This is a genomic window from Streptomyces sp. ISL-98 (assembly GCF_018614055.1).
GTDB classification, from domain to species: Bacteria; Actinomycetota; Actinomycetes; order Streptomycetales; family Streptomycetaceae; genus Streptomyces; species Streptomyces spiramyceticus.
The window spans coordinates 57304-172646 of record NZ_JAGGPB010000026.1 but is presented as its reverse complement, the minus strand read 5'-3'; the positions used below and the strand labels follow the sequence as shown (position 1 = coordinate 172646).

Annotated in this window: 95 protein-coding genes (2 of these 95 only partly in view); 39 read left to right on the top strand and 56 right to left on the bottom strand. The window is 70.4% G+C overall.

Features of this window, described 5'->3' with window-relative positions; genetic code table 11:
* The 7 genes from J7I98_RS19230 to J7I98_RS19200 form a co-directional block, all read right to left on the bottom strand.
* Positions 1-57: the start of a 1-hydroxy-2-methyl-2-butenyl 4-diphosphate reductase gene (locus J7I98_RS19230; protein WP_214921976.1), read on the bottom strand. The gene continues 597 nt to the left of window position 1, outside the view; only the first 57 of its 654 coding nucleotides appear in the window; its start codon is at positions 55-57; its stop codon lies beyond the left edge, outside the window.
* On the bottom strand, positions 57-2087 hold the full coding sequence (gene shc / locus J7I98_RS19225) for a squalene--hopene cyclase (RefSeq protein WP_214921975.1): 2031 nt from the start codon (positions 2085-2087) through the stop codon (positions 57-59). The genes J7I98_RS19230 and shc overlap by 1 nt, the downstream gene beginning before the upstream one ends.
* 114 nt (positions 2088-2201) lie before the next feature.
* Positions 2202-3296: a polyprenyl synthetase family protein gene (locus J7I98_RS19220; protein WP_214921974.1), complete on the bottom strand. Its 1095-nt coding sequence runs from the start codon at positions 3294-3296 to the stop codon at positions 2202-2204.
* On the bottom strand, positions 3293-4684 hold the full coding sequence (gene hpnE / locus J7I98_RS19215) for a hydroxysqualene dehydroxylase HpnE (protein ID WP_251020849.1): 1392 nt from the start codon (positions 4682-4684) through the stop codon (positions 3293-3295). The genes J7I98_RS19220 and hpnE overlap by 4 nt, the downstream gene beginning before the upstream one ends.
* 136 nt (positions 4685-4820) lie before the next feature.
* A complete protein-coding gene (gene hpnD / locus J7I98_RS19210) occupies positions 4821-5759 on the bottom strand; it encodes a presqualene diphosphate synthase HpnD (protein ID WP_214922023.1) in 939 nt (312 codons plus the stop codon).
* A gap of 26 nt (positions 5760-5785) precedes the next feature.
* Positions 5786-6688, bottom strand: coding sequence for a squalene synthase HpnC (gene hpnC, locus J7I98_RS19205; RefSeq protein WP_214921972.1), 903 nt, complete (start codon positions 6686-6688; stop codon positions 5786-5788).
* A 314-nt stretch (positions 6689-7002) separates the two neighbouring features.
* Positions 7003-7665: a TetR/AcrR family transcriptional regulator gene (locus J7I98_RS19200; RefSeq protein WP_214921971.1), complete on the bottom strand. Its 663-nt coding sequence runs from the start codon at positions 7663-7665 to the stop codon at positions 7003-7005.
* A gap of 93 nt (positions 7666-7758) precedes the next feature.
* Here J7I98_RS19200 and J7I98_RS19195 point away from each other — a divergent pair, with 93 nt between their 5' ends.
* Positions 7759-9981, top strand: coding sequence for an MMPL family transporter (locus tag J7I98_RS19195; protein ID WP_214921970.1), 2223 nt, complete (start codon positions 7759-7761; stop codon positions 9979-9981).
* A 155-nt stretch (positions 9982-10136) separates the two neighbouring features.
* On the opposite strand, the gene J7I98_RS19190 is transcribed toward J7I98_RS19195, so the two are convergent.
* The 7 genes from J7I98_RS19190 to J7I98_RS19160 form a co-directional block, all read right to left on the bottom strand.
* Entirely contained in the window at positions 10137-10922 is a 786-nt protein-coding gene (locus tag J7I98_RS19190; protein WP_214921969.1) for an ABC transporter ATP-binding protein, read from the bottom strand.
* Complete coding sequence (locus J7I98_RS19185; protein WP_214921968.1) at positions 10915-11850, bottom strand: ABC transporter permease; 936 nt, start codon at positions 11848-11850, stop codon at positions 10915-10917. The genes J7I98_RS19190 and J7I98_RS19185 overlap by 8 nt, the downstream gene beginning before the upstream one ends.
* Before the next feature lie 61 nt (positions 11851-11911).
* Positions 11912-12802 carry a glycosyltransferase family 2 protein gene (locus J7I98_RS19180; protein WP_374225150.1) on the bottom strand — a complete coding sequence of 297 codons (891 nt, stop codon included), beginning with the start codon at positions 12800-12802 and terminating at the stop codon, positions 11912-11914.
* A gap of 11 nt (positions 12803-12813) precedes the next feature.
* Complete coding sequence (locus J7I98_RS19175) at positions 12814-13593, bottom strand: CDP-alcohol phosphatidyltransferase family protein (RefSeq protein ID WP_214921967.1); 780 nt, start codon at positions 13591-13593, stop codon at positions 12814-12816.
* Positions 13571-14632 (bottom strand): iron-containing alcohol dehydrogenase family protein, encoded by a 1062-nt coding sequence (locus tag J7I98_RS19170; RefSeq protein ID WP_214921966.1) that lies wholly within the window; start codon positions 14630-14632, stop codon positions 13571-13573. The genes J7I98_RS19175 and J7I98_RS19170 overlap by 23 nt, the downstream gene beginning before the upstream one ends.
* Entirely contained in the window at positions 14620-15357 is a 738-nt protein-coding gene (locus J7I98_RS19165) for a sugar phosphate nucleotidyltransferase (protein WP_214921965.1), read from the bottom strand. The genes J7I98_RS19170 and J7I98_RS19165 overlap by 13 nt, the downstream gene beginning before the upstream one ends.
* Positions 15354-17126 carry a DUF5941 domain-containing protein gene (locus tag J7I98_RS19160; RefSeq protein ID WP_214922021.1) on the bottom strand — a complete coding sequence of 591 codons (1773 nt, stop codon included), beginning with the start codon at positions 17124-17126 and terminating at the stop codon, positions 15354-15356. The genes J7I98_RS19165 and J7I98_RS19160 overlap by 4 nt, the downstream gene beginning before the upstream one ends.
* 329 nt (positions 17127-17455) lie before the next feature.
* Between J7I98_RS19160 and galE the strand changes: the two genes are divergently transcribed.
* The 3 genes from galE to idi all read left to right on the top strand — a co-directional run bounded on the left by galE (position 17456) and on the right by idi (position 20235).
* A complete protein-coding gene (galE, locus tag J7I98_RS19155) occupies positions 17456-18433 on the top strand; it encodes a UDP-glucose 4-epimerase GalE (RefSeq protein ID WP_214921964.1) in 978 nt (325 codons plus the stop codon).
* Positions 18434-18585: 152 nt separating this feature from the next.
* Positions 18586-19527, top strand: coding sequence for a cation diffusion facilitator family transporter (locus J7I98_RS19150; RefSeq protein ID WP_214921963.1), 942 nt, complete (start codon positions 18586-18588; stop codon positions 19525-19527).
* 114 nt (positions 19528-19641) lie between these two features.
* Positions 19642-20235 (top strand): isopentenyl-diphosphate Delta-isomerase, encoded by a 594-nt coding sequence (idi, locus tag J7I98_RS19145; RefSeq protein ID WP_214921962.1) that lies wholly within the window; start codon positions 19642-19644, stop codon positions 20233-20235.
* Here the strand turns inward: idi and J7I98_RS19140 are convergent.
* Positions 20201-20698 carry an ATP-binding protein gene (locus J7I98_RS19140; protein WP_374225149.1) on the bottom strand — a complete coding sequence of 166 codons (498 nt, stop codon included), beginning with the start codon at positions 20696-20698 and terminating at the stop codon, positions 20201-20203. The genes idi and J7I98_RS19140 overlap by 35 nt on opposite strands.
* A 173-nt stretch (positions 20699-20871) precedes the next feature.
* Here J7I98_RS19140 and J7I98_RS19135 point away from each other — a divergent pair, with 173 nt between their 5' ends.
* Positions 20872-21627 (top strand): enoyl-CoA hydratase/isomerase family protein, encoded by a 756-nt coding sequence (locus J7I98_RS19135; protein WP_214921960.1) that lies wholly within the window; start codon positions 20872-20874, stop codon positions 21625-21627.
* 1 nt (position 21628) lies between these two features.
* Here the strand turns inward: J7I98_RS19135 and J7I98_RS19130 are convergent, their stop codons facing one another.
* Together J7I98_RS19130 and J7I98_RS19125 are read right to left on the bottom strand one after the other, a co-directional pair.
* The gene (locus tag J7I98_RS19130; protein WP_214921959.1) at positions 21629-22246 is read right to left on the bottom strand and encodes a DJ-1/PfpI family protein; all 618 of its coding nucleotides are present in this window, start codon (positions 22244-22246) and stop codon (positions 21629-21631) included.
* A 16-nt stretch (positions 22247-22262) separates the two neighbouring features.
* Entirely contained in the window at positions 22263-23234 is a 972-nt protein-coding gene (locus tag J7I98_RS19125; protein ID WP_214921958.1) for a GlxA family transcriptional regulator, read from the bottom strand.
* 112 nt (positions 23235-23346) lie between these two features.
* On the opposite strand from J7I98_RS19125, the gene J7I98_RS19120 reads away from it, so the two are divergent.
* The 4 genes from J7I98_RS19120 to J7I98_RS19105 all read left to right on the top strand — a co-directional run bounded on the left by J7I98_RS19120 (position 23347) and on the right by J7I98_RS19105 (position 27385).
* A complete protein-coding gene (locus J7I98_RS19120) occupies positions 23347-24207 on the top strand; it encodes a hypothetical protein (RefSeq protein ID WP_214921957.1) in 861 nt (286 codons plus the stop codon).
* Between the two features lie 87 nt (positions 24208-24294).
* Positions 24295-24441 carry an LPFR motif small protein gene (locus J7I98_RS19115; protein ID WP_214921956.1) on the top strand — a complete coding sequence of 49 codons (147 nt, stop codon included), beginning with the start codon at positions 24295-24297 and terminating at the stop codon, positions 24439-24441.
* Positions 24442-24567: 126 nt separating this feature from the next.
* Positions 24568-27006 (top strand): Tex family protein, encoded by a 2439-nt coding sequence (locus tag J7I98_RS19110; RefSeq protein WP_214921955.1) that lies wholly within the window; start codon positions 24568-24570, stop codon positions 27004-27006.
* A gap of 223 nt (positions 27007-27229) precedes the next feature.
* Positions 27230-27385, top strand: coding sequence for a hypothetical protein (locus tag J7I98_RS19105; RefSeq protein ID WP_214921954.1), 156 nt, complete (start codon positions 27230-27232; stop codon positions 27383-27385).
* Between the two features lie 57 nt (positions 27386-27442).
* Here the strand turns inward: J7I98_RS19105 and J7I98_RS19100 are convergent, their stop codons facing one another.
* Together J7I98_RS19100 and J7I98_RS19095 are read right to left on the bottom strand one after the other, a co-directional pair.
* The gene (locus J7I98_RS19100; protein WP_214921953.1) at positions 27443-29080 is read right to left on the bottom strand and encodes an ABC-F family ATP-binding cassette domain-containing protein; all 1638 of its coding nucleotides are present in this window, start codon (positions 29078-29080) and stop codon (positions 27443-27445) included.
* 398 nt (positions 29081-29478) lie between these two features.
* A complete protein-coding gene (locus tag J7I98_RS19095) occupies positions 29479-30507 on the bottom strand; it encodes an oxidoreductase (RefSeq protein WP_214921952.1) in 1029 nt (342 codons plus the stop codon).
* Positions 30508-30573: 66 nt separating this feature from the next.
* Here J7I98_RS19095 and J7I98_RS19090 point away from each other — a divergent pair, with 66 nt between their 5' ends.
* Positions 30574-31515, top strand: coding sequence for an FAD-dependent oxidoreductase (locus J7I98_RS19090; RefSeq protein WP_214921951.1), 942 nt, complete (start codon positions 30574-30576; stop codon positions 31513-31515).
* A gap of 476 nt (positions 31516-31991) precedes the next feature.
* Here J7I98_RS19090 and J7I98_RS19085 read toward each other — a convergent pair whose 3' ends face one another.
* From J7I98_RS19085 to J7I98_RS19075, 3 genes are all read right to left on the bottom strand, one after another.
* Positions 31992-33740: a BCCT family transporter gene (locus J7I98_RS19085; protein WP_308377858.1), complete on the bottom strand. Its 1749-nt coding sequence runs from the start codon at positions 33738-33740 to the stop codon at positions 31992-31994.
* A gap of 81 nt (positions 33741-33821) precedes the next feature.
* Complete coding sequence (locus J7I98_RS19080) at positions 33822-35102, bottom strand: M14 family metallocarboxypeptidase (protein WP_214921949.1); 1281 nt, start codon at positions 35100-35102, stop codon at positions 33822-33824.
* Positions 35102-37042 (bottom strand): Xaa-Pro dipeptidyl-peptidase, encoded by a 1941-nt coding sequence (locus tag J7I98_RS19075; protein WP_251020847.1) that lies wholly within the window; start codon positions 37040-37042, stop codon positions 35102-35104. Before J7I98_RS19075 ends, J7I98_RS19080 begins: the two co-directional genes overlap by 1 nt.
* A gap of 203 nt (positions 37043-37245) precedes the next feature.
* On the opposite strand from J7I98_RS19075, the gene J7I98_RS19070 reads away from it, so the two are divergent.
* A complete protein-coding gene (locus J7I98_RS19070; RefSeq protein WP_214921947.1) occupies positions 37246-38760 on the top strand; it encodes a M1 family metallopeptidase in 1515 nt (504 codons plus the stop codon).
* A gap of 113 nt (positions 38761-38873) precedes the next feature.
* Positions 38874-39908 (top strand): LacI family DNA-binding transcriptional regulator, encoded by a 1035-nt coding sequence (locus tag J7I98_RS19065; protein WP_214921946.1) that lies wholly within the window; start codon positions 38874-38876, stop codon positions 39906-39908.
* 34 nt (positions 39909-39942) lie between these two features.
* Here J7I98_RS19065 and J7I98_RS19060 read toward each other — a convergent pair whose 3' ends face one another.
* From J7I98_RS19060 to J7I98_RS19050, 3 genes are all read right to left on the bottom strand, one after another.
* A complete protein-coding gene (locus J7I98_RS19060) occupies positions 39943-42732 on the bottom strand; it encodes a glycosyl hydrolase (protein ID WP_214921945.1) in 2790 nt (929 codons plus the stop codon).
* Positions 42733-42929: 197 nt separating this feature from the next.
* Complete coding sequence (locus tag J7I98_RS19055; protein WP_214921944.1) at positions 42930-43826, bottom strand: oxygenase MpaB family protein; 897 nt, start codon at positions 43824-43826, stop codon at positions 42930-42932.
* On the bottom strand, positions 43823-44707 hold the full coding sequence (locus tag J7I98_RS19050; protein WP_214921943.1) for an oxygenase MpaB family protein: 885 nt from the start codon (positions 44705-44707) through the stop codon (positions 43823-43825). Before J7I98_RS19050 ends, J7I98_RS19055 begins: the two co-directional genes overlap by 4 nt.
* Before the next feature lie 104 nt (positions 44708-44811).
* Between J7I98_RS19050 and J7I98_RS19045 the strand changes: the two genes are divergently transcribed.
* The 4 genes from J7I98_RS19045 to J7I98_RS19030 are packed head-to-tail and all read left to right on the top strand — an operon-like array spanning position 44812 to position 49854.
* On the top strand, positions 44812-45432 hold the full coding sequence (locus tag J7I98_RS19045; RefSeq protein ID WP_251020846.1) for a DUF6230 family protein: 621 nt from the start codon (positions 44812-44814) through the stop codon (positions 45430-45432).
* Positions 45433-45444: 12 nt separating this feature from the next.
* Positions 45445-47406, top strand: a complete 1962-nt coding sequence (locus J7I98_RS19040) for a DUF6114 domain-containing protein (protein WP_214921942.1) — start codon at positions 45445-45447, stop codon at positions 47404-47406.
* Between the two features lie 16 nt (positions 47407-47422).
* Positions 47423-48313: an oxygenase MpaB family protein gene (locus J7I98_RS19035; RefSeq protein WP_214921941.1), complete on the top strand. Its 891-nt coding sequence runs from the start codon at positions 47423-47425 to the stop codon at positions 48311-48313.
* Positions 48310-49854, top strand: coding sequence for an aldehyde dehydrogenase family protein (locus J7I98_RS19030; RefSeq protein ID WP_214921940.1), 1545 nt, complete (start codon positions 48310-48312; stop codon positions 49852-49854). Before J7I98_RS19035 ends, J7I98_RS19030 begins: the two co-directional genes overlap by 4 nt.
* Before the next feature lie 46 nt (positions 49855-49900).
* On the opposite strand, the gene J7I98_RS19025 is transcribed toward J7I98_RS19030, so the two are convergent.
* The gene (locus J7I98_RS19025) at positions 49901-50557 is read right to left on the bottom strand and encodes a TetR/AcrR family transcriptional regulator (protein ID WP_214921939.1); all 657 of its coding nucleotides are present in this window, start codon (positions 50555-50557) and stop codon (positions 49901-49903) included.
* A gap of 263 nt (positions 50558-50820) precedes the next feature.
* Here J7I98_RS19025 and sph point away from each other — a divergent pair, with 263 nt between their 5' ends.
* Together sph and J7I98_RS19015 are read left to right on the top strand one after the other, a co-directional pair.
* Positions 50821-51807, top strand: a complete 987-nt coding sequence (sph, locus tag J7I98_RS19020) for a sphingomyelin phosphodiesterase (RefSeq protein ID WP_214921938.1) — start codon at positions 50821-50823, stop codon at positions 51805-51807.
* 119 nt (positions 51808-51926) lie between these two features.
* A complete protein-coding gene (locus J7I98_RS19015) occupies positions 51927-52916 on the top strand; it encodes a cation diffusion facilitator family transporter (RefSeq protein WP_214921937.1) in 990 nt (329 codons plus the stop codon).
* Positions 52917-53006: 90 nt separating this feature from the next.
* Here the strand turns inward: J7I98_RS19015 and J7I98_RS19010 are convergent, their stop codons facing one another.
* Entirely contained in the window at positions 53007-53483 is a 477-nt protein-coding gene (locus J7I98_RS19010; RefSeq protein ID WP_214921936.1) for a macro domain-containing protein, read from the bottom strand.
* Between the two features lie 43 nt (positions 53484-53526).
* Complete coding sequence (locus tag J7I98_RS19005) at positions 53527-55350, bottom strand: long-chain fatty acid--CoA ligase (RefSeq protein WP_214921935.1); 1824 nt, start codon at positions 55348-55350, stop codon at positions 53527-53529.
* A gap of 119 nt (positions 55351-55469) precedes the next feature.
* Here J7I98_RS19005 and J7I98_RS19000 point away from each other — a divergent pair, with 119 nt between their 5' ends.
* Positions 55470-56207, top strand: coding sequence for a MerR family transcriptional regulator (locus tag J7I98_RS19000; RefSeq protein ID WP_214921934.1), 738 nt, complete (start codon positions 55470-55472; stop codon positions 56205-56207).
* Between the two features lie 113 nt (positions 56208-56320).
* Here J7I98_RS19000 and J7I98_RS18995 read toward each other — a convergent pair whose 3' ends face one another.
* From J7I98_RS18995 to J7I98_RS18970, 6 genes are all read right to left on the bottom strand, one after another.
* A complete protein-coding gene (locus J7I98_RS18995; protein ID WP_214921933.1) occupies positions 56321-58510 on the bottom strand; it encodes a 3-hydroxyacyl-CoA dehydrogenase NAD-binding domain-containing protein in 2190 nt (729 codons plus the stop codon).
* A gap of 35 nt (positions 58511-58545) precedes the next feature.
* The gene (locus tag J7I98_RS18990; protein ID WP_214921932.1) at positions 58546-59760 is read right to left on the bottom strand and encodes an acetyl-CoA C-acetyltransferase; all 1215 of its coding nucleotides are present in this window, start codon (positions 59758-59760) and stop codon (positions 58546-58548) included.
* Positions 59761-59822: 62 nt separating this feature from the next.
* On the bottom strand, positions 59823-60965 hold the full coding sequence (locus J7I98_RS18985) for an acyl-CoA dehydrogenase family protein (RefSeq protein WP_214921931.1): 1143 nt from the start codon (positions 60963-60965) through the stop codon (positions 59823-59825).
* 9 nt (positions 60966-60974) lie between these two features.
* Complete coding sequence (locus J7I98_RS18980) at positions 60975-62000, bottom strand: LLM class F420-dependent oxidoreductase (protein WP_214921930.1); 1026 nt, start codon at positions 61998-62000, stop codon at positions 60975-60977.
* Positions 62000-63133 (bottom strand): CaiB/BaiF CoA-transferase family protein, encoded by a 1134-nt coding sequence (locus tag J7I98_RS18975; protein WP_251020844.1) that lies wholly within the window; start codon positions 63131-63133, stop codon positions 62000-62002. The genes J7I98_RS18980 and J7I98_RS18975 overlap by 1 nt, the downstream gene beginning before the upstream one ends.
* 107 nt (positions 63134-63240) lie before the next feature.
* Positions 63241-63624 carry an MmcQ/YjbR family DNA-binding protein gene (locus tag J7I98_RS18970; protein WP_214921928.1) on the bottom strand — a complete coding sequence of 128 codons (384 nt, stop codon included), beginning with the start codon at positions 63622-63624 and terminating at the stop codon, positions 63241-63243.
* A 92-nt stretch (positions 63625-63716) separates the two neighbouring features.
* Between J7I98_RS18970 and J7I98_RS18965 the strand changes: the two genes are divergently transcribed.
* Positions 63717-64907 carry a trans-acting enoyl reductase family protein gene (locus J7I98_RS18965; RefSeq protein WP_214921927.1) on the top strand — a complete coding sequence of 397 codons (1191 nt, stop codon included), beginning with the start codon at positions 63717-63719 and terminating at the stop codon, positions 64905-64907.
* Positions 64908-64944: 37 nt separating this feature from the next.
* On the opposite strand, the gene mmpA is transcribed toward J7I98_RS18965, so the two are convergent.
* Together mmpA and J7I98_RS18955 are read right to left on the bottom strand one after the other, a co-directional pair.
* Positions 64945-65121: a morphogenic membrane protein MmpA gene (gene mmpA, locus J7I98_RS18960; RefSeq protein ID WP_214922029.1), complete on the bottom strand. Its 177-nt coding sequence runs from the start codon at positions 65119-65121 to the stop codon at positions 64945-64947.
* Between the two features lie 51 nt (positions 65122-65172).
* Positions 65173-65847 carry an endonuclease V gene (locus J7I98_RS18955; RefSeq protein ID WP_214921926.1) on the bottom strand — a complete coding sequence of 225 codons (675 nt, stop codon included), beginning with the start codon at positions 65845-65847 and terminating at the stop codon, positions 65173-65175.
* A 33-nt stretch (positions 65848-65880) separates the two neighbouring features.
* Here J7I98_RS18955 and J7I98_RS18950 point away from each other — a divergent pair, with 33 nt between their 5' ends.
* Positions 65881-66183 (top strand): YciI family protein, encoded by a 303-nt coding sequence (locus J7I98_RS18950; RefSeq protein WP_214921925.1) that lies wholly within the window; start codon positions 65881-65883, stop codon positions 66181-66183.
* Between the two features lie 157 nt (positions 66184-66340).
* Here the strand turns inward: J7I98_RS18950 and J7I98_RS18945 are convergent, their stop codons facing one another.
* The gene (locus tag J7I98_RS18945) at positions 66341-67411 is read right to left on the bottom strand and encodes an oxidoreductase (RefSeq protein ID WP_251020843.1); all 1071 of its coding nucleotides are present in this window, start codon (positions 67409-67411) and stop codon (positions 66341-66343) included.
* Between the two features lie 214 nt (positions 67412-67625).
* On the opposite strand from J7I98_RS18945, the gene J7I98_RS18940 reads away from it, so the two are divergent.
* The 5 genes from J7I98_RS18940 to J7I98_RS18920 all read left to right on the top strand — a co-directional run bounded on the left by J7I98_RS18940 (position 67626) and on the right by J7I98_RS18920 (position 73013).
* Complete coding sequence (locus J7I98_RS18940) at positions 67626-68042, top strand: SsgA family sporulation/cell division regulator (protein ID WP_214921923.1); 417 nt, start codon at positions 67626-67628, stop codon at positions 68040-68042.
* A 314-nt stretch (positions 68043-68356) separates the two neighbouring features.
* The gene (locus J7I98_RS18935) at positions 68357-69964 is read left to right on the top strand and encodes an ABC-F family ATP-binding cassette domain-containing protein (RefSeq protein ID WP_214921922.1); all 1608 of its coding nucleotides are present in this window, start codon (positions 68357-68359) and stop codon (positions 69962-69964) included.
* Positions 69965-70071: 107 nt separating this feature from the next.
* Entirely contained in the window at positions 70072-70848 is a 777-nt protein-coding gene (gene ddaH, locus J7I98_RS18930; RefSeq protein WP_214921921.1) for a dimethylargininase, read from the top strand.
* Positions 70849-70973: 125 nt separating this feature from the next.
* On the top strand, positions 70974-71948 hold the full coding sequence (locus J7I98_RS18925) for an acyl-ACP desaturase (protein ID WP_214921920.1): 975 nt from the start codon (positions 70974-70976) through the stop codon (positions 71946-71948).
* 141 nt (positions 71949-72089) lie between these two features.
* A complete protein-coding gene (locus J7I98_RS18920) occupies positions 72090-73013 on the top strand; it encodes a chitosanase (RefSeq protein WP_251020866.1) in 924 nt (307 codons plus the stop codon).
* Positions 73014-73236: 223 nt separating this feature from the next.
* Here the strand turns inward: J7I98_RS18920 and J7I98_RS18915 are convergent, their stop codons facing one another.
* From J7I98_RS18915 to J7I98_RS18905, 3 genes are all read right to left on the bottom strand, one after another.
* Entirely contained in the window at positions 73237-74844 is a 1608-nt protein-coding gene (locus J7I98_RS18915; protein ID WP_214921919.1) for a GMC family oxidoreductase, read from the bottom strand.
* Positions 74845-74935: 91 nt separating this feature from the next.
* Positions 74936-75181, bottom strand: a complete 246-nt coding sequence (locus tag J7I98_RS18910) for a WhiB family transcriptional regulator (RefSeq protein ID WP_214921918.1) — start codon at positions 75179-75181, stop codon at positions 74936-74938.
* 71 nt (positions 75182-75252) lie between these two features.
* Complete coding sequence (locus J7I98_RS18905; protein ID WP_214921917.1) at positions 75253-76248, bottom strand: multicopper oxidase domain-containing protein; 996 nt, start codon at positions 76246-76248, stop codon at positions 75253-75255.
* Between the two features lie 174 nt (positions 76249-76422).
* On the opposite strand from J7I98_RS18905, the gene J7I98_RS18900 reads away from it, so the two are divergent.
* Positions 76423-78915, top strand: coding sequence for a ThuA domain-containing protein (locus tag J7I98_RS18900; protein WP_214921916.1), 2493 nt, complete (start codon positions 76423-76425; stop codon positions 78913-78915).
* 54 nt (positions 78916-78969) lie between these two features.
* Positions 78970-81129: an OmpL47-type beta-barrel domain-containing protein gene (locus tag J7I98_RS18895; protein ID WP_214922018.1), complete on the top strand. Its 2160-nt coding sequence runs from the start codon at positions 78970-78972 to the stop codon at positions 81127-81129.
* A gap of 42 nt (positions 81130-81171) precedes the next feature.
* Here the strand turns inward: J7I98_RS18895 and J7I98_RS18890 are convergent, their stop codons facing one another.
* Together J7I98_RS18890 and J7I98_RS18885 are read right to left on the bottom strand one after the other, a co-directional pair.
* The gene (locus J7I98_RS18890) at positions 81172-82821 is read right to left on the bottom strand and encodes an MFS transporter (protein ID WP_308377857.1); all 1650 of its coding nucleotides are present in this window, start codon (positions 82819-82821) and stop codon (positions 81172-81174) included.
* Positions 82822-82846: 25 nt separating this feature from the next.
* Complete coding sequence (locus J7I98_RS18885; RefSeq protein WP_214921915.1) at positions 82847-84181, bottom strand: UDP-glucose/GDP-mannose dehydrogenase family protein; 1335 nt, start codon at positions 84179-84181, stop codon at positions 82847-82849.
* A gap of 241 nt (positions 84182-84422) precedes the next feature.
* Between J7I98_RS18885 and J7I98_RS18880 the strand changes: the two genes are divergently transcribed.
* Entirely contained in the window at positions 84423-85607 is a 1185-nt protein-coding gene (locus tag J7I98_RS18880; protein ID WP_214921914.1) for a zinc-dependent alcohol dehydrogenase, read from the top strand.
* Between the two features lie 4 nt (positions 85608-85611).
* On the opposite strand, the gene ligD is transcribed toward J7I98_RS18880, so the two are convergent.
* The gene (gene ligD / locus J7I98_RS18875; protein ID WP_214921913.1) at positions 85612-86628 is read right to left on the bottom strand and encodes a non-homologous end-joining DNA ligase; all 1017 of its coding nucleotides are present in this window, start codon (positions 86626-86628) and stop codon (positions 85612-85614) included.
* Positions 86629-86726: 98 nt separating this feature from the next.
* On the opposite strand from ligD, the gene J7I98_RS18870 reads away from it, so the two are divergent.
* Positions 86727-87803, top strand: coding sequence for an ATP-dependent DNA ligase (locus J7I98_RS18870; RefSeq protein WP_214921912.1), 1077 nt, complete (start codon positions 86727-86729; stop codon positions 87801-87803).
* On the opposite strand, the gene J7I98_RS18865 is transcribed toward J7I98_RS18870, so the two are convergent.
* The 6 genes from J7I98_RS18865 to J7I98_RS18840 form a co-directional block, all read right to left on the bottom strand.
* Positions 87790-89193 carry an NAD(P)/FAD-dependent oxidoreductase gene (locus J7I98_RS18865; protein ID WP_214921911.1) on the bottom strand — a complete coding sequence of 468 codons (1404 nt, stop codon included), beginning with the start codon at positions 89191-89193 and terminating at the stop codon, positions 87790-87792. The two genes, J7I98_RS18870 and J7I98_RS18865, sit on opposite strands and share 14 nt — an antisense overlap.
* Before the next feature lie 83 nt (positions 89194-89276).
* On the bottom strand, positions 89277-90389 hold the full coding sequence (locus tag J7I98_RS18860) for an HTTM domain-containing protein (RefSeq protein WP_214921910.1): 1113 nt from the start codon (positions 90387-90389) through the stop codon (positions 89277-89279).
* Positions 90386-91006, bottom strand: a complete 621-nt coding sequence (locus tag J7I98_RS18855) for a DUF5819 family protein (RefSeq protein WP_214921909.1) — start codon at positions 91004-91006, stop codon at positions 90386-90388. The genes J7I98_RS18860 and J7I98_RS18855 overlap by 4 nt, the downstream gene beginning before the upstream one ends.
* A 57-nt stretch (positions 91007-91063) precedes the next feature.
* Positions 91064-92146, bottom strand: coding sequence for a PucR family transcriptional regulator (locus tag J7I98_RS18850; RefSeq protein ID WP_374225148.1), 1083 nt, complete (start codon positions 92144-92146; stop codon positions 91064-91066).
* A 66-nt stretch (positions 92147-92212) separates the two neighbouring features.
* Positions 92213-94192: an NAD-binding protein gene (locus tag J7I98_RS18845; protein WP_214921907.1), complete on the bottom strand. Its 1980-nt coding sequence runs from the start codon at positions 94190-94192 to the stop codon at positions 92213-92215.
* Positions 94193-94368: 176 nt separating this feature from the next.
* A complete protein-coding gene (locus J7I98_RS18840) occupies positions 94369-94806 on the bottom strand; it encodes a YchJ family protein (protein WP_214921906.1) in 438 nt (145 codons plus the stop codon).
* Positions 94807-94961: 155 nt separating this feature from the next.
* On the opposite strand from J7I98_RS18840, the gene J7I98_RS18835 reads away from it, so the two are divergent.
* Entirely contained in the window at positions 94962-96734 is a 1773-nt protein-coding gene (locus J7I98_RS18835) for an FAD-dependent oxidoreductase (protein ID WP_214921905.1), read from the top strand.
* A 7-nt stretch (positions 96735-96741) separates the two neighbouring features.
* Here J7I98_RS18835 and J7I98_RS18830 read toward each other — a convergent pair whose 3' ends face one another.
* From J7I98_RS18830 to J7I98_RS18810, 5 genes are all read right to left on the bottom strand, one after another.
* Entirely contained in the window at positions 96742-100047 is a 3306-nt protein-coding gene (locus J7I98_RS18830; protein ID WP_214921904.1) for an NACHT domain-containing NTPase, read from the bottom strand.
* A 25-nt stretch (positions 100048-100072) separates the two neighbouring features.
* Positions 100073-100837, bottom strand: coding sequence for an amino acid ABC transporter ATP-binding protein (locus tag J7I98_RS18825; protein ID WP_214921903.1), 765 nt, complete (start codon positions 100835-100837; stop codon positions 100073-100075).
* On the bottom strand, positions 100834-101715 hold the full coding sequence (locus tag J7I98_RS18820) for an amino acid ABC transporter permease (protein WP_214921902.1): 882 nt from the start codon (positions 101713-101715) through the stop codon (positions 100834-100836). The genes J7I98_RS18825 and J7I98_RS18820 overlap by 4 nt, the downstream gene beginning before the upstream one ends.
* Positions 101712-102605 (bottom strand): ABC transporter substrate-binding protein, encoded by an 894-nt coding sequence (locus J7I98_RS18815; protein WP_251020861.1) that lies wholly within the window; start codon positions 102603-102605, stop codon positions 101712-101714. Before J7I98_RS18815 ends, J7I98_RS18820 begins: the two co-directional genes overlap by 4 nt.
* A 97-nt stretch (positions 102606-102702) precedes the next feature.
* Positions 102703-103752, bottom strand: a complete 1050-nt coding sequence (locus J7I98_RS18810) for a GlxA family transcriptional regulator (RefSeq protein ID WP_214921900.1) — start codon at positions 103750-103752, stop codon at positions 102703-102705.
* A gap of 52 nt (positions 103753-103804) precedes the next feature.
* Between J7I98_RS18810 and J7I98_RS18805 the strand changes: the two genes are divergently transcribed.
* Positions 103805-104227 (top strand): cupin domain-containing protein, encoded by a 423-nt coding sequence (locus tag J7I98_RS18805; RefSeq protein WP_214921899.1) that lies wholly within the window; start codon positions 103805-103807, stop codon positions 104225-104227.
* 18 nt (positions 104228-104245) lie between these two features.
* On the opposite strand, the gene J7I98_RS18800 is transcribed toward J7I98_RS18805, so the two are convergent.
* On the bottom strand, positions 104246-104890 hold the full coding sequence (locus J7I98_RS18800; protein ID WP_214921898.1) for a LysE family translocator: 645 nt from the start codon (positions 104888-104890) through the stop codon (positions 104246-104248).
* A 74-nt stretch (positions 104891-104964) separates the two neighbouring features.
* On the opposite strand from J7I98_RS18800, the gene J7I98_RS18795 reads away from it, so the two are divergent.
* From J7I98_RS18795 to J7I98_RS18770, 6 genes are all read left to right on the top strand, one after another.
* Complete coding sequence (locus J7I98_RS18795; protein WP_214921897.1) at positions 104965-106248, top strand: VWA domain-containing protein; 1284 nt, start codon at positions 104965-104967, stop codon at positions 106246-106248.
* Positions 106248-107030, top strand: coding sequence for a hypothetical protein (locus J7I98_RS18790; RefSeq protein WP_214921896.1), 783 nt, complete (start codon positions 106248-106250; stop codon positions 107028-107030). Before J7I98_RS18795 ends, J7I98_RS18790 begins: the two co-directional genes overlap by 1 nt.
* A gap of 113 nt (positions 107031-107143) precedes the next feature.
* Positions 107144-108445 (top strand): MFS transporter, encoded by a 1302-nt coding sequence (locus J7I98_RS18785; RefSeq protein WP_214921895.1) that lies wholly within the window; start codon positions 107144-107146, stop codon positions 108443-108445.
* A 24-nt stretch (positions 108446-108469) separates the two neighbouring features.
* A complete protein-coding gene (locus J7I98_RS18780; RefSeq protein WP_214921894.1) occupies positions 108470-109696 on the top strand; it encodes an anhydro-N-acetylmuramic acid kinase in 1227 nt (408 codons plus the stop codon).
* A 66-nt stretch (positions 109697-109762) separates the two neighbouring features.
* Positions 109763-111667 (top strand): M64 family metallopeptidase, encoded by a 1905-nt coding sequence (locus tag J7I98_RS18775; RefSeq protein ID WP_214921893.1) that lies wholly within the window; start codon positions 109763-109765, stop codon positions 111665-111667.
* Positions 111668-111741: 74 nt separating this feature from the next.
* On the top strand, positions 111742-112971 hold the full coding sequence (locus J7I98_RS18770; protein ID WP_214921892.1) for an ROK family protein: 1230 nt from the start codon (positions 111742-111744) through the stop codon (positions 112969-112971).
* A gap of 263 nt (positions 112972-113234) precedes the next feature.
* Here the strand turns inward: J7I98_RS18770 and xylA are convergent, their stop codons facing one another.
* A complete protein-coding gene (xylA, locus tag J7I98_RS18765; RefSeq protein ID WP_214921891.1) occupies positions 113235-114404 on the bottom strand; it encodes a xylose isomerase in 1170 nt (389 codons plus the stop codon).
* A 128-nt stretch (positions 114405-114532) separates the two neighbouring features.
* Between xylA and xylB the strand changes: the two genes are divergently transcribed.
* A protein-coding gene (gene xylB, locus J7I98_RS18760) for a xylulokinase (RefSeq protein WP_214921890.1) crosses the window boundary here: on the top strand, positions 114533-115343 show its 5' portion. It continues 677 nt past the right edge of the window; the window shows 811 of its 1488 coding nt (coding positions 1-811); the start codon lies at positions 114533-114535; its stop codon lies off the right edge, out of view.

The window sequence follows — 115343 nt, the reverse complement described above, 5'->3', positions numbered from 1 at the left end:
GAGCGCGCAGGCGATCAGCAGCGGCGCGGGCCGTGAGGGCGCCGGGGGCATGCTCATCAGTCCCCCTCACGGGTGTCGGGGAGCGTACCGGCGAACGCGTTGGTGAAGGTGGGCTCCCCGTGGACGTACCGCCCGAGCGCGGTGAGCGGGAAGACCTGCCGGTAGAGGTTGTAGTTGATGGAGAAGTCCCACGGGAATCCGGTGCCGGTGAAGTACGGCTCGTCCCAGGAACCGTCCGCGCACTGGGTCTCGGCGAGCCAGGCGACGCCCCGCTCGGTGGACTTGCTGTCCCGCTCCCCCGCCGCGAGCAGGGCGAGCAGCGCCCAGGCGGTCTGCGAGGCGGTCGACGCGCCGTGCCCGGCCCAGTCGCTCTCGCGGTACGAGCGCAGGTCCTCGCCCCAGCCACCGTCGTCGTTCTGGACGGACTCCAGCCAGTCGACGGCGCGGCGGATAGCGGGATGCGACGCGGGCAGCCCTGCTGTGATCAGCCCGGGCACCACCGACCCTGTCCCGTATACGTAGTTGACGCCCCAGCGGCCGAACCAGGCGCCATTCGACTCCTGTTCGGCGAGCAGCCACTCGATGCCGCGCCGGGTGCGCGCGTGGTACGCCTTGCCCTCGACGGCCAGCATCTCCACCACATGCGCGGTGACGTCGGATGACGGCGGGTCGATGACCTCGCCGAAGTCGCAGAACGGCAGCCGGTTCGGGAAGGCGCTGGTGTTGTCGGCGTCGAAGGCCGCCCAGGCGCCGTTCCTGGACTGCATCCCGAGAGTCCAGCGGACACCGCGCTCGATCGTGGCCTCTGTCCGGCCCCGGTCCGGGTGCGCGACGCGGCGCAGCGCCAGGATGACTTCCGCCGTGTCGTCGATGTCGGGGTAGTTGTCGTTGTGGAACTCGAACGCCCAGCCGCCCGGCTCGAGTTCCGGCCGTCGTACGGACCAGTCGCCCGGCCGCACGATCTGCTCGCTCATCATCCAGTCGGCTGCCTTGACGAGCGCCGGGTCGTCCGGGCGTACTCCCGCGTCGGCGAGCGCGATCGTGGCGAGGCAGGTGTCCCAGACCGGCGACTGACAGGCCTCGATCTGGCGGGCGCCGTTCTCCCGCCACACGGCGAACCGGTCGAGCGACTCCAGGCCCGCGCGCATCACCGGATGGTCGAGGTCGTATCCGAGGAGATGGAGCGCGATCAGCGAGTACACGGCGGGCGGCTGGATCCCGCCCCAGCAGCCGTCGTTCTCCTGCCGCTCGATGATCCAGCGCGCCGCGCTCTTCATCGCGGCCCTGCGCAGCCTGCGCGGCGCGACCTTCTGGTAGAGATGCAGGACCTTGTCGAGCCGCTGGAACGCACCTTCCCAACTGGTGGGCCTGGCAAGCCGCTTGGGCGGGTTCGGCAGCCGCGGATCGGTGTGCAGCTCGTCGATCGAGAAGGGCGCGGGACGCACGGGCCGGTGCGCGGAGACCACGGTCAGCGGCACTACGGTCTGCCGCGCCCAGCAGCCGAACTCGTAGATGTTCAGCGGGAACCACGAGGGCAGAAAGATCAGCTCGGGCGGCAGCTCGGGCAGATCGTCCCACTTCCACCAGCCGAAGAGGGCGAGCCAGATCCGGGTGAAGACGCGGCTCGCGGCGATGCCGCCGCGCGCCCTGATCCAGGCCGCCGCGCGCGCCATGTGCGGATCGTCGGGCAGGTCACCGGCCAGCCGCAGGGCGACGTAAGCCTCGATGGTGGTGGAGAGTTCGCCCGGTCCGCCGTAGAACGTGGCCCAGGTGCCGTCCTCGCGCTGCTCGCCCCGGATGAAGAGCGCGGCCGCCCGGACGGTCTTCTCGTCCTGAATGCCCAGGAACTGGCGGAGGAGCAGGTCCTCGGCGTCCATGGTCACATTGGTTTCGAGGTCACCCTTCCACCAGCCCTGGGCGTCCTGCCTCGCGAGCAGATGCTCGACCGCGCGATCCGTGGCCCGCCGGGCCGCGTCGAGGACGTCGGAGGGGGCAGGTGTCGTGCCGGAGGTCGTGTCGGTTGTTTCGCTGGCCGCGGCTGCGCGGGGTTCCATGGCCCCGGTGCTTCCGTCGGTCGTCGCTGTCATGGCTTCCCCTTCGTGCAGTTGGTCGTCTGCTGTGCTGGGGTCTGCCGTCGGCCGGCGCCCGGTTTCCCTGGCACCGGCCGGCGACTGCGATTCATATGTGTCGCTGGATGCTGATCATCTCTTTCGTACGACGACGAAGTCCGCGAGCGCGGTGAGCTGCGCACGGACCTGCTGAGGCATGTCGACGGCGTCGAGAGCCTCGATTGCCACAGCATGCTGCCTGCGGGCCTCCTGCGAAGTCCACTCGCGGCCGCCCGCCTGCTCGATCAGGGCCGCCCTGGTGGCGAACTCCGCCTCGGAGAAGCTCTCGAAGTCGTTGCTCTTCGCGTCGGCCGACAGCAGCTTGGCGAGCTGCTCCGAGGCCGGGCCGCCCGCGGCGAGCGCGGCGACGACCGGCAGGGACTTCTTGCGCTGGCGCAGATCACTCCAGGTCTGCTTGCCGGTGGCGTCCGGGTCGCCCCAGATGCCGAGCAGGTCGTCGACGGCCTGGAAGGCGAGACCGAGGTGGTAGCCGTACGCCTCCAGCGTGTCGGCCGTACGGTCGTCCGCCCCGCCGAGGACCGCGCCGATGGAGACGGCGCAGGCGAGCAGCGCGCCCGTCTTGTTGCCCTCCATCTCCAGGCACTCCTCGACGGTGACCCGCTCGCGGTGCTCGAAGGAGATGTCCTGCGCCTGGCCGTCGATCAGCTTGCGCGTTGCAGTGGTGAGGCGGCGCGTGGCACGCCCCGCCTCGACGGTGCCGATCTCCAGCAGGATCTCGTTGGCGAGCGCGAAGAGCGCGTCACCGACGAGGATCGCCTGGGCCGGGCCGTGCACCTTCCACACGGTGTCGCGGTGGCGGCGCTGCTCGTCGCCGTCCATCAGGTCGTCGTGCAGCAACGAGAAGTTGTGTACGAGTTCCACCGCGACGGCGCCGGGGATGCCGATCTCGGCGTCGGCGCCCGCCGCCTCGGCGGACAGCAGCGCGAGAGCCGGGCGTACAGCCTTGCCGCCGTCGCCGTCGGCGGGCCGCCCCTGGGCATCGATCCACCCGAAGTGATAGGCCGCGACGGTGTCCATGGGCGGCGCGAGCCGGTCCACGGCGGCCTTCAGCACCGGGGTGGACAGGGTGCGGCCGCGCTCCAGAAGCGCGGCGATGTCCACCGTGGTGTTGCCAGCCGGATTCACCGGGGTCACAGGCTCTCCTCTTGTTCCAATACCAGTGCTCATACCGCCTCCTGCAGCGGATGTTCATGGGCGCGACCGAGTGCGGTGAGCGCCGCGCCGGCGGCGCTGATGCCGCTGCGTACGGCGCTCTCCATGGTCGCGGGCCATCCGGTGGCGGTCCACGCGCCGGCCAGGTACAGGCCGGGCACGTTCGTTCGGGCGCCGGGGCGCAGCCGTCCGACGCCGGGGGTGGGGGCGAACGTCGCTGTCCGCTCCCGGGTGACGAAGAAGTCACGTACGACCGCGCCGCGTGCGGCGGGCAGCAGCCGCTCCAGCTCGGGGAGGTAGCGCGCGCGAAGCTCGGCGACGGGTGCGTCGATCTCGTCCTGGGCGGCCGACTGGGACACCGCGAGGTACTGCCCGCCGCCGTTCAGGCCGGAGGAGTGCGTACGGTCGAAGACCCACTGGACGGGCGTGCCGAGCGCGGCGAAGAAGGGCCGGCGCAGCACCTTGCGGTCGTAAACGACGTGGACATTGAGGATCGGCGCGGTGCCGATGTCGAGCAGGCGGTCGGCGTCGTCGATGGCGCCGTGGGGCAGCAGCCCGTGCGCCTCGCGCTGGGGTACGGCGAGGACGACGGCGTCGGCGGCGAGCCGCTCGCCGTCCGTCTCGACGTCCCAGCCGCCGGCGGGCGTGCGGGACACGGAGATGACGCGGGTGCGCAGTTCGGTCCGTACACCGGCGGAGTCGAGCGCCTTGCGGGCCAGCGTGTCGTGCAGTTCGCCGAGGGGTACGTGCGACCAGCCGATGTCGGCGGCGCCGGGCTCGGAGAGCAGGCCGGTCTTGAAGACCATCGCGGCGAGGCCCAGGGAGGCGTTCGGTGCGGTCGCGTTGAGCGTCGCGACGCCGACGAGGTCCCACAGCGCCTCGATGGTGCGCTCCGACTGGCCGTGGCGGCCTAGCCAGGTCGCGAAGTCGACGCCGTCCAGGGCGGGGTCGACCGGGTCGAGCTTCTTGAGCGCGAGCGCGGCACGCCCCACGCTCGCCCGTTCGGCGAGGGAGAGATGCGGGTACGTCGCGAGGCTGGCGGCGAGATGCAGCGGTACGGGCAGGGCGGTGCGGCGCAGGCGTCCGAGCCGGGGCGCGTCGGTGCGGCCGATGTCGAGCACGGGGACGTCCATCCGGCGCTGCATCGGGGCGAGTTCGGTGCCTTCGACGCGGTCGAGGAACCAACGGTAGGCGGTGCAGCAGCGCAGGTAGACGTGCTGGCCGTTGTCGACGGTGAGGTCGCCGCGGCGGAACGAGAACGCGAGGCCGCCCAGGCGCGGCCGCCCTTCGAGCAGCGTCACCCGCATCCCGGCGTCGGCCAGCTGGATCGCGGACGTGACACCGGCCAGTCCTCCTCCGACCACGACGGCGTGTCCCGCTGCCCCCGCGCGTGCGGTCGGCATGTCGCCTGTCATACGCCCTCCCCTGCGGCAGCGCCGGCCGTGTACGGGCAGCGGGCCGTCGCAGTCAGGGACGCGGCAGTCACCCGGAGGGTTGCGCCTCGCTTGTACCCGTTCATCCCGCCGGTATCGGTGCGCATCAGGCACGCCTCCTGACGCTCTGCCGCGAAATGGTCCGGGCGTCGAGGCCGGACAGGCCGCGCACGGCGACGTACGCCTTCTCGCGTCCCGGCAGCGAGACCCGGCCGCGCAGGACGGCCTCCGGGTCGCGCTCGATGCGGTCGAGGAGCCGCCGGTAGATGCCGGCCATGGCGGCGACGCAGGCGCCGGAGCGCCGGTCGAGCAGCGGCAGCAGCCGGTAGCCCTCGGCGAACAGGGCGCGGGCGCGGCGTACTTCGAAGTGCACGAGGCCGACGAAGTCGGAGCCGGCGGGCGGGGTGGCGCCGTGGAAGCCCGCCGAGCAGCCGAACTTGGCGAGGTCGTCGGCGGGGAGATAGCTGCGTCCGTTGTCCGCGTCCTCGCGGACGTCCCTGAGGATGTTGGTGAGCTGGAGGGCGAGGCCCAGCGTATCGGCGTACTCGGAGGCGCGTTCTGTGCCGCGCGCGCCGGCCTGGGTGCCGAACACGCCCAGCGAGAGCCGTCCGATGGCGCCCGCGACGCACCGGCAGTAGACCTTGAGGTCGTCCCAGGTCTCGTACTCCTCGCCGCGCACGTCCATGAGGACGCCGTCGATGAGCTCGTCGAGGCCGTCGAGCGGGAGCGGGAACCGCCGGGCCGAGTCGGCGAGCGCCACGGCGACCGGGTCGGTGTCGTCCTCGTCGACCGCGCCGTCCCGGACGCGGTCGAGCAGGGCACGGGTGTCTTCCAGGCGCAGCCGCTTGACCTCGGGCGCGAGGACACCGTCGCCGATGTCGTCCACGCGTCGCGAGAAGGCGTAGAGCGCCGACATGGCGTGGCGCTTGTCGGTCGGCAGCAGTCTGATGCCGTACGCGAAATTGCGCGCCTGCTGCCCGGTCACGGCCTCGCAGTAGCTGTACGCGGCGAGTACCGGTGCGGACATCTGCGTGAGTCCCTCCATGGTCCGGCTCACCCCTCTCTTCGGTCTCATCGCAAGACAGCTCCCACTGCGCGCAGCAGGCTGAGCTTGGTGGGCTTGGGCGGTCCAGGAAGTACGTCATGGCCGACGGCAGCAACCGCGGTGAGGGCGGCACGTCCACCGGCCACGAAACCGGCGAGCAGCAGCTTGAGCCTGCCGTGGACGCTACCCACGAGCGGGGTGCCTTCATTCAGGAGGTGCAGGGCGCGTTCCGCTTCGAATGCGACCAGCGCGCGCACCGATGCGTTCGCGGTGGGCGCGGCCAGATCGGCCTCCTGCACCTGGAAGCGGGCCATGTCCTGGGCGGGCAGGTAGATCCGGTCGCGGCCGAGGTCCTCGCTGACGTCCTGGATGTGTTCGACGATCTGCAGGGCGGTGCAGATCGCGTCCGAGCGGCGGATGCGCTCGGGGCTTGCGGTGCCGGTGATCGCCAGGACCAGCCGGCCAACGGGGTTGGCGGACAGCTCGCAGTACGCGAGGAGGTCGTCGTACGTCTCGTAGCGCCGTACGAGCTGGTCCTGCCGGTTGGCTTCGATGAGCCCGATGAAGGGGCCGGGGGTGAGGGAGCAGCGGCGCGCGGTGGGCACGAGCGCGCGCAGCAGGGGGTGGCGCGGGCCGTCACCGGTGCGGTCGAAGACGCGGCGCAGGTCGGACTCGAAGGCGTCGAGCATGATCAGGCGGTCGTCGGCCAGGGCGGGGTCGACGCCGAGGAGGCGGGCGTCGGCGCCGCCGGGTGCGAGGTCGCCGTCGCCGATGTCGTCGACGAGGCGGGCGTAGCCGTACACGGCCATGAGGTCGTCGCGCCAGGCTCGCGGCAGAAAGAAGGGAGCCACCGGGAAATTCTCGTCGGCGGCCTTGTCGAGGGTGGTGCGCGAGTGGGCGTCTGGGCGCACGTGCCGGACTCCGGTCATCGGAGACTGCCTGGTGCGGGAACGGCGGAAGCGTCTCGGAGCTGGAGAGATTCCATAGCCATTGCCGTCACATCTCCCGTTCTACACTGCCGACCCAATGCATCCCTTTTCGGACACGCCGCCGGTCCTCCGGCGTGGAGGGCCGCCGACCGGCGAGACCCTAGGGGGTATCGCCCCACTTGCCGCGAATCAGCACCGGTACAGCTTACGTTGTACAACCCTCAACGCCATGTCGGGGTGCTGCGCGCATTACAACAAGGCTGCGAAACGCCCCAACCTTCCCGAAGGCGCACGGAGTTGACGATTCCGGCGTCTTACGGCGCCATCATCCCGGAGACGATCATCTTCAGGGTGCGTTCGATCACCGCATCGCGCTCGGCGTCGGGGAGATGGCGCATGGGCCCGTCGAGGATCAGCAGGGACAGGCCGTGCACGCCCGCCCAGGCCGCGGCCTCGGCAGCCGGACGGTTCCGTTCGGGCATGCGCCCGGCCGCGACCAGTGCGTCGAGTGCGCCGGTGAGCAGCACGAATGCCCGGTACTCCGGGTCGTCGCCCGGGGCCGCCACGCCGGTCCACTCCCCCCTGGCCTCCCCCTCACCCGCGACGGGTGGGCAGAAGGCCGAGCGGTAGAGGCCGGGCTGCGCCAGGGCGAAGCGGATGTAACCGCGCCCGATGGCCGAGAGCCGCAGCTCCGCGGCCTCCCCGGGGTCGGTGGAGCGAGGAGCCTCGTCCGCCGCTTTCTCCATCGAGTCGGCGAGTGCCTGCTGGCCATGGATCTTGACGGCGTGCAGGAGCTCGGCCTGGCCCGCGAAGTGGCGGTAGGCGGCGGTGGGCGAGACGCCGACGCGGCGGGCGGCCTCGCGCAGGACGACCTTTTCGGGGCCGCCGTCGGCCGCGAGCTCGACAGCGGCCCTGATCAGCGCATTGCGCAGGTTGCCGTGGTGGTAGCCGGCCTTGCCGCCCGAGTTCGCTGACATACGTTCATCCTGCCTGATGTTGACAGCATTAACATCCCCTGAGACATTCGATGTTAACGAAGTAAACATGCCCACTCAGGCAAGGGGTACACCGTGCTGACCAGGATCGCCGAGCTCACCCTCCACAGGGCCAGGCTCGTACTCGTACTCGGCGCCGTGGCGGTGGTCGCCATGGCAGCCATCGGAATGGGCGCGTTCGGCAAGCTGCTCGGAGGCGGCTTCGACGACCCCGACGCGCCGTCGATCCACGCTCAGCGCGTGATCGACGAGAAATTCGGCGGGGAGACCAATCTGGTGTTCCTCGTACGGGCCGAACCCGCCGACGGGGGCGGTCTGACCTCCCCGGCCGTCGCCGAGCGCGGCCGCTCGATCACCGACGGCCTCAGGAACGACACCACCGTGACCAATGTGGCGTCCTACTGGGATGCCAAGAGCCCGCAGCTGACCTCCGAGGACGGCAGCCAGGCGCTGGTTGTCGCCCATGTGAAGGGCAAGGACAGCGAGATCCTCGAACGCGCCGACGCCCTGGTCGACAAGTACGCCGGTGACCGCGACGGGGTGAGCGTGCAGGCGGGCGGCGAGGCGGCGGTCGGCAATGACGTCACGTCCCAGGTCGGGGCCGACCTGGCGCTGGCCGAAGCGATCGCCGTACCGCTGACGCTGATTCTTCTGGTGCTCGCCTTCGGCAGTGTGGTGGCCGCGCTGCTTCCGCTGGTCGTCGGGCTGATCGCGATCGTCGGCACCTTCGCCGAACTGTTCGTGCTCGGCAGTCTCACCGACGTGTCCGTCTTCTCCGTCAACCTGACGACGGCGCTCGGCCTGGGCCTCGGGATCGACTACGCGCTGCTGCTGGTCAGCCGGTTCCGCGAGCAGCTCGCCGCCGGACAGGAGGTTCCCGACGCCGTACGCACCACCGTGACGACGGCGGGCCGCACCATCGTCTTCTCCGCCGCCACGGTCGCCGCCGCCCTGGCGGCCCTGCTGATCTTCCCGCCGTACTTCCTGCGCTCCTTCGCCTACGCCGGGATCGGCGTGGTCGCGGTGGCCGCACTCAGTGCGCTGCTCATCGTGCCCGCCCTGCTGGCGCTGCTCGGCCACCGGATCAACAAGGGCCGCATGCCCTGGGCCGACTCGGTACGCCGCCCCGACGCCCCCTTCTGGGGGCGCCTCGCGGGCCTGGTGATGCGCCGCCCCGCGCTCACCGCACTGCCGGTCCTGGCCGTGCTGCTCCTGGCCGCGAGCCCGCTGCTCGGGGTCACCTTCGGCACCCCGGACGAGCGGGTGCTGCCCGAGGACGCGAAGAGCAGGCAGGTCGCCACCGCCGTCCAGCGCGACTTCGCGGGCGACGACGACGGCGCGGTGCAGGTGGTGACCACGGAGGCGGTCGCCGCCGCGCCGCTCGGTGCGTACGCGCAGGAGCTTTCGCGGCTCGACGGCGTCGTACGGGTCGACGCGAGCTCGGCGACGTACACGGCGGGCAACGCCCGGGAAGCGGGGCCCGCGGCGGCGGCGCTGGGGCGCCCGGACGCCCAGCGGCTCGTGGTCGTCACCGGGCACGCGCCCAAGTCGGACGCGGCACAGGATCTCGTACGGGACATCCGCGCCGTCCCGGCACCTGCGGGCACGGAGACGCTCGTCGGTGGTACGGACGCCAGGCTGGTCGACTCGAAGCACTCCATCGGGGTGCGGCTGCCGTTCGCGGTCGGGCTGATCGTGGTGACGACCTTCGTGCTGCTGTTCCTCTTCACCGGCAGCGTCGTGCAGCCGCTGCGGGCGCTGCTGCTCAACGGGATCAGCCTGTCGGCGGCCGCCGGTGCGATGGTGTGGATCTTCCAGGACGGCCATCTGGCATCGCTTCTCGGCTTCACGCCCCAGCCGATGGACACCTCGATGACCGTGCTGCTGTTCTGCGTCGCGTTCGGTCTTTCGATGGACTACGAGGTCTTCGTGACCAGCCGGATGAAGGAGCTCCACGACGCGGGGGCCGACCGTACGAAGACGGTCACCCAGGGGCTGGCCCGCACCGGCCGCATCGTCTCCATGGCGGCGGGGCTGCTCGCGGTGAGCTTCTTCGCCTTCGGCACGAGCGACATCAGCTTCCTGCAGATGTTCGGCATCGGCAGCGGACTCGCGATCGTGATCGACGCGGTGGCGGTGCGGGGAGTGCTGGTGCCAGCGGCGATGCGGGTGCTGGGGCGGGGGGCGTGGTATGCGCCGCGTGCGCTGCGGAGGCTGCATGCGCGGGTGGGGCTGGACGAGGCGCCGGCGGTGGTGCCGGTGCTCGCCGAGAGGGAGCGTTCGCCCGCCAAGGTGTGAGCTGCGCGCGGGGTGGGGCGGGGCTTTCCTTTCCCCTACCCGCCCCTTCCCGGCTGTGACATGTGCGGCTGCCGCCGCAGGGGGCTCCGCCCCAGACCCCGGTCCTCAAAAATGCCGGACGGGCTGAAATTCAGCCCGTCCGGCATTTTTGAGGCCTAGCGGCCCGTTTCCTTCTCGTAGGCCTTGAGGACCTCGTCCGTGGGGCCGTCCATCAGGAGCTCGCCCTTCTCCAGCCAGAGCACGCGGTCGCAGGTGTCCCTGATCGACTTGTTGCTGTGGCTGACCAGGAAGACCGTGCCGGCCTCCTTGCGGAGCTCGCGGATCCGCTGCTCGGAGCGGATCTGGAACTTCCGGTCACCCGTGGCCAGCGCCTCGTCGATCATCAGTACGTCGTGATCCTTGGCAGCGGCGATCGAGAAGCGCAGCCTTGCCGCCATGCCGGACGAGTACGTCCGCATCGGCAGTGTGATGAAGTCGCCCTTCTCGTTGATGCCCGAGAAGTCGACGATCTGCGCGTACCGCTCGCGGATCTCCTCGCGCGACATGCCCATCGCCAGGCCGCCGAGGATGACATTGCGCTCGCCGGTCAGGTCGTTCATCAGAGCCGCGTTCACGCCGAGCAGCGAGGGCTGGCCGTCCGTGTAGACCTTGCCCTGTTCCGTGGGGAGGAGGCCGGCGATGGCGCGCAGCAGGGTGGACTTGCCCGAGCCGTTCGAACCGATCAGGCCGATCGCCTCGCCGCGGTAGGAGGTGAAGGAGACCCCTCGTACCGCGTGCACCTTGCGTACGCCGGGTGCGTCGCCCTTGCCGCGCTTCATGATGCGGCTCAGTGCGGCGGTGGCACTGCCACGACCGCCCGCGCCGCCATTGACCCGGTACACGATGTGCACGTCGTCGGCGATGACCGTGGGGATACGCCCCTGCGTGTTGTCGTCAGCCACGGCCATACCTCTCCTCAGCCTTCCAGAAGTACACAAAGCCCGCGGCGCCGATCAGCAGCGCCCAGCCCAGCCCGACGGCCCACACGTGCGGGGGCAGGTTCTCGGAGCCGTAGCCGTCGATCAGGCCGAAGCGGATGAGGTCCATGTAGACGGCCGCCGGGTTCCACTGGAGCACGTCCGTGACCCAGCCGGGCAGGTCCTTGTCCTTGAGCATCTGCGGGATGCTGAACATCACGCCGGACGCGTACATCCATGTACGCATCACGAACGGCATCAGCTGCGCGAGGTCGGGCGTCTTGCTGCCGAGCCTGGCCATGATCAGGGCGAGGCCGATGTTGAAGACGAATTGCAGCGCCAGCGCCGGGAGGACGAGCAGCCAGGACAGCGAGGGGTAGCTGCCGAAGGCGGCCGCGATGATCACGAGCACGATCATCGAGAACATCAGCTGCTGGAGCTGCTGGAGCGCGAAAGAGACCGGCAGCGAGGCGCGCGGGAAGTGCAGCGCTCTGACCAGTCCGAGGTTGCCCGAGATCGACCGGACACCGGCCATCACCGAGCTCTGGGTGAAGGTGAAGACGAATACGCCCGTGACCAGGAAGGGGACGTAGACCTGCCGGTCCATGCCCCGGTCGGCCTCCAGGATCAGGCCGAAGATGAGGAAGTACACGAGCGCGTTCAGCAGCGGGGTCGCCACCTGCCACAGCTGGCCGAGCTTGGCCTGGCTGTACTGGGCGGTCAGCTTCGCCTGCGAGAAGGCGAGGATGAAGTGGCGCCGGCCCCACAGCTGCCGGACGTACTCGATCAGCCCCGGTCGGGCACCGCTCACCGACAGGCCGTACTTGGCGGCGAGCTCCGCCGGGGTAAGTGCGTCGTCGGGAGATGGCGGGGCGCTCGTCGCGACCGCACCGTCATGGGTTGTGTCACTCACAAGTTGAAACTTTCGTGTTCAAGATGCGCAGGGCAATAAGGCGCTGTCGGACCCGAGCTTGTCAGATAACAGGGGGTCGCCCGAGCCGGGTCAGGCGCCAGACGGTACGCCACTTCATCGGACGGCGGGGACCTGGGGCATTTGTCCACCCCTCCCAGAAGCCGCCGAACCATGCCTTCAGCGCAGGTCCGGAGGGGCGTCGCGCCAGCGTGAGCAGCAGCCATACACCGAGGTAGACGGGCACCAGGGGGGCCGGCAGATTGCGGCGTGCCAGCCAGACCCGGTTCCTGGCCACCATGCGGTGGTACACCGCGTGGCGGGAGGGAGCCGTCGTCGGGTGGTACAGGACCATGTCCGAGCGGTAGTAGATCATCCAGCCGGCGTCGAGCGCCCGCCAGGCCAGATCGGTCTCCTCGTGAGCGTAGAAGAACTCGTCCGGCAGCCCGCCGACCTCGGCGAAGACCTTGGTACGTACGGCATTGGCGCCGCCGAGGAAGGTCGTGACGCGCGAGGAGCGCAGGGGATCCGACGCACGCAGCCGGGGCACATGGCGGCGTGCGGTCTCCCCCGTCTCCGGGTCCGCGATCCGGAAGCTGATGATGCCCAGCTTCGGGTCGGCGGCGAAGGCCTGGCGGCACAGCTCGGCCGTGTCGTGGTGGGCCAGCAGACCGTCGTCGTCGAGGAAGAGGAGAACGTCCATCTCGGCGCCGCTGGGGCCGAACGCCTCGATGCCGGCGTTGCGGCCGCCCGGGATGCCCAGATTCTCGGGCAGCTCCACGGTCCGTACGCCCTCGGGGACACCGGTGACAGGGGAGCCGTTGCCCACGACCACGACCTCGACGCGGTCGCCGTCCTGCTTGGCGACCGAGTCGAGGAGGGCGCGCAGCTCGTCCGGGCGGTTGCCCATGGTGATGATGACGGCGCCGACCTTCATGCCCGTGCCCGCGTCCATGCCCGCGCCCGTCACTTCAGCCTGCTCGAAGCGAGGATGGACACGAGGTGCAGAAGCGTCTGGACGATCGCGATGCCAGCGAGGATCGCGATGCCGAGGCGGGTGAAGAACAGGTCGCCCTGGACGCTGTCGATGATCGCCACGACCAGGATGAACAGGCTCGCCTCGATGCCGCCGACCAGCCGGTGGAACTTCAGCGCGGCCGCTGCGCGACGGGCCAGGGCCAGACCGGAGGAGCGGGGCACGGAGGCCTCGTCCTTGACGGCGGGCAGTCCGCTGCGCTGGCGGGCCACGTCGACCAGGTCGGTCTCGGCCTTGATCAGGATCGCGCCGAGCGCGGCGAGCGTACCGAGGAAGGCCCACAGCCACTCCGGCCCTCCGTCGCCGAAGACGTCCGCGCCGCGTACGCCGAAGCCCACCAGCAGGGCGGCCTCGCACAGATAGTGGCCGATGCGGTCCAGGTAGACACCGGTGATCGAGGTCTGCTTGCGCCAGCGGGCGACCTCGCCGTCGACGCAGTCGAGCAGCAGATAGATCTGGAACAGCACCACCGTGAGGATCGCGCCGGTGAGCCCGGGGATCAGCAGCGTCGCACCGCCGATGACGCCCACGACCACCATGAGGTAGGTGAGCTGGTTGGGCGTGATCTTCGTGTTCACCAGGTACGGGTCGATGTGCAGCGAGATCTCTCGCATGTACATGCGCCCGGCCCAGTGCTCACCGCTGCGCCGGTCCTTCACGCCCTCGGGGTGAACGACCGGACGGAGTTCAGCTACTGATGGTCTTGACATAGTCGGCGTAAGCGTCCCTGATCTGGTCTGCGGACAGGTCGAGGTGCTCCAGGATCGTGAAGCGTCCCGGGCGGGTCTGCGGGGCGTACTGAACGGCCTCGACGAACTCGTCGACGCTGAAGCCGATCTCCGCGGGCAGCACCGGCAGGCCGTGCCTGCGCAGTACGTCGGCGAAGAGGGCGGCGTCGTCGTGTGCCCCGCGCAGGTGCATCGCGAAGGCCGCGCCGATGCCGACCTGCTCGCCGTGGAGCGCGGAGCGCTTCGGGAAGAGCAGGTCGAAGGCGTGGCTGATCTCGTGGCACGCGCCGGACGAGGGCCGGGTGTCGCCGCTGATCGACATGGCGATGCCGGACAGGACGAGGGACTCGGCGAGGACCGTGAGGAACTCGTCGGTGCCGACGCCGCCGGGGTGGCGGAGTACGGCTTCTCCCGCCGTACGGGCCATGGCGGCGGCCAGTCCGTCGACCGGCTCGCCCGTGATGCGGTGGGAAAGCTCCCAGTCGGCGATGGCCGAGATGTTGGAGATCGCGTCGCCGATGCCGGACCGGATGAAGCGGACCGGAGCCTCGCGGATCACATCGAGGTCGATGACCATGGCGATGGGCGTGGGTACGCCGTAGGAGCCGCGACCGTTGTCGTTGTCCAGGATGGACACCGGCGAGCAGATGCCGTCGTGCGAGAGGTTCGTCGCGACGGCGACCATCGGCAGGCCGACCCGGGCCGCCGCGTACTTCGCCACGTCGATGATCTTGCCGCCGCCGAGGCCGACCACGGCGTCGTACCGCTTGCCCTTGATGTCATCGGCGAGCTTGACGGCGGAGTCGATCGTTCCGTCGGCGACGGGGAACCAGTCGGCGTCGGGCAGGACCGGCGCGAGCTTGTCGCGCAGCGCCAGTCCCGAGCCGCCGCTGGTCGCGATGGCGAGCTTGCCCGAGTTGGAGATCCGCTGGTCGGCCAGGAGGCCGGCCAGATCGTCCATGGCGCCGCAGTTGATGTCGACGACGACCGGGGACGGGATGAGCCGGGTCAGTACAGGCACGCGATCTCACGGCCCTTCGCGAGGTCGTCGTGGTTGTCGATCTCGACCCACGTCACTTCGCCGATGGGGGCCACGTCGACGGTGAAGCCGCGGTTGACCAGCTCCTGGTAGCCGTCCTCGTAGTAGAGGTCGGGGTCGCGCTCGAAGGTGGTCTTCAGCGCGTCGGCGAGCTCTTCGGCAGCCTCGGGCTCGATGAGGGTGACACCGATGTACTCGCCGGTGGCGGTGGCCGGGTCCATCAGCTTGGTGATCCGCTGAACGCCCTTGTCGCCGTCGGTGATGACCTTCATCTCCTCGTCGGCGAGGTGCTTCACCGCGTCGAGGGCGAGGATTATCTTCTGGCCCTTGCCGCGGGCGGCGAGCAGCGTCTTCTCGACGGAGACCGGGTGCACGGTATCGCCGTTGGCGAGGATCACACCCTGCTTGAGGACGTCACGCGCGCACCACAGGGAGTAGGCGTTGTTCCACTCCTCGGCCTTGTCGTTGTCGACGAGCGTGATCTTGAGGCCGTACTTCGCCTCAAGGGCCTCCCGCCGCTCGTACACGGCTTCCTTGCGGTAACCGACGACGATCGCGACCTCGGTCAGGCCGACCTCCGCGAAGTTGCCGAGCGTCAGGTCGAGGACGGTCGTGTCGCCGTCCACGGGCACCAGTGCCTTGGGGAGGGTGTCCGTGTAGGGACGCAGACGCCGTCCGGCGCCGGCAGCCAGTACGAGGCCGATCATGCGGGTTCTCCTTCGTCGTGTACTGCGGGGGCTCCGGAGGACACCCAGAAACGGATGGACTCCACGAGCACCACGAGCGCCACGGCCACAGCGAGGGCCGTGAGCGCCAGGGTGAGGTATGTGTTCTGCGGCGACAGGACCGCGGCGAGTACCACCACCACGAGCGTCCGGCCTTCGTGCCCGCCGATCGTCCGCACCAGCCACTGGGGCGGCGCGCCGGTGCCACCGCGGATGCGGTACACCGTGTCGTAGTGATGGTAGGCGACGGCTGCCACCAGCCCGAAAGCAGCCGGCAATGCTCCGTTCACCTCGGAGCGGGCCGCGAGAATCAGGATCGTGCCGTACTCGGCCGCCCGGAAAACAGGGGGGACGAGCCAGTCGAGGGCGCCCTTGAGGGGGCGGGCCACGGCTATGCCGGAGAGCACCGCGTAGAAGACCGCGGCGACGACCACCTGCAGGCTGCCGAACGGCTGCGTGAGCGCCGCGCTCACCAGCGCCGCAGCACCGATCGCGGCCACCACCGGGGCGGTCCACGCTCCCTTGATACGGGGCCCACGTGCCGCCACGGCCTGGGCGAGCGGCCCGCTGTCCGCGAGGTCGGCGAGGGCCTGGGCGGCTCGGTCCGTACGCCGTGCCTTGCGGGTCAGCGAGCGCAGGACGCGGCCGGCCGTGGTGTAGAGCGCGGCGAGCGCGCAGCCGACGAGCAGGGCGTAGAAGACGATGCGCGGGGTGGTGACGGCGGTCAGGACCGCGATCATCGCCCACCGCTCGCCGATCGGCAGGACGATCATCCGGCGCACCCAGACCGTCCAGCCGACGCTGTCGAGCTTGTCGGAGAGCGCGGCGGTGGGGCTCGTATTGGACTCCGCGTCGTGGTTCGCCTCGTTGAAGGAGAAGTCCACGACGTGGCGGCCGGTCTGGAGCACCATCGCGCCGAGTGCCAGCGCCCATACGTCGTCGCCGCCCCGGGCGGCGCCGAGCGCGAGGCCGGCGTAGTACGCGTACTCCTTGGCGCGGTCGAAGGTCGCGTCGAGCCAGGCGCCCATCGTCGAGTACTGCAGCGAGTAGCGGGCGAGCTGCCCGTCGGTGCAGTCCAGGACGAAGGAGAAGAGCAGCAGCGCACCGGCCGCGATGTAGCCGCCGCGGGTGCCGGTCGCCGCACAGCCGGCCGCGATCAGCGCGGTGATCAGCGAAGCGGTGGTGACCTGGTTCGGGGTGAAGCCCCGGCGGGCGCACCAGCGGGCGATGTAGCGCGAGTACGGGCTGATGCAGAAGGTGGTGAAGAAGCCGTCGCGGGACTTCACCGCGGTGCGCAGCCGTACGGCTTCCTCGTCGACGGCGGCGACGGCGGCGCGGGCCTGCTCGCGCCCGGCGTCGTCCGTGGGGACGGCGGCGACCAGCGAGCCGAGTTCGGGCCGCTGTACGGCGGTGCCTGCGGCGTCGAGCGCCTCGGCGACGGCGTCGGGACAGGCCGGAGCGCTGCGCACGGCGTCGGCGAGTGCGGCGCGGGCCTCGGGCTGCGCCGTGAGCGCGCCAGGGGCGGCGGCTGCCGGGAAGCGGGGGTCCGTGAGCGCGAGGCGCAGGGAGTGGACGTGACCGACGAAACGCGGGTCGACGAGCGCGACGCGTTCACCGGCCGGTGTCGCGTCGAGCAGCTTGACGGTCTCGTCCGCATCGGCGGCGGACCGTACGTCGAATCCCAGCGACCGCAGATCGCCCTCGAGCGGCGATCCGGGTACCGGCGGACCGGTGAGGATGGCGGTCGACAGACGAACTCACTCCTTGGCACTGGCGTAGCCGGCTTGGCTGACGTGGCTGGCATGCGTCATTCCGGCCCGGTGCGGGCCGGAGGCATGTCGGCAGAGGCTATCGGATGTACGGAAGCGCGAGTTCACGGCCCGTTCACGCCCCGATAAGACCGGACGGGAAGGCGGGCGGCCCGCCGCGATCATCTTCGTCGATCGATGCCTCGCCCCACAAACCGCCCTTGTGAAGGGCCTGGGGGGTGTCCGGCGGATCAGGCCGGCTTCGGGGTGCGGCGCGTGCCAGACCCTGCGGCCCAGGCATGATCCGGCGGACACCCCCTAGGGTGGCCGTCATGACTTGGCTGATCACAGGTGGTGCGGGGTACATCGGTGCGCATGTGGCGCGGACCATGGCCGAAGCGGGTGAGCGGGTGGTCGTCCTCGACGACGTCTCCTCCGGCGTCACGGACCGGCTGCCACCGGAGATCCCGCTGGTAAGCGGCTCCGTACTCGACAGGGAACTGCTCGACCGTACGCTCGCCGAGCACAACGTCACAGGTGTGGTGCATCTCGCGGCGAAGAAGCAGGTCGGGCAGTCGGTGGAGGAGCCGCTGCTCTACTACCGGGAGAACGTGTTCGGTCTCACGGTGCTGCTCGAAGCGGTCGCCGCGGCCGAGGTGCACCGCTTCGTCTTCTCCTCGTCCGCGGCGGTGTACGGAGTGCCCGAGGTGGATCTCATCCCCGAGAACACACCCTGCGCCCCGATCAACCCGTACGGCGAGACCAAGCTGGTCGGCGAGTGGCTCGTGCGGGCCGCGGGCCGGGCGCACGGCATCTCGACCGCGTGCCTGCGCTACTTCAATGTGGCGGGTGCGGCGAGGCCGGAGCTGGCCGACACCGGGGTGTTCAACATCATCCCGATGTTCTTCGACCGGATCACTCGCGGCGAGGCCCCGCGGATCTTCGGGGACGACTACCCGACCCCGGACGGCACCTGCATCCGTGACTACATTCACGTCGCCGATCTCGCCGACGCCCATCTGGCGGTCGCGCGGGCACTGACCGACGCTGCTGGGGACCTGACGCTGAACATCGGCCGCGGTGAGGGTGTCTCGGTGCGCGAGCTCGCCGATCTGGTGTCCGAGGTCACCGGCTCCGGGCTGGCCCCGGTGATCGAGCCGCGCCGCCCCGGTGACGCCGCGCAGGCCGTCGCCTCGTCCGATCTGATCGCCAAGGAGCTGGGCTGGTCCGCCTCGCGCGGGGTGCGCGAGATGGTCGTCTCGGCATGGGAAGGCTGGCTGCTGCGGCATCCGGAAGCCCGCCGGAGCTGATCCGCCGGAGACGCCCCCAGGCCCTGACCTGCGGTCATTTCCGCAGGTCAGGGCATATGACAACGGTGTTCAGTGCCGTGTTGCCACATACCCCCCTCCCGTAGTTCACTGGCACCGGGCCGATCATCCACATATCCGGGGAGGCGCTCCACATGGGGGCTGGGCACGATCACGGGCATACGCATGGCGGGCCGCCGCCCACCGGCACGGCTGCCGCCGCGTACAAGGGACGGCTTCGTATCGCGCTCGGCATCACGCTGACCGTCATGACGGTCGAGATCGTCGGTGGACTGCTCTCGAATTCGCTGGCGCTGATCGCGGACGCGGCCCATATGGCCACGGACGCCCTGGGGCTCGCGATGGCACTCCTCGCGATCCACTTCGCCAACCGCCCGCCCACCCGCAACGCCACCTTCGGCTACGCCAGGGCCGAGATCCTCGCCGCGCTGGCCAACTGCCTGCTGCTGCTCGGCGTCGGCGGCTTTCTGCTCTTCGAGGCTGTCGACCGGTTCATCACCCCCGCCGAGACCAAGAGCGGTACGGCGATCGTCTTCGCCCTGATCGGTCTCGTCGCGAACATGGTCTCGCTCACCCTCCTGATGAAGGGGCAGAAGGACAGCCTCAATGTGCGGGGCGCCTTCCTGGAGGTGCTCGCGGACGCCCTCGGCTCGGTCACCGTGCTGGTCTCGGCCGGTGTGATCATGGCGACCGGCTGGCAGGCGGCCGACCCCGTCGCGTCCCTGGTGATCGGCCTCATGATCGTGCCGCGCACCTGGAAGCTGCTGCGGGAGACGCTCGGCGTACTGCTGGAGACGGCGCCCCAGGGTGTCGACATGGCCGAGGTGCGCGAGCACATACTCGGGCTGCCCGGGGTGGAGGACGTACACGATCTGCACGCCTGGACGATCACCTCCGGCATGCCGGTCCTCTCGGCGCACGTCGTCGTCACGCAGGACGCGCTCGACTCGGTCGGGCACGAGAAGATGCTGCACGCGCTGCAGGGCTGCCTCGGCGACCACTTCGACGTCGAGCACTGCACGTTCCAGCTGGAGCCGAGCGGTCACGCCGAGCACGAGGCAAAGCTCTGTCACTGAGGGGCCGGACGCCCGCAGACGCTGCCATCTGACGCCCGGTCGGGTGAGTGAAGTACGGACAAGAGGCTTTTGTACGGCAGACTTGAAGGCCGGGAATCGAAGCGAAGGATGGTTATGCCGAGCACACCAGTCACCGCGGCGAGCAGCTCGTCGAACGGCACAGCACAGGAGATCCTGCTCGAGCTGGTCGACGAGGACGGCAAAACCATCGGCACCGCGGAGAAGCTCGCCGCACATCAGGCTCCCGGCCAGTTGCACCGCGCTTTCTCCGTCTTCCTCTTCGACGAGTCGGGCCGGCTGCTGATCCAGCGCCGCGCGCTCGGCAAGTACCACTCCCCCGGCGTCTGGTCGAACACCTGCTGCGGGCACCCCTACCCCGGGGAGTCGCCGTTCGCCGCCGCCGCCCGGCGTACGTACGAGGAGCTGGGCATCTCCCCCTCGCTGCTCGCCGAGGCGGGCACCGTCCGCTACAACCACCCGGACCCGGACTCGGGTCTGGTCGAGCAGGAGTACAACCACCTCTTCGTCGGGATGGCGCAGGCCGCGCTCCGCCCCGACCCGGAAGAGGTCGGCGAGACGTCCTTCGTCACCGCCGACGAGCTGGCCGAACAGCACGCGCGGGCGCCGTTCTCGGCGTGGTTCCTGACGGTGCTCGACGCGGCGCGTCCGGCGATCAGAGAGCTGACGGGGCCGAAGGCGGGCTGGTGAGCGAGGGGCCGGCGAGCGGCAGCGCGACCCAGATGATCTTGCCGCCGCTCGCGGTGTGCTCGATGTCGCACACCCCGCCGGCCTCTACGGTGATCTCCCGTACGAGCAGCAGGCCGCGCCCGCCGGTCTGCGCGTAGTCCCGCTCCAGGGCCTTGGGCCGGTAGGGGTGGTTGTCCTCCACGGAGACCCTGATCCACTCCGTGCCGATGGCGACTTCGACGGCCAGTACGGGCGAGAGCAACGCCGCATGGCGTACGGCGTTGGTGACCAGCTCGGAGACGATGAGCAGCAGCCCCTGCACCAGTTCGTCCTGCGCCGGTACGCCCTGGCGGTTCAGCAGGTCGCGGACGGCGTGCCGGGCCTGCGGGACGGAGACGTCGTCCGCGGGGGCGGTGAACCGCCAGACGCCTTCGTAGCCGGCCGGGGCGTCTTCCGTGGAACCTGGACGTTCGCTTTTCACCACCCTCCGAGTGTTGAGAACGCGTTGGTCCGGACCGGGTAACTGAACACAAGTCAGCCGCAATCGACGGCTTCTGACCATTGCGCATACGACTGCGTCACTTCTGCGGCTGTTCCTGCTCTCCCCCGGGGCTTCCCCGCGTCATGGGGTCGCACCGCACGGATAGCATCCGGCGCATGGAGCCACAGCTGCAGCACACCGTCGCGGACGGCGTCGCCACCGTCGTCATCAGCAATCCCGCCAAGCGCAACGCCATGACCGCGGGCATGTGGGGCGCGCTGCCCGGCCTGCTGGAACGGCTCGCCGCGGACACGGACGTACGGGCGCTGGTGCTGACGGGCGCCGGGGACACCTTCTGCGCGGGCGCGGACATCTCTTCACTGCGCGATCCGGGCGAGGAGGCGCAGGCGCTCGCTGTACGGGCCGAGGAGGCGCTCGCTTCGTTCCCCGGGCCGACGCTGGCGGCCGTCCGGGGTTACTGCGTGGGCGGCGGCAGCCAGCTGGCCGCGGCCTGCGATCTGCGGTTCGCGGAGGAGGGCGCGTCCTTCGGCGTCACACCGGCGAAGCTCGGGATCGTCTATCCCGCGTCGTCCACCCGGCGGCTGGTCGCGCTGGTGGGTCCTGCTGCCGCCAAGTACCTGTTGTTCTCGGGCGAGTTGATCGGTACGGAGCGGGCGCTGCGCACCGGCCTGGTGGACGAGGTGCTTCCGGCGGGCCAACTGGCCAAGCGGGTCGAGGAGTTCACCCGGGTGCTCGTCTCGCGCTCGCAGCTGACGCAGGCGGCGGCCAAGGAGTTCGCGAACGGGCGGCAGGACCGGGACGCCCACTGGGCGGAGCAGGCGCGCGGCAGCGGCGACACCGCGGAGGGTGTCGCCGCCTTCCTGGAGCGCAGGGCTCCGCGCTTCACCTACAAGGTGGCAGGCGGTTCCTGAGTCATCGGTCCCGCCAGCGGGCGACGATCTCCGCCGGGGCCTTCTCCGGCGAGCCCGCGTCGTACGGGGGCTGCGGGTCGTACTCGGTCATCAGCTGTACGGTCTGGGCGACCTGGTCACCGGCGACCCGGCCGAGCAGGTGCAACGCCATGTCGATGCCGGACGAGACGCCGGCTGCCGTGACGTACTTGCCGTCGAACACCACCCGCTCGCCGGTGGGCTCGGCACCCGCGGCCTTCAGCTCGTCCATCGCGAGCCAGTGTGTCGTGGCGCGGCGGCCCTTGAGGAGGCCCGCCCCGGCCAGGATCAGCGACCCGGTGCACACCGACGTGGTCCAGGTACTGGTGGCGTCCACCGCGCGGACCCAGTCCAGCAGCTCCTCGTCGCGCATGGCCTGCCGCGCGTCGGGGCCGCCGGGCACGAGCAGGATGTCCGGGCTCGTCACCTCGGCGAGGGTGCGGTCGGCGACGAGGGCGAGATTGCCCTGGTCGTTACGGACGGGGCCGGTCTCCTTGGCAACGAACACGGTTTCGGCGCCGGGCAGGTGACTGATCAGCTCGAAGGGGCCTACGGCATCGAGGGAGGTGAAACCTTCGTAGAGGAGAATGGCGGTCTGCATGTGGGCTGTCTGCCTTTCAGTGGGTTTGTACGGGGGCATGGAAACGGCGCCGGTACTCGGCGGGCGGCGTGCCCAGCGCCTTGACGAAGGCGCGGCGCATGGCCTCCGGCGTTCCGTAGCCGGCCGCTCGGGCGACCTCCTGGACGCCGTCGCCGGTCCCCTCCAGGAGGCGCCGCGCGTGTTCGAGGCGGACGCGGTCGACGTACCGGCCGGGTGTCGTGCCGGTCTCCGCCTGGAAGGCGCGGGCGAAGTGGCGCGGCGACAGCAGAGCGCGGGCCGCCAGAACCTCGACGGACAGGTCCTCGCCGGGGTGCTCGGTGATGTACTGCTGGACCTCGCGCAGTGGCTCGCGCCGGGCGGTCTGGGCGGCGAGCTGGGCACTGAACTGCGCCTGGTTTCCCGGCCGTCGGAGGAACACGACGAGGTGGCGGGCGACGGTGAGTGCGGTCTCCCGGCCGAGGTCCTCCTCTACCAGCGCGAGGGCGAGGTCGATACCGGCGGTGACACCGGCCGATGTGGCCAGCTTTCCGTCGCGTACGAAGATCGGGTCCGGGTCGACCTCGACGGCCGGGTACTTCCTGGCGAGATGCTCGCAGACCCCCCAGTGCGTGGTCACCCGGTGCCCGTCGAGCAGGCCCGCCTCGGCGAGCAGCAGCGCCCCGCTGCAGACGGAGACCAGGCGTTCAGCCTTCGGGGCGTTCTGGCGCAGCCAGTCGACGAGCCGGGGGTCCGGGCTGCGGGTGCCGGGGCCGCCGGGGACGAGCAGGGTGTGGGGCGTGGGGGCGTCGGCGAGTGCGAAGTCCGGTACGACCTGGAGGCGGCTGGAGGTGCGGACGGGTTTGCCGTCGAGCGATGCCGTACGGATCCGGTACGCGCCGTCGGGGTCGCCGACCTGCAGGGCGGCGCCGGTGAAGACCTCCACCGGGCCTGTCACGTCCAGGCTCTGGACGTCGTCGAAGAGGACGACGAGTACCGATCGCTGTGTCATGGGATCCATCCTTGGGGCGGCCAGGTATGTCCGCAATGACGAGGACCCCACCTTTACTGCCATGACGCCCCGGCTCTTCACGTCGTACCGACCAGTCGGTAACGTGCCTGCCATGACCTCTCTTCCCCCGCGCGCCGGCCGCCGCTGTCACAACGCCCTCAACCCGCTGCACTCCACGGTCTACTTCTCCCCCGACTTCGCCAAGGAGCTCGCGGGACTGGGCATCGAGGACAGCAACGCCGCCTACTTCGCGGGCCGGGCCGCCGCCATGGGCGCGGTCGGGCCCGGCGTGATCGCCGCGTCCTTCTACAACTTCAGCCACGCGCTCATCGCCCGTCACGTCCCCGAGGTGTGGCGTACGGCCGCCCCCGAGGTCGTACTCGAAGCGCGGCTGCGCGCCGCCGACACCACACTGCGGCGGCTGCTCGGCGAGGAGGCCGTCGCATCCGACGAGATGGCGGAGGCGGCCGGGCTCGCCCTGCGCGCCGCCGAGGCCTGTACCGCGCACGCCCGTCCGCTGTACGCCGCCCACGCCGATCTGCCCGTCCCCGAGCAGCCCCACCTCGCGTACTGGCACGCCGCGACCCTGCTGCGCGAGCACCGCGGCGACGGCCACCTCACCGCGCTGCTCGGCGCCGGGCTCGACCCGGTGGAGGCGCTGGTCAGCCATACCGCGACCGGCAAGGGCATGTCGCCGCGCTGGACGCTGGCGACCCGGGGCTGGAACCGTACGGACTGGGAAGCGGCCTCCGACCGGCTCCGGGAGCGCGGGCTGCTGGAAGGCGAGGGCGAGTTGACCGAGGCGGGCACCGCGCTGCGCGCGGAGCTGGAGGACACGACGGACCGGCTCGACGCGGCGCCGTACGAGCACCTGGGCGCGGAGGGTGTGGAGCGGCTGACCGTGCTCGGGCGCGGTTTCCTGGCGGCGGCGGTGGTCGCCGGGGCGTTCCCGGCCGACCTCACCGGCAAGTGAGTCTTCACCCCTGACCGGCGGGGTTTGCGTACGCGCAGAACGGCTACCCGTACTGCTGTCCGATACCGAGACAGCAGGAGGTCCGACGTGTTCCGTGCGATAGCTGATGGACTCCGTATGGTCGGCTCGGCCATCGCGAATGTGGTGACCCTCCCCTTCCGGCTCCTGGCCCGGCTCTTCGGCGGCGCGTCCGACACCGCGTCGCGCGGCGGCCGGCGGGGGCGGCGTGCCTGACGGGGCCTGCTGGAGGGGCTCGGCCGAGAGAGGCGTGGCGGCCGGGGGTGCGCGACAGGAGACCCGACAACCCTGCACAATGCAGGCTCAAGCACAGCCCGCAGGAGAAGGCGAGTCGGGAACATCGTGACGACGTCCATCGAAGGCAGGATCGCCGAGGAGCTCGGCGTAAAGGAGCGGCAGGTCCGGGCCGCCGTGGAATTGCTCGACGGCGGCTCGACCGTGCCGTTCATCGCTCGCTACCGCAAGGAAGCGACCGAGATGCTCGACGACGCGCAGCTGCGCACCCTCGAGGAGCGGCTGCGGTATCTGCGGGAGCTGGAGGAGCGGCGGACCGCGATCCTGGAGTCCGTACGGGAACAGGGCAAGCTGGACGAGGCCCTCGAGGCGCGGATCAGGACCGCAGACACCAAGGCACGGCTGGAAGACATCTATCTGCCGTTCAAGCCCAAGCGCAGGACGAAGGCTCAGATCGCCCGCGAGGCGGGGCTCGAACCGCTGGCCCAGGGGCTGCTGGGCGACCCTTCGGTGGACCCTCTCGCGGCCGCTGCCGCGTTCGTGGACGCGGAGAAGGGCGTCGCGGACGCCGCCGCCGCGCTGGACGGTGCGCGGGCCATCCTCACCGAGCGCTTCTCGGAGGACGCCGACCTCATCGGTGAGCTGCGTGAACGCATGTGGTCGCGCGGGCGTCTCGCCGCGAAGGTGCGGGTCGGCAAGGGAGAGGCGGGCGCCAAGTTCGCCGACTACTTCGACTTCGCCGAGCCGTTCACCGCGCTGCCCTCGCACCGCGTCCTCGCCATGCTGCGCGGCGAGAAGGAAGACGTACTCGACCTGGTCCTCGAACCGGAGGAGCCGTCGGACGAGACCGGCCCTACGACGTACGAAGGCATGATCGCCCGGCGCTTCGCGATCTCCAACCAGGGCCGCCCCGGCGACAAGTGGCTGGGCGACACCGTGCGCTGGGCCTGGCGCACACGCATCCTCGTCCACCTCGGGATCGACCTGCGGCTGCGGCTGCGTACCGCCGCGGAGGACGAGGCGGTACGCGTCTTCGCGGCGAACCTGCGTGACCTGCTGCTGGCGGCGCCGGCCGGGACGCGGGCGACGCTGGGGCTCGACCCGGGGTTCCGTACCGGCGTGAAGGTCGCCGTCGTCGACGCGACCGGCAAGGTCGTCGCGACGGACGTGATCTACCCGCACGTGCCGCGCAACCAGTGGGACGAGGCGCTGGCGAAGCTGGCGCGGCTCGCGAAGGAGCACGCCGTCGAACTCGTCGCCATCGGCAACGGCACGGCGTCGCGCGAGACGGACAAGCTCGCCGGTGAACTGTGCGCCAAGCACCCCGAGCTGAAGCTGACGAAGGTGATGGTCTCGGAGGCGGGCGCCTCCGTCTACTCGGCGTCGGCCTTCGCCTCGCAGGAACTCCCGGACATGGACGTCTCGTTGCGCGGCGCCGTTTCGATCGCGCGGCGGCTGCAGGACCCGCTCGCCGAGCTGGTGAAGATCGACCCCAAGTCGATCGGCGTCGGCCAGTACCAGCACGACCTGTCCGAGGTGAAGCTCTCGCGCTCGCTCGACGCGGTGGTCGAGGACTGTGTGAACGGGGTGGGTGTCGACGTCAACACCGCGTCCGCGCCGCTACTTTCGCGGGTCTCCGGCATCAGCTCCGGGCTCGCCGAGAACATCGTCTCGCACCGCGACGCCAACGGTCCCTTCCGGTCCCGGAAGGGGCTGAAGGATGTGGCACGGCTCGGCCCGAAGGCGTACGAGCAGTGCGCGGGCTTCCTGCGGATCCTCGGCGGCGACGATCCGCTGGACGCGTCGAGCGTGCACCCCGAGGCGTATCCGGTGGTGCGGGCGATGGTGAAGACGGCGGGCAGCGGGGTGGGGACACTCATCGGGAACACGGCGGTGCTGCGGTCGCTCCGGCCCGCCGATTACGTGAACGACACCTTTGGGCTGCCGACCGTGTCGGACATTCTGAGGGAACTGGAGAAGCCCGGGCGTGACCCGCGGCCCGCGTTCAAGACCGCGACCTTCAAGGACGGCGTCGAGAAGATCGGCGATCTGGCGGCCGGGATGATCCTTGAGGGTGTGGTGACGAATGTCGCCGCGTTCGGTGCGTTCGTGGATGTGGGGGTGCACCAGGACGGGCTGGTGCATGTGTCGGCGCTTTCGAAGACCTTCGTGAAAGATCCCCGGGATGTGGTGAAGCCGGGTGACATCGTGAAGGTCAAGGTCATGGACGTCGACATTCCGCGCAAGCGGATTTCGCTGACGCTGCGGCTTGACGATGAGGCGGCGGCGTCGGGTGCGGCGCCCGGTGGGCAGAGGCGGGAGCGGGGCGTTGGTTCGGGTGGCTCGGGTGGCTCGGCCGGCTCGGGTGGCCGGCCGCCGCAGCAGCGGCAGGGGGGCGGTGGCGGGCGTCGCGGCGGTAGTGGCGGCGGCTCTGGTGGCGGCGGGTCGCGGCAGGCGCCGGCTCCGACGAACAGTGCGATGGCGGATGCGCTGCGGCGGGCGGGGCTGACGGACCCGAAGCCGGGCGGCGCGGGCAAGCGCGGCTGACCGTGGGGGGCGGGGCGGGTCGGGGCAGCTCCGCGGGCTTCCCCTACCCGCCCTTTCTCGCACCGGGGCAGGCCCCCGGGCTCCCCTGGGGTACGAGTGCCCTTGCGCCGTACGCGCGGCTGGAATCGGTGTCTTGACGGCGGGTGGGTGCGCTCCGACGCTGAGGAGCGTAGGCACCCCGGCGCACCGCCGGGGTGTTCGCCTCTCGGACGGAGGGTGCCCCATGTCGCGCGATGACGACGAGCTCATGCGTTTCGCCGAGCAGGAAGCCAGGCGCAGGGCCGAGGAGGAACACGCGAAGTTCCAGGCCGAGCAAGCGGCGTACTCCCAGCGGCTCCAGGACGAGGCCGAGGCCCGGCGAAGGGCCGAGAATCCCTGAGCCGGGTTCGGCTCGGCTTGAGCAGGGCGGCGGCCTGTGCCGACCGCCTTGCTCGTGTCAGTGCTCGGTGACCTTGCCGTCCGCGACCTCGATACGCCGGGTCGTACGGACCGCGTCCAGCATCCGGCGGTCGTGCGTGACCAGCAGCAGTGTGCCCTCGTACAAGTCGAGTGCGGACTCCAGCTGCTCGATCGCCGTCAGGTCGAGGTGGTTCGTCGGCTCGTCCAGCACGAGGAGGTTGACTCCCCTGCCCTGGAGCAGCGCGAGGGCCGCGCGGGTCCGTTCGCCCGGGGAGAGCGTCGTGGCGGGGCGCAGGACGTGCGCCGCGCGCAGGCCGAACTTGGCCAGCAGGGTGCGTACGTCCGCCGGCTCCGTGTCGGGGACGGCCGCGCAGAAGGCGTCGAGGAGGGACTCGGAGCCGTAGAACAGACCGCGGGCCTGGTCGACCTCGCCGACGACCACCCCGGGGCCGAGCGCGGCATGGCCCGCGTCGAGCGGGAGGCGGCCGAGCAGGGCGGCGAGGAGCGTGGACTTGCCCGCGCCGTTGGCTCCGGTGATCGTTACGCGGTCCGCCCAGTCGATCTGGAGCGACGCCGGTCCGAAGGTGAAGCCGTCGCGGCGGACCTCCGCGTCGCGCAGGGTGGCGACGACCGCGCCGGAGCGCGGGGCCGACGCGATCTCCATGCGCAGCTCCCACTCCTTGCGGGGCTCTTCGACGACGTCCAGGCGCTCGATCATGCGCTGCGTCTGGCGGGCCTTCGCCGCCTGCTTCTCGCTGGCCTCGCTGCGCATGTTGCGGCCCAGCTTGTCGCCGTCCGTGGCCTTGCGGCGGGCGTTTCTGACGCCCTTGTCCATCCAGCCGCGCTGCATCTGGGCGCGGCCTTCGAGGGCGGCCTTCTTGTCGGCGTACTCGTCGAAGTCCTCGCGGGCGTGCCGGCGGGCGGTGTCGCGCTCTTCCAGGTACGCCGCGTAGCCGCCGCCGTACAGCTTGATCTGCTGCTGAGCGAGGTCGAGCTCCAGGACCTTGGTCACGGTGCGGGTGAGGAATTCGCGGTCGTGGCTGATGACGACGGTGCCGGCGCGCAGGCCGGAGACGAAGCGTTCGAGGCGCTCCAGGCCGTCCAGGTCGAGGTCGTTCGTCGGCTCGTCGAGGAGGAAGACGTCGTACCGGGAGAGGAGCAGCGAGGCGAGGCCCGCGCGGGCGGCCTGGCCGCCGGAGAGAGCGGTCATCGGCTGGTCGAGGCCGACGGTCAGGCCGAGGGACGCGGCGATCTCCTCGGCGCGTTCGTCCAGGTCGGCGCCGCCGAGATCGAGCCACCGCTCCAGGCCGACGGAGTACGCGTCGTCCGCGCCCGGTGTCGCGTCGACGAGCGCCTGGGTCGCCTCGTCGAGTGCGGTCTGCGCGGCGGCCACTCCGGTACGCCGGGCGAGGAACGCCCGTAGCGTCTCCCCCTCGCGGCGCTCGGGCTCCTGCGGGAGGTGCCCGACGGTCGCGGTCGGCGGGGAAAGCCGCAGCTCACCGCCCTCGGGGGTATCGAGCCCGGCGAGGAGGCGCAGCAGCGTGGACTTGCCCGCGCCGTTGACACCTACGAGACCGATCACGTCGCCGGGCGCGACGACGAGGTCGAGTCCGGAGAAGAGGGAGCGGTCGCCGTGGCCGGCGGCGAGATCTTTGGCGACGAGAGTTGCAGTCATCAGGCCTCAGATCTTAGCGATGGCTTTGGGCGGACCGACGGGCACGGCCCGGAGACTGGTGGGGTGGCGGTGCGGAGGGAGTGGCTGGTGGGGTGCGGGGGGGGTGGGGTGCGTGCGGATGGAGTGGCTGGTGAGGTGCGGGTGCGCGTGCCGATCCGTGCGGTGCGGCCCGGTGCAGCGGTGCGGCCGGTGTCGGGCGCCGGTGGGGTGGCGGCACAGGGACAGTGCCGAGCGTGGGGCGCCGGTGCGTGGCACAGGCGCGGTGCCAGTGCGGGGCGGGGCACAGGTGCCGGGGCGGTTCGTGCTGCGGTGGTGCTTGTGCGGGCGGACGCCGCACTCGGACGGAGTCCGGCGCAGCGGCCCGAAGCCCTCGGAGCGGAGTGTCAGGAGCGCGGGAATCAGCGGACCATTGGGGCCACCAGTACTCCTCCCATCGTGCGCGCCACTATGAAGGACTGCCCCTTCGTCGCCCGCCCGTCCAGCGGAATCCGGTGCTTCCCCGGTTCCAGCACGTCGTCGAAGAGCTCATGGGTGTGCGTCCGGTACAGGCGGTCCAGGCGGTACGCGATCAGCCGTACCCGGCAGGTCGACGTCACCTCCACCCCCGCCTCGCCCTCCACCGCCACCAGCCGCGTCAGGCGCCGCTGCTCCAACGGGCTCCGGTCCAGGGCGTGTTCTATCTGGGCCACCAGGAGCGGGACTATGGGCGCCAGGCCGTCCACGTAGGCGACGTCGGCGCCGGCGCGTTCGAAGGCGGCCCGTACCGCTGCGCGTTCGTGTTCGTCGATCGCCCGGCCGAAGGCCACCGCCCCGTACGCCCGTAGCTCGTCGGCCGGGACGTCCGCCGCGTCGCGCGTGATGTCCGCACCGATGTTGATCGTGCGCAGGGCGGCCGCCAGCTTGGCCAGTACGTCGACTCGCGCGCCGATCAGCAGGACCCGGCGTCGCGGCGGGGGCTCCTCGTCGACGTCGGCCAGCAGCTGTTCCAGCGCCGCGCGGTATTCCTCTCCGCGGAAGCGGAACGGGCCTATGCCGTGGTAGCCGTTCAGTTCCAGGTCGGCGTCCTCGTTCGTCTGCCACGCGAAGTCCCGCCAGACGAAGTCCTCCCCCGCCTGCTCGATGACCGCGGTGACCGCTCCGCACTCCAGGCTTTCGCACTCCGGGCACCCGTAGATGACGTACCGGCCGCCGGGCAGAGGCGCGGCCGCTTCCAGCAGGAGGCCGCGTACCTGCGCGGTGAAGATGGCGGGCGGCACGTCCGAGGCCAGCGGGGAGACCGCGTCCAGGTCGGAGAGCTGGTGGAGGAGGGGGCGGCCGTCGACGATGAAGTCCATGAATTCGCGGTGCACTTGGTAGCCACCATTGGCGAGAACAGCACCGGCTCGCATCGCCGGAGCCAGCCCGAAGGTCGCGTAGTCGGCAGACATGTCCTGAGTATCCCCAGCCATGACGTGATGTGAGCACGGCATGACAGATTCCGTTAGCGTCCGGCCATGAGCAGCGATGTGATTGTGGTGGGCGGCGGCGTGACGGGGCTGACCACGGGCCTCACCCTGGCCGAGGCCGGCAACCTGGTGCGGGTCTGGAGCAGGGAGGCTGCGGAGTCCACGACTTCGGCAGTGGCCGGGGCGCTGTGGTGGCCGTACCGCGTCGAGCCGGAGGAGCTGGTGGGCGAGTGGTCACTCACGTCGTACCAGGTGTACGAGGAGCTCGCCGCGAAGCCGGAGGAGACCGGTGTACGGCTGGTCGGGGGCGTTCACGCGGACACCTCGCCGGCCGGACTGGGCGCGTGGGCGGCGGAGTTGCCCGGGCTGCGGGAGACGGCAACGGGGCTGCGGGCCGTGCTGCCGCTCATCGACATGCCCGTGCATCTGCGGTGGCTGCGGGAGCGGTTGGCGGCGGTGGGCACGACCGTCGAGAACCGCGGCATCACTGACTTCGCCGAGCCGGCGTCCGAGGCGGGGGTGGTGGTCAACTGCACTGGGCTGGGCGCGCGGGAGCTCGTACCGGATGCGGCGGTTCGGCCCGTGCGGGGGCAGCTGGTCGTGGTCGAGAACCCCGGGATCGAGGAGTGGTACACCGCCGCGGATCCGGCGTCGAGCGCGACGACGTACTTCTTCCCACAGCCGCGCGGGCGGCTGATCCTCGGCGGTACGGCGGAGGAGGACGACTGGAGCCTTACGCCCGATCCGCGTACGGCGGAAGCGATCGTGGGGCGGTGCGCGGAGGTTCGGCCGGAGATTGCGGGTGCCCGGGTCATCGGTCACCGGGTGGGGCTGCGGCCCGCCCGGACCGGGGGCGTACGGATCGAGGCGAAGCCGCTGCCCGGCGACGGCCTGCTGGTCCACAACTACGGCCACGGGGGCGCGGGAGTCACGGTGGCGTGGGGCTGCGCGGAGGCGGTGGCCGGGCTGGTGGGACGCGAGGGGCGCTGAGTCGCGGGGGCGGGGTGGGCGGTGCGGTGCGGTTGCCCAGGGGCGCTGCGGAACGCCCGTGCACTGTGGTTCCGGGGTCGGTGCGGCGCCGGGGCGACCCCATTTCGGATGCACGCTCGCGCCGTACGGACCAGAGCCTCCCGGGCTTCGTGCAGCTGCGCCGGGCCGGGCGTGGTGCGGTGGCTTCGGGGGCGGTGCCGCGCCGGGGCGTCTCCTCGGGTGCCGAACGGGCGGGGGGTCGCAGTTGTACGCCGCCCAAACTGTGTTCGACACCCTGCGGGGAGCGCCCCCGCACGTCCCCTCCCGCAGTGCGGTGCGCGAAGCGGCGCCGGGCTCGTCCTGCCGCCGCGCCGTTCGGTACGCACGACACCCAGAAACGGTGCCCGCTCGTCCGTCCTCCGCGCCACGCCCACGCCGACGCGCTGCTCGCCGTTCCGGTGGCCCCTGCGCGTCCGCCGGGGAGCTCCCGTGCCCGGTCAGAAGGTCTTGCGGTCTCCGCCTTCCTCCTCCGTGCCGGGCTCCCGGTCCGCGTCCGGGCCCGGGCCGATGCGGATTTCGAATTCGCCGGCGTACTTCTCGTGGCCCGCGATCACCGCACTCTCCACCGCCTCCTCGGCGATCTCACCGCGGACGATCAGCGGGTCCTGGCGCAGGTCGCGCATGAGGGCCAGGCACATGCCCACCATGACCAGGACGAACGGCGCCGCCGCCAGGATCGTCAGGTTCTGCAGGCCTGCCAGCGCGTCGCCCTTGCCGTCGCCGACCAGCAGCATCACCGCCGCCACCGCGCCGGTCACCACGCCCCAGAAGATGACGACGAACCGGGCCGGTTCGAAGGTGCCGCGTTGGGAGAGCGTGCCCATCACGATCGATGCGGCGTCCGCGCCGGAGACGAAGAAGATGCCTACCAGGATCATCACCAGCAGGCTCATCGCACTGGCGATGGGGAACTCCTGGAGTACGCCGAAGAGCTGGCCCTCGGGCGTCGCTTCCTCCCCCAGCTGTCCGCGCTCCTGGAGCTTCATCGCCGTACCGCCGAAGATGGCGAACCAGACCAGGCTGACGGTGCTGGGGACCAGGATCACGCCTCCGACGAACTGACGGATCGTACGTCCACGGCTGATGCGGGCGATGAACATGCCGACGAAGGGCGTCCAGGAGATCCACCAGGCCCAGTAGAAGACCGTCCAGCTGCTCAGCCAGTCGGAGACTTCGCCGCCACCGGTCGCCGCTTCGGTACGTCCGGCCAGTTGCGGAATTTCGTCGATGTAGGCCGCGACCGAGGTGGGCAGCAGGTCGAGGACGAGGATGGTCGGTCCCGCGATGAAGACGAAGATCGCGAGGATTACGGCGAGGACCATGTTGGTGTTCGACAGCCACTGGATGCCCTTTTCGACGCCGGAGACCGCCGAGAAGACGAATGCGACCGTCAGGACTCCGATGATGGAGACGAGCAGACCGGTGCCTGCCTTGTCCATCCAGTCCAACTCTCGGAATCCGCTGCCGATCTGCAGCGCGCCGAGGCCGAGTGAGGTGGCGGAACCGAAGAGCGTGGCGAAGATGGCCAGGATGTCGATGACCCGGCCGGGCGCACCGTCGGCGCGCTTCTTGCCGATGAGCGGTTCGAAGACGGCGCTGATCGTCTGCCGCCTGCGGCGGCGGAAGGTGCTGTACGCGATGGCGAGGCCGACCACCGCGTAGATCGCCCAGGGGTGGAGTGTCCAGTGGAAGAGCGTGGTGGCCATGGCTGTTTGCATGGCGTCCGCCGAGTCGGCCGGGTCGGTCCCCGGCGGCGGTGTGATGTAGTGCGCCAGCGGTTCGCTGACCCCGTAGAACATCAGACCGATGCCCATGCCCGCGCTGAACATCATCGCGACCCAGGAGACGGTACGGAACTCCGGTCCCTCGTGCTCCTGGCCGAGCGGGATTCTGCCGTAGCGGCTGATGGCGAGCCAGAGAGCGAAGACGACAAATCCGGAGGCGGCCAGGACGAACGCCCAGCCGCCGTTGTGCATGAGGCCGCTCAGCATCCTGTCGGAGACGGTCTCCAGCGCCTCGGTGAAGACGGAGCCCCAGAGCACGAACGCGAGGGTGAGAACGGCCGTCACGCCGAACACCACCCGGTCGGTCCGGGGCGTCTCGTCCTCGTGCGGGTGGCGGCCCGGGAGGGCCGCCCTCACCGGCAGCCGCAGCCGTTGACCCGGTTTCTGTTCGTCGTGCGACACAAGCGGCACCTTTCGGAAATTCGCGGAGCCTGATTTCGCTCTCCCGTACCCCCTACCACATGTGTTGCACGTCATGACTGTCTAACAGGTGGTGTCGGGCCGCCCGGTGGTGAGGTGGTACGCCGCCCTCTCGTCGAGCAGCAGAGCCGCCAGGTCGCGCTGGGACTGCCGGAGCGGTACATACGCTCCCTCGGCGCGTGGGTGAGAGACGACGCCGTGCAGCGCCAGTTCGTCCTCCACGTCTGCGTACTGAGAGGAGGAAAGGTGGTAGCCGCAGGGCGGGTCCTGGATGATCTCGGTGGGCTCCGCCGGATCGTTGTCTGCGCCGCCGAGGTAGACGGGGCCTCTGTCCGCGAAGCCCGTCAGACGCGCCTGGGCAGTTGCCCGCTTGATGCCCGCGCGTCGCTCGTCCGCGAAGGTCAATGCCCCGGTGAGGGCTGAGAGTTGGGTTCCCACTCGGCGTCTGTTGTTGAGGGCCGGGTCCTTCTTCTCTGCTGGTGTGAGTGGGTCTACTCGGGTTTCCACCAGCAGGCCCACTGAATGCTTGACGCCCGCCGTGTTGCGCAGGATGCGCTCCTGGCCGTCGCCCGCGACCTGCTTGAGCGGCTCGCCCGTCACCGGGTCGGTCCAGATGCCGTAGATGCCGCTGCTGAATCCGGCGTCCTGGGCGCCGGGTCGTACGTACGACTCGGAGAGGGTGCGCGCCTCCGCGTGCACCCGGTTGTCCGTGTTCAGGTTGCGGGGCCAGAGGGCCAGGAGGTCCTTGTCGTAGTACGGCGAGGTGGCACCGTACTCGTGCAGGTCGTAGATGATTTCGGGCTTGTGGTCACGGATCACGGCGGCCATCGCCCGGGCCTCGGCCGTTTTCAGCGCGATGTGGTCGCGGTTGATGTCCACGCCGTGGGAGTTGGTACGGGTGTTGGCGGCGCGGCCGTCGGGGTTGGCGGTGGGGACTACGAGGACCGTGGTGCGGGCGAGGAAGTCGAGGGTCTTTTTGTCCTTGGCGTATGCGAGGTCTCGGACGGTGGTCAGGCAGGCTTCGCGTCCTGACGGCTCGTCACCGTGCTGCGAGCAGATCAGCAGCATGGTGGTGGACGTGCGGTGCGTACCGATCTGCAGGAGCTGGAGCGGGCGGCCTTGTGCGGTGGTGCCTATGGCGGACATCGTGACGCGGCTGCTGTCGCGGTCCACGGCGGACAGGAAGTCCTGCTCCTCCGGCTGGGTGGTCCAGCGTGCGCCGTTGGTCGTTTCGAAGCCGGTACGGGGCGGGGGCGATGCCGCCTGGGCGGGCGCCGTGACGACGGGTGCGGCCAGGGCCGCGGCGGCGAAGCCGATGACGAGCGCGCGTGTACGGGTGCGCATCAGCGGGTGCCTCCCGGGATCGGACGGATCGCGCGCGGCTCGGCCACGCCGTCGAGGCGGGCGTCCGACGGTGCGGAGTAGCGGGAGCCTGCGGTGGCGCGCGCGAAGGCCTCCGGGCCCCCGACCACGGGCAGCTGGGCGGCCGTACGGGCCAGGTCGATGCCGAGCGTCGGGGTGCTGGACGGAGGCTCGATGAGGCCCGCGTCCGTGCCGCCGACGATCAGGGCGAGCCGGTGGCCCGCCGGGACGACGTGATCGCTCGCGGCGAGGTCGAGGGTGATCGTGTACTGCTTGCCGGGTGTGAGCGGGCGGCCCTTGGCCGGGTCTGCGTACGTGCCGAGGTCGGCCCAGCCGCGGCTGAAGACGGTGTAGTCGACATTCGCGGTACGGGCCTTGGTCTCCTTGAAGCAGGAGCTGTCACCCGTGGTGCTCGCACCCCAGCAGGTGCGCTCGGGGAGGGTGCTGATGCCTTCGCCCGAAGCCTCGTAGTCGCGGATCGTGTCGGGGCCCAGGTCGACGAGGACGGCGGAGAGATGCGCGGTCGGTGTCGACGGTGCCGCGGTGATGGTCACCTCGGAGGAGCCGGACAGGCGCAGGTCGCGGGTGAGCGGCTTGGTGGTGAATCCGGCCTTCGACGGTGTTGACTTGTCGATCTGCGCGGCCCAGTCGCTCTCGCTCAGGTTCGGGTCGTCCGTGAAGGTTTCGGTGGTGCCGGGTGCGGACGGCTTCAGCGACAGCGTGCCGACGCCGGGCGCCGTGCCCTTGCCGGGGCGCAGGGTGGTGGCGTCGGTCGAGCGGGGCGGCCAGACCTTGTCGGTGGACCACTGGTCGGGGGCGCGCTCGATGTCGGCCATCGGCTCGCGGTCGATGCCGTTGTCGTAGCCGAGGAGTTCATGGTCGAACCAGCGGTGCAGGGTCTTCACCCAGTCGCCTCGGCGGAAGTCGAAGGGGTCGACGTGGCCGGTCTGCGAGAGCCAGATCTTGCGGTCCACGCCAGCAGCGGCGAGGGCGTCCCACCACTGGCCGAAGTGCTTGGTGCGGACGTTGAGGTCCTGCATGCCGTGTACGACGAAGACGCTGGCCTTGACGTCGTCCGCGTCCGGTACGTAGTCGCGCTCGGCCCACAGGCGGGTGAAGTCGCCGTTGCGCGGGGCCTCGTCCACCAGGCGTTTCTGTACGGCCTGGCAGCGGGTGCGGGCTTCCGGGCTCTCGACGTAACCGGAGAGCCAGTCGGGGCCGCTGTCGAAGAGCGGGGCGCCCTGGGCGAAGTAATAGTCGTACCAGGAGGAGATGGCGCCGATCGGGACGATGGTCTTGAGGCCCTCGACACCGGTCGCCGCGACGCCGTTGGCGATGGTGCCGTCGTAGCTCTTGCCGATCATGCCGGTGTTTCCGGTGGACCAGCCGGCCTTGGCGCGCTGGGCGCCGGTGCGGGTGGTGTACGCCTTGCCGCGGCCGTTCAGCCAGTCGACGACCGCCTTGGCGGACTGGATGTCGGAGCGGCCGCCTACGTCGACACAGCCGTCGGAGCGGTTGGTTCCGGCCAGGTCCACGGCGACGAAGGCGTAGCCGCGCGGCACGAAGTAGTTGTCGTAGTAGAGCGGGAACTGGACCGGGTTGCCGTTCGCGTCGTACGTCTTCTTCTGGCTCTCGTTGCCCCGGCCGCAGCAGGAGTAGTAGGGGCTGGCGTCCATGACGACCGGGATCTTCCGGCCCTGCTGGGCCGGTTCCCTGGGCCGGACGATGTCGACGGCGACTCGGTCGGTCTTCCCGTCCGCGTCGCCGTCGATTCTGGTGTCCACCCATACGGCTTCGCGGATGGCGTTGTCGTAGGAGTAGACGGGTCTGCTCTCCGTCGGTCCGGCCTGGGCGCCCGCCGGGGTCAGCAGGACCGCTGTCAGGGCGGCCGTAACCGCCGGAATGAGCCTTCGCCACTTCATGCGGGATCCCCGCGCAGTTATCGGCATGGGGCGGAAGGTACCCCGGTCAACTCCCGTGCAAAAGAGGGCAGGAGTGGGCTCACCGGGAACCGCGTATCGGCCGGATGTCAGTCGTGTGACAGGAGTGACTGTGGACATGACTGGTGGCACAGAGGCTGAATAGGCTTCGAACAGATCCTTCGGACTGACCACTTGGAGCATCCGTGCACCGCAGACTCATCGCCCCGAGCGTGCTGACGGCCTCACTTGTGCTGGCGATCCCGGCATCGGCCGCAACTTTCTCGCCGGGCGCCCCGGGCATCGGCGACGCCTACTACCCGGCCAGCGGCAACGGCGGATACGACGTATCCCATTACGACCTCCGCCTGAAGTACCAGCCCAAGATCGACCTGCTGGAGGGCACGGCGACGATCCTCGCCACCGCTACGCAGGACCTCTCGCGCTTCAATCTCGACTTCGGACTGGGCGTCAGCGAGGTCCGCGTCAACGGGGCGAAGGCGAAGTTCATCAAGGAGGGTGACCAGGAGCTGGTCGTCACCCCGGCGTCCCCACTGGCGAAGGGCAAGGCGGTCTCCGTCGTCGTCCGCTACGCCGGCAAGCCCTCCGAGCTCAGCATCGGCGGCTACACGGCGTGGCACCGCACCCCGGACGGCGGTGTCGCCGCCCAGGAGCCCGACTCGGCCGTGTGGTGGTTCCCGAGCAACGACCACCCGCTGGACAAGGCGACGTACGACGTCTCCGTCTCGGTGCCCGACGGCACCCAGGCCATCAGCAACGGCGTACTCCAGTTGCAGAGCTCGAAGCTCGGCTGGACCCGCTACAACTGGCGCTCGAACAAGCCGCAGGCGAGCTACCTCGCCACGCTCGCGGTCGGCAAGTTCGACATCACTACGGACAAGACCGCCGACGGGCTGCCGGTCCTCAACGCGTACAGCCAGGATCTCGGTGACCAGGCAGGCGCGGCGCGCGCGAGCATCGAGCGGACCACCGAGGTCGCCGAGTATCTGACCGAGGTCTTCGGCCCGTACCCCTTCAACGCGCTCGGCGGCTACGTCCCGAACGTGAAGAGCGGCTACGCGCTGGAGACGCAGACCCGGCCGTTCTACAGCCCGCGCCAGTTCGCGAACGGGTCCAACGTCTCGGTCGTCGTGCATGAGCTGGCCCACCAGTGGTACGGCGACAGCGTCTCCGTCAAGGGCTGGAAGGATATCTGGATCAACGAAGGCTTCGCCCGCTACAGCCAGTGGCTGTGGTCGGAGAAGGAGGGCGAGGGCACCGCGCAGGAGCTCGCCGACTACGTCTATCGGACGCGCGCTGCCGACGATGCCTTCTGGACGGTCAAGCCTGGCGACCCGGGCCCGGACAAGCAGTTCGACATCGCCGTGTACGACCGTGGCGCGCTCACCGTGCAGGCGCTGCGCAACGAGGTCGGCGACGAGGACTTCTTCAAGATCCTCAAGGGCTGGACGGCCAAGTTCGCCTACGGCAACGCCGACGTGGGCGACTTCGTGCAGTACGCCGAGAGCGTCTCGGGCAAGCCGCTCGCCGGGCTCTTCGACACCTGGCTGTACGAACCCTCGAAGCCCGGCGCCCCGGCCGCGGCCGAGTCCCGGATCGCGCGCTCGGACGCCGGTGCCAAGCCGGCACAGCCCAAGTCGTGGAAGAAGATCGCCGCGACGAACACCATCCACGAACACGAGCACGGTCACGACCACTGACAGCGGTACGCCGCGCTGCCGCCCCTGAGAGGGGCGGCGGCGCGGCCGATATCCTCCCTCTCTGCGGCTCCGTCCCCGTTGGAGCCGCCCCGAGGAGCCGAGGAGCGCCCGCCTTGCCCGAGCAGTCCGCCGAGTCCCGCCCCACTCTGGAAACCGTCGCGGCCCGCGCCGGTGTCTCCCGGGCCACGGCTTCCCGGGTCGTCAACGGCGGTGAAGGCGTGCGGCAGGCGCTGGCCGACCGGGTGCGGCAGGCGGTCGAGGAGCTGGGATACGTTCCGAACCACGCCGCGCGATCCCTCGTCACCCGGCGCAACGGTGCGATCGCCGTGATCATCGCCGAGCCCGAGTTCAGGATCTTCTCCGACCCCTTCTTCGAGCAGCAGGTGCGCGGCATCAGCAGAGAACTGACGGTGTACGACTCCCAGTTGGTGCTGCTGTGGGCCGAAGGGCCCGGCGACTACGACCGCATCTCCCGCTATCTCGGCGGCGGGCACGTCGACGGCGCGCTCGCCTTCTCCCTGCACAACGACGACGAACTGCCCGCCGTCATAGACCGGGTGAAGGTCCCGACCGTCTTCGGCGGCCGCCCCGGCTGGGCCGGAGCCGGTACGGGCGTCCCGTACGTGGACTGCGACAACCGGGGCGGCGCCCGTACCGCCGTACGCCATCTCGCCGCCCTCGGCCGCAGACACATCGCACACATCGCGGGCCCCCGCGACCAGACCTCCGCGATCGACCGCGCCGACGGCTACCGCGACGTACTGTTCGACGCCGACCCGGCCCTGATGGCACAGGGCGACTTCACCGTGGACAGCGGTGCGCGCGCCATGGCGGAGCTGCTGGAGCGCAGGCCGGACCTGGACGCCGTGTTCGCCGCCAACGACCTGATGGCAGCGGGCGCGCTGCGGGTCCTGCGGGAGGCGGGGCGGCGGGTGCCGGACGAGGTCGCGCTCGTCGGGTTCGACGACATGGTTCCGGTCGCCGAGTCCGTGACTCCGCCGCTCACGACGGTGCGTCAGGACATTGAGGGGATGGGGCGGTTGATGGTCAGGCTGCTCATGAAGGTGCTGAGCGAGGGCAGCCGGGAAGCGGGCGCCCCGGCCTCGGTGATCATGCCGACCGAGCTGGTGCGGCGGGCCTCGGCCTGATGCCGGGGCCCGCCGCGCCGGAGCGTGCTCGCGGTCACTGGTGTGGGATCACCAGCACCGAATCGCCGGTGCCGGTGCGCAGCTTGGACGTGCCGTTGCCGATGGCGCTCCACACTTCGAGGCGCACGGTGCCGCCCTTGAGGTCCCCGAGTGCGCCGGTCGCCGACTTGAGGCCGCGCGCCTGGGTGTACTCCTCCCAGCCCGCCACCGGGTCGGTCGCGAAGTACTGGTAGGTCTCCGTCCGGTCGTAGGTGCCGTCGCCCGTGAGGTCGTAACTGACCCGGGCCTGCTGCCCGAGGCCGACCGTCGTGCCCGCGTCGACCTGGAGGCGGAAGGCCGTCGGCGTACCGGACTTGAGCGTGCCGTTCACCCCCTTGGCCACGTACGTCAGGGGCTGGTGCGGGGTGCCGTCGTGGTTGGCGCCGCCCGCGGAGACGATGGTGTCGGTGGCGGCGGTGGTTCCTGTGGCCGTGGTGAGGGCGCCGCCGGTCCGCAGCTGGAAGGTGTTGCCGGTGGGCGGTTCAGGATCGGGATCGGGGTCCGGGTCGCCGCCTCCGGTGCCGGTGCCCGTCGCGGTCGAGCGGGCGGGCACGTCGAGCTTCTTGCCGTCCGAGAAGGTCACGGTGCGGGTGGTGGCGCCGTGGTTGTGGGCTGCGTACGTCCGTACCGTGCCCTTGGTGAAGACGGCGGACGTCGGGATGTCACCGCTCACCGTCTCGTCGGGGGCCCCGAGCGTGTCGAGCGTGCTGATCCAGTGGTAGGTGTGCGCCTTGGACTCGCCCTGCTCGGGGGTGTACGAGCCGTGGCCCGCATCCCACTTGGCCTTGGCGGCGGCCGGGTCTGCGATCGACTGGAACTCCCAGAGGATGTCGCGCCATTCGACGGCCGGGCCGCCGTTCTCGCGTTCCATCTCCGCGATGTTGCGGCGGATGGCGGCCTTCTCGCCGCCCAGGTGCAGTGAACCGCCCGTCACGGGGAGGACGTTGATGCCGTGGATCTCCTCCGGGTTGGCGGTCCACCAGGTGGCGTACGCCGCGCCGCTGCCCCACACCATGCCGGCCGTGTCGTGGCCGAAGGAGGACGGGTATACCTGCTGGTCGGCGTCGAACCAGTACTGGGCGATCGCCTCGGACTCGGTGGTCAGGAGGTACGTGCCGAGGTCGCGCAGGGCGGTGTCCCCGGTCGCCGAGCCCCAGAGCACAAGGCCGGCGCTGAGGTTGGTGGACTCCGACGACGACTCCTGGTTGTTGCCGGCCGCGAAGCCCTGGTGGCCCGACGCCCAGCTGTGCCCGGCGTACACGTCGAAGCCGCGCAGGAAGGGGAACGCGGTGTCGGTGCGGCTGGGGTTGGCGGCGTCCCGTACGAGTGTCTTGACCATGCCGCCCCATGCCGAGTCGGCGGCCCAGGCCTGGTCGTACTGGGCGACGATCGCGGCCGCGTAGACGTAGTAGCTGTAGTGGAAGTGGTGGTCGTTGAGTTCGGTGTCGCTGCCGTACGACGCGGGGTAGCCGGTCAGCGTCTTCCAGGTCTTGTCGTACGAGAACTCATTCGCCCCGCCCGCCGTGAACCAGTCCTGGAGGCGGCCCTTCATCAGGCCGAGGAGCTTGTCGCGGGTGGCCGTCTCACCGATCTGGTCGGCGACGGGCACGAGCTGGGCGAGGCGGCCGAGCGCCTTGCCCGTCCAGTAGGTGTCGGTGGCACCGGAGAACGGGTCGGCGGCGTTCGCGGCCTCGTCGAGATAGCCCTTGAGCCGGGCCTTGTCGACACCGCTCGACTTCGGCAGTCCCGGCAGCACGCCCGAGGCCCGCTGACTGGTGGTGAAGGAGGTGCCCTCGCGGACCTTCATGGTGCCGCGCGGCGAGACGTACGTGTAGGCGGTGAGCGGGTCGGAGGTGTTCAGCCACTGGTGGCGGTAGAGGGCCTGGAGCGTGCCTGTTTCGCTGCCCTCCCTGGCCTCGGTGGTGAGGGTGTACGTCGCCCTGACCGTGCCGCCGGTGGAGCTCCAGCTCGCCTTGGAACCGGTGACGAAGCTGTACGCGTACTTCTTGTACGTCGCGAGTGCGTCGGTGGAGGGCAGTACGGCGAGCGAGAAGTAGTCCTTGGCGCCGAGGCCTGCGGTGACGGTGGAGCCCGAGATGTTCCAGTCGCTGCCGGCGGGCGTGAAGAGGGCGTAGTGGTGGCCCGCGACGGTGATGCCCAGGACGTTGCCCTGGTCGGCGAAGACGGTGGGCGCGGCGGCCGTCGTGATCCGGGCGCTGCCGCCCGAGCCCTTGGCGTACACGAAGGGCAGGCCGTGGCCGATGGTGGTGCGCAGGGTGCGGGCGCCGTCGGACCAGTACGGGGTGACGGTCCAGTCGGACCAGTCGTCGGCCTTGGTGTCCGGGGAGTTGAGGCCGGTCAGACCGAGGGTGAGGTCGCGCTTGTGGGCGTACTCGTACTGCCTGCCCTCGCCGACGACGGCGGGAGTGGTCGGGTAGCCGACTTCGAGGCCTGCGGCGGTGGCCTGGTAGGTGAGCGGGTGGCCGTACATGGGCGTGGAGTGCGGGTTGTCGCCGTATCGCTGGAAGGCGAGGGAGGACCACCAGTCGTTGGTGGGCAGCGGTTTGTCCTTGGCGGCCGGGGTGAGCTTGGGGGTGACGGGGGCGCCGGTGTTGGTGGTGGGGCCGGATGTTCCGGCGGGCCGTACGTCGGAGTAACTGCCCGATCCGACGGGGACGGTGGCAGCCGCCGCCGGAGCGGCGGCGGAACCGAGGCCGAGTGCGGCCAGGGCCAGAGCCGATACGACGATCAGTACGGAGGCGGATCTGAAGTGGGGAGCCGGCATGGACAGCACCTCGGAATCATGGGGGAAGGGCGTCCGAGAGCGCTCTCAGATGTCATGGAACGTAAAACTCCTGAATTGGAAGTGTCAATACGTATGACAGAGACGGCAGTTGAGGCCGCACCGAGCCGCCGCGCGTTCGAGTGTTGACGGCATGAGGCATTCGGGAGCATGCTCTGAGCGAATTCCTGAGAGCGCTCTCAGTTGCTGGGTGCGGCGACCTGTGCAGCCCTGAGCCGCGCCCGGTGCCGGGCCCTGGCCTCGCGCGCCAGCGGCAGATAGCGCAGCCGCTCGGGCAGCAGCGGCACCACGGTCCGCACGACGCGGCTGAACCGGCGCAGCCTGCGCTCCTGCGCGTCGCTCCACGGCAGCCCGATGGCTTCGCGGGCGTCCGGCGGCATGTAGCCGACGGTGACGAAGGCCCGGAAGCGGGCGAACGGCGGGAGGAGGACCGGCCACAGCGCACGCAGCAGCAGCCGCACCGGCAGCGGGCCCCGGTCGGGGGCGGGCACCGGCTTGTCGGCGGCGATCAGCTCACGCACCACCACGGTCGCTTCGAGCTCGTCGGCGAGCACCTTGCGGTAGTACGGCCAGAACTCCTCCAGCGTCTGCGGCATGTCCCGGTCGTTTATGCCGAGGATCCGGCCGACCTGGAGCCACTCGGCGTACAGCTGCCGCTCCTGCGCCTCGGTCAGCGGCCGGCCGAGGTAGCGCATCGAGTGCTGATAGCAGGGGAAGCCGGTGGCGTGCACCCAGGAGTAGTAGGCCGGGTTCAGCGCGTGGTAGCGGCGGCCGTGGGCGTCGGTGCCCTGGATGGCCTTGTGCAGCTGCCGGAGCCTGCGGCCTTCCTCGGCGGCGGCCTCTCCGCCGTACACCCACAGCTGTACGGAGTGCAGCGACCGCTCCCCGCGCCCCCATGGGTCCGTACGGAAGACGGAGTGCTCGTCGACGCCCGCGCCGACGGCGGGGTGCGCGACCTGCATGGTCAGTGCGGCGGGCAGCATCAGCAGCGCCCGGACGTCCCCGGCGAGCGACCACAGGACGCCGCCGGGCGGGGGCGGGGCGGGATCCTGTCGGTCAGGTCCGCTGGCCTTCATGCTGCGGCTCCCAGGGGTCGGCGGGCACGTGGGTCCGTGCCGGGCTTGTGTGTGTTCCAGTATGCGATCGCGAGGGTGCCTGCGATGCGCAGGGGTGGCGGTACGAGCGCTATCAGGACGCGGACGAGGCGTACGAAGCGGCGCAGGGCGCGCTCCTGCTTCCCGGTCCAGGTCAGCCCGAGTCGCTCGCGCAGGACGGGTGGCAGCGTGCCGATGGTGACCAGCAGCGCGTAGTGCGCGGCGACGGCGGCGAAGGGGCGCCAGAGGAGTGCCGGGATCCAGCGGACCGGCGGCTTCTGGGGGCGGCCCAGCTCGTCGAGTACGTCCAGGACGGACCGGTTGAGTTCCAGGGTGTCGCGGACCATGGCGTCGTAATACGCACAGAAGGCGGCCCAGTCGGGCGGCAGATGGTGGTCCTTGAGCCCCCAGACGCGGCCGACGTCGCGCATCTCCTGGTAGTACGCCTCGGTCTCGGTCTCGCTCAGCCCCTTGCCGAAGATCCGGTGTCCGTCGTGTCCGCCGCGCACGAGGGTGGCGTGCACCCAGTGGTACGCGGCGGGATTGAGCGCGTGATAGCGGCGGCCCCGGTCGTCGGTGCCCTTCATCGCGCTGTGTACGCCGATGAGCCGCTCGGCCTCTGCGGTGGCGGCGGCCTGGCCTCCGTAGACGACCGTGCCGAGCGAGGACACGGTGCGCCAGAGGCGCTGCCAGGGTTCGGCCCGGAAATCGGAGTGCTGCTGGACGCCGGCGCCGACGACGGGGTGGGCGACCTGGAGGAGGAGCAGCTGGGGCGAGATCAGGAAGTTGCGGATGTCCCCGAAGTACCGCCAGGCGGGGCCGGCTCGGCGCGGGGCCCGTACCTCGGATGTCCCGGAAGCCATGGGCGTGTCCCTTCTTTGAATCCGTGTCAGCAGTGTTGACGGGGCTTGTGAAACAAGTCAATAGTCTTTGTAACTTTGACTCTCCGGACGAGAGGAACCGTCAAATGGCTGCTGGCGAGCGGGAGTTGAGCCCCGAAGGGCGTACGCACTGGAGGAGAACGGCGGTGATGTTCGTGCCCGGCGTCGTCGCGGTGGGCGCCGTGGTCATCGCCCTCGCCCAGGGCGCGATGGCCGCCTCCTTCGCGGTCTCCGGCAAGAACTTCAAGGTGTCGGCCGAGGAGATCACCGGCCAGGGGATATCGAGCTTCCCCTCGTCCATAGGCAGCAAGGACGGCAAGGGGCACGCGGTGCTGCTCGCCGGGATCAAGAGCGGCACGGCAAAGGGCGTCTGCCTGTCGATGAAGCAGGACCTGCCGATGGTGGGCGAGGTGTCGCTGATCGTCAGGTCCGGCGGCGACAAGCCGGTCAAGGGCGAGAACCTCGTCGTCAACGCGGACGCGCTCACCACGGCGGGCGGGCGCGTCACCGGCGTACAGGCCGGGCGGGACGCGTCGACGCTGGACGCGGCGCCCGGCGTGAACGGTCCGCCGGGACTCTTCGGCGTACAGGCATCGACGGCGGTCGCGCGGAACGTGAAGAGCACCGCGTGGGCCTCCAACGGCGGCTCCCTGACCCTCGACAAGGTCGAGATCGAGATCAGCCACGACGGCAGAGAGTGCTACTGAGGGGGCCGGGCTGTGATCACGCTGATACTCGGCTTCGGTGCCGAACTGGCGAAGGAGACCGGCACGTGGCTCGACCAGCTCTTACCGGCACCACGCCTGCGCGCGAGGGCCCGGTCCTGGCGCAGACGGCGGCCGTTCTGGGCGGGGCTGTGGACGCTACTCGCCGGCCTGGAAATGATCTTCCTGCCGCTGGCCCCGCTGCCGCTGATGCTCAAGGTGGGGGTCGGGGCGATGTCCGCGCTGGGGGTCGGTCTGGTGCTGATCGCGGGCGGACTGTTCTTCGTCTTCGCGCCGGCGCAGCGGATTTTCGTGTCGGTGATGACGGCGATCGCGTCGCTGGTCTCGCTGGCGACGACGAACCTGGGCGGATTCGGAATCGGGGTGGGCCTGGGCCTGCTCGGCTCCTCCATGGCCTTCGGCTGGCTGCCGGGGGCGCCGGAGGCGCCGGGCTCGGGACGCGGGTGGGTACGGTCCGATGCTGCGGCCGACACGGGGAGGCGGTCGCCGGCCACGGCCGACGGGGACGGCGAGGTGCCCGGCGGAGGGCTCGTCCGGGCGCCCGGCGGCCCGGGCGCAGGCGACGGTGCAGACGCAGACGCAGACGCAGACGACGGTGCCCACCGGCACGCCGGGACGCATGGGCACCGGCACGCCCCGGCGCCCGATGGCTGCGCCCTCGGCGACGACCGCCCTGCGTGGCCCGCTCCGGTCGCAGCCCCTAAGCCTGGCGAGGGGAGCGTCAGAGGCCCTGGCAAGGGGCCCGACCGAGGGCTCGTAGGTTCGCCCAACGCCCCGGCCGCAGGGGACAGCGTCGGCCAGGCCGACGGGATACGGAGGCCCGTCCCGGCGCCCGGCGGCTGCGCGCGGGGGGACACCGACTGCCCGGCAGAGCCCCTGGAGGGCGGCGACGGCGCCTTTGCGGCGGGCGTACGGTCACGCCAGCCGTCCGGCCGAGGCTCCGAAAGCGGGCACGACTCCGCGCCGGAGCACGACGAGCCTCCCGCCGGCGGTGGCGGTCGGGGGCGGACGGGGTCGCAGCCGTTCGTTCCCGCCGCGTGGGGTGTCGAATGCCGTGACCCAAAAGGCTGTGAGAGTCGCGCCGTGCGTCGGTCCTCTGCCGTACCGGGCGTACCGGGCGGGGACTGCGCGGCTCTCGTACGGCGGCTTCTCGCGGTGCCGCTCGCACTGACCCTTGTCGTGGGGGTCCTCGGCGTGTCCCCCGGGCGGAGCGGCGCCGCCGAGCGGTGTGGGGAGCCCGAGCGGGAGGTGCCGGCCCGGGCGCGTGCCGAGTGCCCCGATCCCCTTCAGGCGGCCGGGAGTGCCGAGGAAGAGCCGCAGGCTTCGGGCGACGGCGGGAACGTCACTCTGCCCTGTCTCACCGGCCTCGACACCGGCGGCCGCGACAATCCCCCCGCCGAGGGCGACCCGCCGTCCCGGCAGACCGCCGAGCCCGGCAAGGTCGGCCGGCCCGGGGATCTGACCGCGCTCAAGCCGCCGCTGGTGGTCGGCAAGCAGCCGGGGCCGGGCCGGGCGGCGTACCCCGTCAGCCCGTACCACCCCGAGGTCGGCGCGACGCGCCTCGACGCGTACGACGCCGTCATCCACGGCGCGACGTATCTGCCGACCCTCGGCGGCGGCCGCGTCAAAGTGCTGTGGGTGCACGCCGAGCGGCTCGTCGCGAAGGACTACCACCTCGAAGTCGCCGGCCCCGACGGCACGCCGCAGACCATCGACGTCCAGCTCGACATTCGCAATGTCGATGTGTACGCGACCGAGCTGACCGCCTCGATCGAGATTCCGTTCCTGAAAGTGAACACCCCGCGCATCTGCATCGGTGCCGACGTCGTCCCGGCCAATCTTCCCGTCGCCGTACAACTCCCGCGCCTGACCGTCGAGTCGGTCGAGGCGGGGCAGGTCCTCGTCGATGCCGCAGACGTCCGCTTCTCGGGACTGACCACCCGTACCTCGAATTGAGTGAAGGAGTCTCGCCATGGGCCGTTACAGCCGACTGCGCGAAATACGCCGGATGGACCCCGCCAGGGACTTCGAGCGGATCCACCGGCTGATCTCCCAGTACGAGTTCCCCTGGGACTACGCCCAGGGCGTGAGCATCGCCTTCCTCCGCGACTACGGCGTGCCACGCATTTCCCGGCTCCTCGACAGGACGCAGGAGTTCGAGCGGGCCGGCCAGAAGCGGTACGACGACACCGTGCTGTTCGGCTTCGAGATGGCGCAGGAGGGCTTCGACTCGGAGCGCGGCCGCGCCGCCGCCCGCCACCTCAACCGCATACACGGCAAGTACCGCATTCCGAACGAGGACTTCCTGTACGTCCTCGCGACGACGGTCGTCGGGCCGAAGCGATGGATCGACCGCTTCGGCTGGCGTCCGCTGTGCGCCAACGAGGCGGAGGCGCTGGCGCTGGTCGGCCACAAGATGGCCGCGATGATGGGGATCGAGGGCGCCCCGTCGACGTACGACGGATTCGAGAAGCTGCTCGTCGACTACGAGCGGGAGATGTTCGCATACGACCCGGCGAACCGGCGGGTCGCGAACGCCACCTTCCGGGTCACCGCCGCCTGGTATCCCGCGCCTCTGCGTCCCCTGGTGGCCCGCCTGTCCCTGGCGTTGCTGGACGAGCCGCTCCTGCGCGCGCTCGGCTTCCGCCCGCAGCCGCGCTGGGTGCAGGCCATGGCCGTACGCACGATCCGGGCGCGGTCCCATTTCGTACGGCTGCTGCCCGCCCGCCCCGACCGGTGGCCCGCGCTGCCGGAACCCCGCTCGTACCCCTTCGGTTACACACTCGACGACCTCGGCCCACACTGGGCGCACGGCCGTCCGCTGGAGCCGCTGCCCGACGAAACCGCCTTGGAGCGCCGATGACCGATCCGACGACCGAATCAACGACCGCGCCGACGAGCACCAGCGCGGAGACCTTCAGCTCCCGCTCCCCCGCGACGGGCGAGGTGATCGCCGAATATCCCGTGCACGGGCCCGCCGAAGTCCAGGCCGCTGTCGTACGGGCACGGGGCGCCGCACGCCATTGGGCGGCCGCAGGCTGGGCGGGCCGGCGGGCGGCGCTGCTCGCCTGGAAGCGTTCGATCGCCCGCCGCATGGACGAGTTCGCGGAGGCCGTCGTCGCGGAGACGGGCAAGCCGGTGCACGACGCGCGTGCCGAAGTCCTGCTGGCGCTGGTGCACTTGGACTGGGCGGCGCGCAATGCCCGGCGGGTGCTGGGGCGGCGGCGGGTGGCGTCGGGAGTGCTGTCGGTCCATCAGCGCTCGCTTCTCGCGTACCGACCGCTCGGCGTCGTCGGGGTGATCGGGCCGTGGAACTACCCCGTACACACCCCGATGGGCTCGATCGGGTACGCCCTGGCCGCAGGCAACGCTGTGGTCTTCAAGCCCTCCGAACGCACCCCTGGCGTCGGGGTGTTGCTCGCATCGAGCTTCGGCGACGCGGTGCCCGAGCACACCGACCTGCTCCAGACGGTGACCGGGCCCGGTGCGACGGGCGCGGCGCTTGCCGGGGCGGGCGGCGTGGGTGGGGCCGGTGTCGCCAAGGCCGCCAAGGTCGACAAGGTCGCTTTCACGGGCTCGCCCGGCACCGCCCGCAAGGTCGCGGCGCAGTGCGCGAAGACACTGACGCCGCTGCTCGCGGAGTGCGGCGGCAAGGACGCCGTATTGGTGGGCGCGGACTCCGATCTGGACGCGGCGGCGGAGGCGATCGTGTGGGGCGCGATGTCCAACGCCGGGCAGACCTGTGCGGGCGTGGAGCGGGTGTACGTGGTCGAATCGGCGCACGCCGCGCTGTGCGAGCGGATCGTACAGAAGGCGCGCGAGCTGGCTCCGGACGAGGCGTACGGTCCGCTCACGCTGCCAGGCCAACTGGGTGTTGTGGAGCGTCACATGAAGGAAGCGCTGGCGGCGGGGGCGCGGGCGCCGCTGGGCGGGCCGGAGTCACTGCGGCCGCCGTACGTCCATCCGGTGGTGCTCGTCGACGTACCGGAGGATTCGCCCGCGATGACGGAGGAGACGTTCGGTCCTGTCGTCGTGGTGAACGCGGTGCGGGATCTCGACGACGCGGTGGCGCGCACGAACGCGTCGGCGTACTCGCTGGGCGCGGCGGTCTTCACGGGATCGCGGCGGGCGGGCCTCGCGGTCGCGGAGCGGCTGGACGCGGGCGCGGTCTCGGTCAACTCGATGCTGGGCTTCGCGGCGGTGCCGACGCTGCCGTTCGGCGGCGCGGGCGAGTCCGGGTACGGGCGGATCCATGGGGCGGAGGGGTTGCGGGCATTTGCTGCGCCTCGGTCGATCACGGTGAAGCGGTTTTCGCCGTACGCCGATCTGACGTCGTTCGGGACGCCGCGGGAGAAGGCGGAGAGGGCGGTCGAGCTGGGACGCCGGTGGCACGCGCGGCGGTAGGGCGTATCTGAGGCTCCCAGAGGCGCCGCAGGCACCCGCACCCGCCCTACCCACCCAGCAAAGGCAACAAATACCGCCGCGCAAACTCCCGAACCTGCTCATCCTCCTCAAGCTCAAAGCAGCTGACCGGGTTGAGCAGGAAGGAAACCGTAATCCGCACCATGAGCTCAGCGACCGGCGTCGGATCGTTCTCCGGCTTGCCCTCCGCCCACCGCGCCCGCCGCAACCGGTCCGCGAGATATCCGCGCATCGCAAGGAACGCCGGCCCGCTCTCCAGCGTCAGGAACGGAAGCATCGTCTCCGGTTCGAGCCGCAACAGCCCGCCGATGAGAGGGTGTTCGCGAATGTGCCGCAGCACCACCACGAACCCCTCGACCAGCCGCTCCTCCATCGTCGGCAGCGCAGCCACCGCATTGTCGACCTCGGCGACGAACTGGCGGTACTCACGCAGCAGACAGGCCGAGACAAGGCTGTCCTTGTTGCCGATGCGCCGGTACACGGTGACCCGGGAGACCCCGGCCCGCTTGGCCACGTCGTCGACCGTCGAACGCCGCAGCCCGAATGTCATGAACTGCTCGCGCGCAGCGTCGAGTATCTGCTCAGTGAGCGCGTCCCCGGGCTGCGCCGAGTCGCCCAGAGCCCTGACCAGCAGCGTCGCGTCCACACCCGCATCCACGCCCGCGCCCGTGCTCCGTACGGCCATGAGCCGTCCCCCGTTCGCTCACTCCCACTGAACCACAGCTACACAGACACTAACCCAATCACTTTGTAACTATCCCCACTTCAGGCGCTGTTGACCTGCGCACGGACGGGCTTTCCGAGAGTGCACCACCGCCTGAGCAGGCGAGTTGGCGTGATCGTGGGGATACGGCTAACCAACCGCCCCCAAATAGCTACCGCGAGGTAACTCCGGCTGGTTTGATGATCGGCGCCAGATCTTCACCCCCCACCTCAACGGGAGTCCCAGTGCCGCACTCCGCGCTCCGCCGTGTCCCTGGCGCAGCCCTGGCCACCGCGCTCGCAGCCATCACCATGGCCGCGACCGTTCCGTCCGCCTCAGCGGCCCCGGCCACCGCCGATGTGCCGTCGCTGAAGGTGCTGTCGTACAACACCTTCCTCTTCAGCAAGACGCTCTACCCCAACTGGGGGCAGGACCACCGGGCGAACGCGATACCGGCGACCTCCTTCTTCCAGGGCAATGACGTCGTCGTCGTCCAGGAGGCCTTCGACAACGGCGCCTCCGACACGCTGAAGCGCAATGCCGCCGCGCAGTACCCGCACCAGACGCCGGTGATGGGCCGCAGCAAGGACGGCTGGGACGCGACCGGCGGGTCGTACTCCTCCACGACGCCCGAGGACGGCGGGGTTGCGGTGCTCAGCAAGTGGCCGATCGTCCGCAAGGAGCAGTACGTCTACAAGGACGCGTGCGGCGCGGACTGGTACTCCAACAAGGGCTTCGTGTACTCCGTCCTGGACGTCAACGGCACCAAGGTCCACGTCGTCGGCACGCACGCCCAGTCGACCGACCCGGGCTGCGACGCGGGCGAGGCCGCCCAGATGCGCAGCCGCCAGTTCAAGGCGATCGACGCCTTCCTCGACGCCAAGAGCATCCCCGCCTCCGAGCAGGTCATCGTCGCGGGCGACTTCAATGTCGACTCGCACAGCGCCGAGTACGCCACGATGCTCGCCGACGGCGGCCTGGCCGGCGCGGACTCCCGCACCGGTCACCCGTACTCCTTCGACACCGCCGACAACTCGATCGCCTCCGAGCGCTACCCGGACGACCCGCGCGAGGACCTCGACTACGTCCTGCACCGGGCGGGCCACGCCAAGCCGGCCGGCTGGACCAACGACGTGATCAAGGAGCAGAGCGCGCCCTGGACCGTGTCCAGCTGGGGCAAGCAGTACACGTACACCAACCTGTCCGACCACTACCCGGTGATCGGCAGCTGACCGCGTCACCACACCCGCGGCCGGGTGCGGAGCAGGCGTAGTCGCAAGCGCTTCGCACCTGGTCAGCGGCTGTTCTTCGGCAGTGGCTGCAAGGGGTACGGTATGCCACTGTGTCGTACATGACGGGTCACGGGCACCGGCACCGGCACCGGCACGGACATCATCACCACCACCATTCTCACGACCGCATCGACTCCGCACTCGAAGGATCCACCGCCGGGCTGCGCACTCTGTGGTTCTCCTTCGCCGTCCTCGCGGCAACCACGGTTGCCCAGGCTGTCGTCGCCGTACTGTCCGGGTCGGTGGCGCTGCTCGGCGACACCGTCCACAACGCCACCGACGCCCTGACCGCCCTGCCCCTCGCCGTCGCCTTCCTCCTCGGCCGGCGCGCGGCGACCCGCCGCTACACCTACGGGTTCGGCCGCGCCGAGGACCTCGCGGGCGTGTTCGTGGTGCTGGTGATCGCCGCCTCCGCGGTGTTCGCCGGGTACGAGGCGGTGCAGCGCCTCATCGAGCCCCAGGACGTCAGCCACCTGCCCGCCGTCGCGGCAGCCGGGCTGGTGGGCTTCGCGGGCAACGAGTGGGTGGCGCGGGCCCGTATCCGCACCGGCAGGAAGATCGGCTCGGCGGCGCTCGTCGCCGACGGCCTGCATGCCCGTACCGATGGATTCACCTCCCTGGCCGTGCTGCTGGGCGCGGGCGGCTCAGCGCTCGGATGGCGTTACGCCGACCCCCTGATCGGACTTCTGATCACGGCCGCGATCGTGCTGGTGCTGCGCGGTGCGGCACGGGAGATCTGGCACCGGCTGATGGACGCGGTGGATCCGGCACTGGTGGACGAGGCCGAGCACGCGCTCTCCCATGTCGAGGGCGTACGAGCCGTGGGCGCCCTCCGCCTGCGGTGGCTCGGCCACAGTCTGCGCGCCGAGACCTCCGTAGTGGTCGACCCGGAGCTGACAGTGGTCCAGGCGCACGCGGTGGCGGTCGCGGCGGAGCATGCGCTGCTGCATGCGGTGGGGCGGCTGGCCGGGGCCACGGTCCATGTCGACCACGCACCGCAGTCCCCGGCCCAGGATCCACACGCGCCCCTGGACCACCACTTCGCCTAGCGGTGCGGTTCGGCGGAGCTGCCCAGAGCTACGCCGCACGCTCCCGCGGCAGCGGCCCGGAGCACCGAACCGCCCCGTCGCGGCGCGCGCTCAGTCGTGGTCGTAGACCGTGACCGCTATACCCCGGCCCACCAGCCGCTCCCGTATCAACGGCTCGACGCGCGACCACTTCCCGCCCGCGAGCCCGCAGCCGATGCGGGGCATGTGGACCGACGCCCCCAGCTCAGCCGCTTTCCCCGCCACCAGACCGAGCGCCGCATCGATCGCCTCGTACCGCACGGGCACGCCCTTGCTACCGGTCCGCGTCCCCCGCTGGCCGACCATGTTGGCCACCCACACATACGGCCCGGCCTGGACGAACTGCACCGCACCGAGCCCGAAGTCGTTGCCTGCCCGCTCCCGGTGCCAGCGGCGGTACGCCGCCTCCGGCTCGGGCCAGCGGCGGCTGAGGGCAAGCACGAAGCCCTTGCCCCAGCCGCCCAGGTCGTTGCAGACATGCGCGATGATCTTGACGCCTTTGCCCTGCGGAGCGGTGGCGTCCCCCCGTACGTAATGGATCTCGGACATGCGACAACCGTACGACCCACCTCTGACAACGGCTGTCCGGCGATCAGTCCTGGTCGTACAGGGCCTCGATTTCTTGTGCGTACTTGTCACGGATCACCCGGCGGCGCAGCTTCAGCGACGGCGTCAACTCGCCCGTCTCCGGGCCCCATTCCTCCGTGAGCAGCCGGTAGCGCTTGATCTGCTCCGTGCGGTTGAGCCGGGCATTGGCGGCCTCGACCGCGCGGGCGATCTCCTCGCGTACGGCGGGATGCTCCGCAGTCGCCCGGAGTTCACCCTGGATGCCCTGTCCCGCCGCCCAGGCCGGGGCCATCTCCGCGTCGAGGACCAGCAGCGCGACCAGATAGGAGTGGCCGTCGCCGTGGACCAGCGCCTGGCCGATCAGGGGGTGTTCCTTGAGAGTGTTCTCGACCAGCGCCGGGGAGACGTTCTTGCCGGTCGAGGTCACGATCATTTCCTTCTTGCGGTCGGTGAGCCAGAGGAACCCGTCGTCGTCGACACGGCCGATGTCGCCCGTCGCGAACCAGCCTTCCGCGTCCAGGGCCCCGTCCACCGAGCCGTCTGCCCGCAGATAACCGGCGAAGACTGTCTCCCCGCGCACCAGGATCTCGCCGTCCTCGGCGATACGGATCTCCAGGCCGTCGATCGGGCGGCCCACCGAGCCCAGCCGGAAAGCGGACGGGCTGTTGGCCGTGCACACACCCACCGTCTCGGTCAGGCCCCACGCGTCCATGATGACGATGCCGAAGCCCGCCCAGAACCTGACCACGTCGAGCGGCATCGGCGCCGACGCGCTCGCCGTCCAGGCCAGCCGGTCGAAGCCCGCCATCGCCAGCAGCGGGTCGAGGATCTCCCCCTTCACCTGCCGGTACGCGGTATCGAGCGCGGCCGGCGGCTCCTCGCCCCGTTCCCGGTACGCCACATGCTCGCGCGCCGTCTCCCCCGCGGCCTCGATCACCGCCCGCTGCTCCTCGGGCAGCACCGCGAGCGCAGCCCGTACGGCAGCGGCGAGCTTCTCCCACACCCTCGGCACGCCGAAGAACTGCGCGGGGTGCAGCTCGCGCGCCGTCGCGGCAACGGCGGCCGGGTCCGCGCAGAGGTGGACGTGGGATGCGCGGAAGACCGGGAGGTAGATGCCGAGCATCCGCTCCGCGATGTGCGCGAAGGGGAGGTAGCAGATGTGCTCGACGTGCTCGGGCAGTTCGACGACCCGGTCCAGGGAGAGGGCATTGGCGACGACCTTGCGGTGCGTGATCGGTACGCCCTTGGGGTCCCCGGTCGTGCCCGAGGTGTAGACGACGGTCAGCGCGTCCTCGGGCCGCGTCTCGCGCCAGCCCTTCTCGAAGGCGTCGGCGCGGTGGAGGCGGGCGCCGGTGGCGTGCAGCGAGCCGTACGTACGATGGCCGCCGGCATCGGCCGCCTCGACGACCACCAGCTTTTCGAGCTGCGTCCCGCCGCCCGCCAGCAGCGGCTCCCAGCGCTCCAGTTCGCGCCCGCCCTCGACGACGGCGAAGCGGGCGCGGCTGTGCCGGGCGATGTGCGCGATCTGCTCCGGCGCGGCTGTCCCGTATACGGTCACCGGTACGGCGCCGAGGTGGGTGAGGGCGAGATCGGTCAGCCAGTGCTCCGGCCTGTTGCCCATCATCAGCAGGACGTGTTCGCCGCGCTCCACCCCTAAGGCGGCGTAACCGGCGGCCAGTACGGCGGTCTTCCGCCGGACCTCGCTCCAGGTGAGGGTGGTCCATCCGGTGCCGTCCCCGATGCGCCAGGACAGGGCCGGGAGGTCGCCGTGGTCCTCCGCGTTGCGGAGCAGCAGCGCGGGGAGGGTGAGTTCCGCCGGGTCCGCGGGAAGTCGCAGGATCTTGGTCATGACCGCCTCCTGTCGCCATGGAATGGCCGGACGCTTTCACAACAGTGGTGAGACAGCAATACTGTTGCACTGAATTGCAGCACGGCAACGGGGCGAGCAGTGGGAAGCGAGGCGCAGTCATGACACCGACGGACACCGAAGAGCCGACACTCACGGTCGACGAACTGGCCGCACGGGCCGGGGTCACGGTGCGTACGGTCCGCTTCTACAGCACACGCGGCCTGCTCCCGCCGCCCGCGATCGGCCCGCGTCGAGTCGGGCGCTACGGCTCCGATCATCTCTCCCGGCTCGCCCTGATCGAGGAGTTGCAGCACCAGGGCATGACGCTCGCCGCGATCGAACGCTATCTGGAACAGCTGCCGCCGGATCTGAGTGCGCACGATCTCGCCATCCACCGTGCGCTGGTGGCCTCGTGGGCGCCCGAGTCGGCCGAGGAGATCACCCGCAGGGAGCTGGAGCGCCGGGCCGGGCGGACGCTGTCGGACGAGGACATCGACCGGCTGGCGGCGATGGGCGTACTGGACCGGGGAACCGACCCGGACGTGTTCCGGCTGGACGGCGGCACGCTGCGGCTCGGCGTCGAACTCCTCGACGTACCCATCGCGCACGAGACGATCCTCGCCTCGCGTACGGTCCTGCTGGAGCATGCCAGGGCTGCGGCGCACGAGCTGTCGCGGCTTTTCCGGGACGAGGTGTGGAACCCGTACCGGGAACGCGAGTCCGACCCGGATCATGTGGCGGCGATGAAGTCGCTGTCGGCCCATATGCAGCCGATGGTGATCCAGGCCCTGGTGACGGCGTTCCAGCGGTCGCTGCGCGAGGAGCTGCGGACGGCCTTCAGTGCGGAGGCGGATTAGCCGGGGCGCTGCGTGCGTACCTCTCTGTGGACCGACTCCGACGGCGGGCTCAGGGGGGCAGTGGACGGGCCCCGCCCGCAGGCGGGGCCCGTCCACCATCGGGACTCGTCCGGTCACGCGTCCGTGAAGACCTCGCCCCGCTCGGCCTTCTCGACCAGCAGCGCGGGCGGTGCGAACCGCTCGCCGTAGCGCTCGGCGAGTTCGCGTGCCCGTGCTACGAAGCCGGGCAGGCCGCCCTCGTAGCCGTTGATGTACTGGATCGCGCCGCCGGTCCAGGCGGGGAAGCCGATGCCCATGATGGAGCCGATGTTGGCGTCGGCGACCGACGTCAGCACGCCCTCGTCGAAGCAGCGGACCGTGTCCAGCGCCTCCGAGAACAGCATCCGCTCCTTCATGTCTTCGAAAGGCACAGTCTCGCTGGGGACCTCCACGCCCTGCTTCGTGAAGTGCTCGCGCAGGCCCGGCCACAGGCGGGTGCGCTTGCCGTCCTCGTCGTACTCGTAGAAGCCCGCACCGCCGCTGCGGCCCGTACGCCCGAACTCGTCGACCATGCGGTCGATGACCGCGTCCGACGGGTGCCCCGGCCAGCTGCCGCCCGCCTCCTCGACCGCCCGCTTCGTCTCGTTGCGGATCTTGCGCGGGAGGGTGAGGGTCAGCTCGTCCATGAGGGAGAGGACCTTGGCGGGGTAGCCCGCCTGGGCCGCCGCCTGCTCGATCGACACGGGCTCGATGCCCTCGCCGACCATCGCGACGCCCTCGTTGATGAACTGGCCGATGACGCGCGAGGTGAAGAAGCCGCGCGAGTCGTTGACGACGATCGGCGTCTTCTTGATCTGGCGTACGAGGTCGAAGGCGCGCGCCAGTGCCTCGTCGCCCGTCCGCTCGCCCTTGATGATCTCGACGAGCGGCATCTTGTCGACCGGCGAGAAGAAGTGCAGACCGATGAAGTCGGCGGGGCGGGAGACGCCCTCGGCGAGGCCGGTGATGGGCAGGGTGGAGGTGTTGGAGCAGAGCAGGGCGTCCTGCTCGATGACGTCCTGGATCTCCTGGAAGACCTTGTGCTTGAGCGCCGTGTCCTCGAAGACCGCCTCGATCACGGCGTCGCAGCCCGCCAGGTCGGCGGCCTCGGCGGTCGGCGTGATGCGGGCGAGGAGCGCGTCCCGCTTGGCCTCGGTCGTACGGCCGCGGGAGAGCGCCTTCGCGAGGAGCTTCTCGGAGTACGCCTTGCCCTTGGCGGCGGCCTCGGCGGTCACGTCCTTGAGGACGACCTCGATGCCGGCGCGGGCGCAGGAGTACGCGATGCCCGCGCCCATCATTCCGGCGCCGAGCACGGCGACCTTGCGTACGGGGCGGGGCTCGATGCCCTTGGGGCGGTTGGCGCCGGAGTTGACGGCCTGGAGGTCGAAGAAGAACGCCTGGATCATGTTCTTGGCGATCTGGCCGGTGACCAGCTCGGTGAAGTACCGCGCTTCGATGGTCAGCGCGGTCTCGAAGTCGACCTGGGAACCCTCGACGGCCGCCGCGAGGATGTTGCGCGGGGCGGGGTAAGGAGCGCCGGCCGTCTGCTTCTTGAGGTTGGCCGGGAAGGCGGGGAGGTTCGCGGCGAAGCGCGGGTTGGACGGCGTACCGCCGGGGATCTTGTAGCCCTTGACGTCCCAGGGCTGCTGGGACTCCGGGTTGGCGTCGATGAAGGCGCGGGCCTTGGCGAGCATCTCGTCCTGGGTGGCGGCCACTTCGTGGACCAGGCCGTTCTCCAGTGCGCGCTGCGGGTTGTACTGGGTGCCCTGGAGCAGGACCTTGAGGAGTGCGTCCGCGATGCCCATCAGCCGTACGGTGCGCGTGACACCGCCGCCCGCCGGGAGGAGACCGAGGGTGACCTCGGGCAGGCCGATCTTGGAGCCGGGCGCGTCGAGCGCGATGCGGTGGTGGCAGGCGAGGGCGATCTCGTAACCGCCGCCGAGAGCCGCGCCGTTGATCGCGGCGACGACGGGCTTTCCGAGAGTCTCGATCCGGCGCAGCGAGCTCTTGATGGCCGTACCGGTGTCGAACGCCTGCTGGGCGTGCTCCGGACCGACCTTGATCATGTCCTTGAGGTCGCCGCCCGCGAAGAAGGTCTTCTTGGCGGAGGTGAAGATGATGCCGCGGATCGAGTCCTTCTCGGCCACCGCGCGGTCGGCGATCGCCGCGATGGAGTCCTTGAAGGCCTGGTTCATGGTGTTCGCGGACTGGTTGGGATCGTCGAGGACGAGGGTGACGACACCGGTCTCGTCCTGTTCCCAGCGGATCGTGGTGCTCTCGCTCATTGCTTTTTCTCCGTAAGGGGATGGGGACGGGACGGTCAGAGACGTTCGATGACGGTGGCGATGCCCATGCCGCCGCCCACGCAGAGCGTGGCGAGGCCGTACCGCTTGTCCTGGCGCTCCAGTTCGTCGATGAGGGTGCCGAGGATCATCGCGCCCGTCGCGCCCAGGGGGTGGCCCATGGCGATGGCGCCGCCGTTGACGTTGACCTTGTCGAGGGAGATGCCCATGTCCTTGACGAAGCGCAGGACGACGCCGGCGAACGCCTCGTTGATCTCGACGAGGTCGATGTCGTCGATGGTCAGGCCGGCCTTGGAGAGAGCCTTGCGGGTGGCGGGCGCGGGGCCCGTCAGCATGATGGTGGGCTCGGATCCGGAGACGGCGGCCGAGACGATACGGGCGCGCGGCGTCAGGCCGTAGCGCTCGCCGACGGCCCGGGAGCCGATGGCGACGAGTGAGGCGCCGTCCACGATGCCGGAGGAGTTGCCCGCGTGGTGGACGTGGTCGATCTTCTCGACCCAGTGGTACTTCTGCAGCGCCACCGCGTCGAAGCCGCCGTGCTCGCCGATCATCTCGAAGGACGGCTTGAGCGCGGCGAGGGAGTCCGCGGTGGTGCCCGGGCGCATGTGCTCGTCGTGGTCGAGGACGGTCAGGCCGTTGCGGTCCTTGACGGGGACGACGGAGCGGTTGAAGCGGCCGTCCTTCCATGCCTCGGCGGCCCGCTCCTGGGAGAGCGCCGCGTACTCGTCGACATCGCGCCGTGAGTAGCCCTCGAGGGTGGCGATGAGGTCGGCGCCGATGCCCTGCGGCACGAAGCCGGTCTCGTAGTTGGTCATGGGGTCGGCGAACCAGGCGCCGCCGTCGGAGGCCATCGGGACGCGCGACATCGACTCCACGCCGCCCGCCAGGACCAGGTCCTCCCAGCCGGAACGGACCTTCATCGCCGCCATGTTGACCGCTTCGAGACCGGAGGCGCAGAAGCGGTTCTCCTGTACGCCGGCGACGGTGTCGGGCAGCCCGGCCGCGATGGCCGCGATCCGGGCGATGTCCGATCCCTGGTCGCCGACCGGTCCGACGACACCGAGCACGATGTCGTCGATCGCCGCCGGGTCGAGGCCGGGGAAGCGGCTGCGGATCTCGTGGATGAGACCGACCACCAGATCGATCGGCTTGGTGCCGTGCAGGGCGCCATTGGCCTTGCCGCGCCCGCGCGGGGTGCGGATCGCGTCGTACACAAACGCTTCGGTACTCAAGACAGCAGCCTTTCGGGGGTTACGTAATAGCGAGGGAGGTTCAGGCGGGTCGGGCGGCGGGATCAGGCGAGGAGCGAGCGGCCGATGATTTCCTTCATGATCTCGGTCGTGCCGCCGTAGATCGTCTGGATACGGCCGTCGGTGAAGGCCCTGGCGACGCGGTATTCGGTCATGTAGCCGTAGCCTCCGTGCAGTTGCAGGCAGCGGTCGGCGACGCGCTTCTGGAGTTCGGTGGCCCACCACTTGGCCATCGACGCGTGCACCGCGTCGAGTTCCCCGTTCGAGTGATCGACGATGCAGCGGTCGAGGAACGTACGGGTGACGGCGCACTCGGTGGCCATCTCCGCGATCTCGAAGCGGATGTGCTGAAGCTTGGACAGCGGCCGACCGAACGCCTCGCGCTCCTTGACGTACTGGGTGGTGATCTCCAGCAGGTACTCGGCGGCGGCGATCCCGGCGACCGCGATGCCCATGCGCTCCTGCGCCAGGTTGGTCATCAGGTGGATGAAGGCGCCGTTGAGCTCGCCGAGCAGGTTCTCCTTGGGGACGCGCACGTCGTTGAAGAACAGCTCGGCGGTGTCCTGGGACTTCTGGCCGATCTTGTCGAGGTTCCGCCCGCGCTCGAACCCTTCCGCGCCGCGCTCCACGACCAGCAGGGACAGCCCCTTGGCGCCGCCCTCGGGTGACGTCTTGGCGACGACGATCACCAGGTCGGCGAGGATGCCGTTGGAGATGAAGGTCTTGGAGCCGTTGAGCACCCAGTGGTCGCCCCGGTCCTCGGCGGTCGTACGGATGCCCTGGAGGTCGGATCCCGCCCCCGGCTCCGTCATCGCGATGGCGGTGATCGTCTCGCCCGTGCAGAAGCCGGGCAGCCAGCGCCGCTTCTGCTCTTCGGTGGCGAGCCCGGTGAGGTAGGGGCCGATGATGTCGTTGTGCAGGCCGAGCGCGAGCCCGGCCGCGCCGGCCCGGGTGAACTCCTCGGCCAGTACGGCGCTGTAGCGGAAGTCGGCATTGCCGCCGCCCCCGTACTCCTCCGGTACAGCGAGGCCGAGCAGCCCCTGCCGTCCGGCCGCCAGCCACGCGTCGCGGCTGACGATGCCGTCCTTCTCCCACTGCTCGTAGTACGGCGTGACTTCCTTCGCGAGGAAGGTACGCACGGTCTCCCGGAAGGCCTCGTGCTCCGCGGTGAAGATCTGACGCTTCAACTCTGCCCCCTACAGCCAGCCCTTGACGGTTTCGATCAACTTGGCCGGCTCGGGGCCGACGGGAATGACGTTGAGCATGGTGACGCCCGCCTCGCGGAACGCCTCGACGCGCTCACGTACGTAACTCTCGGGGCCGCACAGCGACATGAGTTCGCAGAACTCGTCGGGGACGGCGGCCTCCGCCTCCTTCTTCTTCCCGGAGAGGTATAGGTCCTGGATCTTCGCGGCCTGCGCCTCGTAGCCGTAGGCGACGGCGAGGTCGTTGTAGAAGTTCTTGCCCTTCGCGCCCATCCCGCCGACGTACAGCGCGATCTGCGGGCGGGCGAGGTCCCGTACGGCGGCCGCGTCGTCGCCGATGGCCAGCAGGCCGCCCGCCACGGTCCGGAGCGGGCCGAGCGAAGGGTCGCGAGCGGCCGCGCCCTCGGCGAGGGCACTCCCCCACACCTGCCGCGCCTTCTCCGGCAGGAAGAGAGTCGGCAGCCAGCCGTCGGCGATCTCGGCGGTCAGCTTCACATTGGCCGGGCCGAGCGAGGCGACGTACACCGGGATCTCGTCGCGCACCGGCTTGGTGAGGATCTTCAGCGGCTTGCCGAGCTTGCCGCCCTTCTCCTTGGGCAGCGGCATGTCGGTGATGCCGTGGTGGTCGATGACCTCGCGTTTCCAGATGCGGCGGCACAGTTCGACGGTCTCGCGGGTGCGGCCGAGCGGTCTGTCGTACGGCTTGCCGTGCCACCCCTCGACGACCTGCGGGCCCGAGGCGCCGAGCCCCAGGAGCGCGCGGCCGCCGGAGACGGCGTCGAGTCCGGCGGCGGTCTGGGCAATGAGCGCGGGCGTGCGCGAGTAGACGTTGAGGATCGCGGCGCCGATCTTCATACGTGTGGTGCGGGCGGCGAGGTAGCCCATGACCGTGGGCGAGTCGAAGCCGTACGCCTCCGCGACCCAGACGGCGTCCAGGCCGGCCGATTCCAGCGCGGCGACCTGGTCGCAGGCCTCGCGCGGGTCGCCCGCGTAGCTCAAGGGGATGGAGAGTTCCATCAGCTGACGTCATCCCTTTCCAGGCTCGGTACGCCCCAGTCGCGGGCCACGTCGGCCGTGTCCGCGCCGGGCTGCGCGGGCGGTCGGCGTACCGCCCCCGGCGTGGCCGAGAAGCGCGGCGCGGGCGCGGGCTGGGTGATTCCGCCGTGGTCGACGAAGGTGGCGCGGGCCGCGAGGTGCGGGTGGGACGGGGCCTCGCGCAGCGACAGGACGGGGGCGACGCACGCGTCGGAGCCCTCGAAGACGGCGGTCCACTCGTCGCGGGACCTGGTCTTGAAGCGGGCGGTGATCAGATCCCGCAGTTCGTCCCACCGGGCGAAGTCTTTGCGTTCCGGGGCCTCGTCCTTGATGCCGAGCAGCTCGGTGAACTCGGCGTAGAACTGCGGCTCCAGGGCCCCGACCGCCATGTACTGGCCGTCCGAGGTCTCGTAATTGCCGTAGAAGGGACATCCGCCGTCGAGAAGGTTCGACGCGCGCCGGTCCTGCCACCCACCGGCCGCGAGCATCCCGTGGATCATCGTGGCGAGGTGGGCCGCGCCGTCCACGATCGCGGCGTCGACGACCTGGCCGGCGCCGCCCTCCGTACGGGCGTGCTGGAGCGCGGCGAGGACGCCGACGACGAGGTAGAGCGAGCCGCCCGCGTAGTCGCCGACCAGGTTCGCCGGGACGGTGGGCGGCTCGTCGGGCTTGCCGAACATGCCGAGCGTGCCGGTGAGCGCGATGTACGCGATGTCGTGCCCGGCGCGCTGTGCGAGCGGGCCGTCCTGTCCCCAGCCGGTCATCCGCCCGTACACGAGCTGCGGATTGCGGGCGAGGCACGCGTCCGGGCCGACGCCGAGGCGCTCGGCGACGCCCGGCCGGTAGCCCTCGACGAGGATGTCGGCGCGCTCGACGAGGGCGAGGACCTGGGCCGGCCCTTCCGCCGACTTGAGGTCGATGAGGACGGAGCGTTTGTTGCGGTTGGTGAGGTCATATGCCGGATTGATACTGAGTCCGGCGCCGCCGGGGCGGTCCACTCGGACCACGTCGGCGCCCAGATCGGCGAGGAGCATGGCGGCGAACGGGCCGGGTCCGATTCCCGCCAGTTCCACCACGCGCACACCGGCGAGCGGGCCGTTCGCTGTCCCTGCCATCAAGCCCCCAGCACTGTGACACAACTGATGTAACATCAGTGATGCTAAGAACGTGTTCCACTCTGCACAAGACCTTGGGCCGAGCAAGCGCTTAGATTCGTGTCACCTCAGCGCGCGTCGAGCTCCGCGACCAGCTTCTTCGTTGCGATGGTGCGGTAGCTCTCCTCCACCCAGTCGCAGAGCAGGTCGGCGGAGGGCGCCCCCTTCTCCGCCAGGGGAATCTGCACCCACCCCGCCTTGCCGAGCCCGTACCCCGAAGGCTCCGCGCCGGGCGACGACATGGCATGGGAGTGGATCGCCTGGTCCTTCAGCTTGACGCCGACGCCCGGCGGATAGCTGCCGTCGTCGACCCCCAGGAAGACGAAGATCTTCTTGTTCACCTTGACGACGGTCTCCCCCCAGGGGAACTCCTCCACCGCGCCCGGCAGCGTAAGGGCGAACTCCCGCACCTTTTCCCTCTTCGTCAAAGCGCCCTTCGGTACCGCAACCATGCCTGCCTCCCTGGTCGCACTCTCTTGCGCCCCACGCTAGCCTCGGCCACCGACAACGGCGCGGGACAACGGGACGAACGGCGGAGGGCTCGATGAGCAGACGGAACGGGGCGGAGCGCGCATACGACATCGTGCTCTTCGGTGCGACAGGCTTCGTCGGGCAACTGACCGCGGAGTACCTCGCCGCGCACGCCCCCGCCGAGTGCCGCTGGGCGCTCGCCGGACGTACCCCCGCGAAGCTGGAGCAACTCCGCGAACGGCTCACCGCCATCAACCCCGCGTGCGCGAAGCTCCCCCTCCTGCGCGCCGACTCGTCCGAACCGGACTCCCTGCGCGAACTCGCCGAGAGCACGCGCGTCGTCGCGACGACCGTCGGCCCGTACATCCTGTACGGCGAGGGGCTGGTCGCCGCCTGCGCCGAGGCGGGGACGGACTACGCGGACCTGTCGGGCGAGCCGGAGTTCGCCGACCGGATGTACCTCGGGTACGACGCGCGGGCCAGGGAGACCGGGGCTCGCATCGTCCACGCCTGCGGCTTCGACTCGATCCCGCACGACCTCGGGGTGTACTTCACGGTCCAGCAGCTGCCGGACGACGTACCCCTGCGCATCGACGGATTCGTACGCTCCAACGCGATGTTCTCGGGCGGCACCTTCGCCTCGGCGCTCACCGCCTTCGGGCGCAGCAGGCAGACGCTTCAGGCCGCCAAGGAGCGGCGGCTGCACGAGCCGCGCCTCGTGGGGCGGCGGGCCCGGGCGCCGCTGAGTGCGCCTCGGCGCAGCCGTGAGACGGGCACCTGGGCGCTGCCGCTGGCGACCATCGATGCGCAGGTGGTGGCTCGTTCGGCGGCCGCGCTCGCCCGGTACGGCCCGGATTTCCGGTACCGCCATTACGCGGCGGTGAAGCGGCTGCCGGTGGCGGCGGGCGGGACGGTCGCGGCGGGCGCGCTCTTCGCACTTGCCCAGCTTCCGGCGGCCCGCGCGTGGCTGATGAGCAAGTACGCGGCGGGCTCGGGCCCCGACGAGGAGCGCAGGGCCAGGAGCTGGTTCACGGTGCGCTTCGTGGGCGAGGGCGGCGGGCGCCGGGTGTTCACCGAGGTGTCGGGCGGCGACCCCGGCTACGGCGAGACGGCGAAGATGCTCGCCGAGTCCGTGCTGTGCCTGGCCTTCGACACGCTGCCTCCGACGTCGGGGCAGGTCACGACGGCGGTGGCGATGGGTGACGCGCTTCTTGAGCGGCTGCAGGCGGTGGGGATCGGGTTCCGGGTCGCGGCCGTGCGCTGAGCTGATGTGCGGGGTGGGATCGGCCGGCCCGCCGGGCTCAGGGGCCGGTCACCCACCCCGCGATGGTGTAGATCATCCCGCCCGTCCACCCCAGCGCGGCCAGACCACCGACCAGAATGCCCATCGTCATACGGCGGCCCGCGCGGTGGAGGGTGACGGATTCGAGTGCCTCGGACGGCCTGGGGTGCGTGGGATGTTCGGAGTGCGTGGTCATACGATCACCCTGCCGCATCCCAGTTCCCCGAACATCCGTCCACGTACTCAGTTACGCGGTTGTTCCAAAACCGGTGGCTTCCCGCAGCGCCCGGCGGCACAGGGCGTCCGACCTGCGCGTCGACTCCGGGAGGCGGTAGCCGGGGGCCAGATGCAAGGTGTGGGCGCAGGCGTTGTCCAGGCTCACCCGGTGGCCGACGGAAACGAACACCGGCTTCACACCGTCCTGGGTACGCAGGGCCCGGCCGACCTCCTCCCCGGCCTCGTCCAGCAGCGGGGACGCGGATCCGCGCCGTACGCCTGGCTGTTCGTAGGTAAAGGTGAAGGGGTTCTTGGCGACGCCGATTGTCGCGAGCCCGGTGACGACGCCGAGGTGGCTGGCCAGGCCGAAGCGGCGCGGGTGGGCGCGTCCGTAGCCGTCGCAGACCACGAGGCCGGGGTCGGAGGAGAGGGACTCAAGGGCGGCCAGCACCGTTGGGAGCTCACGGAAGGCCAGCAGGCCGGGCACGTAGGGGAAGGTGACGTGGCCGACGGCGGTGGCCTCCTCGACGACGGCGAGGGTTGCGGCGTCGAGGACGACCGCGGCGGCCGCGACGACGTCACGCTCGTCGTCGTACGCCACGTCGACGCCGGTCACCAGGCCGGTGCCGGGCGGGGGGCCGGGCTCGTCGAGCACGACTCGGGTGCGCAGTTCGTCCTGGATTGCGCGGGCTTCGGTCTCGTCCATAGTGGTCAGAGGGTACGGGGTAGCCTGGCGCTCATGTTCGTACTGGAGTTGACCTACACCGCACCCCTAGAGCGCGTCGAAGAGCTGCTCGAAGCGCACGTGGCCTGGCTGGACGCGCAGTACGAGGCGGGACTCTTCATCGCCTCGGGGCGCAAGCAGCCGCGTGACGGCGGGGTGATCCTGGCCGTCGGGGACGACCGCGCGCAGATCGAGAAGATCGCGGCGGCGGATCCTTTTACGGTGGGGGGCGTTTGCTCGTACCGGATCACTGAGTTCATCGCGACGAAGACGGCGCCGGAACTGGCCCCGTTCAGGCAGCAGTTGCCGTCGGCGTAAGGGCGTGCCCTCGAAAACGCCGGACGGGCTGACTTTTCAGCCGTCCGGCGTTTGAGGACCGGGGTCTGGGGCGGAGCCCCCCACGCGGCGGCAGCCGCAAGATGTCACAGCGGGAAAGGGACGGCTGGGGGAACAGCGCCGCAGGCAACCCGCGCTGTCAGCCCAGGCTCGCCACTCGCCCCTTCTCCCCCGACGCCCAGCAGCCCCCGTCCCGCGCACAGTCGACCGTGTCGTACGACCCCGTATCGACGGTGCGCCAGCTCCGCCCGCCGTCCAGCGTGACGTCCGTACCCGTGGGACCGACCGCCAGCGCCGCAGACTTCGTGTGCGGCAGCCATGCGACCCCGGAGCGGTACGCCGGCGGAGGCGTCGTCGACTGCCGCCAGCTGCGTCCGCCGTCCGCGGTCACCGCCGCCGCCCGCGGGGACGGCTGGTCCTTGCGGTAGTCGCCGCCGACCGCGATGCCATGGTTCCGGTCACGGAAGGCGAGCCCGAAGACGCCCCGCGCCGAGTCACCCGCCGGGATCGTCGATTCGGCGGCGGTCCAGGTCAGACCGCGATCGGCGGAGTGCAGCACCCGGCCGGTCGCGCCACCGCCCGTCGCCAGCCACACGTCCCGCGCCCCGGAACTGACCAGGCACTGGCCGCTCGCCGCGAATCCCGCCTCGCCGGTCTGCGCGACCGGCATTCCGTCGGTCGGCAGGACCTTCCACGACTTGCCGCCGTCGCCGGTGGACAGGATGCGGTACTTGCCGTCGATCGGGTCGCTCATCGCCAGGCCGTTACGGCTGTCGAAGAAGGTGATGCAGTCGTAGAACGCCTTCGGGTCGGCGTTGCGGAAGCTCTCGGTCCAGGTCGCGCCGCCGTCCTCGGTACGGAAGACCCGGGACGCCTCGCCCTCGCCGATGGCCAGCACCACCGCCCGCCGCGCGCCGAAGGCCTCGATGTCGCGGAATTCCAGCTCCCCCGCGCCCGGCGGCGAAACATTTCGCCAGCTCCGGCCGCCGTCGGCGGTGCGCAGGACCGTGCCCTTGGACCCGGCCACCCACGCCGTCTTCCTGCTGACCGCGGCGAGGCCCCGGAACCGTACGTCCGTGCCGGTGTCCTTCAGGTGCCAGCCGGGCCCCCGCCCCTGGGCCTCCTCTGCCGGTACGTCCGCCTGCGCCGGCGCGGCCACCGAGGCCAGAGCGGCGGCCAGCGCCGCCCCGCACAGTCCCAGCGACACCATTCGTCTCGTTTTCCCCATGCCCCTCATGGCGCTGGAAGCTAGCCCAACGCACCAGCCCCGTCCAGGGTGCGGCCCCCGGCCCACCAAGCACCAGCAAGGTCTCGGACTGATGGTGACGCAGGTCACGCCACCACCGCATGCACGGAATGGCGAGTTTCTACGTCTGTCCCTGTGACACACCGCAGCAGCACCGAGTCGTGAGAGGGATCAGGCCATGGCCCCCGTGATTGAGCAATCCGTGCAGGCCCGCCTGGTCTCGTCCACGCCCCGGATGGAGATCGTCAGCGCCGTCCTGCGGTACGACAGCGCCGACCCCTTCGCCGTACGCATGGCCTTCCCGCCCACAGCGACGCTGGAGGGCGTCGAGGTCTCGTGGGCGTTCGCCCGTGAGCTGCTGCTGACGGGCGTGGACCGGCGGGCCGGTCTGGGCGACGTACAGGTGCGGCCGTACGGGTACGGGCGGACCGTGCTGGAGTTCCACGCACTGGAGGGCACCGCGATGGTGCACATCCGCACCGCCGACCTGCGCCGCTTTCTCAAGCGCACGCACGAACTGGTCCCCGTCGGGGGCGAACACCTGCACCTCGATGTCGACCACGACCTGGCAGAGCTGCTGCGCGACGCGCTCTAGCCGCACTCCGGCCGCCTCTGCGCCCGCCCCGCGATAAATCGGTGGCGGTCGGCAAGGGGGCGTCGTACTTTGGTCATGGCCCTGTTGTCGTCGATCGGAGTGGGACGTTGCTCGTCTGAGGTCCTGAGACACCGCGTCGCACAGCTTCCGTCTGTGCGCCCCGCGTGCGACCTCGGCACTTGAGCCGTCCACCCCGGACCGGGGCCATTTCGCTTTCCTGGCGAGGCCCTCCTTCCACAGGCCCACAAGTCGTCGCCGCCACCCCGGTGTCTCCACCCGTTGCCCTGCTCGTTCCCAGCAACCGGGAGGCCCCCTTGTCTACCTTCCCCACCCATCTCACCTGCTCCGCGCTGTCTTTCGGCTGGCCGGACGGGACACCCGTGTTCGACGACTTCCAGCTGGCTGTCGGCCCGGGCAGAACCGGACTGATCGGGCTCAACGGCTCTGGCAAGTCAACACTGTTGCGGCTGGCGGCCCGTGAACTCACGCCCACCAGCGGCAAGATCCAGGTGGCCGGCGAGATCGGCTACCTCCCGCAGAACCTGGTCCTCGACACCGGGCTGCGCGTCGACGAAGCCCTGGGCATCGCCGGTGCCCGCGCCGCGCTGCACGCCATCGAGGCGGGCGAGGCGACGGAGGAGCACTTCACCGCAGTCGGCGACGACTGGGACGTCGAGGAGCGCGCCCGCGCCACCCTCGACCAGCTCGGGCTCGTCCGGATCGGCCTCGACCGGACCATCGGCGAGGTGTCCGGCGGCGAGTCCGTGCTGCTGCGGCTGGCCGCGCTGCTGCTCCGCCGCCCGGACGTACTCCTGCTCGACGAGCCAACGAACAACCTGGACCGGCATGCGCGGGAGCACCTGTACGCGGCGGTCGAGGCCTGGCCCGGTGTGATGGTCGTGGTCAGCCACGACCGTGAACTGCTGGAGCGCGTGGACCGGATCGCCGAACTGCGCGAGGGCGAAGTCCGGTGGTACGGCGGCAACTTCTCGGCGTACGAGGAAGCGCTGGCCGTCGAGCAGGGGGCAGCCGAACGCATGGTCCGGGCTGCCGAGGCCGACGTACACCGACAGAAGAAGGAACTGGCCGATGCGCACGTGAAGCTGGCCCGCAGGAAGCGGTACGGGCAGAAGATGAACGACAACAAGCGCGAGCCGAAGATCGTCATGGGGGCCCGCAAACGCGCCGCCCAGGAGTCGGCGGGCAAGCACCGCATCATGCACACCGAGAAACTGGCGGAGGCGAAGGACCGGCTGAGCGAGGCCGCCGATGCGGTGCGCGACGACGACGAGATCAACGTCGTACTGCCGCACACCACCGTGCATCCGGGCCGCAGGGTGCTGACTCTGCGTGATCTCGCATTGCGGCACGGGGCGGGAATCGGCGGCGAGTTCGAGGTGCGCGGCCCGGAGCGGATCGCGCTGCTCGGGCGCAACGGGGCGGGCAAGACGACGCTGCTGCGCACGATCACCGGCGATCTGGAACCGGTGTCGGGCGAGGCCGTCGCGCACGTCCCGCTGCGCTTTCTGCCCCAGCGGCTCGACGTACTGGACGACGCGCTGAGCGTCGCCGAGAACGTGGCGCGGTTCGCGCCTTCGGCGACCAACAACGTCATCAGGGCGCGGCTCGCGCGCTTCCTTTTCAAGGGGGCGCGTGCCGATCAGGCGGCCGGGACCCTGTCGGGCGGTGAGCGGTTCCGCGCCACTTTGGCGGCGCTGCTGCTCGCGGAGCCCGCGCCGCAGTTGCTGATGCTCGACGAGCCGACGAACAACCTGGACATCGCGAGTGTGCGCCGGCTGACTCAGGCCCTGGAGTCGTACGAGGGTGCGCTGATCGTGGCGAGCCACGACGAACCGTTCCTGGAGTCGATCGGCATCACCCGGCGGCTGGAGCTCGGGGGCGAGGAGGCGCCAGTGACGTAAGAGGTGACAGTGCCGTAAAGCGGGCACGGAGGCGTCGTGCGTGCGTTCGCCTTCACGGGGAAGGCTCGTGATGCCGGTCACCCGCTCTGATTCTGGAGAGACTGCCCATGCCCAGCAGAAAAGCCCTCGTCCGCCGCCCCGGGCCGCGCCTCGCCGAAGGCCTGGTCACGCACATCGAGCGGAGCCCCGTCGACCCGGCACTGGCCGTCGCGCAGTGGGAGGCGTACACCGAGGCGCTGCGCGCGCACGGCTGGGCGACCGTCGAGGTGGCGCCGGCCGACGACTGCCCGGATGCGGTGTTCGTGGAGGACGCGGTGGTGATGTACCGGAATGTGGCCCTGATCGCGCGGCCGGGGGCCGAAACGCGCAGGCCGGAGACGGTGGGCGTGGAGGAGGCGGTGGCTCGGCTCGGGTGCTCGGTGAACTGGGTGTGGGAGCCGGGCACCCTGGACGGCGGCGACGTCCTCAAGATGGGCGACACGATCTACGTGGGGCGCGGGGGGCGGACCAACGCGGCGGGCGTGCAGCAGCTGCGGGCCGCCTTCGAGCCGCTCGGGGCACGGATCGTCGCCGTGCCCGTCAGCAAGGTGCTGCACCTGAAATCGGCGGTCACGGCGCTGCCCGACGGCACAGTCATCGGCTTCGAGCCGATGGTGGACGCACCCTCCGTCTTCCCGCGCTTCCTGCCGGTGCCGGAGGAGTCCGGGTCGCATGTGGTGCTGCTGGGCGGCGGGAAGCTGCTGATGGCGGCGAGTGCGCCGCAGACGGCGGAACTCTTCAACGATCTTGGTTATGAACCTGTTTTGGTGGACATCGGCGAGTTCGAGAAGCTCGAAGGGTGCGTGACTTGCCTCTCGGTTCGCCTCCGTGACCTGTATTCATAACCGAACGTAGCGGGACATTACCCAGCCGGACTTGGCTCAGCTCTTACGACCCCCTTAACCTACGGTCTCGTAACCTACGAGGGCGTAGGTATTTCCCCGTAGCCCCAGTCCCCAGGAGCACACTCGTGACGATCACCTCTCCCCAACTCGGCAGTTCGGACGCGTGGACCGACGCCCGACTGCTGTACGCGCTGGAAGAGGTGGTGGAGAAGGAACTCAACCGCCATCTCAAGGTCGCCAAGGACTGGATGCCGCACGAGTACGTCCCCTTCTCCGACGGCCGGAACTTCCCCGGTTTCTTCGAGGACGGCCAGGCCTGGGACCCCGAGCAGTCCAAGGTCACCGACCTCGGCAAGATCGCTCTCGTCGTCAACCTGCTGACCGAGGACAACCTCCCCAGCTACCACCACGAGATCGCCTCCCTCTTCGGCCGCGACGGCGCCTGGGGCACCTGGGTGCACCGCTGGACGGCCGAGGAGGGCCGGCACGGCATCGTGATGCGCGACTACCTGCTGACCTCGCGCGCCGTGGACCCGGACAAGCTGGAGCAGTTCCGCATGGCGCACATGGCGGAGGGCTTCGAGTCGGACAATCGCCACTCGATGCTGCACTCCGTGGCGTACGTCGCCTTCCAGGAGCTCGCCACCCGCGTCTCGCACCGCAACACCGGCCACCAGTCGGGCGACCCCGTCTGCGACCGGATGCTGGCGCGGATCGCGACCGACGAGAACCTGCACATGGTCTTCTACCGCAACCTGCTCGGCGCGGCCTTCGAGCTCGCCCCCGACCTGACCATGCAGTCGGTGCGCGACGTCGTCGTGAACTTCCGGATGCCCGGACACGGCATGCCCGGCTTCGAGCGCGCCGCCGCGCAGATGGCGATCGGCGAGATCTACAACATGCGGATCCACCACGACGACGTGCTCCAGCCGGTACTGCGCTACCTGAAGGTCCTGGAGATCGACGGGCTCGGCCCCGAGGGTCTCAAGGCGCAGGAAGAGCTCGGCCTCTACATGAACGGCCTCGACTCGGAGGCGAGCAAGTTCGACGAGAAGCTGGCCGCACGCAAGGCCCGCATGGCGGCCCGCGCCGCTTCCTGACGCGGATCACCCGCAGCAGCTCGTACTCGTACGCCGCCACCTGGATCCGGGTGGCGGCGTAGCTGTGGGCCTGAGCGAGTTCAGAGCCGGTACCTCGAAAGGCCCCAACGGGCGGCCCGTACGCTGTGCGGCGTGAAGCCACTGACCCGTCTCGCGCTCGTGGGCGCACCGCTCGCCATCGCTGCCGCCATCGTTTTCGGTGGCGGCGGCTCGGATGTCCTTGTTTCCGACGCCCCGGTCGAGGGCCAGGTCCTGGACGCAGAGCAGCCGAAGAACCAGCAGAAGCCGAAGCAGCTGAAGCAGCCGACAGATTCGGACAAGAAGCTGGAGGCGCGCATCGCCAAGATGCCGCCCGGCCTCGCGGCTCCCCGGATGAAGGAGATCGCCTCGCAGATCGTGTCGAGCGCCGAGAACTCCACCCTGAACTGGCGGGGCCAGTACGGCTCCATCGAGGACATCGGCGACGGCTGCGGCTACACGGCCGGTGTCATCGGCTTCTGCTCCGGCACCAACGACATGCTCCAGCTGGTCGAGGCGTACACGAAGGACCACCCCGACAACCCGCTCGCCGCCTACCTCCCCGCCCTCCGCGCGGTGGACGGCACCGCGTCGCACGAGGGTCTCGACCCCGGGTTCAAGGCGGCGTGGGCGAAGGCCGCCGAGAGTCCGGCGTTCCGCACGGCACAGGACAAGGCGCGGGACAGGATCTACTTCCAGCCGGCGGTCCGGATGGCGAAGATGGACGGCCTCGGCACACTCGGCCAGTTCATCTACTACGACGCGATGGTGCTGCACGGCCCCGGCATCGACCCCAAGGGCTTCTACGGCATCCGCAAGGCCGCCATGAGGGCCGCCCCGACGGCGGCCGAGGGCGGCAAGGAGCAGGCGTACCTAAATGCCTTCCTCGACTCCGGGCGTGCGGTGATGAAGGTGAAGAAGGCCCATCAGGACACCTCGCGCATCGACACCGCGCAGCGCGTATTCCTGCGGAACGGCAATCTGGAGCTGAGGACTCCGCTGGTGTGGCAGATGTACGGCGAGACCTTCCGCATCCCGGCTTCCTGAGTGCCTGTGTCTGAACCTGGGCCGGATCAGCTCGCGGCGTCTGGTGCGTGCGATCGCAAGGCGGCTGGAAGCCCTCGGATGGGGTCTCCCCTGCTCGAGCGAAGCCGAGAGCTTGGGGAAGGAGCTACTAGGACTTTCGGCCAACGCGGCGAGCGTACGTGCCAGGCGTCGCGAGCCCGGCCCAGGTTCAGACACAGGCACTGAGCGCGCCCGTCCTCCGCCTCTACGCCCGCGCGTCCTCCCGGATCAGCTCCGCCGCCTTCTCGGCGATCGCCACTGTGGGGGCCTGCGTATGCCCCCGCGTGATCCGCGGCATCACCGAAGCATCCACGACCCGCAGCCCCTCCACTCCCCTGACACGGAGCCTGGGGTCGGTCACCGACGCGTCGTCGGTGCCCATGCGGCAGGTTCCTACGGGGTGGTAGAGCGTCTCGGACGATTCCCTGATCGCCTGCCCCAGCTGCTCGTCGTCAACCGCTCCCGGGTACGGCGCCATCGGCCCGGCTGTGTACGGCGCGAAAGCGCGGTCCGCGAAGAGGGCTTCCGCCTGGCGTACGCCCGCGATCAGGCGGCGCAGGTCGGTCGCGTCCGACAGGTAGGCGGGGTCGATACGCGGGGCCGTCGAAACGTTGGTGTCCGTCAGGGTGATGCGGCCCTCGCTCCCGGGCTGGAGCAGGATGACGCCGATGGTCACGCCGTGCTTGTCCGGCGGCGTCAGGCCGTGCTTCACGAACGGCACCGGAGCGTAGATCAACTCGATGTCGGGTGCGGCCAGTTCGGGCGTACTGCGGACGAAGGCGACGGCTTCACCGACGTTCGAGGTGAGCGGTCCGCGCCCGGACAGCAGGAAGCGGCCCACGTTGGCGAGCGTGTCCGCGCCGGTCAGTGTGACCGGCAGCGGGCAGCGCATGGTCACCGCCGTGGACAGGTGGTCCTGGAGGTGACGGCCGACGTCCGGCGAGGCGGCACGCACCTCGATGCCGGTCTCGCGCAGGTGCTCCGGATCGCCGATGCCGGAGAGCATCAGCAGGTGCGGGGAGCCGATCGCCCCCGCACTGAGGATGACCTCGCGGCGGGCGCTCAGCACCTTCCCCGCGTCCGCCACGACACCCGTCACGCGGGTGCCTTCGAAGGCCAGCCGCCGTACCCGGGCATCCGTGATGACGTCCAGGTTCCTGCGGCGCCCGGCGGGCCTGAGGTAGCCGTCGGCGGTGCTCCAGCGGCGTCCGCCGCGCTGGTTGACCGGGGTCAGGGCGAAGCCGCTGGGATCGGGGACGTTGAGTTCGGCAAGCTCCTGGAGGCCGGCGGCGCGGCAGGCGTCGAGGAACGCCGCCGTCGTCCGGTTCGGGTCGCGGGGCGGCGAAATGGACAGCGGCCCTTCGGTCCCGTACACCGAGGCGCCTGCCGGGTTGGCGACGGCGGAGCCCGTCCATCGCTCCGCGCGCCGGAAGTAGCGTACGAACTCGTCGTGCGACCACTCGGCGCCCGCCGCCTCGCCCCACGCGTCGTAGTCGTCGCGGTGGCCGCGGACCCACATCATGGCGTTGATCGAGGAACAGCCGCCCAGCATGTGGCCGCGCGGCCAGTACAGTTCACGGCCGCCGAGCCCGGGCTGCTTGGCGGTGCTGAAGTCCCAGTCGTACGCGGACTTGAAGAGCTTCGGGAAGGCCGCCGGGATCCGTATCTCGGTCTTGCGGTCGCGGCCGCCCGACTCGACGAGTGCGACGCGCACCGTAGGGTCCTCGGAGAGGCGCGCGGCGAGCACACAGCCCGCCGAGCCCGCTCCGACGACGATGTAGTCGTACTCGGTCGTTGCCTGCCTGCTGCTCAACACGGCTCCCTCGGAGGTTCGCGGACGGTGCGGACCTCAGCATGGTCGGCTCGGGGCCGCCGTACCAGGGGGCGTTGGGCGGGATGGCTTGTCAGTGGGTGCCGCGCCTGAGGCGCAGTCTCTCCTTCTCGGAGAGTCCGCCCCAGACGCCGAACCGCTCGTCGTTCGTGAGTGCGTACTCCAGACAGGCCACGCGCCCTTCGCAGGCGCCGCAGAGCTGCTTGGCCTCGCGGGTGGAGCTGCCGGGGGCCGGGAAGAAGAACTCGGGCCCGGCCTGGGCGCACAATGCTGTCTCCTGCCAGGAGAGTTCGCGTTCGGTGGTGATGTTGATCGGCATGCGGCACACCCTGCCCGGTGCGGATCAACGTCCGATCAATGACCGATCAACGTCGGCTCAATAACGCCGCTTCAGTGGTGGTCGTGTGCGGCTGCGCCCTGCTGCTGCGGATGATGGGGCTCGTAACCGGGGATCGTGCCGTCGGGTTTGGCGACCAGGAACAGGCCCGCCATCCCCATGTCGGAGTGGCTCTGGACGTGGCAGTGGTACATCCAGGCGCCCGCGCCGACGTGTTCGCCCGCGATGATCTGGAAGCCGAAGGAGTCGGCCGGGCCGGTGATCTTGGTGTCGACGATGCGGCTGGGGTCGTCCGGGCCCTCCAGGAGGCCGGTCCTGTTGTCGGCCCAGCGGTGACCGTGGATGTGGAACGTGTGGTAGTACTCGCCGTGCGTGATCATCACGATCTCCACCCGGTCGCCCACCGTGGCCCCGAAATTGGGGCTCTGGTGTCCGGGCTTGTTGTTGATCGTCATGTCGTTGAAGACGATGGCGAAGGTCTTGTCCGGCAGGATGTCGCCCTTGCGGCGCACGATCACCGGGCCGTACAGCCCCTTGCGGATGCCGCCCGTGCCGTGGTCCGTGCCCACCACATGGTCGTGGTAGTGCCAGTAACCCGCGCTCCCCGCCCGCCAGGTGCCGTCCTTGCGCTTGCCAGGGGTGTGGGTGCGCCAGGTGTACGTGCGGGTGCCGCCGGGTTCGACATGGCTCTTGTTGAGTTTCGTACCGTCGCTGGCCACGTCGTAGTCCACGCCGTGCGCATGGAGGCTGACGGGGACGTCCGTCGTGTTCTCGAACTCGATGTGTACGGTGTCGCCCTCGACCAGCTCGATCAGCGGGCCGGGGGTCGATGCCTTGCCCTTCTCGAAGCCGTACCCCATCGAGCCGTCGGCCAGCTTCTCGGCGTACATCTTCAGGTGGCGGACCTGGCCACCGGCCGGTGCCGTCTTCGGCGGGTTCTCCAACGGGGCGGCGGAGGAGGCGGATCCGACGAGCGACAACGATGTCACGCCGGTCGCCGCGACCGCACCGCCCGCCAGCAGGCGTCGGTTGAAGCTTCGTCGGTCCATGCCTGACTCCCCATCACTGTCCGGAGATTGACGGCCACACGGTAGCGGTGCGGGCTCCGTTCATCCACACTCAGGACAAAGTTCGCGGTATTCCGGTCGTTCCTCTTGGCGGGTCGCGAAAAGGGGTCTAGCTTCATCGGCTGTTCCTGTGACCACTGAGGGATGGGTGAACACATGCAGCGCGCACCACATCACCGGTCAAGATCCCGACGCGGACTGACAGCGGCCCTGGCGGCCGGAGTTGTCGCATCCGGCCTGCTCGGCGGTACCGCGGCCTCCGCCAAACCGTACCCAGAACCCCCGCCCGCGACAACGTTGTCTCCGCCCGACCTGCCGTCGCCGCCCGGTGGCGCCAATGTCCGGGTGCTCGTCTTCCACGGCTCTGCGACGGGCGGCGACGAGCCGCCCACCGTCAACGCCGGTATCGAAGCCATCGAGAAAATCGGCCAGTCGGGCACCGCCGCGCAGCGCTTCCGCGTGGAAGCCACGGACGACGCCTCCGTCTTCACCACGGCGAAGCTCGGCAAATTCAACGCCGTCGTCTTCCTGACCGGCGGCGGCGATGTGCTCGATCCGGAGCAGGAGGCCGGACTTGAGGCGTACATGGAGGCCGGCGGCGGCTTCCTCGGCATCCATGACGCGGCGCGCACCGAGCCGTACTCCGACTGGTTCGGCGGCCTGATCGGCGCGCGGCCCGCCGCCGGCGGACCCACGAACGTACAGCGCGCGACGGTGGAGGTCGGCGACCGGCAGCACCCGGCTTCGAAAGCCCTGCCCCTCCAGTGGAAGCGGCCGGACAAGTGGCTGAACTGGACGAAGAATCCGTCCGGTGACGTGCACACCGTGGTGCGGGTCCGGGAGGCGACGTACAAGCCGGGGACGAGCGCCAACGGCTGGGACCACCCGGTCTCCTGGTGCCGCGACTACGACGGCGGCCGGTCCTTCTACACCGGCATGGGCGGTACGGCCGAGTCCTTCCAGGAGACGGACTTCCGCGACCACCTGCGCGGCGCCCTCCAGTGGACGACACGGCTCGCCCGCGCCGACTGCCGGGCGGGTGTCGACGCCAACTACCGGGCCGAGCGCCTCACCGCACCCAACCAGCCCGGCCAGTCCGACCAGATCGGCGAGCCGCACGGCCTGGTGACCGCCCGGGACGGCCGCGTCATCTACATCGGGAGGGGCGGCGCCGACAACGACGCGCCCGTCGTCACCGACTGGAACAACCCCGACATCGGCAAGGGGCAGGGCCAGATCCACGTCTACGACACCAAGACGAAGAAAGTGACGCTCGCGGGCGCCCTGACCGTCTTCGGCAACAAGGGCGGCGGCGACGAGCTGGTCAAGAACGAGGAGGGGCTGCTCGGCGTCGAAACCGACCCGGACTTCCTCAGCAATGGGTGGGTGTATCTGCACTACACACCCCACGCGAAGATCAACCGGGAGACGCACATGGCGGAGCGCCGCGTCTCCCGCTTCACCCTCGACCTCGCGACCAACAAGCTGGATCTCGCGTCCGAGAAGGTCCTGCTCAAGTGGCCCGTCCAGATTCACAGTTGCTGTCACGCGGGCGGCGGTCTGGCCTGGGACTCCAAGCAGAATCTCTACATCGCGACGGGCGACAACAACTCCTCGCGGTTCACCGACGGTTACTCCGGAAACAACCCGGAGCCGAACTTCAAGGGCGTGTCCTTCGCGGACGCCCGCCGCACCGCGGGCAACACCAACAATCTCAACGGCAAGATCCTGCGGATTCACCCCGAGGACGACGGTACGTACACCCTGCCCGCCGGGAATCTCTTCACCGGCAAGGAGCCGGACGAGGGCGGCGGCAGGACGCGCGGCGAGATCTATGTGATGGGCGTGCGCAATCCGGCCCGTATCGCCGTCGACCCGAAGACCGACATCCTGTACGCCGGATGGGTCGGCCCGGACGCGGGGGCGCCCAGCACCACCTGGGGCCCGGCGAAGTACGACACGTTCGCCGCGATCACCAAGCCGGGCAACCACGGCTGGCCGTACTGCATGGGCAACAACCAGCCGTACCGCGACCGCAATCTGCCCGACCCGAGCAAGCCGCTCGGCTGGTACGACTGCGACAAGCCGAAGAACGAGTCGCCGAACAACGACGGTCTGGTGAACCTGCCGCCGGTGACACCGAACACCATCTGGTACTCGCCGCAGGGCGGCGGCGTGGACTATCCGCGCGACGCCAACGGTGTGCCGAGCTACAAGCAGGAGGAGCAGAAGGTGCTGCTGCCGTGGCTCAAGGGCGGCGGCCAGGCGACCATGAACGGGCCGGTCTACCGGTACGACGAGACGAGCGCCGGGGAAGGCAAGTGGCCCTCGTACTGGGACGGCAAATGGTTCGTCGGTGACTTCTACGACGGCGACCAGCCGCGCCACGCAGTGCTGACCGATCCCAGGACCGTCGGCAACGGCGGGCTGCCCACGCACGCCGAGTCCCTCAAGAAGATCATCCCGGTGGGCGCGGACGGCATCCGCAATCTCATGGACTGGAAGTTCGCGCCGGACGGCTCGCTCTATGTCCTCGACTACGGGCGCGGGTTCTTTACCTCGGACTCCAAGTCGGCGCTGTGGCACGTGACGTACAAGGGCGGCGAGCCGACACCGGCCGCCAAGGATCTCGCCAGGAAGGCGGAGTAGCCGGTGAAGCGAAGAACTCCTCATCTGTGGACGGCACTTGCGGCCGCCCTGCTCATGGTCCTCGGGCTGACGTCGACGGCGGCGTACGGCCGCGAGGACGGCGGGTCGACTTCTGCTGCGGAACAGACCCTGACCTGGACGGCCGGTGACCCCATCGACCGCTATCTGACGTTCCCCAAGACCGCGGTGGCGGGGCAGACGACGATCGTCTTCGAGAACAGCACGGCGACCGGCAACACCACCGGGATGCCGCACACGCTGACGTTCGATGTGTCCGACCCCGAGTACAACAACGACGTACAGCTGAACCTGCTCGCCAACCCCAGCGACGACCAGGGCGGCAAGCACACCGCCACCGTCACCCTCACGCCCGGCCGGTACTTCTACCACTGCACCATCCCGGGCCACGGGGCGATGCAGGGCATCCTCACCGTCACCGAAGGGGGCGGTGGTGAGGACACCACGGCGCCCGAGACCTCGGCGAAGGTGGAGGGCGAGAAGAACGCCGACGGGGCCTACATCGGGCACGCGTCGGTGACCGTCGGGGCCACCGACGCGGGCTCCGGCGTGGACAGGATCGAGTACGCGGTCGGGGCGGCCGGCGCCTGGCAGCCGTACACCGCGCCCGTCATGGTCCATGAGGTCGGTACGCACAAGATCCGCTACCGGGCCACCGACAAGGCGGGGAACGTAGCCGCCGAGAAGGCCGTCGACTTCACCGTGGTCGCACCGCCGACGGACGACAAGACGCCGCCGGAGACGTCGGCGACGGTGAGCGGTGAGAAGAATCCGGAGGGCCAGTACCTGGGCATGGCGACGGTCACGGTGACGGCGTCCGACACAGGCTCCGGCGTCAACACCATCGAGTACGCGATCGGGGCGGACGGCACCTGGAAGGCGTACACCGGGCCGGTCATGGTCCACGAGACAGGCACGCACAAGGTCCGCTACCGGGCGACCGACCGGGCCGGGAACGTGGCCGCCGAGAAGGCGGTCGACTTCACCATCGTCGCACCGCCCACCGAGGACAAGACGCCGCCGGAGACCACCGCGACGGTCAGCGGTGACAAGAACTCCGACGGCGCGTACATCACCAGCGCCAAGGTGACGCTCGCCGCCACGGACGCGGGCGGCTCGGGCGTGGACAAGGTCGAGTACTCGCTCGACGGCGGCCCGTATCTCGCGTACACCGTGCCGGTGATCGTCGACCGCGTCGGACGGCACACGGTCGACCACCGCGCGACCGACAAGGCGGGCAACACGTCCGCCGCGAAGCAGGTGGCCTTCACGGTCGCGGAGGGCGGCGGCGTACCGGCGCCCAACTGCCCCGAGCACGACGAGCGGCTGACCGTCATCGTCGGCACGGTCGACACCGGCGTACCGAACCGCATCACGCGCAGTCGTTGCACCATCAACGAGCTGATCGAGGACGAGAAGGAGTGGACCTCCCACGCCCTCTTCCTGAAGCACGTCGACGCCGTCATCGACAAGCTCCACTACGACGGTGTCATCGACGAGCGCGAGCACAAGAAGATCTACCGGGCGTCCAAGCAGTCCGGCATCGGCAAGCCGGGGCAGACGGCCGGATACCGCGATCTGTTCGACGGTACGCAGCCCTCCTTCGCCAAGTGGCAGCAGGTGGGCGGCGGTTCGTTCGGCCTGAACACGGACGGCTCGATGACCAGCAGCAGTACGGTCCCGGGCATGGGCATGCTGTGGTTCCCGGAGCGGAAGTACGAGGACTTCTCGCTGAAGCTGCGGTGGCGCGACGACGCACCGGGTACGGGCCATGCCAATGCCGGTGTCTTCGTGCGCTTCCCGCAGGTCCACGACCACCCGGAGGAGCCGCGTCCGGAGTGGGTCGCGATCAAGTACGGGCACGAGGTGCAGATCCTCGACCGCCCGGACGGCGACATGTACAAGACGGGTTCGGTCTACGGCTTCGACCGCGTGGGGCTGGGCAGTGCGGGCGTCACACCCAAGGGCACCTGGAACGACTACGAGATCCGGGTGGAGGGCCAGCACTACTCGGTCTTCCGCAACGGTGTCCTGATCAACGATTTCGACAACAACGGCGGGCAGGACTTCTACCCGCCGCGCGGCGACGACCCGGGGACGGACGGCCGGCGGTACGCCTCCGGCTACATCGGGCTCCAGGTCCACGGGACCACGGATGTGATCTCGTACCGCGACATCCGCATCAAACAGCTCTGACGCGAAGGCCCTCTTCCCGCCGTGTCACACAGTGTCGCGGTGTCACGGCGGGAAGGAGGACAGCTCCTCGTCGCGCCCGGAGGCGTAGGCGAAGATCAGGTGGCGTACCTGCGGTTTGTGGCCGGGCCGGGTCAAGGCCAGGGCTCGGGCTTCCAGCTCCTGGTCCAGCTTGGTTCCCCGTTCCATGATCTGGCGCAGATGTTCCCGCTCCGAGCCGACGGTGAACGTCTCCAGGAAGAGCGTCGGGTCCGCCATGTCTTCGAACAGGCCCCACAGCGAGGCACCCGTACGCCGGCGTGACATGCCCACCGGCTGCATAGCCGCGATGAACGCCTCGGCGTTCGCCCGGTCCACCCGCCACTCGACCGTGACCAGAACCGGGCCCGCATCGCGACGCCCCGGCATCTGGATCGACGGCGGCTCCGCCCAGAGCTGAGCGGGGCGTACGTCGACGGGACCGGAGGGCATCGGCAGTGTCCGCATGCCCACGATCGTCGTCGCGAAGAGGCCGATGGCCGACACCACGAAGGTGGTCTGTACGCCCAGCCAGTCGGCGACGGCGCCCCACCCGACTCCGCCCAGTGCCTGCCCGCCCATGAAGACCAGCTGGTAGTAGGCGAGTCCGCGGGTACGGGCCCACGCGGGCAGCAGCACCTGTGCGGAGGCGGAGAGGGTCGACAGAACCGCCACCCACGCCAGACCGGACACGATCAGGGCGGCGGCGACTCCGACGGCGGACGGCACCAGGCCGATCGCCGCCATCGTCCCGGCATAGATCACCATGGCGCCCGTGACCAGTACGTTCGTCCTCAGGTGCCCGCGCATCGAAGGCAGCAGGACCGCGCCGAGGACCGCGCCGAGACCCACGCTGCCGAGCAGCAGGCCGTACCCGCCGGCGTCGAGACCGAGCGGCCCGCGGGCGACCGTGGGCAGGAGCGCCCACATCCCTCCGGCGAAGAGCATGAAGAGGCCCGAGCGGCCGATGACCGCGCCGAGCAGCGGGGCGCTGCGCACATACCGGGCGCCCGCCCGGATGGCATCACGGATGTGCTCGGAGCCGAGCGGCCTGTGCGTCGGGGGCCGCTTCCAGGCGTAGAGCACCACCAGAACACCGAGGAAGGACAGGGCGTTGAGGGCGAAGGTGGCTTCGGGGCCCGCGGCATGGATCAGGGCGCCGCCGAGAGCCGGGCCGGCTGCCCGCGCCACATTGCCGTTCGCGCTGTTGAGCAGGGCGGCCTGCGGGATCTCCTCACGGCTCACCAGTTCGGGCTGGATGGCCTGGAAGGAGGAGATGCAGAACGCCTCGCCCACACCCATCAGGGCGGTCAGTCCGAGCAGCAGAGCCTGGGTCTCCGCGCCCGCGGCCGTGACGCCGGCCAGGCCGGCCGCGCCGAGGAACATCAGGAGTTGGCCGCCGATCAGCAATCGCCGCTGGTCGAGGATGTCCCCCAAGGCCCCGGCGGGCACCACCAGTACGAAGACCGGAAGGGTCGTCGCCGTCTGGACGAGTGCGACCTCCAGCGCGCCGCCGCCGAGGTCGCCCATCAGCCACTGGGCTCCCACGGTCTGCATCCAGGTGCCCATGTTGGCTGCCAGTTGGGCGATCCACAGAGCCCGGAACACCGGTCGGCGCATGGGTGCCCACGCCGAGGGCTCCGGACCCCAGTCCTGCGTCGCAGGCGCATGCTTCACCTGAACGCTCTCCTCACCATCTGCGTCACGCCTCCAGCTGAGGCTCCGCGGTCACGGTCGTGGTGGGCATCCTGGTGCCGATGCTCCGGTAATGGATGGAAAGGCAGCCGGCCATCAGATCGGGAGGCAGGCAGTTCTTGCCGTCGATGAGCAGGCGCGGCGCGACGAGCCGGGCGGCCAGCGTCGGCCAGTCCGCTTCGATGGCCTGCGGCCATTCGGTGAGCAGGACGACGGCGTGGGCGCCGTCGACCGCATCGGGCAGCTCCGCGACGGGATTCGCGGACGGGAAGAGCCCGGATATGGTCGCGGCATCGGTGGCCGGGTCCCAGACCCGTACATCGGACGCTTCGGCGAGGATCGCCGGGACGACGATGAGGCTGGGGGCGGCTCGCAGGTCGTCGCTCCACGGCTCGTACCGCACGCCGAGTACGGCGATCGTCGCGTCGCGCAGGTCGGTGCCGAGTTCGGTGCGCAATATCTGCAGAGCCACTCCGGTCTGTGCGTCGTTGACGGCGATCGTCGCCCGCAGCAGGGGCGCCGACATGCCCACGCTGCCTGCCCAGTGCGCCAGCGCGGAGGTGTCCTTGGGGAGGCAGGAGTCGCCGTAGCCCAGACCGGGCTGGAGGAAGGCGTGCCCGATCCGGGGGTCGTAACCGACGCCCTGCATGACGTGGTCGATGTCGATGTCGGGCCCGCTGCACATCTGGGCGATCTCGTTCGAGAAGCTGATCTTCATCGCAAGGAAGGCGTTGCTCGCGTACTTGATCATCTCGGCGCTGGTGGGAGTCGTCGACACCCATGGGCCGGACACTCCCGCGTACAACTCACGCAGTGCCAGGGTGCTCTCCTGGCTCCAGGTGCCGGCGACGACACGGGCGGGCACCGCCCAGTCCTCCAGGGCGCTGCCCTGGTTGAGGAACTCGGGGTTGTACGCGTAACGCTCGCGAAGCCAGGGGTAGGCATCGGCGAGTCTGCTGCTGGTGCCCGGCGGAACAGTGGACTTGAGCACCACCCGGGGAACAGGCAGCAGATTCCCGATCTGCTCCAGCGCGCTCGTCACCTGGGACAGATCCGCGGACCCGTCCGACTGCGGCGGTGTCCCCACGGTGATCAGCACCATGTCGAAGGGCTCCCCCCGGTGGCTCTCCGCCAGCCCGTCGACGAATCGCAGTCGCCCGGTGGCCAGAGCGGCGGCCAGTTGCTGGGGGAGGCCCGGTTCGAAGACGGGTGCTTCGCCCGAATTCAGTGTGCGCAGCCGGCTGTGGTCCTGCTCGACTCCGGTGACGCTGTGCCCCTGAAGCGCCAGCGCGACCGTGCCCGTCAAGCCGACGTAACCCTGTCCGACGACTGCAACGCGCATCACCAACCACCTCCTCCTCCTGCTGCTGCTGCTGCTGCGCTGTGGGCGTCGTGCAATTTCCAGTGGCGGTGTGAGCAGCCCGGAATCGGCCGCTCCGGCCCACTTCTCTCATAGCAACCCAAGGAAGTGCTGATCGCATCCGGTGCCGGACGCATGGCGGCGACCTCAGTGGGGACGCGCTGGGGGACAGAGACCGCGGGACGAGACCACGCTTCAGAGACCACGTGAAGAGGTGAGAACGGTGCGCGCACTGACCTGGCACGGCAAGCGGGACGTACGGGTGGAGACGGTGCCCGACCCGCAGCTCAAAGAGCCGACCGATGTGATCGTCCGGATCACGTCGACCGGCATCTGCGGTTCCGACCTGCACCTGTACGAGGTGCTCGGCCCCTATCTGGACCCGGGGGACATCCTCGGACACGAGCCCATGGGCATCGTCGAGGAAGTGGGCGCCGGTGTCTCCACGCTCGCGCCGGGCGACCGGGTCGTGATCCCCTTCAATGTCTCCTGCGGCGACTGCTTCATGTGCGACCAGGGGCTCCACTCGCAGTGCGAGACCACCCAGGTGCGGGAGCGCGGCACGGGTGCGTCGCTGTTCGGATACACCAAGCTGTACGGCCAAGTCCCGGGCGGGCAGGCAGAGTTCCTGCGGGTGCCGTTCGGTGACAACCTGCCGGTCAAGGTGCCCGAGGGGCCGCCCGACGAACGGTACGTCTATCTCTCCGATGTGCTGCCCACCGCCTGGCAGGCCGTCGAGTACGCGGCGATTCCGCCCGGCGGCAGCGTCACCGTCCTCGGCCTGGGGCCGATCGGCGAGATGGCCGCCCGTGTCGCCCTGCACCGGGGCGCCGGCCTGGTGATCGGCGTCGACCTGGTGCCGGAGCGGCTGGCCCGCGCGAGCGCCCACGGCGTCAAGACGCTCGACCTGCGCAATTACGGGAAGGAGCTCCCCGACGCCATCCGCGACCGGACCAACGGCCGGGGCACCGACTCCGTGATCGACGCCGTCGGCATGGAGGCCCACGGCGCCCCCGTCGCCAAGGCCGCGCAGTGGATCACCGGCCTGCTGCCCGACGCCGTCGCCAAGCCGCTGATGGAACACGCGGGAGTGGACCGGCTGCACGCCCTGTACACCGCGATCGACGTCGTACGCCGGGGCGGCACGATCTCCCTTGCCGGTGTGTACGGCGGCGCGGCGGACCCGATGCCGATGCTGACCCTCTTCGACAAGCAGATCCAGCTGCGGATGGGCCAGGCCAACGTCAAGCGGTGGGTCGACGACATCCTGCCGCTCCTCGACGACACGGATCCGCTGGGAGTGGAGGGTTTCGCCACGCACACCATGCCGCTGGCGGACGGGCCGAGGGCGTACGAGATGTTCCAGGCCAAGGAGGACGGCATGATCAAGACGCTGCTCAAGCCTTAGCGGCTCATTCTTCCTTCTTGTGCTTCGCCCGGCTCGGCTGGACGCGCTTCGGCTCGCCCGGCATCTTCGGGTAGTCCGGCGGGTACGGCAGCTCGCCGAGGCCGTGGTCGCGTTCGTCGCGGGCGGCGAGTTCCAGGAGGCCCTCCAGGCCGAAGGCGTGGTCGTCCATGTCGGCGTGGATGTCGCCCAGTTCGGCGAAGCGCGTCGGCATGGTGACCAGGTCGAAGTCCTGGGGCACGGCCTCGTCGAGTTCGTCCCAGGTCAGCGGCGCCGAGACGGGTGCGTGGGGGTACGGCCGCACGGAGTAGGCGGAGGCGATCGTACGGTCGCGGGCTGTCTGGTTGTAGTCCACGAAGATCCGCTCGCCGCGCTCCTCCTTCCACCAGGCGGTGGTCACCCGGCCCGGCATCCGCCGTTCCAGTTCGCGGCCGACGGCGATCGCGGCGCGGCGTACCTGGGGGAACGTCCAGCGGGGTTCGATCGGGACGAAGACGTGGAGGCCGCGTCCGCCGGAGGTCTTGGGCCAGCCGCGCAGGCCCTGCTCGTCGAGGAGCGTATGGAGTTCGTGGGCGACTCTGACGGCGTCCGCGAAGTCCGTGCCGGGCTGGGGGTCGAGGTCGATGCGCAGTTCGTCGGGGTGTTCGGTGCGTTCGCGGCGTACCGGCCAGGGGTGGAAGGTGAGGCATCCCAGGTTCGCCGCCCAGATGACGGCGGCCGGTTCGGTGGGGCAGATCTCGTGCGCCTCGCGGCCGCTGGGGAAGGCGATGCGGGCGGTGGGGATCCAGTCGGGCAGGTTCTTGGGGGCGCGCTTCTGGTAGAAGAACTCGCCCTCGATGCCTTCGATGAAGCGCTGGAGCGTGGTCGGGCGATCGCGCAGGGCGCGGGTGATTCCGTCGCCGACGGCAAGGAAGTACTGGGCCACGTCCCACTTGGTGTAGCCGCGCTCCGGGAAGTAGATCTTGTCGGGGCTGGACAGCCGTACGGTCCGCCCGCCGGCTGTCAGCTCCACCGCATCACCCATGTCCGCCACGCTAAGCCGGACGGCCATATGACGCATACCGAGGGCAGAAGGGGGATGCATGCCGAGCATTTCAGGGCAAATGCCCGCAGAATCGGTGTATGGACCTGCCGGTGATGCCGCCCGTGAAACCGATGCTGGCCAAGTCGGTGGCCGAGATCCCGCCCGGCCCCGGCATGCACTACGAGGCCAAGTGGGACGGCTTCCGGGCGATCGTCTTTCGCGACGGCGACGAGGTGGAGATCGGCAGCAGGTCGGGCAAGCCGCTGACCCGCTACTTTCCCGAGCTCGTCGATTCGCTGCTCGCGGCGCTGCCCGACCGCTGTGTCATGGACGGCGAGATCGTGATCGCCTACGAGGGCAGGCTCGACTTCGACCGTCTCAGCGAGCGCATCCACCCGGCGGATTCCCGCGTGAGGCTGCTCGCCGAGCGCACTCCGGCCAGCTTCATCGCGTTCGACCTGCTGGCTCTAGGCAACGACTCGCTGGTCGACGCCCCGTTCAAGGACCGCCGCGCCACCCTGACCGGCGCACTCGACGGAGCGCCCGCCCCGGTTCATCTGGTGCCCGCGACCACCGACATCGAGGTGGCCCGCGAGTGGTTTCAGCAGTACGAGGGCGCCGGTCTCGACGGTGTGGTGGCCAAGCCGCAGGCCATGCCGTACCGCCAGGACACCCGCCTGATGTACAAGATCAAGCACGAGCGAACCGCGGACTGCGTCGTCGCCGGATACCGGTTCCACAAGAGCGGCCCCGTCGTCGGCTCGCTGCTCCTCGGCCTGTACGACGACGCGGGCACACTCCAGCACGTAGGGGTGTCCGCGGCGTTCCCGATGCGCCGTCGCGAGGAGCTGGTGGCCGAACTGGGACCGCTGCGCATGGAGTCGCCCGAGGCCGAGGGCCACCCGTGGGCCACCTGGTCGGACGAGTCCGCCCATGAGCAGAGCCGGATGCCCGGCGCCCCGAGCCGCTGGTCGGGCAAGAAGGACCTGTCGTGGGTGCCGTTGCGGCCGGAGGCCGTGTGCGAGGTGGCGTACGACCACATGGAGGGCGACCGTTTCCGGCACACCGCCCGGTTCCGCCGGTGGCGGGAGGACCGTACGCCCGAGAGCTGTACGTACGCCCAGTTGGAGGAGCCGGTCAGCTACGACCTCGCGGACGTCCTCAGGTCGCGGTGATCTTCTCCCACTCCTTTCGGTCGGGGCCCACCGCGTTCGGCACGTAGTCCGGATGCGCGGCGAGCCACGACTCGACCCGTTCCCTGACCTCCGGGGCTCCGTACGCCTCGGTCGGCGTCGCCGCCAGGTGCCGGACCCTGGCGCGCGCCCGCATCACCTCCGGGTCCACCAGCGCGCACTCGAACAAGGCCGCCATCTCGCGGGCCGGCCCGGCACGGAACTCCCGGTTGGCGAAGCGCTCGCCGATCGCACTGTCGGTGACGACCTGGAAGTCGAACCAGGGCTTGAGGGTCCGCATCGCCCAGTCGTGGTGGTCGGCGGCGAAGTCCGGCGAGCCGGGGTCCCGGCCCCGCTCCCCGTCCACTTCGCGCGCGAGCCTGTGCGCCGCCCACAGCGCGAGCGATGCGCCCTGCGCCATGGTCGGGTTGGTGTGGGTGATGGAGTCGCCGATGCCGACGATGCCCGCGGCGACCGGGCCCTGTTCGTCGACGAGTGCGCTCCACCGGTTGTCGAGCCCGGCCGTTGCCAGGACCGGGCAGAGCGGCTCGGCCCCCAGCTCCAGCCAGGCCGCCCCGGGCGGGAACGTACGGGCCGCCGCCTCGAAGACGGCCGGGTCGCGCAGCGAGCCGCGCGACGGGTCCTCGGTGTGGACGAAGAGGGTGACGGCGAACAGCCCGTTGTCGGCGGGGAAGACGGCGCAGCCCGCGAAGGTCCCGCCGGTCACGGTCCAGGGCCTGGTGGGGCCGTCGAGCCGCCCGTCGGGCAGGCGGTACCAGCGGCAGAAGTACGCGATGCCGGTACGGTGCCGCTCCACCACCGGGGGCCGGCAGCCCGCCCCGGTCAGCCAGTCCCCCGTACCACAGCGGCGGCCGCCCGCGTCGATCACCAACTCGGCTTCGTACGCCCCGAGTTGCGTACGTACGCCGCGCACGCGCGGGGGGCTCGCGGACGGGTCGACGAGCAGCCCGGTGACCGGTTCGCCGTACCGCACATGGGCTCGCGGCTCGGCCCGGAGTGCGTCGGTGAGCGCGGTTTCGAGGACGATGCGGCGGGCCTGGAGCACGACCAGGTTCTCGTCGCCGGGGCGGTGCGGGGGGCGCTCGTCGAACCAGTCCAGTTCGTGCCGTTCGCGGGCGCCGAGCCGCAGGGCGCTTTCGTACACATCGGGAGCCTCGGCCAGGAGTACGGCGCGGGCGGCGCCGAGCAGGTGGTGGGGCTGGGCGGCCTGCGGTACGCCGGGGCGCCGCCAGTCGAAGAAGTCCTGGTCGAGGTCGTGGCCCGGCGCGCGGCTGTCCCGTTCGAAGACGGTCACCCGGTGGCCGCGCCGGGCGGTGAGGAGCGCCGCCGCGAGGCCGCCGATGCCGCCGCCGATCACCGCGAAGTCCGCCATGCCGCCCCCTCTGACCGGTAGCTGTCATTGCAGTCTGCCCAGCGCAGCACCGCTCGACCCGACGTGGAATTCCACACCACCGCCTACGCCGAGGAGCTGACCTCGACCTCGGCCTCGGCCTCCGCTTCCGCTTCCGCTTCACGGGGTGGCCGGACTGTCTCTTCGGGCTTCTCCTCCCGCGCCCGCAGCGTCCGGACCAGGCGCGTCGCGGCCAGCCAGAACGTGGTCGGCAGAAAGACCAGGTCGCCGACGATGGTGATGGCGGAGAACATCGGCAGCGCCATCAGAATGCCGATCCCGATATGCGTGGCCAGCATGACGACAAGGATGCAGTACTTGAGGCGCCGGTTGAATACGAGCGCAGGGAAAAGCATCTGGGAGAATACGGTGACGTACGCCATGACGGCCGCGAACGTCCCGTAACTCGCCACCCAGGCCGAGAGTTCAGGCCAGGTGGAGAAGTCGTCGTACATCATCGAGTAATAGAGGGCCGTGCCATTGCGCCAGGACTCGCCCTGGATTTTGTACATGGCCGCGGAACCGTAGATGACCACCACCTGGAGGGCGATCATCGCCATGCCGCCGTTGTGCAGAACGGTGACCATGCGCCGGCGGAGTTCCTCCGTCTCCGCGCCCCAGAACACGAATTTCGAGGTTCCCTTGCTGCGGGCCCGGCGGCGCGCGTCCAGTGACCAGTGGCGGCCCGAGGCGACGAAAACAAGGAAATTGGCGAACAGCAGACTCAGCAGTGCCCAGCCGCTGTTGGCCATGGATCCACGGATGTAGAAGGCCACCACGAGGAAGCAGAAGGCGGGGGCCGTCGCGCGGGTGTGCCAGCCGAGCATCAGCAGCGCGCTCACCACGACGGCCAGCGCGTACCAGGACCAGAAGACGAGCGAGCTGTCCGTGGCGAGGAGGGAGTACCACCAGGAGAACGCGCCGTCCCAGCCCCGGGCCTTCATCGTCTGGTCGAAGAGCTCCGGGGTGAACGGGGATCCCGGCCCCCAGAGCCGGTCGGCGCGTACCGATTCGCGGAGCAGGTGGATCAGGTAGAGCCCGGCGAGGCCGATACGGATCGCGGCCGCGCTGTAGAGGGCGAGCGGCTGGAGGGTCAGATTCCTGGCCCTCCCGGCGACTTGGCGGCCGAGGCCTCCCGCGGATTCCCGTCCGAGGGCGAGGGCTGCACGTACGGTCATGAGCGGACCTTCCAGTATCCGAGAGTCCGATACTGCGGGCGCATGACGGAACCCTGGTATCCGGGCGGCGGTATCCGGGTGCTTTTCAGACGGAGTTGGACGGCCTGACCCGGCTTCTCCCCCATGTCGTCGAGCCTGACCAGAATGACGTTGAGCAGATAGCGCGCCGAGCGGCCGGTGGCCTCGGTCGCATTCCCGCGTGCCGCGTTCGTCCGGTACTGGGAAATGGCCCGGCGCAGCACGAGCTGGTCTTCGATGCTGGGGAGCACTTCGCCCCGGTACGCCGCGTTGTCGTGTGCGGTGAGGTCGATCCACCGGCCGAATGTGCCGTCGACGTTGGCGCGCACTTCAAGATGCTGATTGAACTTCGAAGGCTCCGGGGCGAAAATGCTCCAGTCCTGCGGGAAAAGCGGCCGCATCCACCCATTGACCTGTTTTGTATAGGTCTTGGAGAGCGGGAAGTCCGTGGCGACGTAGAGCAGCAGCATGCTGGAGTGAATCAGTGCGATCAGCGCAACAAAAGCCGTGAAGATCCGGACGAGCCTGCGCCGCGCGGCTCCAAGAGGCATGCCTGTGGGAGCGAGTGGGTCGGGCGGCGGTATGGCGGACTCGGCCACGGCGGTTTCTCCTCATGGTGCCCTTGAATCACAACGGGGCCCAGGGTATCCGGCGGCTCAGATGTCCTTGGCGGGCCAGTCGAGCAGCCGCGCGCCGATCACGGCGGTCTGGAGCGTGTAGCGGTGCAGCGGGTCCGCCGGGTCGGATCCGGTGAGCTGCTGAATGCGCTCCAGCCGGTACGTCAGCGCCCGCACGCTCAGGCTGAGCCGCCGGGCCGCCTCGGCCGCCACGCAGCCGGAGTCGAAGTACACGCTGAGCGTCTCCAGCAGTGGCCCGGCGCCGCCGCGGGCCTTCCGGAGGGGGCCGAGCGCGCTCACCACGAGGTCGGCCATGGCCTGCCGGTCACGGGTGAGGACCGGGAAGACCAGCAGGTCGGCGGCGCGCAGGACGGGTTCGTCGATCGCCATGCGGTCGGCCAGTTCGAGGGCGCTGAGCGCTTCTTCGTACGAGTGGACCACGCCGCCCGCGCCCGGGTGCGCGCGGCCGATGGCGACGCGGCCGCCGTTCGTGGCGTCGTGCGCCCGCTTCGCGAAGTGGCCGAGCACGTCGGCCTGGTCGCCGGGGACGATGCAGATCAGCCGGCCGTCCTTGGTGGCGAGCAGGATGCGCCGGTCGCCGAAGCGGCCTATGAGTTCGGCGTCCACCCGGCGGGTGACCGCGTCGGTGTCCTCGTACGCTTCGGCGCCCTCGGCGACCGCGACGGCGTGGGCCTGCGAGAGCCGCAGGCCGAAGCGCTCGGCGCGCGCGGAGAGTCGGCCCAGGTCGCTTCGCCCGTGGAGGAGGTCGTCGATGAACTCGCGCCTGGCCGCCTCCTCCTGGCGTACGGCCAGATACTGGGCCCTCTCGTACCCCTCGGCGAAGGCGTCGACGGCCTGCTCCACGGCGGCGAGGACCCTGTCGTGAGAGGCGGTGGCATGCGGCCAGGCGGCGCGGGTGGCCGCCAGGTGCCGGCCGACGAGGGCGCGCAGGCCGTGGCCGGCTTCGGCGGCGCGTTCCCCGAGGGCGCGGCGCGAGTCCAGTTCGCTGCGGGTCAGACGGCGGCCGGTGGCGGAGACGTCCGCCAGGATCCGGGCATAGCCGTCCAGGTACTCCTCGGAATGCTCCTCGGACACCTCTTGGGACACCGCTCGTTCCGTCACACGTTCCAGCATAAGGATTGCCGGAAACCGGAAAGGAACCGGCCGTTGAGGCACTGATGCGAGGGGTCAGACCGTCCGCCCGTCGGCCCCGACGTGCGGAACCGGCCGCCTGCCGAGGAGTTCGGCGAGGCCCCGGCGGGTGGCGGCGAGCACGACGCGGTCCTCCGGGCGCAGTACGTAGCCGGGGTCAAGGTCCCAGATCAGGCGCGGCGGTCGCCGTGTGCCGTTGCCTTTGCCTTCGCCGTCGTCCACGGGTGCGGCGCTCAGATCGCTGCGGCGGTCGGCCGGGGTGGCGCTGTCCAGGGCCAGCAGGCGCCACGCGCCGGAGCTGAAGGCGTCGGCGACCTTGCGCCCTTCGAGCAGCGGCTGGCCCGCCACGTCGATCGCGGCGAAGAGCAGCACCGTGCGCTCGACCGGTATGGCGCCCAGGATCTGACGCCCCATCATGGCCCCGGCGAAGGCGGGCGCGGCGAGGTGGGACACGCTGCGGCTGCGGGTCAGGGCGCGGGGGTGGGCGGCGCGCAGGGTGCGGTAGACGGCGGTGGCGAAGTCGTCGTCGTACAGGCGCAGGGCCACGCGCAGGTCGGGCTTGACGGAGCGGCCGTACAGGGCGGCTTCGAGGTTGGTCGTGTCGGCGCTGGTGAGGGCGAGCATGGCGTGCGCGCGGTGGATCTTGGCGGCCTCCAGGACGCCCTCCTGCGTCACGTCGCCGATCACGGTCGGTACGCGCAGGCGGCGGGCGAGCGGAATCCCGCGGGCCTCGGGGTCCTCCTCCACGCACACGACGGGGATGTCGAGTTCACGCAGCCGGGCCAGCACGCGGGTGCCGACCTTGCCGAGCCCGAGCAGCACGACATGACCGGAGAGCCCGCGCGGCGGGCGGCGCAGCCCGGAGGCGCTGCGGAGGGTGCCGAGTACCTGGAGTACGGCCGCGAAAAGCACGGGGAGGAGCAGCATCCCGGCGAGTCCGGCGAGGAGTTGGAGGATCTGGCGGTCGAGCTCTTCGCCCACCGCGGGGTCGTTGATCGCGAAGAGGTCGAGCAGCGTGACGTAGGCGGCGTGCAGCGGGTGGTCGCCGGTGGTGAGCCAGGAGGCGACCGCGAGGCCGAGGACGGCGGACGCGAGTCCGGCGATGGCCCACAGGAGGCGGCGGGAGAAGAGTTCCGCGAGCGGCACGCCGCGGCCCGCAAGCCTGCCGGGCGGTGGTGTCGTACCCGTGTAGGAGAGGGCTTCGAGCACGATGGTGCCCCGGCCCGTCGCGGCGGCGACAGTGCGGTCGTCGGGCAGCAGGCGCGGGGCTTCCTCGCCGCTGCGGTCCGAACCCTCGGCCCCGGCGGGGTTGGTGGTGGTGGAGGAGAGCAGCGCGAGCGTGCAGAGCCCGGGGTCGGCGACTTCGCCGCGTGCGGGCGGGTTGCGTTCGACGGCGCGCAGGAGCAGGCCGTCGGCCTGGACGACCTTGCTGGTGCCCGCGACGGCGGTGGCGGCCAGGGCGGGCGCCGCGGTGTCGGCGTCCGAGAGGACGGTGGTTGCGGCGTCCAGGTCGGCGGCGTTCAGGCCTGGTGTGGCGACGGCCGAGGCCTGGTCGAGGAGTTCTTCGAGATGCTGGCCGAGCTTGCGGTTGTAGAGGCGGATCACCAGCCGCAGATGGGGGTTGAGCCGGCGGGCGGTCAGCGCGGCGCGGATGTTGATCTCGTCGTCGTCGTGGACGAGGGCGAGCGCGGCGGCCTGCTCGACGCCGGCCTCGGCGAGGGCGACGTCGTCGAGCTCCGACGCCTCCACGACGCGCACGAGGTCCGCCGGGCCGTCGTCGATGTGCGGGTCGGCGGGGGTGGTGGCGTTGGCCGTGGCGGCGGCGTTGCGGTTCATGACGGCGGACACCCGCCCTAACAGGGCGGACGCCCGGCCGGGCCCTCGGCCAGCGAGGGGCTCCGGAGGGCGGCGCGAGTCGCGGGCGGGCGGCACGACGAGGGTCACCTGCTCCCCGTACACCTCGCGCAGTTCGGCGGCCAGGCGGTGAGCGAGCGCGTCGTCGCCACTTACGATCATGTGGTGCTGGCGGGGGGCGTGTTGACCCTGATGAGGAAGTGACGTCACGCCCCTAGGGTGCCTTGGGCGCTCCGCGGGCGGGGGTGGGGGTGCGGGTTGCGGTGCCTGCGGCGCTGTTCCCCTACGGGCACCGCGTCAGCCGGTACCGCCATGCGCCGAGGGCCGAGAGGTCATGATCAGCGCGCAAAGGCCGCATCCAGGTAGACCCAGGCGCCCTCGTGCCGTACGAAGCGGCTCTGCTCGTGGAGTTCCCCGGGCTCACCCTGGTGGGTGTAGTGGGCACGGAAGGTGACGGTGCCTGTGGTGTGGAAGGCGGTGCCGTCGGTGGTAACGAGGATGTCCAGGCCCTGCCACTGCATGTCCGTATCGAAGTCGACGGCCGGCGGCCGGGTGTCGGGATGCCAGGTGCGGAGCAGGTACGCCGCGTCCTGGGCGACGAAAGCGCTGTAGCGGGAGCGCATGAGGAGCTCGGCGGTGGGCGCGGCGGAGGCGCCGGAGTGGAAGCGTCCGCAGCACTGGCCGTAGGTGGCGGGGAGGCCGCAGGGGCAGGGGGCTGCGGCGGCGAGGGACGGGCGCTGCGGGTGGCGCGCGGGGCGCGAGGTGCGTCGGGACATGTCCTTATTGTGCCTGCGGCCACTGCGGCCCTTTCGCGCCAATGTACGGGTGGGTCCGCACGCGCCTTCCGGGTCCGAGGTGGCGTCCGTATGCTCCAGCGCCTGACGCGCACGTTACCGCCGGTAAGTCGGCGATTCCGTAAGGGGGATGGGGCATGGGCAGTTCCAGACGTACGTTCGTGGCCGGGGCGGTGGCGGCCGGCGGAGCGGTGGCCATCGGCGGGGCACCCGTGCCCGCGCTCGCGGCCACTCGTCGGCGTACCGCAGGCCGGTCGGTCGCCGTCCTCGGCGGCGGGGTCGCGGGCCTCACCGCAGCGCACGAACTCGCCGAGCGGGGCTTCGCGGTCACGCTGTACGAGCGGCGCGCGCTCGGCGGCAAGGCCCGCAGCATGGACGTACCGAACAGCGCGAAGGGCGGCCGAAAACCGCTCCCCGCCGAGCACGGCTTCCGTTTCATCCCCGGCATCTACCACAACCTGCCGGACACGATGCGCCGCATCCCCTTCCCCGGCAACCCCAACGGTGTCCACGACAACCTCGTCGCGCCGAGGGAAATGATGATGGCGCGCACGGGCCGCGAAGACATCCGGATACCGATCCCCTGGCCCGGCCACCAGCCGGCCGACCTCACCCTCGACGACATCCGCCGCGCGCTGACCGCCATCCTCGAAACTGCCGCCGGTCTGCCGGCGTACGAGACCGCGTACTTCGTGAACCGTGTCCTCATCTTCCTCACCAGCTGCGACGAGCGGCGCGACACCACATGGGAGCGCACGCCCTGGTGGGAGTTCGTGCGCGCCGAGCGGATGTCCAAGGACTACCAGCGCCTCCTCGCCATCGGCGTCACCCGCAACATCGTCGCGACGAAGGCGGAGGAGGCCAGCACCCGCACGGTCGGCACACTCGGCGAAGCCTTCGTCCTGAACGCCCTCGGCCGCGGGGCGGACGGGCCGCCGGACCGGCTGCTCAATGCCCCGACCAATGAGGCGTGGATCGACCCGTGGGTGGACCACCTGCGGGACCTCGGCGTCGACTTCCGGGTCGGCTGGACCGTACGGGAGATGAAGTACGACCCGGCCACGGGGAAGATCTCGGCGGCGATGATCGAGGACCCCGGAGGCGTACGGCAGACCGTGATCGCCGACCACTACGTCTCGGCCCTGCCGGTGGAACACGCACGGCGGACCTGGAGCGCCGAAATGCGTGCTGCGGACCCGCAGTTGGCGCGCTGCGACAAGCTGCGGACGGACTGGATGACGGGCATCCAGTTCTATCTGACGGAGCGGACGCCGATTCTGCACGGCCACCTGAACTGCGTCGACTCCCCCTGGTCACTGACCGCGATCGCCCAGGCCCAGCACTGGCCGGACCGCGACTTCCCCGCCGACTACGGCGACGGGACTGCGGCGGACTGCCTGTCCGTGGACATCTCGGAATGGGACAAGCCCGGGATCCTGTACGGGAAGACAGCCAAGCAGTGCACCCGCGAGGAGGTCGCGCGCGAGGTGTGGGCCCAGCTCAAGGCGGCGCTCAACGACACGGGCAAGACGGTGCTGCGCGACAGCACGCTGCACTCGTGGTTCCTCGACCCGGGCGTCGACGGCATAGGCACGCCGAACCCGACGAACGAGGACGAGCTGCTGATCCACCCCGTGGGTACGCTCCACAACCGCCCGTCGGCGGCGACGAAGATCCCCAACTTCTTCCTGTCGGGCGACTATGTGTCCGTCGACATCGACCTGGCCACGATGGAGGGCGCCAACGCGTCGGCCCGCGCGGCGGTCAACGCACTGCTCGACCGGACCGGTTCGACGGCGCCGCGGTGCACGGTGACGCCGCTGTTCCGGCCGCCGGAGATCGAGTTCCTGAAGCGTCACGACCGGGCGCGGTACCGGTTGGGGCTGCGGAATGCGCTTGATGTGGGGTGACGGGTGGTCAGGGCAGTTCGTACGCTGCGGCGAGCCTGCGGACGCGGTCCAGGAGCTCCGGCGGGATGCTTCGCAAAGTGTCGGGGTTCGCCCGGTTCAAGAACTCGGCGGTCGCCATCCCCAGGGCCAGTCGGGCCGTTCCGGAGCCGTGACTGGTGGACCAGAGGGTCAGTATCCGGACCGGGTCTACCTCCACGAGATTGTCCAAGGCAGTCCACCAGTCCTGCCAGAGTGGTGACGAGTCCTCGTAGGGCCCGCACGCTGTCAGTCCCGACATGGCCGCGCGCGCCATCAGCTCTACCGCCTGTGGACTGAGAGCCCCATCCCCTGCACGCAGAACACGGGACACCACAGAATCCGGAAGCCGGGCCGCATCATCGGCCAGTTGCCCGAAGACGAGCAGAACCGCTCGGTGCCGGGTCTCGTCGTCGAGACCGGACCACGGTTCGAGGAAGGCGCAGCAGTGTTCGTACAGGGCGGCCAAGTCGGCGTCCGAGGCTCCGAGGCGGGCGGCCAGCCACAGGTTCGTGAGGCTGTGGGCGACCGAGGTGGCGGTGCCTTCCGGCGTACCGACGAAGGTGGTGACGGCGGGCCCCAGCCAGTTGAAGACCGGATCGACCGCGTGCAGGACGACGGCATCATTGGTGCCACCGGACACTGCCAGCTTGTGCCGGATCTGCTCCGGGTAGGGCCGGGACCAACTGACCCTTGTGGTGCGGTCCTCGTGGCCCGGCGGGCGTCCATAGAGCCAATACGCGTCCACCGGCTGCGGAAGGTCGAGCAGGTCCGCCGCCGGTCGGATGTCGAGTTCCCTCCGGTCGCCGTTCCAGGTCTGGCGGATGCTCAGCGCCATCGCGTAATCCGTCCACTCCGGTTCGGTCAACGCCGAACGCCACAGCAGCACGTACCGATGCCAGGTCCCGGGCGCATTGGCGTCCCCGGGGAACACTTCGCTCGCCTTGACTCCGTCCCTGACCAGGACCGTCAGCATCATGAGGTTCGCGCCGTACAGGCCGTGGCGCGAGGACGTCGCGCGGACCGTCGGCCGGTATTCGGCGAAGCGGTGCTCCGTGCGGTTGCGGTGGTCGGCCATCACCGTGACAAGGAGCTCACCGAGCCGCTCCCGGTCCTCCGGCGCGATGCGGCCGATGCGGGCGCCGACGAAGCGGAGCATCTGGCGGGAGGAGAGCGGCGCGTAGGACAGCAGGACGTACAGCAGGTCGTCGTCGACGCCCGCCCGGCCGAGGGAGAGCGCCGGGCGCTGGTCGAGCAGCCCGTGGAGGAGCTGTACGGCGAGACGGGCGGCGAGGTACTCGCCGAAGGTGGCGTGCAGGAATTCATAGGTCGCCAGCCGCTGGTCGTCGCGGAGTGCCTGGGCCCGCTGGACGAAGAAGAAACGGCCAAGCGCGATCTCGGCCTGGTCGAGCGGCGCGCGGAAACCCGCCTGAGGTGACTCCGGGCGGCCGAGAAGCGCGGTCAGGTCCTGCTCCAGCTCGGCGGTGGTGATCCACTGCCGGTGCCGGTTGAGCATGCCGAACGAGATCAGGGAGAGCCGCTGGAGCTCCTGTTCGACCCGGTGAGCCAGCTGGTGTTTTGTCAGTGCCGTAGCGGACTTGCCCACCTCACGCACGGCGAAGGACGCCAGCAACTCCTCGTACAGCTCGGCCTCTCCCAGCGGCTCGTCCTCCGCGCCGCATTGCAGGGCGTTGCCTGTGGCGTCGTACAGGGCGAGCATCAGCAGGAGCAGCGGCTGGGACGCGAGGGCCTGGTGCCGGGCCGCGACGGCGGCGGGCAGGGGGCGCAGACCGTTCGCGGTGAGGTACGGCTCGTTGAGGCGGTTCCACAGGTCGAGCCAGCGCTCGACCTGCTGCTCCCTGAAGGGTTCGAGCCGCAGCGCCACCGCGCCTTCCGGGTAGCGCGCACGGTCGGCGACGGCGGTGCGACTGGTGACGACAGCCAGCACCGGCCTCCCCTGGTCCGCCTCGCGCTGCTGGAAGCGCGCCACCCGCACCAGGTAGTCGGACTGGCTGACGCCGGTGGCCTGGAGCAGCTCGTCGAAGCCGTCGAAGAGCAGGACAGGTACGGCTCCTTCGGCCGCCCGGATCAGATCCGGCCACGACGCCCGCTCGCCGGTCGCGGCCCGAACGGAATGCTCGATCTGGTCCTGTACCTCGTCGTCGGCGGGAACTTCGCGCAGGACGATCCGTACGGGCAGGAAGCCTGCCTCGGGCAGCCGGGCCGCGAGGATCTTGGTCAGTACGGACTTCCCGGCCCCGGGCTGGCCGAGGACGACGAGGGGTGCGGTGGTGGATGCGATGGAGGTGAGGGCGCCCGCAAGGTACTCGGTGAGGTCGGACCGTACCGGCGCCGTCTCCCACCACTCTTCTTCCGCGGGCCCGTGGGGGCCTTCGGTCACGGCTCGTACGCGGAAGTCGGGGTCGACGTAGCCCTCGCCGAGGGTGGGCAGGCAGACGCCGGTCGGCGCGTCGCCCTCGGCCAGGATGGGACGGGGCAGGGCTGCGCGGTAGCCGGTGGCGAGGGAGGCGGCGGCGTAGGTGAACGGGCGCACGGGGGTCAGGCCGGCAAGGGCCGACTCGACTCCGGTCAGCGCCTGCCTCAGGTCGGCACGGGTGGCTTGGTGTTCGATCTGGCCGGACCAGAAGCCGAACTCCGGGACTTCCAGTGCCAATTGGACGTACAGATTCTGATACCGCTCGACTGCCGTCAGATGCAGTGGGCCCAGCATGTCCCCGGCCGCGCGCCGCTGTGTCTCATCCAGGCGGTCCCATACGGCGAGCCCTGTGGTGAAGCGATGCAGCCGTTCGGCGAGGGTCATGTACCAGAATCGAAGCTCGGTGAGGACCTGCTCGTACGGCTGATGCGGGGCGGGCTGCGGAGTGCCGGTGGCAACCAGCGCCTGGACAAAGCTGTGCGCCGCATCCGACCCTCCGGCCAAGCCGATCTGCTCGCGTCGCGTAAGCCGCAACTCGGCTAGCTCAAAGGGTAGTTCCGCCTCGCCCAGAGCCTCGAAAAACGCCGTGATCACGATCACCGCATGCGCCGCAGCGATCCGTTCCGTACGCTCCGCCCGCTCCGAAGACCCCAGCCGCTCCCGCAGCCCCGCCGTCAGGTCACGCCCGAGCCGCAGCAACCTCCCCTGCGCGTCGAAGACGTTGAGCACCGCATCGCTCGCCCCGCCCGTAGCCATCGACAGCGCCCCGCCCAGCGCCTGGTCGGCTGCCGCCAGTGCCGCGCTGTCGCCGCCGAGAATTGCTACCGCGTCGCTGTAACTGAGAAGTCGTCGCCCCCGCACCGTTCCGGTTTATCACCAGAAGCGGTCAGAGACGTCCGGCTTCCACAATCCGCCGCAGAAAGCGCTGCGTGCGCTCCTCCTGCGGATCGCCGAAGATCTCCCCTGCTGTTCCGCGTTCCAGCACCACTCCCCCGTCCAGGAAGCACACCTGGTCGGCGACTTCGCGCGCGAAGCCCATCTCGTGGGTGGCGATGACCATCGTCATGCCGTCGCCCTTGAGGTCGCGTACGACATTCAGCACCTCGCCCACCAGTTCCGGGTCGAGCGCCGCCGTGATCTCGTCGAGCAGCAGCAGGCGCGGGCGTACCGCTAGGGCGCGGGCGATCGCGACGCGCTGCTGCTGGCCGCCGCTGAGCCGGTCCGGGTAGGCGCTCGCCTTGTCGCCGAGGCCCAGCCGGTCGAGGAGTTCGCGTGCCTGTGTCTCCGCCTCGGTCCGAGACGTGGCGTGTACGCGTCTCGGCGCGAGGGTGATGTTGTCGAGCACCGTCATGTGCGGGAAGAGGTTGTACGCCTGGAATACGACGCCGATCCGGCGGCGTACGGCGTCCGCGTCGGCCCGTGGGTCGGTGATGTCCTCCCCGTCGAGGAAGATCGCGCCGTCGTCGATCTCCTCCAGGAGGTTCGCGCAGCGCAGGAGCGTCGACTTGCCGGAGCCCGATGCGCCGATGAGGGCAGTCACAGTGTGCGGGGCGACGTCGAGGTTCACGTCGCGCAGGACGACCGTGTCCCGGCCAAAGGTCTTGCGTACGTTCTCCAACCGCAGGACGGGCGGCGTACTGGCGGGCGTCATGTCGTGCCTCCCTGGGCTCGCTGCCGGTCCATCCGGGCCGTGACCCAGTCCGTGAAGCGCGTCATCGGGATGGTCAGCGCGACGAAGACGAGGCCGGCGACGACGTACGGCGTGTAGTTGAAGTCCTTGCTGGCGATGATCTGCGCCGCGTACACCGCATCGACCGCGCCCGCGATCGACACGAGGCCGGTGTCCTTCTGGAGCGAGACCAGGTCGTTGAGGAGCGGCGGCACCACGCGGCGTACGGCCTGCGGAAGCACGACGAAGCGCAGCGCCTGGCCGCTGGAGAGGCCGAGCGAGCGGGCCGCCGCGCGCTGCGAGGGATGGACGGATTCGATTCCGGCCCTGAAGACCTCGGCGACGTACGCCGAATAGGTCAGCGTCAGTGCGGCCCCGCCGAGCAGCACCGGGTCGGTGGTGACGCCGGTCAGGCGCAGGGCCGGGACGCCGAAGACGACCAGCAACAGGCAGATGATCAGCGGCAGTCCGCGGAAGAAGTCGGTGTACGCCGCCGCCAGCGCGCGCAGCGGGAAGAAGACCGGGCCGCGCAGGGTGCGGGCGACGGCGAGCAGCAGGCCGAGGACCAGGACGGCCGCGCCGCAGACCACGAGCAGCCGGAGGTTGAGCCAGAGGCCGTCGATGACCTTGGGCAGGGCCTCGCGGGCGTACTCGGCGCTGAAGAAGGTCTCGCGGGTGCGCGGCCAGCCCGGGGAGTTGGTGACGACGAGGAAGAGAACGGCGGCCGTGACGAGAGTGCTGAGGGCGGCGATCGCGGTGGCGCGGCGGGTACGGGCGCGCTTGTGGCGCTCGCGCTCGATGCGCCGCGCGGACGGGACGTACTCGTCCTCCGCCTCCGTCACGGCCTTCTCGATGGTCACTTGAGCACCGGGGCGTCCGCCGCATCGGACAGCCAGCGCTTCTCCAGCGCCGCGAGTGTGCCGTCCGCGCGCAGGGCGTCGACGGCGCCGGTCACGCAGGACGTGAGCCTGCTGTCCTTGTCGAGTACGAGGCCGAACTGTTCGGCGGCGCCACCGGTGTTCTCCAGCTGGCCGACGATCTTTGCCTCGGGGACCTCGGCCGAGGTGATGTAGAAGGCCGTGGGAAGGTCGAGGACGATCGCTTCGACCTGGCCGTTCTTCAGGGCGGTCTTGGCGAAGTCGTTCTTCTGGAAGACGGCGGCCTGCTGCTTCGGCCTGATGACGTCGTTGACGACATCGAGGCTGGTGGAGCCGACCTGGGCGCCCAGCTTGACGTCCTTCAGGCCTGCGAGGCCTGTGACCTTCGCCGCCTTGGAGGACTTGAGGGCGATGACGGCCTGCCGGACGTCGTAGTAGCCGGAGGAGAAGGCAACCGCCTTCTTGCGCCGTTCGCTGATGGAGATCTGGTTGAGGTCGAAGTCGAACTTCTTCTCGCCGGGCGCGAAGGCCGTGTTGAACGGCACGGTCTGCCAGACCACTTGGTTCTTGCCGTAGCCGAGCTTCTTCGCGACGGCGTGTGCGACGGCCGACTCGAAGCCCTTGCCGTTGGCCGGGTCGTCGTCCTGGAACCACGGTGCGTACGCGGGCTTGTCGGTCCCGATGGTCAGCTTGCCGGGGACTTCGGTGGCCAGTTTGCCGGGCGCGCAGCTCGCTTTGGCGTCGGGTGCGGCGTCCGAAGTCTCGGGTTGCGGGGCGCAGCCCGCGGCGGCAACGGCGGCGACGGCCGTGACGGCGAGTGCGAGGGCGGCGGCCTTGGTGGGGCGGCGGCGGGGCAGGCTGGCAGGGCGCATGGCGGGAGAGTTGCAGTACGCGAGGGCGTTTGTCCAGGTCACATGGGGAATCGTCCGCATCCTGGAATGTATTGCAAGACGGTGAATTCTGGCCGGTTCAGGCAGGGGAGGCACTGGGTTCGTCGACTTCGCTGGCTTCGCTGGGTTCGTCGACTTCGCCGGGTTCGCTGGGGGCACTCGGGCCGAACCGCTCGCGGTACGCGCTCGGGGTGAGGCCCGTACGGCGGCGGAGCTGGGCGCGGAGGTTCGCGGCCGTACCGAGGCCGCTCGCGCGCGCCACCGATTCGATGGCCGGCTCACCACGCTCCATCAGGCGGCAGGCCAGTACGACGCGCTCCGCGGTGAGCCAGGCCAGCGGTGTGGTGCCCAGCTGTGCGCGGAAGCGGCGGTGCAGCGTGGCCGGGCTGACCGCGGCCTGCGCGGCCATGCCGGTCACGGTCAGCGGGGTACCGAGCCGTTCTCTGGCCCAGTCGAGCAACGGGCCGAGGGAGGTGTCGCGGGCGGCGGGCAGCGGTTGCTCGATGAACTGGCGCTGGCCGCCGTCGCGGTGGACGGCGAAGACCAGGCGGCGGCTCACGGCTGCGGCGGCCTCCGCGCCGTGGTCGCGGCGGACCAGGTGCAGCCCGAGGTCGAGGGCGGCCGCACTGCCCGCCGCGGTGAGGATCTCGCCGTCGTCCACGAACAGCACGTCCGGTTCGAGCCGCACAGCGGGGAAACGCGCCCGGAAGGAGTCCGACCACCGCCAGTGCGCGGTGGCCCGGCGCCCGTCGAGCACGCCCGCCTCGGCAAGCGTGAAGGCGCCGCTGCAGAAGCCCACCAGCCGCGCACCTCGTGCGTGCGCCCGCCGTACGGCGTCCAGCACCGCCGGGCGGCGCGGCACGTGGGCGTCCGGCCGGTTGGGCACGATCAGCGTGTCCGCGGTGTCGGCCGCCTCCAGCCCGGCGACTCCCGAGAGCGTGAAGAGCCCGTCTCTCATCAGCGTGCGGGGCTCCGGGGCGCACAGCGTGAAGTCGTAGAGCTCACGGCCGAGTTCGGATGTGCGCCGCAGCCCGAACACTTCGGTGGCGCAGCTGAGCTCGAAGGGGTTCGAGTTCTCGTCGACGATGACGACGACCCGGTGGAGCGCGTGCGAGGATCCTTGCGTCATGTGCGATTCCTATCACTCACGGCGGCCCCGGACCAGGGACGACGATGAGGACATGACGACGTACGAACTGAGCAGGCAGAACGAACCGACCTCACTCGCCCACGCCCTGGATTCCTTCGACGCACTGTGGAGCCCACACATCGTGACCCGCGTCAACGACTACGACGTACGCGTCGCCAAGGTCGCGGGCGAGCACGTATGGCACGTCCACGAGGACACCGACGAGTTCTTCCAGGTTCTCGGCGGCGAACTGACCATCGCCCTGCGGGCGGACGGACGGGAGGACGGCGCCGAGCGGTCCGTCGTCCTCCCCACCGGTTCGGTGTACGTCGTCCCGCGCGGCACATGGCACAAGCCGTCCTCGACGGACGGCGCCTCGCTGCTGCTGTTCGAGCCGTCGGGCACCTCCACCGTGGGCGACCGCCACGATCCCGTACCGGCGCACGTGGACGCCACGACGGGGCACGCGCTCTGACAGCTCAGTCGTGACAGCTCAGTCGGCTGTCGCGAGGCGCAGTCCGAATCCGGCGACGACCGTTCCGGTGATGCGGTCCAGCAGACGCCGCGCCCGCGGCTTCCGGAGCCAGCCGCGCAGCGCGCGGGCGAAGGCGATGAGCAGGGCCGACCACACCAGCCCCAGCAGGATGTGTACGCCCGTCAGCAGCAGGCCCGTGGTGAAGTGCGGGGCGCCCGCCGGGATGAACTGGGGCAGGACGGCGACGTAGAAGACGCCGACCTTGGGGTTGAGGAGGTTGGTGAGCGTTCCCTGGCGCCAGCCTCCGGCCACCGTGTCCGTGCCGGTCGTCAGCGCGTCGGCTTCGCCCTCGGCCACGTCGGAGCGGTCGCCGCGCCATGTGTCGACGATCATGCGCGCGCCCATCCACACCAGGTAGGCGGCGCCGGCCCAGCGCAGGATTTCGTAAGCGAGCTGGGAAGCGGTGAGCACGGCGGTCACGCCGAGGGAGGTGAGTGCGCCCCAGAGCAGTGTGCCGGTCTGGATGCCGAGGACCACGCCCCACGCCTGCTTGGCGCGGCCGAGTGCGGAGGTCCGCAGGACGAGTGCGGTGTCGAGGCCGGGGGTGAGCGTGAGGAGCCCTACGACCAGGGCGAAGGACCACAACGCGGTGCTTATTGCCATGGAGGCAACGTATCCGAAGGCCCTCGCCTGCCGGTGTTTTGGGGGCGGGAGACGAACTTCAATAAGATCCGGCGATGATCACAAGAAAACGGCTGGCGGCCGGGGCGTTCGGCCTGCTCGTCGCCCTGTCCGCCGGGCTCGTCCCGGCCGGCACAGCCACTGCCGCCGACGAACCGGGCGCACAAGAGTCCCCCAAGGTCGAGCTGGTGCTCGACGTCAGCGGTTCGATGCGGGCCAAGGACATCGACGGCCAGTCCCGGATGGCCGCCGCCAAGCAGGCGTTCAACGAGGTGCTCGACGCGGTTCCCGCCGAAGTGCAGCTCGGCATACGCACGCTCGGCGCCGACTACCCCGGCGACGACAGGAAGACCGGCTGCAAGGACACCAAGCAGCTGTACCCGGTCGGCCCGTTGGACAGGACCGAGGCGAAGACCGCCGTCGCCACGCTCGCGCCCACCGGCTGGACGCCGATCGGGCCCGCCCTCCTCGGGGCGGCCGACGATCTGGAGGGCGGCAGCGGCTCCCGCCGAATCGTGCTCATCACGGACGGCGAGGACACCTGCGGGCCACTCGACCCGTGCGAGGTCGCGCGCGAGATCGCCGCGAAGGGCACCCAGCTGGTCGTGGACACGCTCGGACTGGTCCCGAACGCGAAGATCCGCCAGCAGCTGACCTGTATCGCGGAGGCCACCGGCGGTACGTACACCGCTGTGCAGCACAAGGACGAACTGTCCGAGCGCGTAAGCCAGTTGGTGGACCGCGCCGCCGAACCCGTCGTCAATCCGGTGGCGACCGAGGGCGCGGCCCAGTGCGCGGACGCGCCGCTGCTCAAGGCGGGCCTCTACGCCGACCGCGAGAAGTTCTCGGAGCACCGCTGGTACCGGGTCGACGTCCTGCCCGGTCAGGAACTGCGGGCCTCGGTCAGCATCGGCGCCGACCGTGCCGTCGACCGCGACTACGGCGTACTGCTGCGGGCGGTCACCGAGCGCGGGCGGGAGATCGTGCGCGGTTCGGAGGCCGGTGACGGCCGTACGGATGTGATCTCGACCGGACTGCGCTATCCGAAGGCTCCGCTCGACGACGACCTGGACGGGGAGGTCAAGCCGGCCGCGGAGAGCGTATGTCTCCAGGTCAGCAACTCCTTCTCCGCTCCCGCCTCGGTGAAGACCACCCCCGGCCTGCCGGTCGAGCTCACCATCGACCTGGTGGACGGACCTGACGCCTCCTCGGACGTGGCGTCGTTCGGTCTCGGTCGGGGCTGGTGGCTGCTCGGTGTGCTCGCGCTGACCGGTCTGGTCGCCGGTCTGCTGTGGGGCTGGATCTCGCGCTGGCGCTTTGCGGTCTGGAGGACCAACTGATGCGTACGACACGCGTGTTCACGGGTGTACTGCTGACCGCCGCCGCCCTCTTCGCTGCCGGGGCGCCCGCCGCACTGGCGGACTCCCCCGCTCCGAGCCCGACCGAGAGCGGGGACGAGGCCGCGCCGACCGAGGCGGGCACCACGTTCCGTACGGCGACGAAGATCCGGCAGGACCAGCGGGCCACGGCCGACGCGTCCACCGGTGACTACCTGTACTGGGTGTTCGAGGCCGACGCGGGGCGTACCGCCACCGTGAAGGCCACGGTGAAGCTGCCCGAGGCCGCCGCGCGGCACGGCGCGGCAACCTGGCGGATCGACGTCTACGACGGACTGCGCCGGCGTCAGGCCTGCGTCTACGGCAGCCAGACCAAGGCGGCACCGAAGGACGCCGCCTCGGTCGACCTGTCCTGCACCCTGCGCACGGTCCGGGCCTGGGCGGAGCCGTGGGACAACGATCCGCTGCCCGGGAGTTACTACGTACGGCTGACGGTCGTCGACCTGCCTCAGGAGGACCTCGGTCTGCCGGTGCACGCGGAGGTCGGGGCGACGACGAAGGACGCGGGCGGTTCCCGCGCGGTGGACGGCGCGCTGTCCGTACCGCTGGTGGCCGGAATCTCCGACCCGAAGGTGGCCGAGGCGACGGAGTCGGCGTCGAGCTGGTGGTCGGACCGCTGGCTCTGGACGGTGGGCGGGGGCGTCCTCGGGGCGATCGCGGCCATCGCCGGATACAACCTGACGCGCGGCTCGGGCCGCCCGTCGCGGGTGCCGCCGGGCGTCTGACACCGGGCATCTGACGGGCCGACGGGCCGACGGCGACCGCTGCCGTCGGCCCGTACGGCCGACCCGGTGAAAGTTATTGACAATCACCCGCAGGGAAACTGAAGCTTTCCGCCATGGCCGCCGCACCCGCCCCTGTGCAGACCCAGCCGTCACGATCGCGTCGAGCGCTGGTGGCGGGATCCGTGGGCAACTTCATCGAGTGGTACGAATTCGGCGTCTACGGCTACTTCGCCACCATCATCGCGTCGCACTTCTTCACCCCCGAGGGCGGCAGCGACGTCGAGGGACTCGTCAAGACGTACGCGTCCTTCGCCCTGGCGTTCTTCTTCCGCCCCATCGGGGCCGCGGTCTTCGGCCGACTGGGTGACCGTATCGGGCGGCGGCCCACCCTGATCCTGGTGATCTGCCTGATGACCGGCGCGACGGCACTGATCGGTGTCCTGCCCACGTACGCCACGATCGGCGCGGCTGCGCCCTGGCTGCTCACTCTGCTGCGGATTCTGCAGGGCCTCTCGGCGGGCGGGGAGTTCGGCGGCGCGGTGTCGGTCATGACGGAGTTCGCCCCGCCGGGACGGCGCGGCCGGTACGGGGCCTGGCAGTCGTTCACGGTGGCGCTCGGGCTGCTCGGGGGCGCGGGCGCGGCGGCGCTGCTCGCGACCGTACTCACCGAGTCGCAGCTGAACGGGTGGGGATGGCGGCTGCCCTTCCTCCTGACCCTGCCGCTCGGGCTGGTCGCGCTGTGGCTGCGGCTGCGCCTGGACGAGACGCCCGCCTTCACCAGGGAGACGCGCGAGAAGCACGAGCCGGTGCGGCCACCCGTCGGCGAGACCGTCAGGGCCGTCGCGCTGGGCGCCGGACGCGTCATGGGCTGGTCGGCGGCGGGCTACACCTTCCTGGTCGTCCTCCCCTCGTACCTGCAGAGCACCCTGAACGCCACATTCCAGGAGGCGCTCGTCGCCACCGTCCTGGCCAACCTGGGCTTCGCGGCCTCGATCCTGCCCGCGGGCATCGTCAGTGACCGGATCGGGCGGCGGAAGGTGATGCTGGCCGGCGCGGTACTGGTCGTCGCGCTCGCGCTGCCGCTGCTGAACCTGGTGCAGAACCCGGACGTGTCGACGTACGCCAAGGGGGCGGCCCTGTTCGGTGCGGGTGCGGCCGTCGGGCTGATGGCGGGGCCGGGTCCCGCGATGCTGGCCGAGATGTTCCCGACGACCGTCCGCTATACGGGACTCGGCCTTTCGTACTCGCTCTCCAACGCCGTCTTCTCGGGCTGTGCGGGGCTCATCATCACCGAAATGATCAAGCGCACGGGCAACGTCGACATCCCGGCGTACTACGCGGCGGCGACCTGCGCGGTCAGCGTGATCGCCCTGCTCACGCTGCGCGGCGACGACCACAAGAGGGCGCTGCGATGAAGGGGCTGGGATGAGGGCGCCGCGATGAGGGTGATCGGGCTGATGTCGGGCACGTCGTACGACGCGATCGACGCGGCCGCCGCCGACCTGACGCTCGAAGGGGACACCCTGGTGCTGACCCCGCTGGGGATGGTCAGCACGGTGTACGCCGACGATCTGCGGGCGGAGCTGCGCGCGGCGCTGCCGCCCGCGGCGACCACCATGGCGGCGGTGTGCAGGCTGGACACACGTATCGGGCAGGCCTTCGCGGAGGCCGCGGTCCTGGCCGACCGGGAACTGTGCGAGGGCCGGGCGGAGTTGGTCGCGTCGCACGGTCAGACCGTCTATCACTGGGCCGAGGACGGCCGGGTGCACGGCACGCTCCAGATCGGCGAGCCCGCCTGGATCGCCGAGGCGACGGGCCGCCCCGTCGTGTCCGGCTTCCGGCCCCGCGATGTCGCCGCCGGGGGCCAGGGCGCACCTCTGGTGAGCATGGTCGACGTCATGTGGCTGCGGGGGCGGGCGGGTGTCCCGGTGGCGTTGAATCTGGGCGGCATCGCCAACATCACCGTGCTGGACGGAGGTTGGGGCGGCGGTGGTCCGCTCGCCTTCGACACCGGGCCCGCCAATGCGCTGATCGACGCGGCGGTCCAGAGCTACGCGGGCGGCGGAACGTACTCCGGTATCTCCCGTAACCCCAACGCCTCCATCGACACGGACGGCGCCCTCGCCGCGCGCGGCACCGTCCACCAGCCGCTGCTGCGACGGCTTCTGGACGAGCCGTACTACGCGAAGCCCGCACCGAAGACGACGGGCAAGGAACTGTTCAACCTGCCGTACCTGCGCGCCGCGCTGGCCGGCTTCGGCCCGCTGCCGGCCGAGGACGTCGTGGCGACCCTCACCCGGCTCACGGCCAGGACGGTCGCCGAAGCAGTGCGGCCGTTCGGCGCGACCGAAGTGATCGCCTCGGGCGGCGGCACCCGCAACCCGGTCCTGATGGCGCAGCTGCGCGAGGAGCTCGGCGGTGTACCGCTGCTGACGTCGGACGAGCTCGGGCTGCCGTCGGCCGCCAAGGAGGCGTACGCCTTCGCGGTCCTGGGCTGGCTGACCGCGCACGGCCTGCCGGGCACGGTGCCTTCGTGCTCGGGCGCCCGCCACCCGAGCATCCTCGGCTCGGTGACTCCGGGCGGCCGGGGTTTGCGCCCGCCGGAATCGGCCACAACCGTCCCGATCGAGCTGACGATCAACTCCCGCCTCTTTACGGCAGGTTGAGGGCACCCGTACGCTCCCGCCACCGCGTGATCACCGGACGTGACGGCAGACGGAGGGTGCACCACCATGAGACTTCGCAACAGACCCGTGCTCCTCGCGGTGGCGGGCGCCCTGATCGCCGCCTGCGCCGTGGGCACCACACCCTCCGCGTCTGCGGCGGCTGCGCCGCATCCGGTGACGGCGGACGCGAGGGTGGTGCCGTTGCAGCTGACGGGGCCTGCCGACAAGCGCTTCAATCTCATCCTGCTCGGCGACGGCTACACCGCCGACGAGCTGCCGGGCTTCCGCGCCGATGTCGACAAGCACCTCAACGTGCTGTGGAGCATGGAGCCGTTCGCCTCCTATCGCTCGTACATCAACGTCTGGGCGGTGGAGCTGCCCTCCGCCGAGTCCGGTGTCGACTGCGATCCCGGTCTTGACGCGCCCCGCCGCGACACCCCGCTGAACATGGGCTTCTGGGGCGGCTGCAACCCGGCCGGCGTTCAGCGGCTGCTCTCCATCGACTCGGCGGCCGCCGCCGCGCTGGCCGACCTGATCCCCGGTTCGCAGAGCACCAACCGGCAGATCGTCGGCCTCGCCAACAGCGATACGTACGGCGGCGCGGGCGGCACCTTCGCCACCGCGTCGGGCGGCAACGCACTCTCCTCGCTCATCACACCGCACGAGATCGGCCATTCCCTGGGCAAGCTCCAGGACGAGTACGACTACTACGCGCGCGGCGTCCCCGGCGGCACCTACCAGGGTGGCGAACCTGCCTCCGCCCATCACACGCTCCTCACCGAGGAGGAGATGCGGGACAAGCAGCGGAAGTGGTGGCGCTGGCTGGGCGAGCGGAGCGATTCCGGCGGACGCATCGGGCGGCACGAGGGCGGCATGTACCAGACGAAGGGGGTCTGGCGGCCGAGCAGGCACTCGATGATGAAGACCCTCGGGTACGCCTTCGACCAGGTCGAGCGCGAGATCATGACCCAGGCCATCTCGGCCAAGGTGAACCTCGTGCAGGGGCACGCGCCGAACGCCACGGCGATCGGCGACGACCGGACCGTGTGGGTCGACACGCTTCACCCGGTCGGCGGTGAACTCGACACCGTCTGGCGGCTGGACGGCCGCCGCGTCGAGGGCACGGCGGGCGCACGAAGCCTCGACCTGCGGCGGCTCGACCTCGACAGTGGGCGTCGTCATACGCTCACCGCGACGGTCACCGACCCGACGCCCTTCGTACGCGATCCGAAGATCCGCGAGTCGCAAGCACTGACCCGCTCCGTCACCTGGACCGTGGACCCGTCCCTGACGACTGAACCGTCCTTCCCCGAACCAGAGTTCACCGCCCACACCGACACCGGTGCGCCGGTCGGCGCCGAGTCCGTGGTGTACGCCGACACTTCGCACTCCACGGGCCCGGCCACGAAGGTTCACTGGACGCTGGACGGGCGGCCGGTGCTGAACCCCGGCAACGACCGCGACCTCGACCTGGGCGCCCTGCGGCTGAGCGCGGGCGGCGACCACACCCTGAGCGCCCGCATCGCCGGTACGGACCGCACGCTGACCTGGACGGTCGACGCCACGCCCGCGAAGGCGGCGTACGAACTGTCGGACCCGCTGCGCACGGTGCGGCGGCCCGGCGAGCCGGTGGAGTATGTCTACGACGGTCCGTTCACGATGAAGCTCACGGCCCGCGACGACCAGAAGGGGTACGTCGTCTCGCAGTTCAGGGTCGACGGTGACGGCTGGTACACCTACTACGGCTGGCCGACCGATGCCGACGCCCCGTTCCGCTTCACCCCGGGCGGCACCGCCATCGACGACCTCGTCTACGGCAAGCTCGGCACGCCGCGCGTGGTGCCGTGGGACGACGCGACACCGGAGTACGGCACACACACGGTCGAGTACCGGACGATCGACTCGGCGGGCAATGTGAGTGCGGGGAAGAGGTTCCTGGTGACGCTGGTGCGGTCGGGAACCGGGGAGTAGGGCGGCGACCCCGCGGGCGCGGGCGGCAAGGCCTCGGCCCCGGCGGCGACAACGTCGCTTACGCTCTCGGGGTCATGAAAAGCAACCCTCCGCGCCTGGAGCCCAAGGCCGACAAGGACACCGTCCGCAGGCACAACCTGAGCCTGGTGCTGCGCGCCGTTCACGACGACGGCGAGGCGACGCGCGCGGGGGTCGCGGCGCGCGTGGGTCTGACGCGTGCCGCCGTGTCCTCGCTGGTCGAGCAGTTGCTGGACAGCGGCTTTCTCACCGAGTCGGGGAAGACGTTCAGCGGACAGGCGGGGCGGCCGGGGACGGTGCTGAAGGTGGCCCGTACCGGGGTCGCCGGACTCGGCGTCGAGATCAACATCGACTATGTGTCGGTGTGCGTGGTCGACCTGTCGGGCACCGACCGCGTACGGCTCACCGAACACCTCGACAACCGCGCCGCGGCCGCGCAGCCCGCCGAAGTACTGGCGCGCGCCGCCGGAATCGCCTCGCGGGCCCTGCTCTCCGCCGAGGAGCACGAGTTGCGGCCCGTCGGCGTGCAGCTGGCGCTGCCGGGTCTGGTGTCCGGCGGTACGGTCCGGCAGGCGCCCAACCTGGGCTGGACCCGCGTCGCGGCGGAGGGCGTCTTCGCACAGGCGCTCACGGCTGCGCGGCCCGGGCGGCGGCCGTTGCCGGTCAGTGCGGACAACGAGGCGAACCTGGCGGCGCTGGCCGAGCTGTGGTTCGGCGGCGCGGGCCGGGAGCGGACGTTCCTCTACCTGTCCGGCGAGATCGGGGTCGGCGGGGCGCTCGTCCTGAACGGCGAACTACTGCGCGGCGCACACGGCTTCGCCGGGGAGATCGGGCACGTGGTGGTGGACCCGCAGGGCCCCGAGTGCCACTGCGGATCGCGGGGCTGCCTGGAGCAGTACGCCGGTCAGCGTGCGCTGCTGCGGGCGGCGGGCATCGACGAGAACGCGGGGCTGCCGGGCGTGGCCGAACTGGAACGACGGGCGCGGGCGGACGACGAGAGGGCCGTTGCCGCGATTCGGGACGCCGGAGCGATGCTCGGGCTGGTGCTGTCCGGTGCGGTGAATCTCTTCGACCCCGATGCGGTGGTGCTCGGCGGGATCTACCGCACGCTGATGCGGTGGCTGTCGCCGACCGCCGGCCGGGAGATGGACCGCCGGGTCGTGTCAGGACTGTGGCCCGAGTCCGGCGGCCGACTCCGCGCGTCCTCCCTGACGGGGGACGCGGCGCGGGGGGCGGCGGCGCTGGTGGTACGGGAGGTGCTGGCGGATCCGGTGGCGTATGTGTAGTGGGGGTGCGGGTGCTGTTGGCCTGCGGCGCTGTTCCCCGACCCGCCCCTTCCCGGCTGTGAGATTTGCGGCTGCCGCCGCGTGAGGGAGCAAGTCCCCAGGCCCTCGGGCACGTTCAGCCTCTTGGGGGTCCCCCCGGACGAAGTCTGGGGGAGTTTGAGGAGCGGGGTCTGGGGCGGAGCCCCCACGCGGCGGCAGCCGCCAAATGTCACAGCGGGAAGGGGCGGGTAGGGAAACAGCCCGCCGCAGGCGCCGCGCACTCCCTACCGCACCCCCAGCAAATGATCCAGCGCCAACTGATCCAGCACCTCGAAGGCCATGCTCCGCTCAGCCGCCGACGTAACGTCGAACTCCTCGTAGGCCCCCCGGTCCGCAAGCAGCGACGCAAGCCCGTCCTCCGCCGTCGCCCGGGCAAGCTCGTCCAGCCGCGACGCCCGCAGCGCATCCCGCACCTCCGGATCCGCACGGAACGCCGCCGCACGCTCCTTGAGGATGAGGTAATTCCGCATGCATCCGGCAGCGGACGTCCACACCCCGTCGAAGCCGTCCGTACGCACCGGCTTGAAGTCGAAGTGCCGGGGCCCTTCGTAGCCCCCCGTCTCCAGCAGGTCCACCAGCCAGAAGGCTTGGCGCAGATCACCCGCGCCGAAGCGGAAGTCCTGGTCGTACTTGATGCCGGTCTGGCCGTTGAGGTCGATGTGGAAGAGCTTGCCCGCCCACAGCGCCTGCGCGATGCCGTGCGGGAAGTTGAGCCCGGCCATCTGCTCGTGGCCCGTCTCGGGGTTCACGCCGACCAGTTCGGGGCGTTCCAGGTGCTCGATGAAGGCCAGGGCGTGCCCGATGGTGGGGAGCAGGATGTCGCCGCGCGGCTCGTTCGGCTTGGGCTCGATGGCGAAGCGGAGGTCGTAGCCCTGCTCGGTGACGTACTCGCCGAAGAGGTCGAAGGCCTCCTTCATGCGGTCGAGGGCGACGCGGACATCCTTGGCGGCACCCGATTCGGCGCCCTCGCGGCCGCCCCAGGCGACGTATGTCGTGGCGCCGAGTTCGACGGCGAGGTCGATGTTACGGATCGTCTTGCGCAGGGCGTATCGCCGTACGTCACGGTCGTTCGCGGTGAAGGCGCCGTCCTTGAAGACGGGGTGGCTGAAGAGGTTCGTGGTGGCCATCGGCACCTTCATGCCGGTGGCGTCCAGCGCCTGACGGAAGCGCTTGACGAGGGACTCCCGCTCGGAGTCCGACGAGCCGAAGGGGATGAGGTCGTCGTCGTGGAAGGTGACGCCGTGGGCGCCGAGTGCGGCGAGGCGCTGGACGGATTCGACCGGGTCGAGTGCGGGGCGGGTGGCCGTACCGAAGGGGTCGACGCCGCGCCAGCCGACGGTCCACAGCCCGAAGGTGAACTTGTCGTCAGGGGTAGGTGTGAAGCGATCCGTCATGCCACTCATCTCGCAGACCTCGCAGCCATGGATTTGTTTGTTGACATTACTAATACTGCACGACCACCCTGTTCCGCAGAAGCCATGAGGCCGTGGAGCCACGAAACGGGAAGAAAAGGGGCCGCCCCATGCCGCCGTCGCCGAGCTCGATCGTCATCGGCGTGGACAGCTCCACACAGTCCACGAAAGCGGCGTTCGTCGATGCCGCCACGGGCCGGCTGCTCGCCGTGGGCCGGGCCCCGCACCGGGTCACCGGCGAGGCGGGGACCCGGGAGAGCGCCCCCGAAGAGTGGTGGCAGGCGCTGCGCGAGGCTGTCGGCGCGGGGCTGCGGGAGTGCGGAGTGCCGGCGTCGGCCGTCGCCGGCATCGCGGTCGCCGGCCAGCAGCACGGCCTTGTCGTACTCGACGGGGAGGGGCGGCCGCTGCGGCCCGCCCTGCTGTGGAACGACACGCGCTCGGCCCCTCAGGCCGTAGCGCTCACCGCCACGCTGGGCGGCCCGGGGGCCTGGACGGCGCGTACCGGATCCGTGCCGGTCGCCTCGATGACCGCCGCGAAATGGCAGTGGTTGCGCGAGAACGAGCCGTACGCCGCCGAGTCCGCCGCCGCCGTACGGCTCCCCCACGACTTCCTCACCGAGCGCCTCGCCGGGGTGGCCGCCACGGACCCCGGCGACGCGTCGGGCACGTGCTGGTACTCCACCGCCACGGGCGCGTACGACGCCGAACTCCTCGGGCTGGTCGGCCTGGACGAGAAACTGCTGCCGCCCGTCGCTCCGACCGGCGCCACCCGCATCGGCTCCCTCACCCCTGCGGCGGCGGCACAGCTCGGCCTGCCCGCCGGGATCGCCGTCGCCGCCGGTACGGGCGACAACATGGCCGCCGCCGTGGGCCTCGGGCTCGGCGGCGCCGGGCTGCTGGACCATCCGGTACTCAGCCTCG

What these genes read in the sequence shown, in the direction of transcription:
- shc (WP_214921975.1), bottom strand. Translation starts at nt 2,087, where the DNA reads ATGACAGCGACGACCGACGGAAGCACCGGGGCCATGGAACCCCGCGCA.
- J7I98_RS19220 (WP_214921974.1), bottom strand. Translation starts at nt 3,296, where the DNA reads ATGAGCACTGGTATTGGAACAAGAGGAGAGCCTGTGACCCCGGTGAAT.
- hpnE (WP_251020849.1), bottom strand. Translation starts at nt 4,684, where the DNA reads ATGCCGACCGCACGCGCGGGGGCAGCGGGACACGCCGTCGTGGTCGGA.
- hpnD (WP_214922023.1), bottom strand. Translation starts at nt 5,759, where the DNA reads ATGGAGGGACTCACGCAGATGTCCGCACCGGTACTCGCCGCGTACAGC.
- hpnC (WP_214921972.1), bottom strand. Translation starts at nt 6,688, where the DNA reads ATGACCGGAGTCCGGCACGTGCGCCCAGACGCCCACTCGCGCACCACC.
- J7I98_RS19200 (WP_214921971.1), bottom strand. Translation starts at nt 7,665, where the DNA reads ATGTCAGCGAACTCGGGCGGCAAGGCCGGCTACCACCACGGCAACCTG.
- J7I98_RS19180 (WP_374225150.1), bottom strand. Translation starts at nt 12,802, where the DNA reads ATGGACGCGGGCACGGGCATGAAGGTCGGCGCCGTCATCATCACCATG.
- J7I98_RS19175 (WP_214921967.1), bottom strand. Translation starts at nt 13,593, where the DNA reads ATGTCAAGACCATCAGTAGCTGAACTCCGTCCGGTCGTTCACCCCGAG.
- J7I98_RS19165 (WP_214921965.1), bottom strand. Translation starts at nt 15,357, where the DNA reads ATGATCGGCCTCGTACTGGCTGCCGGCGCCGGACGGCGTCTGCGTCCC.
- galE (WP_214921964.1), top strand. Translation starts at nt 17,456, where the DNA reads ATGACTTGGCTGATCACAGGTGGTGCGGGGTACATCGGTGCGCATGTG.
- J7I98_RS19150 (WP_214921963.1), top strand. Translation starts at nt 18,586, where the DNA reads ATGGGGGCTGGGCACGATCACGGGCATACGCATGGCGGGCCGCCGCCC.
- idi (WP_214921962.1), top strand. Translation starts at nt 19,642, where the DNA reads ATGCCGAGCACACCAGTCACCGCGGCGAGCAGCTCGTCGAACGGCACA.
- J7I98_RS19135 (WP_214921960.1), top strand. Translation starts at nt 20,872, where the DNA reads ATGGAGCCACAGCTGCAGCACACCGTCGCGGACGGCGTCGCCACCGTC.
- J7I98_RS19130 (WP_214921959.1), bottom strand. Translation starts at nt 22,246, where the DNA reads ATGCAGACCGCCATTCTCCTCTACGAAGGTTTCACCTCCCTCGATGCC.
- J7I98_RS19125 (WP_214921958.1), bottom strand. Translation starts at nt 23,234, where the DNA reads ATGACACAGCGATCGGTACTCGTCGTCCTCTTCGACGACGTCCAGAGC.
- J7I98_RS19120 (WP_214921957.1), top strand. Translation starts at nt 23,347, where the DNA reads ATGACCTCTCTTCCCCCGCGCGCCGGCCGCCGCTGTCACAACGCCCTC.
- J7I98_RS19105 (WP_214921954.1), top strand. Translation starts at nt 27,230, where the DNA reads ATGTCGCGCGATGACGACGAGCTCATGCGTTTCGCCGAGCAGGAAGCC.
- J7I98_RS19100 (WP_214921953.1), bottom strand. Translation starts at nt 29,080, where the DNA reads ATGACTGCAACTCTCGTCGCCAAAGATCTCGCCGCCGGCCACGGCGAC.
- J7I98_RS19095 (WP_214921952.1), bottom strand. Translation starts at nt 30,507, where the DNA reads ATGTCTGCCGACTACGCGACCTTCGGGCTGGCTCCGGCGATGCGAGCC.
- J7I98_RS19090 (WP_214921951.1), top strand. Translation starts at nt 30,574, where the DNA reads ATGAGCAGCGATGTGATTGTGGTGGGCGGCGGCGTGACGGGGCTGACC.
- J7I98_RS19080 (WP_214921949.1), bottom strand. Translation starts at nt 35,102, where the DNA reads ATGCGCACCCGTACACGCGCGCTCGTCATCGGCTTCGCCGCCGCGGCC.
- J7I98_RS19075 (WP_251020847.1), bottom strand. Translation starts at nt 37,042, where the DNA reads ATGAAGTGGCGAAGGCTCATTCCGGCGGTTACGGCCGCCCTGACAGCG.
- J7I98_RS19060 (WP_214921945.1), bottom strand. Translation starts at nt 42,732, where the DNA reads ATGCCGGCTCCCCACTTCAGATCCGCCTCCGTACTGATCGTCGTATCG.
- J7I98_RS19055 (WP_214921944.1), bottom strand. Translation starts at nt 43,826, where the DNA reads ATGAAGGCCAGCGGACCTGACCGACAGGATCCCGCCCCGCCCCCGCCC.
- J7I98_RS19050 (WP_214921943.1), bottom strand. Translation starts at nt 44,707, where the DNA reads ATGGCTTCCGGGACATCCGAGGTACGGGCCCCGCGCCGAGCCGGCCCC.
- J7I98_RS19045 (WP_251020846.1), top strand. Translation starts at nt 44,812, where the DNA reads ATGGCTGCTGGCGAGCGGGAGTTGAGCCCCGAAGGGCGTACGCACTGG.
- J7I98_RS19035 (WP_214921941.1), top strand. Translation starts at nt 47,423, where the DNA reads ATGGGCCGTTACAGCCGACTGCGCGAAATACGCCGGATGGACCCCGCC.
- J7I98_RS19030 (WP_214921940.1), top strand. Translation starts at nt 48,310, where the DNA reads ATGACCGATCCGACGACCGAATCAACGACCGCGCCGACGAGCACCAGC.
- J7I98_RS19025 (WP_214921939.1), bottom strand. Translation starts at nt 50,557, where the DNA reads ATGGCCGTACGGAGCACGGGCGCGGGCGTGGATGCGGGTGTGGACGCG.
- J7I98_RS19015 (WP_214921937.1), top strand. Translation starts at nt 51,927, where the DNA reads ATGACGGGTCACGGGCACCGGCACCGGCACCGGCACGGACATCATCAC.
- J7I98_RS19010 (WP_214921936.1), bottom strand. Translation starts at nt 53,483, where the DNA reads ATGTCCGAGATCCATTACGTACGGGGGGACGCCACCGCTCCGCAGGGC.
- J7I98_RS19005 (WP_214921935.1), bottom strand. Translation starts at nt 55,350, where the DNA reads ATGACCAAGATCCTGCGACTTCCCGCGGACCCGGCGGAACTCACCCTC.
- J7I98_RS19000 (WP_214921934.1), top strand. Translation starts at nt 55,470, where the DNA reads ATGACACCGACGGACACCGAAGAGCCGACACTCACGGTCGACGAACTG.
- J7I98_RS18995 (WP_214921933.1), bottom strand. Translation starts at nt 58,510, where the DNA reads ATGAGCGAGAGCACCACGATCCGCTGGGAACAGGACGAGACCGGTGTC.
- J7I98_RS18980 (WP_214921930.1), bottom strand. Translation starts at nt 62,000, where the DNA reads ATGGAACTCTCCATCCCCTTGAGCTACGCGGGCGACCCGCGCGAGGCC.
- J7I98_RS18975 (WP_251020844.1), bottom strand. Translation starts at nt 63,133, where the DNA reads ATGGCAGGGACAGCGAACGGCCCGCTCGCCGGTGTGCGCGTGGTGGAA.
- J7I98_RS18970 (WP_214921928.1), bottom strand. Translation starts at nt 63,624, where the DNA reads ATGGTTGCGGTACCGAAGGGCGCTTTGACGAAGAGGGAAAAGGTGCGG.
- J7I98_RS18965 (WP_214921927.1), top strand. Translation starts at nt 63,717, where the DNA reads ATGAGCAGACGGAACGGGGCGGAGCGCGCATACGACATCGTGCTCTTC.
- mmpA (WP_214922029.1), bottom strand. Translation starts at nt 65,121, where the DNA reads ATGACCACGCACTCCGAACATCCCACGCACCCCAGGCCGTCCGAGGCA.
- J7I98_RS18955 (WP_214921926.1), bottom strand. Translation starts at nt 65,847, where the DNA reads ATGGACGAGACCGAAGCCCGCGCAATCCAGGACGAACTGCGCACCCGA.
- J7I98_RS18950 (WP_214921925.1), top strand. Translation starts at nt 65,881, where the DNA reads ATGTTCGTACTGGAGTTGACCTACACCGCACCCCTAGAGCGCGTCGAA.
- J7I98_RS18945 (WP_251020843.1), bottom strand. Translation starts at nt 67,411, where the DNA reads ATGGTGTCGCTGGGACTGTGCGGGGCGGCGCTGGCCGCCGCTCTGGCC.
- J7I98_RS18940 (WP_214921923.1), top strand. Translation starts at nt 67,626, where the DNA reads ATGGCCCCCGTGATTGAGCAATCCGTGCAGGCCCGCCTGGTCTCGTCC.
- ddaH (WP_214921921.1), top strand. Translation starts at nt 70,072, where the DNA reads ATGCCCAGCAGAAAAGCCCTCGTCCGCCGCCCCGGGCCGCGCCTCGCC.
- J7I98_RS18910 (WP_214921918.1), bottom strand. Translation starts at nt 75,181, where the DNA reads ATGCCGATCAACATCACCACCGAACGCGAACTCTCCTGGCAGGAGACA.
- J7I98_RS18905 (WP_214921917.1), bottom strand. Translation starts at nt 76,248, where the DNA reads ATGGACCGACGAAGCTTCAACCGACGCCTGCTGGCGGGCGGTGCGGTC.
- J7I98_RS18900 (WP_214921916.1), top strand. Translation starts at nt 76,423, where the DNA reads ATGCAGCGCGCACCACATCACCGGTCAAGATCCCGACGCGGACTGACA.
- J7I98_RS18895 (WP_214922018.1), top strand. Translation starts at nt 78,970, where the DNA reads ATGGTCCTCGGGCTGACGTCGACGGCGGCGTACGGCCGCGAGGACGGC.
- J7I98_RS18885 (WP_214921915.1), bottom strand. Translation starts at nt 84,181, where the DNA reads ATGCGCGTTGCAGTCGTCGGACAGGGTTACGTCGGCTTGACGGGCACG.
- ligD (WP_214921913.1), bottom strand. Translation starts at nt 86,628, where the DNA reads ATGGGTGATGCGGTGGAGCTGACAGCCGGCGGGCGGACCGTACGGCTG.
- J7I98_RS18870 (WP_214921912.1), top strand. Translation starts at nt 86,727, where the DNA reads ATGGACCTGCCGGTGATGCCGCCCGTGAAACCGATGCTGGCCAAGTCG.
- J7I98_RS18865 (WP_214921911.1), bottom strand. Translation starts at nt 89,193, where the DNA reads ATGGCGGACTTCGCGGTGATCGGCGGCGGCATCGGCGGCCTCGCGGCG.
- J7I98_RS18860 (WP_214921910.1), bottom strand. Translation starts at nt 90,389, where the DNA reads ATGACCGTACGTGCAGCCCTCGCCCTCGGACGGGAATCCGCGGGAGGC.
- J7I98_RS18845 (WP_214921907.1), bottom strand. Translation starts at nt 94,192, where the DNA reads ATGATCGTAAGTGGCGACGACGCGCTCGCTCACCGCCTGGCCGCCGAA.
- J7I98_RS18840 (WP_214921906.1), bottom strand. Translation starts at nt 94,806, where the DNA reads ATGTCCCGACGCACCTCGCGCCCCGCGCGCCACCCGCAGCGCCCGTCC.
- J7I98_RS18835 (WP_214921905.1), top strand. Translation starts at nt 94,962, where the DNA reads ATGGGCAGTTCCAGACGTACGTTCGTGGCCGGGGCGGTGGCGGCCGGC.
- J7I98_RS18825 (WP_214921903.1), bottom strand. Translation starts at nt 100,837, where the DNA reads ATGACGCCCGCCAGTACGCCGCCCGTCCTGCGGTTGGAGAACGTACGC.
- J7I98_RS18815 (WP_251020861.1), bottom strand. Translation starts at nt 102,605, where the DNA reads ATGCGCCCTGCCAGCCTGCCCCGCCGCCGCCCCACCAAGGCCGCCGCC.
- J7I98_RS18810 (WP_214921900.1), bottom strand. Translation starts at nt 103,752, where the DNA reads ATGACGCAAGGATCCTCGCACGCGCTCCACCGGGTCGTCGTCATCGTC.
- J7I98_RS18805 (WP_214921899.1), top strand. Translation starts at nt 103,805, where the DNA reads ATGACGACGTACGAACTGAGCAGGCAGAACGAACCGACCTCACTCGCC.
- J7I98_RS18800 (WP_214921898.1), bottom strand. Translation starts at nt 104,890, where the DNA reads ATGGCAATAAGCACCGCGTTGTGGTCCTTCGCCCTGGTCGTAGGGCTC.
- J7I98_RS18795 (WP_214921897.1), top strand. Translation starts at nt 104,965, where the DNA reads ATGATCACAAGAAAACGGCTGGCGGCCGGGGCGTTCGGCCTGCTCGTC.
- J7I98_RS18790 (WP_214921896.1), top strand. Translation starts at nt 106,248, where the DNA reads ATGCGTACGACACGCGTGTTCACGGGTGTACTGCTGACCGCCGCCGCC.
- J7I98_RS18785 (WP_214921895.1), top strand. Translation starts at nt 107,144, where the DNA reads ATGGCCGCCGCACCCGCCCCTGTGCAGACCCAGCCGTCACGATCGCGT.
- J7I98_RS18780 (WP_214921894.1), top strand. Translation starts at nt 108,470, where the DNA reads ATGAGGGTGATCGGGCTGATGTCGGGCACGTCGTACGACGCGATCGAC.
- J7I98_RS18775 (WP_214921893.1), top strand. Translation starts at nt 109,763, where the DNA reads ATGAGACTTCGCAACAGACCCGTGCTCCTCGCGGTGGCGGGCGCCCTG.
- J7I98_RS18770 (WP_214921892.1), top strand. Translation starts at nt 111,742, where the DNA reads ATGAAAAGCAACCCTCCGCGCCTGGAGCCCAAGGCCGACAAGGACACC.
- xylA (WP_214921891.1), bottom strand. Translation starts at nt 114,404, where the DNA reads ATGACGGATCGCTTCACACCTACCCCTGACGACAAGTTCACCTTCGGG.